Raw genomic sequence first — 112,349 nt, forward strand, 5'->3', positions numbered from 1 at the left:
ATGGCCCGTAACAGCCACCCGCGCCACTCCTCCGCCTCGGCTCGATACCCGTGGGTCAGCAGCACGCTGATGGTGAGGGCGGCATCCCGGAGCCAGACGTACCGGTAGTCCCAGTTCCGGCTGCCGCCATCGGTTTCCGGCAGGCTCGTCGTCGCCGCCGCCGAAATGCCCCCGGTGTCTTCATCGGTGAGCGCTCGCAGGACGAGCAACGACCGCTGCACCTGCTCGTCGAAAGGGCTCGGCGGCTTGCTGCGGGCGGCCCAATCGCGCCACCAGTCGATCGTCACATCGAGGGCCTGATCCACGTCGAGCGGCGGGGGCGGTTCACGATGAGACGGATACCAGGTGACGACGAGATCGACCACGTCATCTTCCCCGACCGTGAACTGCGCAACGTGACGGAGATCCTCAGGATGCATCTCCGGACCGCGCCGGATGACGGTCGCCGGCCCGGCCGTCGCAAGCAGCGCGGGCTCATCGCCGTACGTCGTCTGACGGACCCAGGGGACGGCGGCCCCGTAGTCGAAGCGGATGGCGATCTCCTCGTGGAATGTCACGCTTCCACGGATGCCACGGATCCGTCGGACGATGTTCGGTCGCTGGTCGCCCAGCGGCATGAAGTCCCAGACCTCCGCCTCGCCGTCCCGGGTCTGCCAGCGAGTGACCAGAACGAACGTGTCGGGCAGGTAGGACCGGCTGGCGTCGACGACATCGCCCGTCGGCGCCAGGGTCCAGCGACCCGCGTCTTCGCTGTCCAAGAGGGCCGCGAAGAAGGCGGCGGAGTCGAAGCGCGGCAGACAGAGCCAGTCGATGGAGCCTGCGGGCGAGATGAGCGCCGCCGTGTGCAGGTCACCGATCATCGCATAATCTGCGATCGGCGTCGGGACGCCTGCGTCTCTCCGTGATCCGCGCGACATGCAGCCACGCTAGAAGCGGTGACCCCGGTGCGCGCGGGGTTGCGGGCGTCCCCACGGCGGAGTATGGCCCTGGTATGCGTAAGGGATCCCCAGGCGGGCGGCGGACGAGCAGCGGCTCTTCCCGCCGATGCTCCGCCCGCCGGTGAGCGGGCGTCGCGAATGGCGCTATTTGCCCCGCAGGTTGTGTTCGGCAGGGGATCGCCGGCCCCTGATCAGCTGGCGACCTCGACCAACTGGGGTGCGTTGTCTGCGGAGGAGAGTGTGGGGTCGATGTGCTCAGCGACGAGCATCATCCCTCCGCTCGAGTGCGCCGAATTGGCGAGGTCTTCGATCCATGCCCTGCTGATGTCGGCGGGCTCGGGGTCGTCGAAGACGAACCTGAGCGGGATGGAGGGGTGCACCCACACGGTGGTTCGGCCGCGGGGCGCGCCATCCGGATGGACCCACGAGACGGCGAAGCTCTCGTTGCGCCGCAACTTGGTGGCGATCACCACTTTGAGATGTGCGAGCGCCCGGTCCTCGATGTGGATCGGAGTCGCAGAACCGCCGTAATACATGGTTCCCATGCACCTACCCCTTTCGGTTCGTGGGCCCCGTACCCGTGGAGGTATCCAGCCGCTTCCGTGGCGCGGGGATCGGGCACTACGTCGACTGAACCACCCCTGCGGGTGTACTGGTACACCCCAGGGGGTGTAAAGCTGAGGAATGGCTTCCCCACACAGCCGACCTGTCACGGTGGCGCTGGTAGACGACTACGACGTTGTTCTCCGGGGTCTGGCGCACATGTTCGATGACTATCGCGACCGTGTCGTGGTCGCCGAGATAGACGCGAACACCGAGACGCTGGACGCGGTCGACGTCGCCCTCTACGACTCCTTCGCGCAACCGGAGTCGGATCCCGTCGAGATAGCCGCGCTCGTGAAGAACCCTCGAGCACGTCGGGTCGTCGTCTATACCTGGAATTTCCAGCCCGAGCTGATCGACGCGGCGCGCACCCTCGGGGTCGACGGCTACCTCTCCAAGACATTGACCGCAGCTGAACTCGTAGCGGCGATCGAAGCGGTCCACGCCGGCGATGTGGTCGTCAGCGATCACACTCCCCGCGTCGCGAGCGCGCCCGGGTCGGACTGGCCCGGGCGACTCGAAGGAATCACGGATCGTGAGTCCGAGATCCTTGCGCTGATCACTCAGGGGAAGAGCAACTCGGAGGTGGCACGGCTCACCTACCTCAGCCCCAACACGGTGAAGTCCTATATCCGGTCGGTGTACCGCAAGATCGGTGTCTCGAGCCGCACGCAAGCCGTCATCTGGGGAATCGGTCACGGATTCGCACCCGATACGCACCGCATCGACCACTGGATGGGCGGACCCTGACCTCAACCTCGCCCGTCGACGCAACACCGCGATCGCTCCCGACGAGATGAACTCCGTTGTTGCCCACTTAGTGTGTGAGGCTGAGAGCCTGTCTGTCGCGCTTTGGGAGTTCGATGTTCACCGTCACGGAGACGATCTCGATCAGGCGACCTGTTCACGAGGTCTTCGACTTCCTCACGGACCCCCGCTTGCGGCAGCAGTGGGACGGGTCGGTGGTCTTCGAGGAACTCACCTCTCCGCTGCCCGTGGGTGTCGGGACCACCATCCATTCGCGCCTTCGAGCGATGGGTCGCGAGAGCGACTTCCACTGGCGGGTGACGCAGTTCGATCCGCCAAGGCGGATGGCGACCGTGAGCACTTCCGGGGCCGTGCCGACAGCGCTTGTGATGGAATTCACCGCCACGGGCAACACCTGCGATGTCCGCGCGGCCATCGAAGGCACGCCCGAGGGTCTGATGCGGTTCGTTGAACCGATGATCGGCGAGATGGTGCGCACGACCTTGGCCACCGGTTTGGTTCGTGCGAAAGCGCTCCTCGAGGGGCACGCGAACCCCGACTGAAGGCGCCGTCACAACAACGTCATACGAAAATCGTGTCCAGCCCAGCGTGCGGCCTGCGCCCGAATAACGCCACGCGGGTGCATGGACCAAGCACCTCCCCCTCCTCCGACCTCACCCATGTAGAGCTGGCCGCCGATCTCCAAGTTCGACAGTCCCCGGGCGATCGCTTGGAAGACATCTCAAGGGACCCCAGGCAATGGGGCGGGGCGTAACGAGCGGGGATGCAGGGCCGCTCAGCGTGAGCTCACCGGTCGTCGATCGCTCGCTCAGTCCACCTACTCGCTGATCGGTTCCCAAATGAGTTCGGCGACGTCGAGCACAAGTCCGACGACTGGCTCTTGCGATTCAGCACCGGCGCGAACCTCGCCCACGCAAACGCAGACGACGTCGTTCAGCCGGCGATAGCGCGGGTCGTCACTCAGGTGCAGTACCGTCCCCACAATCTGCCGCTTCCCGATCGGGTGCACCCGACCGTACCCGTGGCACTCGAACATGATCGCGGCGCCGTCCTCGGTCTCGATGACACCCCGCATGTCGGGCTCGAACGGACCGTCGACGGTGCGCCGAAGCGGATAGTTGGACGCATGGAAACGGCCCGTGAGCGTTCCCTCGCACGCGCCCTCCGCGCGGTAGTAATGCTGTTGCCATCCACCCTCCAATTCCACTTCCCATCCCTCGGGGTAGGAGAAGCGAAGGCGGTACAACGGCTCGAGTCGCATCGGGGCGCCCTTCCTCGGCGGTCAGGTCAGAACCGGGGCCTCGCGCACCCCGGTGCTCGCGAGACTCACAGTAGTGACCCCGCCTGCCACGAACGGGGAGCAGTCACAGAGCGGTCCTCCTGCGCGCTCAGTCTCTAGCGTGGGGCGACGATCTCGCGGAGCGCGGCGACGTGCGCCGTGTACGCGTCCGCCCCGCGCCCCGTTATCTTGACCCAGGTGCGCTGGCGACCGAGCGCCGCCGCCTTGTGCACCGATAGGTAGCCCGCCTCTGCGAGCACCTTCAGATGTTTGCTCACGACGGAGTCGGCGACGCCGAGGGCGTCCCGGAGCGCCGCGAATTCGACTTCGCCCGCGATCGCGTCCAACATCGCGAGGATCCGCAGTCGCTGCGGCGCGTGCACGATCTCGTCGAACTGAGGCTGGGTCACGGCGTGAGCCTCGACGCTTCCCATCGGCGATTGAGGATGGCGGAGCCGGTTCCGGCAGCGATTCCGCCTGACGCTGCGACGAGGACGATGGTCCAGCCCGGCGCTTCCGTGAAGTGCAATGCCGCCGCCGCAAGCACGGGGACCGCGGCGAAAACCATCGCCCACACCCAGAGCCACGCGGGCCACGCGGAGCCGGGCACCGAGGTGCCCGTCACGGCGCGGTGCGATCCGATCACGATCCCCTCGCCGACGATCACGACCAGCATCGCCGGCAGATACCACCACGTGCCCGTTCCGAAACCGACCGTGAGGGCGAGGAGTGTCACGAGCACACCCACTATTGCGAAATACCAGCGGGGCGTGCGGCTGCGCTCCACGATCGCGGCGCGCGCCTCAGCGATGGCAGCCAGGTCGTCTTCGACGCGACGATCATTTTCCATGTTGGAAAGTGAATCACTTTCCAACATGGAAAACAACCGCGCCTCAGACGTACACGGCAACGGTCTGACGCAAGCGGTGAGCCCAGGGGCGCGAGGGGATGGAATCGTGAAGACATCGCCGAACAGACCCGAGACGGGTCGCTAGGCGCGCGCAATCCCCCGTATCCGTGCAGTGCGCGCGAGGAGAGCGGTCATTTCGGTTCGAATCAGCCAGGCTGCCCGCGCTCGGTCGGGACCGCATCGGCGGCGCGGCGTGTGTTGCTAGCCGTGCGACGCGTTCGGGTCAGCGTGCTCTTCGTATAAGTAGACGTTGACGCGGTCGCCCTTGAGCACGAATCGGATGAGACCGCCGCCTCCTCGTCGCGGTAGGTCCACGATGGTGTCGAGGCCTTCGAGGGAACACCCCTCGCCCCCGTACCCCTCGCGAAGCCCTTGGACAGGTATGGCCACGAGCAGGCAGGTCATGCCCTGGCGGGACTCCCCGCTCCACACGTTGAGGAGTAAGAAGGCGCCGGGGGCGCGGAAGTCTTCGTAGCGCCGCAGGTCACTGGCGCTGATACCTAGCGCGTCGAGAGTGTCGTGCTTGTCGTTCGGCCTGTCAACGTCGGCACCGACGGTGCTCAGCGGGAGAACGTAGTCCGGTGAGGGCACGTAGTCACCATGTCCGCGGCCGGCGGGAAGGGGTGGGCTCAAGACCGTCGATGTGTCGGCTGGGACGAGAGCGGACTCCTCAGCGATCAGCCGCGACATCCACCCGATGAAGGCCGTGTTCAGAGCGAGGACCATGATGGCGGCACCGACGATCGCCCACCAACGGTGGCGGCGCCACCACGGTGCCGGGGAGGCTCCGTCGGTGGAGTCGGCATCGGCGACCGGCCCGGTCGGGAGGCCTTGCAGCGAGCCCAGCCCCGCGGCGAGCTCACGCTCGACCAGCTCCCCGCCGACGGGCTGAGCGCCCGATGTCGAGGCAGAGCGCGATCCTTCGCCTGGGCCAGGGACCGGGAGACGTTCCGGGACCGGGACGGGGACGCCTGCGGCGGCGATGACGGGAATCAGCGGTCGGCGTCGGGTGGCTTCCAGCACGGACAGCCGAGCCTGAGCCGCCGGATCTCCGCCGATGTCCGCATCTGGTCCGTACGCGCGTCGTCGCAGGCGGTCCAGCTCGTCCGATTCTTCGAACTCGACCGACCCCAGCGGGGCATCCATGGCCTCATTGTGCGCTCGCTCCTGACACCAGGCCAGGGGGTCCCGGGAACGAGGATGACGTCGGCAAGCCAGGGTTCAGTTCGGGTCCGATTGCGAGCGGGGAAGTGCGTCCCGGTCGTCGAATATGAACCACGCTGCGCTGTCGTGCTGGCCCGGGAGCGAACCTCGCGTTCAACGCCGCTGCGCCGCCGCGCGGCGATGGCCGGCACGTTGGCAGGTTGCGTTCTGAGACAAGTGGGGGTTGGGGGATCGCGCTCGGCCGATACCGTCGGGTTGTGAGCGACGTACTCCCCTTGAGCCCTGATGAGCTGCTGACGACGACTCGCTCCGTGCGGCGACGGCTCGATCTGGAACGGCCCGTCCCGATTGACGTCGTCCGCGAGGCTCTCGAGGTCGCGCTCCAAGCGCCGACAGGGAGCAATGCCCAGACCTGGCACTGGATTGTCGTCACCGACCCGGAGAAGCGCCAGGCCATCGCGGGACTCTACGCTCGATCGTTCGCCCGGTATCGCGCGTCCGGTGCCCGGACGTACGCCGACTCGACGCGCCAGGCAGTGCAGCAGCGGGTGTCGGCGAGCGCCGACTATCTGGCTGAGCACATGGGGGATGTCCCGGTCCTCGTGATCGGCGCGATCTTCACAGGGGCCGAGGAGTTCGAGCCGGGAAGTCAGGCCGGCCTGTGGGGATCACTTCTGCCTGCCGCCTGGAGTCTGCAGCTCGCGCTGCGGGCACGAGGACTCGGCAGTGCCTGGACGACGCTGCATCTCGCTTACGAGAAGGAGATCGCAGAGCTCCTCGGCATCCCGCCGACGGTGCGTCAAGGCGTGCTGCTGCCCGTTGCGTACACAGTGGGGACGGACTTCCGTCCCGCGCACCGTGCGCCACTTGACGAGGTCCTTCATGTCGAACATTGGTGAGGGTTCACGCATCCATCCGAAGCGCACCGGACGTAACGCGGTCCGCTAACGCGCCTGTTGGAACCTTGTCGCGCCGTGCATCTGTTCGTCCGGTCGCCAGTGTCGCGGGGGCGGCGGCGCAGCCTCGGCGCCGGCATCGTGCGCCGACACGAGGAGCACGGCGTCGAGGTCTGGCCCGGTGCAGTCGTGCCCGGCGCCGGAGATCTCCTCGAAGCGGGCGTGCGGAAGCAGTTCGCACAACTCCAGCGAAGCGCTGCGAGGACTTCGCGCGTCGGCGGTGCCGCGCACGACGACTGTTGGCGTTCGGATCGTCCGAAGGCCGGGACGGAGGTCCTGCAGCATCACGTCGAGCACCGCCGCCATCGTGGCCGGCCGCCAATCGTCGACAAGACTGCGGAGGTGCGAGCGACGTTCAGGTGATGCATCTGCCGCGAGCATGGTATCGATCAACTCGTCCGCCCACTCGTCGAGGGGGTGTTCCATCGTGAACCGCGTCGACGCGATGCGCTGGGCGAGCCGATCCGCGTCCAAAGACCCGCCCCAGCCCGCGGAGGCACCGATCAGAACAAGCCTGCCGACGGAGCCGGGATGCTCCCGCGCGAGCAGCAATGCGAGCATCGACCCGAACGAGAATCCCGCGACTGCAGGGGTCGTCAGTCCCAGGGCCGCTATGAATCCGGATGCGGCATCCGCCCAATCCGTGTTGGCCCACCCTCGTGGCACGTCGTCGGAGTTGCCGCACCCGGGCGCATCCCACGCGACCACGTCGACCTGCGGGCTGAGGCGTTCCAGCTCGCCGGCCCAGACCCGAGAGTCCTCCCATGCCCCGTGGAAGAGCAACAGTGGGGGCCCGCTCCCGCGCCGACGGTACGCGATACGCACCCCACCGACGACGACCTCGGCCATGGCGCGATGCTACGCCTGCGAGGCTCGCGGTATCGACCGAGAGGAAGTGCATGGCCCGATGCCCACACGCGGGGCGGCAGGGAAGCTTGGCCTACGGGACGGCATCGGTCCACATCCTCAGGGACCATCCGTCCGAGCGAGACATCCATCGACGCACGCCGGAGGGTCGCGCACCGGTCCCGTCGTGGCTCGTGGATCGCCCTCCTCGTGCTTCCCGCGGCGATGCACGTATGCCCGGCGCGGTTGACGACGCGCTTCAGGGCGGTAACTCGAGTGATCCTCGAGCACGAGACCCCGACCGCTCGGCCGATCGTCGCTCAGTTGCAGGGACGACCGTCGAGCTCAGACGCGAGACCCGTGGAATCAGAGGATCCCGACGCTCCCCAGAAACACGAAAACCCCCGGCGAACCGGGGGTTTTCGTAGATTACTGTCTCAACACAGTGTGCGCCCGAAGAGACTCGAACTCCCAACCTTCTGATCCGTAGTCAGATGCTCTATCCATTGAGCTACGGGCGCATGTTCCCCCGCACGAGTCGGCGCGGAGGCACCAGATGAGCTTACCCCAGGACGGCGGAGGAGTGAAATCGAGGCAGGATGCGGCATCCCGAACCACATCGAAGATGACGTAACACTCGCACTTCGGGGGTTGAGGGAGTTGCGACCAGCAGGTTAGGTTAGGCAACGCTTACCTCGCGACCGATGGCGCTCGCGCGACACGACCCCTGACAACGACGGAGCCGCGCCCGTGCACGAACTGCTCAACAGGTCCTCTGCGACTGCCTACGCCGACCTTCTCGACACCGCGACCGGAATGATCGCGTCGCGCTTCGCGACGGTGCGCCAGCCGTTCTCGGGAGCGGGCCGCACCGAGTTGCAGCAACTCGTCGACGAGGTCGATCTCGACGGTGCGGGAGTCGGTTCCGAGGCTGCCGTGCGCGAGCTCGACGGCGTGTTCCTCGAGCACGCGGTGTGGTTCCACGACCCCGCGTACGTCGCGCACCTCAACTGCCCCGTCGCGCTCCCCGCCGTCGCGGCCGAGTCGGTGCTCGCGGCGGTCAACACCTCGGTCGACACGTACGACCAATCGACCGTCGGCACGCTCATCGAGCGCCGGCTCGTCGAATGGACGGGGTCGCGGATCGGGTTCGCGCAGGGCGACGGCGTCTTCACATCGGGCGGCACGCAGTCGAACCTGCACGCGATGCTGCTCGCCCGCGAGTGGACGCTCGCGCGCCAGGACGCGCCCCGCCACGAAGTCCTCCCCCGCCTGCACATCCTCGCGACGGCCTCGAGCCACTTCAGCGTCGACAAGGCCGCACTGCTGCTGGGGCTCGCCGACGACGCGGTCGTCACGGTGCCCGACGACGGCGAAGGCCGCATGGACCCCGTCGCCCTCGCCGCGACGCTCGCCGCGATCCGGGCGGCGGGCCGCATCCCGATGGCCGTCGTCGCCACCGCCGGCACGACCGACCGCGGCGTGATCGATCCCGTCGCGGCGATCGCCGCGCACTGCGACGCCCACGACGTGTGGCTGCACGTCGATGCCGCCTACGGCTGCGGACTGCTCGTCTCGCCGACGCGGCGACACCTCATCGAGGGAGTCGAGCGCGCCCGCTCCGTGACGGTCGACTTCCACAAGAGCTTCTTCCAGCCCGTCTCGTCGAGCGCGATCCTCGTGCGCGATCAGGCCGACCTCGCCGGCGGCGCGTGGCATGCCGACTACCTCAATCCGCGCGAGAACGCCGAGCCCAATCAGGTCGACAAGTCGCTGCAGACGACGCGCCGTTTCGACGCGCTGAAGCTCTGGACCACGATCCGCGCCCTGGGCGCCGACCGCATCGGCGAACTCTTCGACGCGGTCGTCGATCTCGCCGCGATCGTCCATGACGAGATCGCGGGCGACCCCGAGCTGGAGCTCGTGGGCCGCTCGCAGCTGAGCACCGTGCTCTTCCGCGCGACGCCTGCGGGGACGGATGCCGCGACCCACGACGCCCTCGTCGCCCAGGTGCGCCGCGTGCTGTTCGACTCGGGACGGGCCCTCGTCGCCAAGACGGTCATCGACGGCCGCCCCTGCCTCAAGTTCACGCTGCTGAACCCCGAGTCGACGCTCGACGATGTGCGCGGCGTGCTCGCACTCGTGAAGGACGCGGCGGCGACCCTCCCGGGCATCGCACCCGAGCTCGGCGCCGACCTCGAGGATGCCCTCGTCGGAACGGAGGCCACGGCATGACCGACGCGACGCGCATCCACGACATCGTCGGGATCGGTATCGGCCCGTTCAACCTCGGCCTCGCGTGCCTCGCCGAACCGCTCGGCCTCGACACCGTCTTCCTCGACCGCGCCGACGATTTCCGCTGGCACCACGGCATGATGCTCGACGGGGCCACGATCCAGGTGCCGTTCCTCGCCGACCTCGTGACGATGGCCGACCCCACCTCGCCCTACTCGTTCCTCAGCTGGCTCAAGCAGACCGGACGCCTCTACCCGTTCTACATCCGCGAGAACGTCTACCCCCTGCGCGCGGAGTACGACGCGTACTGCCGGTGGGCGAGCGAGCAGCTCGCGAGCCTGCGGTGGGGCCGCGAGGTCGTCTCGGTCGAGCGGGACGAGGCCGCCGACCTCTATGTCGTGCGCGCCTTGCGCACCGACAGCGGCGCCGAAGAGGTCTACCGCGCGCGCCACGTCGTGCTCGGCGTCGGCACGCAGCCCGTCGTCCCCGAACCGCTGCGCGGGCTCGCGGGACCCGTCGTGCACAGCGCCGACTATCTGCCGCATCGCGAGCGGCTGCAGGCAGCGGCATCCGTCACCGTCGTCGGCAGCGGGCAGTCGGCGGCCGAGATCTACCGCGACCTGCTCGACGGCATCCGCGAGGGCGGGTACCGCCTCGACTGGATCACGCGATCGCCGCGGTTCTTCCCGATGGAGTACACGAAGCTCACGCTCGAGATGACCTCTCCCGAGTACACCGACCACTTCCATGCGCTGCCGATCGCGCTGCGCCAGCACCTCGGTCGCGAGCAGCGCGGGCTCTACAAGGGCATCTCGGGCGATCTCGTCGACGACATCTACGACACGCTCTACCGGCTGAGTGCGTCGGGCCCCGTGCCCACGACGCTGCTGACCGACACGGCGGTGGAGGATGCTTCGTGGGACGGCGAGCGCTTCCGCCTGCGCCTGCACCACGCGCAGCTCGATCAGACCTATGAGCGCGAGACGCACGCGCTCGTGCTCGCGACGGGCTACGCGGCGCAGACCCCCGCGTTCCTCGACCCCATCGCCGCCGAGCTCGACGTCGACCTGCTCGGACGTCTCGACGTCGCGCGCGACTATTCCGTCGACGGCGGCCGCGGGCGCGTGTTCGTGCAGAACGGCGAAGAGCACACGCACGGGCTGACGGCGCCTGACCTGGGCTTCGGCGCGTGGCGCAACTCGTCGATCCTCGCCGCCGTGACAGGCCGTGAGGTGTATCCGATCGAACGGCGCATCGCCTTCCAGGAGTTCGGGCTGCCGCAGGACGCCCTCCTCCCCGCGGAGGTCGGCGCATGACGACGCTCGCCACCGAGTTCGACATCTCGCTCGTGGGGGTCGATCCGAGACGGGATGCCGCCACCGTGCGCGCCTGGCTCGCGAACCCGCACGCCTCGTTCTGGGGCATGGGCCACCTGACCGAGGACGAGGTCGCCGGCTACCTCGCCGAGGTCGTGACCGACCCGCACCAGGACTCCTGGCTCGGGCTCGTCGACGGCCGGCCGACCTTCCTCGCCGAGACCTACGACCCGGCGCACGTGCTGCTGCCCGGCATCCATGACGCTCTCGAAGGCGATCTGGGCATGCACGTCCTGATCGCGGCTCCGCAGCAGCAGCATGTGCGGCACGGTCTGACCGACGCCGTCTTCGCCGCCGTCATGCGGTGGTGCTTCTCGACGCTCGGCGCGCAGCGCGTCGTCGTCGAGCCCGACGTCCGCAACGAGCTCATCGCGCGCAAGAACGCGCGCGCGGGCTTCCGCATCCTGCGCGAGGTCGACGTGCCCGAGGGCGACGGCGTCAAGCGCGCCGCCCTCTCGCTCTGCACGCGCGCCGACTTCGCCGCTTCGGCCCTGGGAGGCCTCGCATGAACCCCGCCGCCCATCTGACGCCCGCGCACATCGCGACGGCCCAGCGCCACCTCGTCGCGAAGGCCATCGGGGAGTTCACGCATGAGCGCCTGCTCACGCCGGTGCGGGATGCCGCTCCCGCCGCCGCCGCCGGCGGCAGCGAAGCCTGGCTGCTCGTGACGGACGGCTCGGAGTACAGCTTCCGCGCGCGCGTCGGCACCCTCGAGCACTGGGTCATCGAGGAGGAGACGCTCGAGCGGCTCGTCGACGGGGTGCATGCGCCGCTCGATGCGCAGCAGCTCGTGATCGAGCTGCAGGGTGTGCTCGGCATCCCGGATCATCTGCTGGCGACCTACCTCGAGGAGATCGCCTCGACCCTTGCGAGCGGAGCGTTCAAGGCGCACCGCGGCGGCCCGACCGCCGACGAGCTCGTGGACGCCGACTTCCAGACCATCGAGGCCGCGATGACAGAGGGGCACCCGGGCTTCGTCGCCAACAACGGGCGCATCGGCTTCGGCGTCGCCGAGCACGCCGCGTACGCACCGGAGGCGGGGCGCGGGTTCCGGCTCGTGTGGCTCGCGGCGCGGCGCGAGCTGTCGCATCTCGCGCTCGGCGAGGGCCTCGACGAGGCCTCGCTGCTGCGCGGCGAGCTCGACATCGAGGAGCGCGCGCACTTCGCGTCGCGCCTCGCCGACCTCGGGCTCGACCCGACCGAGTACCGCCTGCTTCCCGTGCATCCGTGGCAGTGGGAGCACCGCATCGCCGTGACATTCGCGCCCGACCTCGCCCGACGCGACCTCGTCCTGCTCGGCGAGGGACGCGACGAGTACCTCGCGCAGCAGTCCGTGCGCACGATGTTCAACCGCTCGCACCCGTCGCGCAGCTACGTCAAGACGGCGCTCGCGGTGCAGAACATGGGCTTCCTGCGGGGCCTCTCCCCCGCCTACATGCGCGTCACGCCGGCCATCAACGACTGGGTGCACGATCTCGTCGCGCAGGATGCGACGCTTCGGGATGCCGGATTCCGCGTGCTGCGCGAGCGCGCGTCGATCGGCTACACGGGTGACGCGTACCACCGCACCCCGACACCGTCGGCGCACCGCAAGATGCTCGCCGCGCTGTGGCGCGAGAGCCCCCTGCCGCTGCTCGCGCCGGACCAGCAGCTCGCCACGATGGCCTCGGTGCTGCATCGGGATGCCGCGGGCCGGTCGTTCGCGACGGCTCTCGTGCGGCGATCGGGGCTGCCTGCGGCCGACTGGGTGCGCGCGTACCTGCGCGCCTACCTGCGGCCCATCGTGCACTGCCTGCTCGCGCACGACCTCGCCTTCATGCCGCACGGCGAGAACCTCATCCTCATCCTCGAGGGGGCTGTCCCGACCGGCGCGTTCATGAAGGACATCGGCGAAGAGGTGGCGCTGCTCACGGATCGCGCCGTGCCCGACGACGTGCGCCGTGTCATCGCGCCCGTCGACGACCAGGAGAAGGCCCTCGCGGTCTTCACCGACGTCTTCGACGGCGTGCTGCGGCACCTGTCGGGCATTCTTCACGCCGACGGCACACTGCCCGAGGACGTGTTCTGGACGCTCGTGGCCGACACGGTCGACGAGCATGCGGCGCAGCATCCGGATCTCGAGTCGCTCGTCGATCTGCGCGCCCAGACGTTCGCGCACTCGTGCCTCAACCGCCTTCAGCTGCGCAATACTCTGCAGATGGTCGACATCGCGAACCAGTCGGCGTCGCTGCTCTACGCGGGCGAGCTCGCCAATCCCATCGCGCGCGTGCCTGCGCTCGCGCGCTGATGGCGCAGCTGCATCGGGACGCCCAGGGCGTGCCGCACGTGCGGGCGTCCGGGGTGCTCGAACTCGCCGACGCGCAGGGCGAGGTCACGGCGCGCGATCGCGCGTGGCAGATCGAGACCGATCGGCTGCGCGCCGAGGGGCGCCTCTCCGAGCTGATCGGCGAGGCGGGTCGCGCGTGGGACGTGTTCGCGCGGCGCGCGCGGCTCGACGACACGGCGCGGCGCGCGTTCGACGCGCTCGATGGTGAGACTTCCGCCTTCGTCCGCGCCTACACCGCGGGGGTGCGGCGGGGGCTGCGCGCCGGGTCGCCGGCCGAGTTCGCGGCGCTCGACGAGCGCTTCGGGGACGAGGTCGAGGTCGACGAGTGGCCCGACCACGCTCCGCTCGGCATCCTGCACGTCGCGCACGTGCTCTTCACGTCGTACCCCTTGATCCTGTGGCGCGCGCACGTCGCGGCGACGCTCGGCGACGAGTGGATCACGTTGTTCGACGCCGACGACGGGGTGTCGTCCTCGGGCAGCAACGCGTGGGCGCTGCACGGCTCGCTGACCGACAGCGGGATGCCGCTGCTCGCCGGCGATCCGCACCGCATGTTCGAGCTGCCGGGGGTGTACCAGCAGGTGCGGCTCGCGTGCGACGAGTTCGACGTCGTGGGGCTCGCGTTCCCGGGCGTTCCCGGGGTGCCCCACTTCGCGCACACCGGCGAGGCCGCCTGGGGCATCACGAACGCGATGGCGCACGGCACCGACGTGTTCCGCGAGACGCTCCGCCGCACGGCGGACGGTGTCGAGGCGCTCGGGCCGGACGGCTGGCGTGCCGCCTCGGTCGTCCGGTCGACGCTGCTCGTGCGCGGCGGCGAGCCGGTCGAGGTCGAGGCGATCGAGACGGAGCGCGGGCCCGTCGTGACCGACCTCCGCACCGACGGCGACACCCTCGTCGGGTGGTCGGTGCGACTGCCGGGGCGCGCCGAGTCCGATCTCGGGTTCGCCGCTCTGCTGCCACTCCTCCGCGCGCGCACGGCGGCCGACGTCGTCGACGTCTTCGGCTCGTGGGTCGACCCCGTCAACCGCCTGCTCGTGGCCGACCGCGGCGGCGCGGTGCTGTCGGCGACCGTCGGAGCGGCGCTCGACCGCGCGCCGGCCGAGCGGCTGCTGCCGCAGGATGCAGCATCCGTCGCGCCCGTCGGGACACGGCGGCTGCCGCCGGCCACCGCCGTCCCGGACATCCAGGTGGATGCGAACGAGCGCCCGTCGCGGGCCGATCTCGACCTCGGGGCGGGCTATGCCGCGCCGCATCGCGCGCGCCGCATCCGTGCCCTCCTCGACGAACGGGAGCCGGGCTCGACGAGTGACTTCGCGCCGATCTGGGGCGATACGGCGGTGGCCTCGGCCGATGCGCTGCTCGCGTACCTGCCGCGCGAGGACCTCACCGAGGCCGAGTCGGCCGTGTGCAACGCGCTCGACGAGTGGGATCGGCGGATGGATGCCGCATCCCCCGCCGCGGGGGCCTTCGCGGCGTGGCGCGCGGCGGTCGTCCGGCGCGCCGCCGCGCATCCCGCGCTCGCACCGCTCCACCTGCCGCACGGCTTCGGCGCCGTCTACGACCCCTGGTTCTCCGTGGCGGGACGCGTCGCGGCGGGCCTGGCACAGCTGCTCGCGCATCCCGCGCTCGCTGACGACGCGCACCGCCTCGCACGGGAGGCCCTCGCCGAAGTCGCCGACGCGGGCGTGCGGCCGTGGGGAGAGACGCACCGGCTGCTGCCGCTGCACGTGCTCGCCGATGTGCCGGGTGTCGCCGATCCGGGTGCCGGACTGGATGTGGCACTGTCGGGCGACGTCGAGACCGTGCGCTGCACGGGCTCGACGCCGGGGCTGACGGATCGCAGCTGGCGCGGCTCGGTCGCGCGCTGGGCGTGGGACCTCGCCGATCGCGACGCGAGCCTGTGGAGCGTGCCGTTCGGGGCTTCGGGCGATCCGGCGTCGCCGCACTTCGCCGACCAGCTCGACCCCTGGCGCGACGTCGCCCCCGCCCGCGTCGTCACGGACTGGGACGCCCTCGCGCCCGATCTGATCCTCGGCCCGCGGCTCGCGTCCGGGCGTCCGGGAGAGGTCGTGCACGTGCAGCAGGACCCCGTCCTCGGGACGATCGAGTTCGCCGTCCTCGATCCGGAAGGCGACCTCGACACGATTCACGAGTGGGTGACCCAGCCGCGCGGGAAGTTCTGGGGGCTGGGCGAGCTGCCGCGCGACGAGCTGCGCGAGCTGTACGCCTTCGTCGACGCGCTGCCGACGCACCATGCGTTCCTCATCCGCCGCGACGGGCTGCCCGTCGCGCTCCTTCAGACGTACGAGCCCGAGCACGATCCCGTGGGCGACTGCTATCCCGTGCAGCCGGGCGATGTCGGCATGCACTTCTTCCTGGGGGCCCGGGGCGAGCGAGTCGCGTCGTTCACGACGCGACTCGCGGCCGCCGTCGCGCGGTTCCTGTTCGCGCAGCCCGCTGCGCGGCGCGTCGTGGCCGAGCCCGACGTCGGAAACGAGGCGGCGGTCGGGCGGATGCAGCGCCTCGGCTTCGAGCTCGGCCCCGAGATCGATCTGCCGGGCAAGCGTGCGCAGCTCGCCTTCCTCACCCGCGAGCGCTGGGGCGCTGCGGGGTAGTGCCGGGCGCGACGACCACCCCGGAGAAAGAGGAAGCCCCGACCGTTACCACACGGCCGGGGCGAGACGAATGAGAAGTTCGCCTATCCCGACCAGCGTACCGCGCAAGCCTGGGAGGTGGCAGAACGGGTCGGGTCAGGTGCGGTCCGACTCGAGCGGGGCGGTGTCGCCCTTCTCGAGCCGGCGACGGTGCGCGCCCAGGCGCGGCAGGTCGACGAGCCGCAGCGCCTGCATGCGCGCCTCCCGCATCGTGTCGTAGTCGGGGTCGTACTCGGGCCGCATGCCCTCGACCTTCAGGCGGCGCTGCAGGTTGGATTCGACATCCCCCCATGCGGCGTCGCGCGCTTCGGCGACGAGCTCGCGGACGGCGTCGGCGTTCGCGGCTCGACGGCGCAGCTCCTTCGCGATTCCCTGGTACTGCCGCTGGCGGCGGCGCAGGTTGCGCGTGTCGCGGTCGCGATAGTCGTGCGTGCCGTGGGAGTCGCTGTACTTGCCCCAGGCGGCGCGACGCTGGCGACGCGCGAGGGTCGCGGCGGCATCCTGCTCGTCGGCGAGCGCGATGAGCGTGTCGTGCGCGAACTGCGCGAGGCGATCGATGTCGTAGGACGCGTCGTTGCTGATCGCCTCGACCAGGATGTGGTTGCGCACGGAGAGCCGAGCGGCGGCCGAGGCGATCGAGAGTCCCTCCTCGATCGCGTCCGCGGTCCTGCCCATACGTCGCACCTCCTCCGCCTTCGAGGCTACCGCCGTCGGTCATCAGCTCGTGCTCGCGTCAGGGAGAATCGAGGACGACTCTGCGATGGAGCAGGAAAGGAAAGACGATGGCCAGGATGCAGCGACTCGACGTACGGGGGAAGACCACCGTCATCACGGGCGCGGCCAGCGGCATGGGTGCCGAGGTCGCGCGCGAGCTCGCGCGCCGCGGTGCACGCCTCGCGCTCGTCGACCGCAACGCGCAGGGGCTGACTTCTCTCGCGGGCGAACTCGGGGGCCAGGGGCACACGACGCACGTCGTCGACCTCACCGACGACGAGGCTGTGCTCGCGCTCGCGAGCGAGGTCGAGGCATCCCACCCGCATGTCCAGGCGCTCGTGACGTGCGCCGGCTCTTCGATGCTCGGAGACGTGGACCAGCTCACGATGGACGAGATGCGCTGGCTCATGGACGTCAACCTGTGGGGCACGGTGAACATCACGAAGGCCCTCCTGCCTGCGCTCCGGCGCGAGCCGGCGGCGCACATCACGCACCTCGTGTCGATCTACGGGCTCGCGGCCCCCGCGGGGCGCATCCCGTACGCGATGAGCAAGTATGCCGTGCGCGGGTTCACCGAGGCGCTGCGGCACGAGCTCGAGGACTCGACGGTGAGCGTCGGCGCCGTGTACCCCGCGGGCGTGAAGACGGGGATCATCCTGCACGGCCGGTATGCGGCATCCATCGATCCCGCCGTCGCCGACCGCGCGGCACAGGCGCAGGCCGCGATGTACCACACCGAGCCCGCCGACGCGGCGCGCAAGATCGTGGAGGCGACCGTCCGGCGCTCGGCGCGGACGATGGTGGGGCGTGAGGCGCGGCTCGTCGACGTGCTCGCCCGCGTGACCCCGAACGGCTACTGGGCCTTCATGCGTCGCCCGCTGCGCGCAGCGATCGACACCCGGACGCCCGTCGCGTAGCGCGCGGCCTCAGGCCGAGAGCTTCGCGACGACCGCGTCCACGCGCCGCGCACGCGTCTCGGCGGCCTTCGCGGACTCGACCGACGTGACGTGCGCCTTGCGGCTGCTCGGGGAGAGCGCGTCGAACGCCTCGCGCAGCCCTGCTCCGGCGAGCGCCGCCGCGAGGTCGTCGGGCACGTCGACGGTGCGCGGAGCCGTGTCGAGCTCCACGTCCACCGTGATCGCGTCGCCGCCGCCGATGCCCGTCGCGGCGCGCTTGTCGGAGCTGAACGGGATGAGGGACTTGCCGCCCATCACCCCGACCGTACTCCGGTACTCGAAGCCGTTCACCGTCACGGCGACGGCGGGGCGCTTGCCGCCGGCGAGCGCCTCGATGACCTCGGGCGGCACTTCGATCCCGGTGTTGTTTCCCATGAGGAGCATCGTCGTCTCGAATCGCACGGCTCGAGTCTGCCGCATTAGCAACCCCTCAGTGCGGATGCAAGCCCCCCGGCAGCCGCGATGCCCGAGCGTAGCGTCGAGGAACGGCCCGGTCGACGGGCGCCACCCTCACCACGAAGGAGCACTCCGATGGGATTCACTGAAGACGCCAAGGAGACGGCTGAGACGGCCGGTCGCAAGATCCAGGACGCGTGGGAAGACACCGTCGACAAGATCGGCGACAAGATCGATGAGGTCAAGGCTGACGCCGACGTCAAGAAGGCCGAAGCCGAACGAGACTCGGTCCACAAGCGCAACGAGGTGAAGGCCGACCTGCGCGGCGACGACCACTGAAGACGCGCCGCGACCGCTGCACGCTGCCCGGTCGCGGGGTGAGAAGCCGAAGGGCCCCGGAGTGCACTCCGGGGCTCTTCGCACGCGCCCTGGGGACTCTTCGGAGGCGTTCTCGATCCGATCCGGAACGGATCCAAACCGATCGAGTGGATGCTCCGAACAACCCTCTGACGCGGCATCCGGCCGCGCATCGAAGGGGGAGGATCCCATGCGCTCGTCACCGAATCGCCTCGTCGCCACGATCTTCGGCGCCGTCTACCTGCTCGTCGGAACGCTCGGCTTCACCGCGACCGTCGGCATCCCGCTCGTCGCGACCGACGGCGGCCTGCTGCTGGGCATCTTCGAGGTCAACCCGCTGCACAACATCGCCCACCTGCTGATCGGCGGGGCCCTGCTCGCGTCGGGGCTCGTCTCGGTGCGCGCGGCGAAGGCCGTCAACAGCGTCGTCGGCGCGGCCTATCTGCTGCTCGGCATCGCCGGGTTCTTCCTCGTGGGGACGGCTCTCAACGTGCTCGCCCTGAACACTCCCGACCACTTCCTGCACCTCGCGAGCGCGATCGTGCTGCTGGGTGTCGGGCTCGCCGCGGACCGCGCTCCGGCGCTCACGACCAGCCGCACGGCGTGAAAGGACCGGCCGTGCACGCGACGCTGGTCGAGGCATCCCGTAGGAGGGGACCGGATGCCTCACCCGCCGCGTGGGCGGCCGTTGCGGCGTGGGGTGCGGGGCTCATTCAGCTCGCGCTCGGCGCCGGGATGCTCACGACGCCGACAGGCGCGCAGGCGGCTGGGGTTCCGCTCGCAGCGCTCGGCATCGGGAGCCTCGTATGGGGGGCGGCGGCGCTCGCCCGCGGACGCGTCATCGCGCCGCGGGCGGGTGTCGCGGGGGTTGTCGCAGGACTCGTCGCGGGCGGGCTCGGGCTGTGGGCCGATCCCGCCCGCACGAGCGTCGGGGCGGCCGGAGCGGCATCCGTCCTTCTCATGGCGGTCGGACTGGCCTGCGGGCGCACGCTGCGGAAGGGCGGGAGGGTCCCCGCGCCCACTCCCCCGCGTCTCGCGCCGCTGTTCATCGCCGCGGTCGTCGTGGCCGCCGTCGTGACGCCGGCGCTTTCAGCGACCGAGGCGGGCCGCCTCGCGCCCGACCACGGCTCGCACGGCGTCGTCGAGGACGTGCACTCGCACTGACGCGGGGCCTGGGCGATGCGTCGCGACGCCCGGGCCGACCTCGGAGGGGGCGACCCCTCGGCAAGCGCGGGGACCGTGGATGCGCGACGGACGCCCCCACCCGGGTCGCTGAGCGTGCCGAAGCGTCGCCGCCTGGTCAGAGAGCGGCGATGCGCCAGGAGGCCGTCGTCGACGCCGCGGGCTCGAGCACGATGAGCCCCGCGTCGTACGCGTACGACGCGGCGTTGAACGCGTCGGGCGCGCACGTCATGGGCTCGACCGCGAGACCCGCGCGGTGACCCGGCTGCGCCGGACCGCCGGGGAGATCCGCCGTGTGGACCTGCACCCAGGGGCACGCGGCATCCCACGTCATCTCGACGCCCGTGCCGCCCGCGTCCGTGAGCCGGACGGTGGCGATGCCGGACGCGTCGCGCACCAGCCCCGTGTAGGCGTGGTCGATCTCGGCGGCGCCGATGAGGTGCGCCTCGCGGTAGTCGAAGCGCGCGGCGTCGTCCGCGTCGACGGCGCGCAGCTCGGTCGGGATGAGGCGGTCGTCCGTCACGGCGAGCACCTGCGCGGCCGGGAGCTCGAACGTCCACTCGTCGAGAGCTGCGGGCCCCGCGACGAGGTACGGATGGGGCCCTGTCCCCCACGGTGCGGGGGCGACGCTGTCGTTTCGTCCCGTCACGGTCTGCACGAGCCCGTCGGCGCTCAGCCGGTAGGTCGTGGTGACCTCGACGCGCCACGGGTAGCCGGCCTGCGGCTCGATCGTCGCGGCGAGCGTCACGTGATCGGAGCCCGCGTCGGTCACCTGGAAGTCGAGCCACGCGGCGAGTCCGTGCAGCGCGTGGCCGCGCTTGGGCTCCGTGAGGGCGAGCTCGTGCGTGACGCCGTTCAGCGTGAACACGCCGTCGACGACGCGGTTCGGCCACGGCGCGAGCGTCGCACCGCGGTATCCCGGACGCAGCTCGTCGGCGTCGAACGGCACGACGAGGTCGCGCCCGTCGTGGCGCAGCGCGCGCAGCGAAGCGCCGACGCTGGCGATGACGGCTTCGTAGGCTCCACACCGAAGGGTGTGCTGGATGCCGGAGACCGCGGTACGTCCCATGAATGTGATTCCTCTACTCGAAGTTTGTTGCCGGGCCCCCGAAACGGTTCAGTGTATGGCCCCGGGAGAGCACACGTCGACCCGCCGGGCCGGAGCCGGCGGGTCGACGTGTGCGGGGTCAGATGCCCTGTGCGAGGCGGTAGTACGCCTGGTTCCAGCGCAGCTCACGCTGGAAGCCGCGCACGGTGGTGTCCTCGTCGATGACGACGAGCTCGGTCTTGGCGATCTCGGCGAAGTCGCGGAACACCTCGATGCCGACCGCCGTCGTCATGACGGTGTGGTGCGCGGCACCCGCCGCGAGCCAGCAGCCGGCGCTCGTCGCGAAGTCGGGCGCGGGCTTCCAGATCGCACGGCCGACGGGCAGCTTGGGCAGGTCGGGAGCCTCGACGTTCTCGACGACGTTCGCGACGAGGCGGAACCGGTCGCGCATGTCGCTCATCGCGACGACGAGTGCGGGGCCCGGGTCGGCCGTGAAGACGAGACGCACGGGGTCTTCCTTGCCGCCGATGCCGAGCGCGTGGATCTCGAGGCGCGGCTTGGCGGTCGTGAGCGATGGGGCGACCTCGAGCATGTGGGCTCCGAGGATGCGCTCGTTGCCGGGCACGAGATCGTAGGTGTAGTCCTCCATGAGGCTCGCGCCGCCGGGCAGGCCCGCGCCCATGACGTTCGCGACGCGCACGAGGATCGCCGTCTTCCAGTCGCCCTCGGCGCCGAAGCCGTAGCCCTCGGCCATGAGCCGCTGCACCGCGAGACCCGGCAGCTGCTTGAGCGCGCCGAGGTCTTCGAACGACGTCGTGAAGGCGCCGAAGCCGCCCTCCTCGAGGAACGAGCGCAGACCCACCTCGATCGCGGCGCCGTCGCGCAGCGACTGGTGGCGCTCGGCGCCGGGGAGCAGCTCGGCGGCGACGTCGTACTGCGCGATGTACTCGGCCACGAGCGCGTCGATCTCGGCGTCGGTGGCCGCGGCGACGGCATCCGCCAGTTCGTTGACGCCCCACGTGTTGACCTGCACGCCGAAGCGCAGCTCGGCCTCGGTCTTGTCGCCCTCGGTGACGGCGACGTAGCGCATGTTGTCGCCGAAGCGCGCGAGCTTGAGGCTGCGCGCTGCCGCCCAGCCGGCTGCGGCGCGCTGCCAGTCCTCGATCTGCTGCAGGACGACGGGGTGCGAGACGTGGCCGACGACCGTCTTGCGCGCGACGCCGAGGCGCGTCTGGATGTACCCGAACTCACGGTCGCCGTGCGCGGCCTGGTTGAGGTTCATGAAGTCGAAGTCGATGTCGTTCCACGGCAGCTCGACGTTCGCCTGCGTGTGCAGGTGCAGGAGCGGCTTCTGCAGCGCGTCGAGGCCCGCGATCCACATCTTGGCGGGGCTGAACGTGTGCATCCACGCGACGACACCGATGACGTCGTCGCGGCCGTTGACCTCGAGCGCGAGACGGCGGATCGAGTCGGAGTCCTTCAGGACGGGCTTCCAGACGACCTTGACGGGCAGGCCCGCGAGGCCGTCGGCGACGGCCTGCGACTGCTCGGCGACCTGGCGGAGCGTCTCTTCGCCGTAGAGGTTCTGGCTGCCCGTGACGAACCAGACTTCGTAGCCGTCGAGCGAGTTGGAGAGGGGTGTGCGGGTCATGGCGGATCCTTCAGTGGGGGTCAGAGAGCGGAGACGGCGGCGGCTTCGACGGCGAGCCCCGCCCGGTAGCGGTCGAGGTAGGCGGCGAAGCCGGCGACATCGGCGGGGTCGGGGTCGACGGTGTCGATCGGGGCGTCCGCGAAGACGGAGTTCCGAAGGTAGGCGCCGAGATCGGATTCGGATGCGCCGGCGAAGGCCGCGAGCACCGCGATGCCCCACGCCCCGCCCTCGGACGCCGTCTCTCCGACGGCGACGGGAGCGCCGAGCGCCCCCGCGAGGAAGCGCTGCGCGACCCCGGCCGTCCGGAAGATCCCGCCGTGCGCGAACATCGTGTCGAGCGCGACCTTCTCGCCGTGCAGCACCTGCATGCCGAGGGCGAGCGTGCCGAACACGCCGTACAGCTGCGCGCGCATGAAGTTCGGAAGCGTCAGTCGGCTGTCGGGCGTGCGGACGAAGAGCGGCCGCCCCTCGTCGAGGCCCGCGATCGGCTCGCCCGCGAGGTGGTTGTACGCGAGCAGTCCCCCGGCATCCGGTTCGCCCTCGAGCGCCTCGCGGAACAGCGCCTCGAACACGGCGTCGCCCTCGAGCGGCGCGCCGGCGGCGGCCGAGAAGCGGCCGAAGAGCCCCGCCCACGCGGCGAGCTCGCTCGCGCCGTTGTTGCAGTGGACCATCGCGACAGGGTCGCCCGCGGGCGTCGTGACGAGGTCGAGCTCGTGGTGCACCTCGGCGAGCGGGCGCTCGAGCACGACCATCGCGAAGATGCTCGTGCCGGCGCTCACGTTGCCCGTGCGCGGCGCGACGGAGTTCGTCGCGACCATGCCCGTGCCGGCATCCCCTTCGGGAGGACAGAACGGGATGCCGGGCCGCAGCGCCCCCGTCGGGTCGAGCAGGGCCGCGCCTTCGGCGGTGAGCTCACCGGCGGGCGCCCCAGCGGGGAGCGCCTCCGGCAGCAGGTCGGCGAGGCCCTTCGCGAGGCCCGAGCCCGCGACGAGGGCGTCGTACTTCTCGACGAGCGCCGCGTCGTAGGTGCCCGTCGCGGAGTCGATCGGGAACATGCCCGAGGCGTCGCCGACGCCCAGGACGTCACGGCCCGTCAGCGCGCGGTGCACGTACCCCGCGAGCGTCGTGACGGAGCGGATCGCGGGCACGTGCGGCTCGTCGTCGAGGACGGCCTGATCGAGGTGCGCGATCGACCAGCGGAGCGGGATGTTGACACCGAACAGCTCGCTCAGGCGAGCGGATGCCGCACCCGTCGTCGTGTTGCGCCACGTGCGGAACGGGACGAGCAGCTCGCCCGCCTCGTCGAACGCGAGGTAGCCGTGCATCATCGCCGAGACGCCGATCGCGCCGACGGTCTCGAGCGCAGCGCCGTGCTTCTGCTGCACGTCCGAGACGAGGTCCGCGTAGGCGGCCTGGAGGCCGGACCAGACGGACTCGAGCGAGTACGTCCACACGCGGTCCTGGAACTCGTTCTCCCATTCGTGGCTGCCGACGGCGAGCACGGCCTGCGTCTCGGCGTCGATGAGGCACGCCTTGATGCGCGTCGACCCCAGCTCGATGCCGAGGGCCGTGCGGCCTTCGCGGATCGCCGCGGCCGAGGCATCCCCGGTCTCAATGCCGGTCATCGCCGCTCGTCCCCGCTCTGTCCGTAGACGTTCTGGTACCGGTCGTAGAGGCTGTCGATCGCCGACTGCGGGATCGGGATGAGCGGGCCGGCCTCGCGGGCATAGTGCACGGTGCGCGCGACGTCCTCGACCATGACGGCGGCCTTGACGGCGTCCTTCGCCGACGTGCCGATCGTGAAAGGCCCGTGGTTCTGCATGAGCACGGCACGGCTGCGGTGGCCCGTGAGCGTCTCGACGATGCCGCGCCCGATCGAGTCGTCGCCGATGATCGCGAACGGACCGATCGGGATGGGTCCGCCGAACTCGTCGGCCATCGCCGTGATGACGCACGGGATCTCTTCGCCGCGCGCGGCCCACGCGACCGCGAAGGTCGAGTGCGTGTGCACGACGCCGCCGACGCCGGCCATGTTGCGGTAGACGTACGCGTGCGCCGCCGTGTCGGAGGACGGGCTGCGCTCGCTGCCGGGGGTGCCGGGGATGACGTTGCCGTCCAGGTCGCACAGGATCATGTTCTCGGCCGCGAGGTCGTCGTAGCTCACACCGCTCGGCTTGATGACGAACAGGTCGGCGCCCGGCACGCGGCCTGAGACGTTGCCGCCCGTCCACACGATCAGGTTGTAGCGCACGAGCTCGGCGTGCAGCGCCGCGACATCGGCGCGCACCGCCGCGATCGCGGCTTCGATCTCGGGGCTGAAGGGGGCTGCCGGCGGCTGTGCCGGGTCAGTCACGGTCACGGGTTCCTCCATCGGGACTCACAGGCGGGGCAGGATGCCGTATCCGCCGCACAGCGATGTTACCGGTAACATCCATTCGGCGCCACTGCGGATCGCGCGCGGCCTGTCCGACGACCCACGGGGAGTTCAGGCGAGCAGCGTGGAGAGCTCGTCCCACAGCGCGTCGGGGATCTCGACCTCGGCGTTTGCGACGAGCTCGTCGACCCGCTCGGGCGACGAGACGCCGACGAGCGTCGACGAGACACGGGGATCGCGCGTCGAGAACTGCAGGGCCACGGCCGTCAGCGGAACCCCGTGGCGCTCGCTCAGCGCGCGCAGCCGCTCGGTGCGGGCGACGATCTCGTCGCTCGGCTCGCCGTACTGGTAGCGCGGCCGGGCGGCAGCGGGCTTGGCGAGCATGCCGCTGGCATAGGGCGCCGCGTTGACGTAGACGAGACCCGCCTCGAGGGCATGATCGATGAGCGGGCTCGCGGAGCGATCCAGCAGCGTGAAGCGGTTGTGGTTGAGCAGGATGTCGAACACGCCCGTGTCGACATACCGCCGCATCACCGCGAGGTCTCCGCCCGCGACGCCGATGCGATCGACGACCCCGCGCCGCTTGAGCTCGACCATGGCATCCACGGCGCCTCCCGGAGCGGTGAGGTCGTCGAAGTCGAAGTGCTCGGGGTCGTGGAGGTGGAAGACCGGCACGCGGTCGAGGCCGAGACGCTCCATGCTCTCGGCGAACGACTGCAGCACGCGCTCGCCGGTGAAGTCCTTCGAGCCGGGTGCCGGGTCGGCCTTCGTCGCGATCGTGAACCCCTCGGGCAGGCCGCCGGCTCGCCGGATCACCTCGCCGATGCGTCGCTCACTCTCCCCCGCGCCGTAGTTGTTCGACGTGTCGAGGAACGTGATGCCGGACTCGAAGGTGCGCACGACGGTCTGTATCGCGCGCTCCTCGGCCACGTCGTAGCCGTAGACCTGCGGCATCCCGCCCAGAGGGCTCGTGCCGACGCAGAGATCCGAGACGGACGGCCCCTCGGGGCCGAGGCGGGTCTGCTTCATGGGTGACTCCTTTGTCTCGCTCAACTCCATGGTGGGGTCAGTCGGGCTTCCGCCGGGGTCCGGAAGGGGCGGAAGTGGATGCCCGCACGATGAGCGCCGGTGGGGTGGGCGGCGTGGGCTCTGCGAGCTGGAGCACCTCGGCGACGCAGCGGCGCGCCTCGCCCGCGAGGTCGAGATGCACGGTGGTGAGCGAGGGGCGGTAGAACGCGGCATCCGGGTTGTCGTCGAAGCCCGCGATGCTCACGTCGCGCGGAACCTGGATGCCCTGCTCCCGGAGCCCCGCGATGAGTCCGAGCGCCATCTGGTCGTTCGCCGCGAGGATCGCGGTCGGTCCGTCAACCGCCCGGACGTCTGCCGCGATCCCGGGTCCGAGGGTCGACGCCGTCTGGGCCGTCCAGTCACCCTCCCAGCGGCGGACCTCGACGAGGCCGTGCGCCTGGACCGCCCGCTCGAAGCCCCGGGCGCGCGCCGCCGCCTCGAGCCAGTCGGCGGGACCCGCGAGCAGCGCGACCCGCGTGTGGCCGAGCGTCGCGAGATGCGCGACGACGAGACCCACGCCCTCCTCCTGCGCGTCGGTTCCCGGACCCCCGTGCAGCGCGCTGAGCGGCACGCCCAGCGAGCGCCCCGCGAGCGACTCGAGCGACCGCGCGTGCGGTGCGAGCACGACGATCCCATCGACGCCCTGCGCCAGGAGGCGCTCCGCCGCGTCGTCGACGGATGCCTCGTCTGCGGCATCCGCGTACGCCGTCGCAACCCAGCGGCCCGCCTCGCGAGCCGCCGCCTCGAGAGCCGCGATGCCGACCGACGGCCCGTACAGCGTCGCGTCCGAGGCGATGACGCCGAGCGTTCGGGTCGTCCGGGTGCCGAGCGCCCGCGCCGCGTTGTTGACGCGGTAGCCGAGCGCCGCCATCGCCTCGAGCACGCGGCGCCGCGTCTCGGGTCGGATGCTGGGATGCTCGTTGATCACCCGCGAGACCGTCTGCGACGAGACGCCCGCGAGCTGCGCGACCTCGCGCACCCCGACGCGGCCCGTGCGGGTCCCGGCTTCGCTCATGCCGTCCACGGTAGTGGGGAGGACGCGGCATCCGTCTCCCTCGACTCTGCCGGCCGTTCCCCGCAGACCTTCGCTCCGCGCACCCGGCGGCTCCGAGCGCCGCAGGAGGTGCGAGGCTTGAGGGCATGCAGGCCACGCGGACGACACCGGATGCCGCGCCCTTGCGTCCGGGACGGCTCGCGGCGCTCCGCTCCCGCCTGCTCACGGCGGTCTCGGGCGATCCCGACGGCGCTCCCGCGTGGGTGCTCGCGCTCGCCGAGGGCGACGACGAGGGGTACTTCGTCGAGGACGGCCCGGCGTGGACGGTGCACGAGGGCACCGCGACGTTCGTGGCCGGCATCCGGGCGCTGCTTCTTCAGGCGCTGCATCCGGGACCCATGGCGGGCGTGCACGACTGGTCGCGCTATCGCGAGGATCCGCTCGGGCGCCTGTCGGGCACTGTGCGCTGGATCCTCTGTCTGACGTACGGGTCGAAGACCCAGGCCGACGCCGAGACCGCCCGCGTGGGCAGGTTCCATGCCCGCGTGAACGGCTCGTACGTCGACGGCGCGGGCGCGGAGCGCGCCTACTCCGCCGCCGACCCCGACCTCGCGGACTGGGTGCACCTCGCCTTCACCGACGCGTTCCTGACGTGCCACGAGACCTGGGGGCGCCCGATCCCCGGCGGCGCCGACGCCTATGTCGCCGAATGGGCGCTCGCGGGCAGGCTCATGCGCGTCCAGGATCCGCCCACGTCCCGCGCCGAGCTCCACGCCCGCATGGACGGGTATCTCGAGCGGGGCGAGCTGCGCGGCGACGAGCGCGCCCGCGACGTCGTGCGCTTCCTGCGGAAGCCGCCGTTCGCAGGGCGGATGGGCTTCGCGTACCGGATGCTGTTCGCCTCAGCCGTCGCGACGATCCCGCGCCGCTATCGCCGGCTGCTCGGCGTGCGCCGCACTCCCCTGCCCGTCATCACGGCGACCCGCGTCGTCCTGGCCGTCGCCGAGCGCGCGCTCACCTCGGGCGGCCCGCGCGCGAACGACCGGGCCCGCGAGCGGCTCCGCCGCCTCGAGCGCGAGGGACGAGCCGCACCCGATCCCGGCGAACCCGGCGCCCGCCCCGCGAGCGCGTGACAGGCTGGGGGCATGCGCATCGCCCTCACCGGCTCATCCGGCAAGCTCGGCACCGTCGTCCTGCGCGAGCTGCGCGCCGCGGGGCATGACGTCGTCGGCCTCGACGTCGTCGGCACACGGGGCCCCGGCTTCCTGCGGGTCGACCTGACCGACTACGGCGCCGTCGTCGACGCGCTCTCGGGCGTCCACGGAGAGTCGGGCGGCTTCGACGCCGTCGTACACCTCGCGGCGATCCCCGCACCGGGCATCCAGAGCGACATCGCGACCTTCCGCAACAACATCCTCACGACGTTCGACGTGCTCTGGGCGGCGGTGCGGCTCGGCATCCGGAACATCGTCTACGCGTCGAGCGAGACGGTGCTGGGCCTCCCCTTCGACACCGATCCGCCCTACATCCCGGTCGACGAGGAGTACCCCGCGCGACCCGAGTCGGTGTACTCGCTCGTCAAGCACCTCGAGGAGCAGCTCGCGATCGAGCTCGTGCGGTGGCATCCCGATCTCTCGATCACGGCTCTGCGCTACTCGAACGTCATGGATCCCGAGGACTACGCCGCGTTCCCGTCGTTCGACGCCGACGCACGGGCGCGCAAGTGGAACCTCTGGGGCTACATCGACGCGCGCGACGGCGCACAGGCGGTGCAGAAGGCTCTGGATGCCGCTGCCCCCGGCTTCGACCGGTTCATCATCGCCGCAGCCGACACGGTCATGACGCGCCCCAACGGCGAGCTCGTGGCGGAGGTCTTCCCCGGCGTCGAGCTCAAGGGCGATCTCGGCGTGAACGACACGCTGCTGTCGATCGACAAGGCGCGACGCGTGCTCGGCTTCGAGCCGCGCCACTCCTGGCGCGACCACGTCTGAGCTCTCCCACGCGACTTCGCACCACGCGGGCGTGAGCCCCTTTCACCGCCTCCGCGACCCAGCCGCGGGTGGCGCGCAGCCGCGCCACGATCACATGGATGGCGGGATCGCTCCCATCGGAAATGTGATCGCTAACGGTTCGAACCGATTCGACATTCGCGCACCGTGCCGAAGAGGTACCGGGATCACGGCCCCGTTACGGAAATGTTATCGCTCACATGTTGCGCGGATGCGGAATGTGAAGGCTAACATTCAAGCCAACGAGCCACCCCCGGACGGCTCGCAGGTATGCACCGGCGCTGATGCCGGTTCCAAACAAGGAGGTTTTGGATGAACAGGAAGTTCCTCGCCGGCGCAGCAGTGCTCGGCGCACTCGCTCTCGTCGTCACCGGATGCTCGAGCAGCTCGGGCGGCGACGGCGGCGCGTCGGGAGACTCCGGCGACGGCACGGTCACGGTCGGCTTCGCGCAGACCGGCTCGGAGTCGGGCTGGCGCTCGGCCAACACGGAGTCGATGAAGGAGGCGTTCTCGGCGGAGAACGGCTTCGACCTCATCTTCAACGCCGCCGACAACGACCCGGCAGCGCAGATCGCGGCCGTCCGCGACTTCATCAACCAGGGCGTCGACGCGATCGTCATCGCGCCGATCGTCGAGGACGGGTGGGACGACGTCCTCCAGGAGGCCTCGGATGCCGGCATCCCGGTCGTCCTCGAAGACCGCACCGTGACCTCGCCGGAAGACCTCTTCGCGAGCTGGGTCGGTCTCGACTTCAAGAAGGAAGGCACCACGGCCGGCGAGTGGGCCGCCGAGAACTTCGGCGACACCCCCACGAAGATGGTGGTGCTCGAGGGCACCACGGGCTCCGCACCCGCCAACGACCGTGCCGAGGGGTTCGATGCGGCCATCAAGGGCACGTCGATCGAGAAGATCGACTCGCAGACCGGTGACTTCACGCGCGACGGCGGCAAGACCGTGATGGAGGGCTTCCTCCAGAAGTACGGCCTGGACGGCATCGACCTGCTCTACGCGCACAACGACGACATGGCGCTCGGCGCGATCGAGGCGATCGAGGCCGCCGGCGGCGTCCCCGGAGAAGACATCAAGATCATCTCGATCGACGCGGTCAAGGACGGCATGCAGGCCCTCGTCGACGGCAAGATCAACTACATCGTCGAGTGCAACCCGCTGCTCGGCGAGCTCGCGGCAGGCCTCGTCACCGACGTGCTCGACGGCAAGGACGTCGAGAAGAAGGTCTACGTCGAGGACCAGAGCTTCACGCAGGAGCAGGCCGCCGAGGTCATCGACTCGCGCGCCTACTGAGCTCGTCCCCGACAGCACGAACCGGCACGCGCCGGGGGCGGACCACCACCGCTCCCGGCGCTGCCGACTCGACACGGAAAGGCCAGACCGCATGCCCGCGGACACCCACGTCCCCCCGGTCGTCGACATGACCGGCATCACCATCCGCTTCCCCGGAGTGCTCGCCCTCGACGGCGTCGACTTCCGGCTGTATCCCGGCGAGGTGCACTCGCTCATGGGCGAGAACGGCGCCGGCAAGTCCACCCTCATCAAGGCGCTGACGGGCGTCTACCCGATCGACGCGGGCGAGATCGTCGTGACCGGCACGGCGCGCGTCTTCGGATCGACGGCGGATGCGCAGGATGCCGGCATCTCGACGGTCTACCAAGAGGTGAACCTCTGCGCGAACCTCTCGGTCGGCGAGAACGTCATGCTGGGCCATGAGCCCCGCACGGGCCGAGGGATCGACTGGAAGGCGAGCCACCGGCAGGCGGCATCCCATCTGGAGAGCCTCGGGCTCGACGTCGACACGCGCTCGATCCTCTCGACCCACTCGATCGCCGTGCAGCAGCTCGTCGCGATCGCCCGCGCCATGGTGCTCGACGCCAAGGTGCTCGTGCTCGACGAGCCGACCTCGAGCCTCGACCGCGATGAGGTCGAGAACCTCTTCTCGGTCATCCGCGATCTGCGCGACAAGGGCGTCGCGATCCTGTTCGTCAGCCACTTCCTCGACCAGGTCTACGAGATCTCGGACCGCATCACGGTGCTGCGCAACGGGCGCCTGATGGGCGAGCACCTTGCCACCGACCTCCCCCGCGGAGCGCTCGTGACCCAGATGATCGGGCGGGAGCTCGACGAGCTGACGGCCCTCTCGTCCGTCGCGGACCGCGCGATCGACCGCACCGGCACACCCGTCCTGCGCGCGAGCGGGGTCGGACGGCGCGGCGTGCTCGAGCCCGTCGACGTCGAGGCCTTCGAGGGTGAGGTCGTCGGCATCGCGGGGCTCCTGGGCTCGGGCCGCACCGAGCTCGTGCGCCTCCTCTACGGTGCGGACCGCGCCGAGTCGGGCGAGATCGAGATCCGGGGCGTGCCGACGCGGATGACCTCTCCGCGCCTCGCCATGGAGCGCGGGATCGCCTTCTCGTCGGAGAACCGCCGCGCGGAGGGCATCATCGCCGACCTGACCGTCGCCGAGAACATCACCCTCGGAATCCAGGCGCGCCGCGGTTCGATGCGCCGGATCCCGCGTGCGGAAGCGGAATCTATCGTCGTGGACTACATCGAGGCGCTCGGCGTGCGTCCCGCCGACCCCACGATGCTCGCGGGCAATCTATCCGGCGGCAACCAGCAGAAGGTGCTGCTCGCCCGCTGGCTCGCGACCGCGCCCGCCCTGCTCGTCCTCGACGAGCCGACCCGCGGCATCGACGTCGGCGCCAAGGCCGACATCCAGCGGAAGGTCGCCGAGCTCAGCGCCCAGGGGCTCTCGGTCATCTTCATCTCGTCCGAGCTGGAAGAGGTGCTGCGGCTCGCGCAGCGCGTCATCGTCATGCGCGACCGGCGCAAGATCGGCGATCTCGCCTCGCGCGACCTCGACCTGGACGGACTCATCGACTACATCGCGAACAAGAACGAGGACAGCGCCGCATGAAGAAGATCGTGAGGCACCGCCTGTTCTGGCCGGTGGTCGCCCTTCTCACCCTGATCGTGATCAACACGATCGCCCGCCCCCAGTTCATCCTCGTGACGGTCCGCGAGGGAGAGCTCTACGGCGCCCTGATCGACATCCTCCGCAACAGCGCACCGCTCATGCTCGTCGCGCTCGGAATGACGATCGTGATCGCGACGCGCGGCATCGACCTCTCGGTCGGCGCCGTCATGGCGGTCTCGGGCGCCGTCGCGCTCACGATCATCGACGGCTCCGCCGATCCGGGCAGCGTCGGCACCGTCGCGGTCGCCGTGCTCGCCGCGATCGCCGTCTCCCTCGTGCTCGGGTCGTGGAACGGCTTCCTCGTCTCGATCGTGGGCATCCAGCCGATCATCGCGACCCTCGTGCTGATGCTCGCGGGACGCGGCGTCGCCCTGCTCATCACGGGCGGGTTCATCACGACGGTCAACAGCGCGCCGTACTCGTTCATCGCGACGGGCTACCTCGTCGCGCTCCCCGTCGCGTTCCTCATCGCAGCGTTCGCCGTCGCGACCCTCGCGGTCGTCGAGCGGCGCACGGCCCTCGGCGTGCTGACCGAGGCGGTCGGCATCAACCCCGAGGCGAGCCGCCTCGCGGGTGTGCGTGCGCGCGGCATCATCTTCAGCGCATACGTGCTCTCGGGCGTGCTCGCGGGCGTCGCAGGCATCATCTACAGCGCCAACATCCGCGCCGCCGACGCGAACGCCGCCGGCCTGTTCATCGAGCTGTACGCGATCCTCGCCGTCGTCCTGGGCGGCACGTCGCTGCTCGGCGGCAAGTTCACGATCGCCGGCACCGTCGTGGGCGTCCTCACGATCCAGACATTGGAGTCCACCATCCTGTTCCTCGGCGTCCCCTCCGCGCAGAGCCCCGTCTTCTTCGCGATCGTCGTCATCGTCGTCGTCGTCGTCCAGTCGCCCCGGCTGCACGCCTGGGTGCGCGGCATCCTGAAATCGCGCGCGGGTGCCGGCGCCACGCGCAAGGTGGGGGTGGCATCGTGACGACGCTCGAGACACCCGTCCGGCGCACCGTGACGATGTCGGACCGCTACGCGACCTTCATGAGCCGGCACGCCTCGCTCGTGCCCACGTTCGCGGCGATCGTCATCCTGATCGTGCTCCTCATCGGGGCGCAGGTGCGCTTCGACAACTTCCTGACGCCCCGCAACATGTCGGCCCTCCTGCTCGACAACGCCTACCTGCTGGTCCTCGCGGTCGGACTGACGCTCGTCATCGTGACGGGTGGGATCGACCTGTCGGTCGGTTCGGTCATGGCGTTCACCGGCATCCTGTGCGCGAGTCTTCTCTCCTCGGGGCTGCCTGCCTACCTCGCGATCCCCATCACGCTCCTGGGTGGGGCCGTCATCGGCCTGCTCATCGGTGTGCTCGTGCAGTTCTTCAACGTGCAGCCGTTCATCGCGTCGCTCGCGGGACTCTTCCTCGCGCGGGGTCTCGCGTTCGTCGTGAGCCTCTCGTCGATCCGCGTCGAGGACCCGGCCGTGCTGTGGCTGCAGCGCACGCGCTTCACGATCGGCGAGTGGTACATCACCCCGACGGGGATCATCGCGCTCTCGGTGGTGGGGCTCGGGTTCTTCGTCATGCAGTGGACGCGCTTCGGCCGCACGATCTACGCGATCGGCGGCGCCGAGCAGTCGGCGCGGCTCATGGGGCTCAAGGTCGGCCGCACGAAGGTCGTCGTCTACGTCATCAGCGGCCTCTGCGGAGGGCTCGCGGGGCTCCTGCTGACGGCGTACTCGGGCGCGGGGTATCCGCGCAACGGCATCGGCACCGAGCTCGACGCGATCGCGGCCGTCGTCATCGGCGGGACGCTGCTCACGGGCGGCACGGGCTACGTGCTCGGCTCGCTCGTCGGCGTGCTCGTCTACGGCACGATCAAGAAGCTCATCTCGTTCATGGGCGCGGAGCAGGCCTGGATGCAGATCATCATCGGCGGCATCCTGCTCGTCTTCATCGTCGTGCAGCGCGTCATCGTCGCCCGGTCGCAGCGACGGACGTAGCGGCGCCGGTGTCGTCGACGCGGGTGGGGCCCGCCGCTCGGGATAATGGCGTGATGGACAGGGCCCCGCTGCTGCAGCTCACCGGTGGCACGGTGCGCTTCGGAGCGGATGCCGCGATCGACGGCGTCGACTTCCGGCTCTTCCCCGGCGAGGTCCACTCGCTCATGGGCGAGAACGGAGCCGGGAAGTCGACGCTCATCAAGGCGATCACGGGCGCGATCCCCCTCGACGAGGGGGTGCTCGTGCTCGCGGGCGAGACGGTGCGCTTCGCGAACCCGCACGCCGCGCAGCATGCGGGCGTGAGCACCGTCTACCAGGAGATCGATCTGCTGCCGAACCTTTCGGTGGCCGAGAACATCTCGCTGGGCCGCGAGCCGCGCCGGCACGGTCGCATCGACTGGCGCGAGATGCGGCGGCGCGCGCGCGAGGTGCTCGCCGACCTGGGCCTCGACATCGACCCCGCCTCGCTCTTGGACACGCACTCGCTCGCGGTGCAGCAGCTCGTCGCGATCGCCCGGGCGATCTCGACCGATGTCAAGGTGCTCGTGCTCGACGAGCCGACCTCGAGCCTCGACCTCGACGAGGTCGCCGAGCTCTTCCGCGTCGTCCGGGATCTCAAGCAGCGGGGCGTCGCGATCCTGTTCGTGTCGCACTTCCTCGACCAGGTGTACGAGCTGTGCGACCGCGTCACGGTGCTGCGCGACGGCAAGCTCGTGGGCGAGTACCTCACGCGCGAACTGCTGCGCATCGATCTCGTCCAGGCGATGCTCGGCCGGAGCGCCGCAGCGCTGCACGCCCGCCCGCCCGTCGCGCGCGAGGAGTCGCGCTCGCCCTTCCTGAGCGCCCGCGGGCTCACGCGGCGCCCCGGCATCGCCGATGCCGACATCGACCTCTTCGAGGGCGACGTCCTCGGGGTCGCGGGGCTGCTCGGCTCGGGGCGCAGCGAGACGGCGCGCGGCCTGACGGGGATCGACCGGCTCGACGCGGGCGTCATCCGCATCTCGGGCAGCCCCGTGAGCCTCGGCAGCCCGCGCAAGGCGATGTCGCTCGGCATCGTCTACTCCTCGGAGAACCGGCGGTCCGAGGGGATCATCGGCGACCTCAGCGTGCAGGAGAACATCACCCTCGCGCTGCAGGCCGATCGCGGCGTCTTCCGCCGGATCCCCGCGACCCGGCGGCGCGAGCTCGCGGCGAGCTGGGTCGAGGCCCTCGACATCCGTCCCCCGGATCTCGACCGCCCCGCCGGCACGCTGTCGGGAGGAAACCAGCAGAAGGTCCTTCTCGCGCGCATGCTCGCCCTCTCTCCGCGCGTGCTCGTCCTCGACGAGCCGACGCGCGGCATCGACGTCGGCGCGAAGGTCGAGATCCAGAACCTCGTCGGCGAGATGGCGGGCAACGGGCTCTCGGTCATGTTCATCTCGGCAGAGCTCGAAGAGGTGCTGCGCGTCGGCGACCGCGTCGCGATCCTGCGCGACGGCCGCGTCGTCGAGACGATCGACTCCGACCAGCTGACGGTCGACTCGCTGCTCGCCCTCGTCGCGCGACCCGAGGACGCCGATGGCTGACGGCAGGGTCGCGGGCGGCGACGACGCAGCGGCACGCCCGTCGAACATCTTCGACGTCGCGCGCCTCGCGGGCGTCTCGCACCAGACGGTGTCGCGCGTGCTCAACGACCTGCCGAACGTGCGCCCGGCGACCCGCGCGCGCGTCGAGCAGGCGATCGCGCAGCTGCGGTACAGCCCCTCGCCGGCAGCCCGCGCGCTCGTGACGCGCCGCACGCGAACGATCGGGCTGGTGACGCCGGGCGTCTCGGACTACGGCCCCACGTCGATCGCGATGAACTTCACATTCGCGGCCCGCGCCGCCCGCTACAACGTCGAGACCGTGAGCTCGCTCGACGCCGACGTCGCGAGCGTGCGCGAAGCCGTCGAGGGCCTGCTCCGCCAGCGCGTCGACGCGATCGTGCTCATCGTCGTCGACATCGCGGTGCTCGAGGCCGTGCGGGCGCTCGACCTCAGCATCCCCGTCGTCGCAGCCGCCTCGACGGCCCGTCGCAGCCCCCTCATCGTCTCGATCGACCAGTACCGCGGCGCCCGCTCCGCCGTACGCCACCTCGCCGAGCTCGGACACGAGCGCATCCTGCACCTCGCCGGCTCCACGCAGGCCTCCGACGCGATCGAGCGTGTGCGCGGCTGGCGCGACGAACTCGCGGCCCACCGCCTCGCCGTCGTCGAGCCCACGCACGGCGACTGGAGCGCCGCGAGCGGCTACCGCGTCGGCGCGACACTCGACATCGCCCCGGGTTCGGCGATCTTCGTCGCCAACGACCACATGTCGATCGGCCTGCTCTCGGCGCTGCGCGAGCGCGGGCTGCGCGTACCGGAGGACATCAGCGTCGTCGGCTTCGACGACGTCCCCGAGGCCGGCTACCTGTACCCCGCCCTCACGACCGTCCGCCAGGACTTCGCGGCGCTCGGCGAGCTCATCATGCAGAAGGTGCTCATCGCCGTCGAGGAGCCCGAGAGCGCGACCGAGGACACCCCCCTCCCGACGCACCTCATCGTGCGCCAGTCCACGAGCGCACCCCGCTGACCGGCGCGGTTCGATCCGTGCGCGCCTAGGCTCGAGAGCATGGGACGACGGATGCTGCGCCCATGAGCGACGAAGACCCCCGTGAAGCAGCCGAGCGCTATCGCCTCGAGAAATGGCAGCGCGCGCACGGTCTCGAGCCTGCGCCGCCCACTCCGGCCGCTGCGCGCAACCCGACCGCGGCCGATCGCGCCGCGTTCGTCGAGACCGCGATCCAGCAGGCGATCCGGCGCGGCGACTTCGACGACCTCCCCGGCGCGGGCAAGCCCATCGAGGGGCTGGGGCAGGGCCACGACCCCGACTGGTGGATCCGGCGCAAGATCGAGACGGAGCAGCTGACGGGCCTCGGCCCGCCCGCTCTCATGCTGCGGGTCGAGCACGCCGAGCTCGAGTCGACGCTCGACGCTCTCGCGCGCGAGGGCGACGTGCGCGAGCATCTCGAGGACTTCAACCGGCGCGTCGTCGAGGCGCGCCGGCAGCTGCTGGGCGGCCCGCCGGTCGTGACGCCGACGCGCGACGTCGAGGCCGAGCTCGCCGCGTGGCACGCGCGCCGCGTCGCGCGCGCCGCCGCCGCACCTCCGCCCGAGGCATCCCCTCCCCGCCGCCGTCTCCTGCGCCGCCGTCGCTCGTAGCCGGGCCTCGATCTGCCGCACGATGTGGCAGAGCGACGTCGACGTGCGCGTTCCTGTGACACGTCGGCGAGGCCGACGACCGGAACCGGTCAGGCGAGGGCGGCCCGGAGCCAGGTTCGGGCGTCGGCGAGAAGCGACTGGGCCAGCGGCGTGGCGTAGGCCCAGGCCTCGAAGCCGTGCGCAACGCCGTCGAGCACGACGGTCGTCACGTCGACCCCGGCGGCGGCGAGCCGCTCGGCGTAGGCGCGGTCCTCGGCCGCGAACAGCTCGAGCTCCGACCAGTAGAGCCACGCGGGCGGCAGCCCCGAGAGATCCTCGCGGCGCGCGGCGACCGCGTAGGGCGGGACGGATGCCGCGCCCGGCGCCTGCCCGAGGTACGAGCGCCAGCCCACGAGGTTGGAGCGGTTGTTCCACACGAGGTGCCGGCGCGCGTCGAGGCCGCGATCGGCCGCCGTGCGGTCGTCGAGCATGGCGCAGAGCAGGAGCTGGGCGGCGACATCCGCCCCCTCGTCGTGGAGTCTCTGCACGAGTGTCGCCGCGATCCCGCCGCCCGCGCTCTGGCCGCCGACCGCGATGCGGGAAGCGTCGACGCCGAGCGCGTCGGCGTTGCCCTGCAGCCACGTCCACGCCGCATAGACGTCGTCGTGCGCCGCGGGGAACGGATGCCGCGGGGCGAGGCGGTACTCCGCCGACACGACGATCGCGCCCGTCTCACGGGCCGTCTCGGCCGACAGCCGGTCGTCGGTCGCGGCGCCGCCGAGGACGAGCCCGCCGCCGTGGATCCACAGCATCGCGGCGCCGCTCGGCTGCTCGGGGATGTGCACGCGCACGCGGGCGCCGCCCTCGCGGACGACGCGACGCCGGACGCCGTCGACCTTCGCGCCCGGGGCGAGCCCCGAGGCTGTGGCGACGAACCACCGCTGGAGCGGCTTCTCGAGGTTGAAGGAAGGCACCCGCTCGAGCGGGGGCCGGATGCTGACGTCGACCTCGTCGACGGTCATGGCGAGAGTCTCGGGCATCGCTCGATTATCAGGCAGTCGCGAGCCACCGAGCCAGGATCTCGTCCACGACCGTGTCGGGCGACTGCGAGATGTCGACGATGAGTCCGTCCTCGTCGGGCTGCAGGGGTTCGAGCGTCGCGAGCTGCGAGTCGAGCAGCGCGAGCGGCATGAAGTGCTCGCCGCGCGAGCCCATCCGCGTCGCGAGGAGATCCCGGGGGCCGTCGAGCTGCGCGAACACGACACGCCCGGCGCGCTCACGGATCGCGTCGCGGTAGGCGCGCTTGAGCGCCGAGCAGGCGACCACGACGCGGACGTCGGAATGCTGCGCGATGACGTCTCCGACATCGGCGAGCCACGGCATCCGGTCCTCGTCCGTCAGCGGGATGCCCGCGGCCATCTTCTCGACGTTGGACGCCGGGTGCAGATCGTCGGCGTCGATGTAGGCGACACCCGCCCGCTCCGCGACGAGCGACGCGATCGTCGACTTGCCCGAGCCCGAGACTCCCATGACCACCAGCGACATCCGCGCCCCTCTCGACCCCTTCACGGTAGTCGACGGCCGCGGGGTCGAGCCGCCCTGTGACGACGGAGTAGCCTTCGGGAATCGGCTCTGACCAGGAGGTGCGCATGCGGACGAATCCAGCCGGCGGGGTCGTGCTCGTCGCAGTAGTCGCGTGGATCTCGGGGATCCTGCAGCTCTTCTCGGGCGCCGTCCTCCTGGTGGCGGACGGCTCGCCGATCACCGGCTGGACGCACATCGTCGTGGGGCTCGTGACGTTCCCGGTGTGTCTCGCGCTGTTCCGCGCCCGCACGAGCGCGCGCGTCATCGTGACGATCGTCTTCGTCCTCGAGATCGTGGCGGGCGTCGCGGCGTTCATCGAGCTTCGCGGGCTCGCCTACACCGCCGTCATGTCGGCGATCCTCGCCGTCTTCGGCCTCGTCCTGCTCTACACCCCCGCGGCGAACGCATCGTTCCGGGCGGCGACCGCCGCGCGGAAGGCCGAGCAGGCGGCTCTGTAGAGTCGCCGTCATCTGGGCGTCACGAACGTCCGGCAAGGTGGGAGCATGTCGATCAAGGTCGCCCTCGAGCACTACACCTCCTACGAGTTCGCGCGGCCCGTCACGGTCATGCCGCATGTCGTGCGGCTGCGCCCTGCGCCGCACTCGCGGACGCCGATCGAGGCGTACTCACTCGAGATCAGCCCCAAAGAGCATTTCGTCAACTGGCAGCAGGACCCGTTCGGTAACTGGCTCGCGCGCATCGTCTTCCCCGAGAAGGTCAGCCGACTCGAGATCACGGTGGGGCTCGTCGCCGACATGATGGTCGTCAATCCGCTCGACTTCTTCATCGAGTCCTACGCCGAGCGCTTCCCCTTCGCGTACGAGCCGTCCCTTCAGGCCGATCTCGCGCCCTATCTGCGCGCCGTGAGCGGCAGCGAGCACATCGAGGCCTGGAAGGCGAAGCTGCCCGCGCTGCCGGAGGACGGCGTGCCGACCGTGCGGTTCCTCGCTGATCTGAACATCGCCGTGAATCGGGATGTCGCCTACAGCGTGCGCATGGAGGAGGGCGTCCACACGCCCGATCACACCCTCGACGCCGGGATCGGCTCGTGCCGCGACAGCGCATGGCTGCTCGTGAGCATCCTGCGCAGCTACGGTCTCGCCGCCCGCTTCGTGTCGGGCTACCTCGTGCAGCTGGCCCCCGATCGCGCTGCCCTCGACGGGCCGGCGGGCCCCGAGTCGGACTTCACCGACCTGCACGCGTGGGCCGAGGTCTTCGTCCCCGGCGCAGGCTGGATCGGCCTCGACGCGACGAGCGCGCTGTTCGCCGGCGAAGGGCACATCCCGCTGAGCGCGACGCCGCACCCCTCGAGCGCCGCGCCGATCTCGGGCCGGACCGAACCGGTCGAGGTGACCTTCTCGTTCCACAACGAGGTGCGGCGCGTCCATGAGGACGCACGCACGACCCGCCCGTACACGTCGCAGCAGTGGGCGCGCATCGACGCGCTCGGCGAGGCCGTCGACGAGCGCCTCCGCGCGGACGACGTGCGCCTCACGATGGGCGGCGAGCCGACGTTCGTGTCGCTCGACGATCCCCGCAGCGCGCAGTGGCGTATCGACGCCGATGGGCCGCAGAAGCGCGAGCTCGCCAATGTGCTCGCCGAGCGGCTCCGAGCCGCCTACGCCGTCGGCGGCGTCGTGCACCGCGGCCAGGGCAAGTGGTATCCGGGCGAGCCGCTGCCGCGATGGGCGATCTCGCTGCAGTGGCGCACCGACGGCGAGGCGCTCTGGCACGACCCCGAGCTCTTCAGCGATCCGTGGGGGACGGATGCCGATCCCGACGCCGCGGCCAGCGCGGAAGCCCTCGCGCATCGCGTGACCGAGCTGCTCGGCCTCCCCGCGACGCAGTTCCTCCCCGCGTTCGAGGACCCCCTCGCCGAACTCACCGCGGACCTCCGTCGCCCCGAGGGCCCACGGCCGGGCATCGACGACTTCGACCGCGCCGACGTCGCGGCACTCGAAGCGCGTCCCGTCCCACCCGCCGGGTGGGTGCTGCCCCTCACGACGGAGGGCGAGTGGACGAGCCCCGCCTGGCGGTTCCGGCGCGGGCGGCTCGTGCTGCTGCACGGCTCGAGCCCGCTGGGGCTGCGACTGCCGCTCGACTCGGTGTCGTGGCACGACCCGGAGTGGACCGGCGAGCCCTCCTACCTGGAGGCGGGGCCGCCGCTCGAACCCGGCATCCCCTCGGTCAAGGTCGTCGACCCGGAGGGCGCGCGCACGACGGCCCTCACGATCGAGGCGAGAGACGGCCACGTGCACGTCTTCCTCCCGCCGACGCAGGACCTGGAAGCCTACGCCGACCTCCTTCACGTCATCGAGCACGCAGCGCAGGACGTCGCCTGTCGCGTCGTGCTCGAGGGCTACGGACCTCCGCCGGACGCCCGTCTGCGTCAGCTCAGCGTGACGCCCGACCCCGGCGTGGTCGAAGTGAATCTGCAGCCGACCTCGACGTGGGCCGAGCAGCGGGACCTCGCATTCTCGCTCTATGAGACGGCCCGCGAGGTCCGGCTCACGACCGAGAAGTTCGACGTCGATGGAGCGCACACCGGCACGGGTGGCGGCAACCACCTGACGCTCGGCGGCGCGCAGCCCATCGACTCCCCGCTGCTGCGCCGGCCGGACCTGCTCCCCAGCCTCATCACGTACTGGCAGCGGCATCCGTCGCTCTCCTACCTGTTCTCGGGTCGATTCGTGGGGCCCACGAGTCAGGCGCCGCGCTTCGACGAGGGGCGCCCCGAGGCCGTCTACGAGATGGAGATCGCGCTCGCCGAGATCCGGCGGCTGACGGATGCCGCGCAGGGCGGAAGCCTCCTCCCCTGGGTCGTCGACCGCTCGCTGCGCCACCTCCTGACCGACCTCACGGGCAACACGCACCGTGCCGAGTTCTGCATCGACAAGCTCTACAGCCCGGACTCTTCACGCGGGCGGCTCGGGCTGCTCGAACTGCGCGGATTCGAGATGCCGCCGCATCCCGAACTCGCACTCGTGCAGGCCCTCCTGGTGCGGAGCCTCGTCGCGATGTTCTGGGAGAAGCCGCTCGCCGCTCCCCTCGTGCGGTGGGGCACGCGGCTGCACGAGGACTTCCTGCTGCCTGAGGGTGCGATCCGCGACATCGACGAAGTCGTGGGCGACCTGCGCGCCCACGGAATCGCCTTCGAGGAGACGTGGTTCGACGCGTTCACCGAGTTCCGGTTCCCGCGGATCGGGATGACGCGCATCTCGACGGTCGCCGGCGCGGGAGTCGACCTCGAGCTGCGCCATGCGATCGAACCCTGGCACGTGCTCGGCGAAGAGGCCTCGGCAGGCGGCACCGCCCGCTACGTCGACTCGTCGACGCAGCGGCTGCAGGTGAAGGTGCGCGGCATCGATCCGCACCGCCACCTCGTGACGTGCAACCAGGTGCCCGTGCCGCTGACCCCCACGGGGCACGTGGGCGAGTACTACGCGGGCGTGCGCTACCGCGCGTGGCAGCCGTGGTCGGCGCTGCATCCCATGATCCCGATCCACGCCCCGCTGACGTTCGACGTCATCGATGCGGATGCCGCCGCGAGCCTCGGCGGCGCGACGTACCACGTCGTGCATCCGGGGGGTCGCGCGTACGAGCATCCTCCGGTCAACGCGAACGAGGCCGAGGCCCGCAGGGCCCGCCGCTTCGAGCCGCACGGTCACACATCCGGTACCGTCGATGTCGCGGCCCTGCGCGAAAAAGCCCGACGCGCGGCCAATCCAGACTTTCCCCGCACCCTCGACCTGCGGAGGGTTCCCGCCTCGTGACCGTACTTCGCGACTACGCGACCACCCTCGCCCAGCCGACCCTGCCCTTCGGCGGCGGCGAGGCGCGCTACGACGAGGTCGTGGGGCCCGACGGCTCGCTGCGGCCCGCGTGGAAGGGCATGGCCGAGGCCGCGCTGGGCCTGACGCCCGAAGAGCTCAAGCGCGTCGGTGGCGAGATCTCGCGCTTCCTCGCCGACCACGGCGTGACCTACGTGTCCCGGGGCGCGGGGGCCCAGCCCTGGCACCTCGACCCCATGCCGCTCGTCATGGAGGCTGCCAGCTGGTCGCGCCTCGAGGTGGGTCTCGCGCAGCGCGCCGAGCTGCTCAACGCGCTGCTCGTCGACCTGTACGGACCGCAGGAACTCCTGCGGTCCGGCATCCTGCCCTCGGCGATCGTCTTCGGGCACTCCGGGTTCGCGCGCCCGCTGGCACGCGAGAGCGCGCACGATCCACAGCCGCTCCTGCTCTCGGCGACCGACCTCGGCCGCGACGCGGAGGGCGAATGGCACGTCCTCGCCGACCGCGTGCAGGCGCCGTCGGGCCTCGGCTACGCGATGGAGAACCGGCGCGTGCTGTCGCAGGTCATGCCGGAGCTCTATCAGGAGACCGACCTCCATCGCATGGAGCCGTACTTCGCGGCACTGCGCTCGGCACTGCTCAACTCGGCGCCCGAGGGCGTCACCGAGCCCCGCGTCGTCGTGCTCTCCCCCGGCACGCACTCCGAGACGGCGTTCGACCAGGCCTCGCTCGCCTCGACGCTCGGCTTCCCGCTCGTGCAGGCGAGCGACCTCACGGTGCGCGGCGGCTGGGTGTGGATCAAGCCGCCCGGCTGGCCCAAGACCGGACCCGGCGAGCGCGTCGACGTCATCCTCCGCCGCGTCGACGCCGACTGGTGCGATCCGCTCGAGATGCGGGGCAACTCACGTCTGGGCGTCGCGGGACTCACGGAGGCCGTGCGCCGCGGGCGCGTCCGCGTCGTCAACGGGCTGGGCGCCGGCGTGCTCGAGAACCCCGCGCTGCTGCCGTTCATGTCGGCCATCTGCCAGCAGCTGCTCGGCGAGCAGCTGCGGCTCCCCGCCGTCTCGACGTGGTGGTGCGGCGACCCGGACGGGCTCGCGACGGTGCTCGACCGCCTCGACGAGTCGGAGGACGGCTTCATCGTCCGCCGCATCGACGAGCCGCGCAGCGCCTCGGCCGCGCTCGAGACCGACGAGCTGCGCAGGCGCGTCCTCGCCGCCCCCTACCGCTACGTCGGGCAGGAGCGGCTCCCGCTCTCGCAGGCGCCCGTGTGGTCGGCCGAGGGCCGAGCCGACGCCCACCCCGTCGTCATGCGCGCCTTCACGGTGCGGTACCGCTCCGCGTTCCGGCCGCTCGCGGGCGGACTCGCGACCGTCATGACACCCGCCGCGACCCCCATCACGAAAGACGTCTGGGTCGTCAAGTCGGCGCCCGAGGATCCCGACCAGGGTCTCGTCGACATCGCACCGCTCGAGTTCCGCCCCAGCATCCCCGCGCTCGGGGCGCGCTCGCTCGAGGACATGTACTGGGCGGGTCGCTACGCCGAGCGCGCCGAGGACCTGCTGCGCCTCCTTCTGACGGCCGACGCGCATCTCGAAGAGCTTTCGGCGCCCATCGACTCCGAGCACGGCGTCGCGGCGCGCGCCCTCGTGGGCGTGCTGCAGCGACTCGCCGGCAAGCGGTCGGACGACCCCGAGGCCGACCTGCGCGCACTCCTGCTCGACGGCACGCGCCCCGGCTCCGCCGCGCACTCGCTCGATCGGCTGCGCGACGCGCTCGAGGGCGTGCGCGACCAGCTCTCGCACGACACGTGGCGCGTCTTCTCGCACACCGACCGCGCCAAGAAGGCGCTGCGGTCCTCCGAGCGCTCGCACCGCATCACGGAGTCCGCGGGGCGCATGCTGACGGCCGTCCTGTCGCTGCACGGCGTGACGGCGAGCATGATCCGCGACCCCGGCTGGCACATGATCGAGGCCGGTCGCTACCTCGAGCGCGCACGGCAGCTGTGCACGCTGCTGAGCGCCACGACGACCGACCGCCACGGGATCGCCGCCGACCGCGACGTGCTCGAAGGAGTCCTCGTCGCCGCCGAGAGCTCGGTGACCTTCCGGCGCCGCTACCGCGGCAACGTGCGCACGAGCGGTGTGCTCGAACTGCTGCTCGTCGACCGCGACAACCCGCGCTCGATGGCCTTCGCCTTCCGCGCCCTGCGCACGCACCTCGCCGCGATGCCCGGCTCGACCGGCTCGACGCGCCCCGAACGCCTCCTCGAGCACCTCGAGACGGCGATCGACAACCTCGACCTCACGGCTCTCGCGACCCCGTCCGGCGCGCGCCGCCCGCGCCTGCAGCGGTTCTTCGACTCGACGCGCACGCAGATCGAACAGCTCTCGGACGCGATCGCCGACGTGCACTTCGCGAGCGGTCCGCCGCCGCAGTCCCTGTCGGCGATGCCGATCATCGAGCTTCCGGGGGTGCCGGCCAAATGAAGTACCTCGTCTCTCATCGCACCGCGTACAGCTACAGCGCGCCCGTGCGCGACAGCCGCGGGCTGTACCACCTGACCCCGCGGTCACTGCCGTGGCAGGAGGTCGGCGCGAACACCGTCGCCGTCGAGCCGCTCCCGATCGACCTGCATCGCGACACCGACAACTACGGCAACGCGGTGACGTACTTCCAGGTGACCGACGCCCACCGCGAGCTCGTCATCGAATCCACGACCGACGTCACGGTCATGGAGCCCCGCTACGACGAGGACGCCCTGGCCGTGCCGTGGGAGCGTGCGCGCCCCATGCTGCACGCCGACTCGCCCGATGCGTGGGCCGCCGTCGAGTTCGCGCTCGAGTCCTCGCGCGCGGCCCATGCACCCGGCGTCGCGGAGTACGCCGCGGCATCCCTCACCCGCGGACGCCCCATCGGCGAAGCCGCCACCGACCTCATGCACCGGATCTACGCGGACTTCGACTACGACAGCACCGCGACGACCGTCACGAGCACCGTCGACGACGTGCTGCGCAAGCGCGCCGGCGTCTGCCAGGACTTCGCGCACTTCGCGCTCGCGTGCCTGCGCAGCCACGGCATCGCGGCGCGGTACGTGAGCGGCTACCTCGCGACGCAGCCCCCTCCCGGCAAGGAGCGGATCGTCGGAGCCGATGCCTCGCACGCGTGGCTCTCGGTGTGGATGCCGGGATCGTCGGACTGGCTCGCGATCGACCCGACCAACAACCAGTGGGCGAACGAGCGCTACGTCACTGTCGCGTGGGGCCGCGACTACGGCGACGTGTCGCCCGTCAAGGGCGTCATCTTCACGAAGTCGAAGAAGTCGACGCTGCGGGTCAACGTCGACGTCGCGCCCGTCGTGTGAAGTCGGCCCGCGGGCCTCGTGTCGAGAGCCCGGGCTCTCGCCGAAGGCCCGCGCTGAGCGCGTGAACGGCGCGCGCTCGGCGGGGGCAGGCTGCGACGGATGCCGGGGCCGCGCGCTCGCTGACGGGGTGAGTTCGCGCCGCCTCACTGCCCTCCACGCGGCACACACTCACCCCCAACCCACCTCGACCTCACCGACCGGGTGAGTTCGCGCCGCCTGGCCGCGCCCCACGCGGCACACCCTCACCCCAATGCACCCTCGACACCGCCGGCCGGGTGAGTTCGCGCCGCCTCGCCGAGCCCCACACGGCAAGAAGTCACCCCGTCGAGCGTGCGGACGGAGAACCTGGGGTGCGCGCGGCCCGCCGGGGCCGCGCGCTCACTGACCGGGTGAGTTCACGCCGCCTCACTTCCCTCCACGCGGCACACACTCACCCCAATGCACCCTCGACACGACCAACGGGGTGAGTTCGCGCCGCGTCGCCGAGCCCTACGCGGCACATAGTCACCCCATCGAGCGCGGCGGACGAAGGAGACGGGATGCCACGGGCCCGCCGGGCCCCGCGGATCAGGCGTCGAGGGCGAAGCGGTCGAGGCCGAGCATCCCTTCGACCGCGCGGACGAAGGACCTAGGATGCGTGCGGCCCGCCGGGCCCAGCTGCTCGCTGACGGGGTGAGTTCGCGCCGCCTCACTGCCCTCCACGCGGCACACCCTCACCCCAATGCACCCTCGACACCGCCGGCCGGGTGAGTTCGCGCCGCCTCGCCGCGGCCCACGCGGCACACCCTCACCCCAATGCACCCTCGACGCCGCCGACCGGGTGAGTTCGCGCCGCCTCGCCGCGCCCCGCGCGGCACATAGTCACCCCGTCGAGCGTGCGGACGAAGGACCTGGAATGCGCGCGGCCCGCCGGGCCCGGGTGCCCGCTGACGGGGTGAGTTCGCGCCGCCTCATCGCCCTCCACGCGGCACACGCTCACCCCCAACCCACCTCGACACCGCCGGCCGGGTGAGTTCGCGCCGCCTCGCCGCGCCCCACACGGCAAGAAGTCACCCCGTCGAGCGTGCGGACGAGGACCTGGGATGCGGGCGGCCCGCCGGGCCCAGCTGCTCGCTGACGGGGTGAGTTCGCGCCGCCTGCCCGCGCCGCACGCGGCAAGAAGTCACCCCATCGAGCGCGGCGGACGAAGGAGACGGGATGCCACGGCCCCGCCGGGCCCCGCGGATCAGGCGTCGAGGGCGAAGCGGTCGAGGCCGAGCATCCCCTCGACCGCGCGGTGCAGCACGGAGCTGCGGGAGCGGTCGGCGTTCCAGCGCACGAGCGCCTGCGCGTTGAGTCCGTCGATCATGCCGAGCAGCTGCCATGCGACATCGCCCGCGTCATCGACCTCGAACTCCCCCGCCCGAACCCCGGCGTCGACCAGCCCTCGGACGACGTGCTGCCAGGCATCCATCTGCACTCTGACGGCGGTCGCGAGCGTCTCGTTGCGGCGGCCGAGCGCCCACGCCTCGACCCACACGAGCGTGACGTCGTCGCGTGTGCCGTCGAGCAGAGTGTCGACGAGCGCGGCGACGGCGGCGGCGGGGCGCGCCTCCCCCGCGAGCACGGCGCGGATCTCGTCGAGCTCGGCCGCGACGACGGCCGAGAACGTCGAGGCGACGAGGGCGTCCATGTTCGGCTGGTAGTGCGCGACGAGCGCAGAGGCGACGTCGATGCGAGCGGCGACGGCCCGCAGCGTGACGGCCGCGAGGCCCTGCTCGAGCGCGAGATCCCGGGCGGCGTCGGCGATCTGGGCGGCGCGCTCGGCGGGCGACCTGCGTGCCGCCTTCTTGCGGGTGCTTGACATCGTCATCTCCGAGAGGCTACCGTCGTCGCATCTTATTGATCGCTTGATCAACAATACTCCGACCCGACGAGGACGTCTCATGCGCAGCGAAGCCATCGCGACACCCGCACCGCCCGAGCCCACCGCCGATCGCGCGGGGCACATCGAGACGCACGGAGCCGACTACATCCCGCCCGCCGACCGGCACGGACGCCCACGCGAGCTCTTCTGGGTGTGGATGTCGGCGAACGTGATCTACCTCTACTTCGTCATCGGCGGCGTGCTCATGCTCCTCGGCCTGTCGCTGTGGGAGGCGCTCGCCATCACGATCGTCGGAAACGTCTGGTGGGCGGCCGTCGGGTGGCTCGCAATCAGCGGACCGGCATCCGGAACCCCGTCCGTCGCAATCATGCGAGCGATGTTCGGCGTCCGCGGCAGCCGCGTGTTCGGCGCGGGCCTCGGTGTCGTGATCGGCGTCTTCTACGAGATCATCAACATCGCCTTCGCGACGCTCGCCGCGCTCGCCCTGATCGAGTGGTTCGGCATCACGCTGCCCGCAGGTGCGGAGTGGCTCGTTCTCGTCGTCGTCGGCGGCCTGAGCTTCGCGATCAGCATCTACGGGCACGCGACGATCCTCACGCTCGCTCCGTGGTTCTCGGCCGCGCTCGCCGTCGTGTTCGTCGTGCTCGCGGGCTTCGTGTTCGGCGCCGCCGACCTCGCCTACACGGCCCCGGCGCTCGAGCCCTCGGAGCACATCGCGATGATCCTGCTGGGCTTCGCGATCGTCGCCTCGAGCCCCCTGTCGTGGGGAACCGGCGCCGACTACGCGCGCTACCTGCCGAGCGACGTGTCCAAGGCGAAGGTCGCACTGTGGACGGCGGTCGGCGGCTTCGTCCCCGCCGTCGCGATCGGCATCGTCGGCGTCCTCGCCGGCACGGCCATCGACATGACCGACCCGCAGCTGACGATCGGCGAGATCGTGCCGCCCTGGTTCCTGCCCGTCTTCCTCGGGATGATCGTGCTGTCGAGCATCGCGAACAACGTCCTCGTCGCCTACTCCACGGGCCTGTACGCGCAGGGCCTCGGCTTCCGCGTCTCGCGCGTCGCGACGATCGTCGTGACGGGCCTCGGGTCGACGGCGGCCGCCGCGTGGTTGCTGTTCGTCGCGCCGAGCTTCCTCGACACGCTCAACTCGTCGCTCGAGCTCGCCGTCACGGTCCTCGGGCCGCTCGTCGCGGTCTATGCCGTCGACATCCTCCTGCGCCGCAACCGCTACGACGGGCTCGCCCTCGCCGAGGAGCGCCGCGACGGACCGTTCTGGTACACGGGCGGCGTCTTCTGGCCCGGCGTGCTCGCCATGACGGTCGCGACGACGACTGCCGTGCTCATGGCCAACACGACGCTCTACGTCGGTCCGCTCGCCCTCGCCCTCGGCGGCGCCGATCTGTCGGCCATCGTCGGGCCCGTCCTCGGCGGGGTCGTGTACGCCGCGCTGTGGCTCACGTGCACGCCGTACCGCGACCCGGCCTCGCGTCCGGCGCGGTCGTGGCGCGAAGATGAGACGCAGCCGGCCCCCGTGGCGGCCCCCGATCAGACGGAGGTGCTCGCATGACGTGGCGCATGCCTGCCGAGACCGCGCCGCACGCGCGCACCTGGATGGCGTTCCCGCGCGAGGGCATCACGCTCGGCGACACGGACGCCGCGCGCGACGAGGGCTACGCCGCGTGGACCGCCGTCGCGCACGCCGTCGCCGATTTCGAGTCCCTCACGATGATCGTCGACCCGTCGGAGGTCGCGCGCGCCCGGCGCATGCTCGCGTCCGAGATCGAGATCCTCGAGTGCCCGCTCGACGAGTTCTGGATGCGGGATGTCGGGCCGACGTTCGTCGTCGGCGAAGACGGCCGCCTCGGCGCCGTCGACTGGACCTTCAACGGCTGGGGCGCTCCCGCCTGGGCCGAGTGGCAGCTCTCTGCCGAGCTCGGCCGCGTCGCGGGCGCCGCCGCGGGGGCCGAGATCGTCAGCTCGCTCCTCGTCAACGAGGGCGGCGGCATCCACGTCGACGGCGAGGGCACGGTGCTGCTGACCGAGACCGTGCAGCTCGATCCGCGGCGCAACCCCTTCGCCGACAAGGCGCGCGTCGAGGCGGAGCTCGCCCGCACGCTCGGCGCGACAGCATTCGTCTGGCTGCCGCGCGGGCTCACGCGCGACTACGACGACTTCGGGACGAACGGCCACGTCGACATCGTCGCGACCCTCCCGTCGCCCGGGCGTCTCCTCCTGCACGCGCAGACCGACCCCGCGCATCCCGACTTCGAGGTGACGCGCGATCTCCGCGCGCATCTGTCGGAGCAGACGGATGCCGCGGGCCGCCGCTTCGAGATCATCGACCTCCCCGCTCCCGAGACGCTGAAGGACCACGAGGGCTTCGTCGACTGGAGCTACGTCAACCACACCGTCGTCAACGGCGGAGTGATCGCGTGCGGCTTCGGCGAGGAGCGAGCGGATGCCGCGGCCCGCGAGATCCTCGCGGACGCCTACCCCGGCCGCCGCGTCGTCTCGGTCGACGCCCGCCCCGTGTTCGACCGCGGCGGCGGCATCCACTGCATCACGCAGCAGCAGCCGGAGGTGGCCGGGTGATCGGGGAGGCGCGAGGCTTGATCGACGTCGTGGAGGCGAGCATCGCCGAGCTGCGCTCCGCCCTCGAATCCGGCGAGGCGACGGCCGTCGCGCTCGTCGAGGCGTACCTCGCGCGCATCGACGCCTACGACGGGAGCGACACCGCGACGGCGCTGAACGCCGTCGTCGTGCGCAACCCCGAGGCGATCGCCGAGGCCGCGGCATCCGATGACCGCAGACGCCGCGGGCAGGCGCGGGGGCCCCTCGACGGCATCCCGTACACGGCGAAGGATTCGTACCTCGTGAAGGGCCTCACCGCCGCGGCGGGCAGCCCCGCGTTCGCCGACCTCGTCGCGCAGCGCGACGCGTTCACGATCGAGCGCCTCCGCGCCGCCGGCGCCATCTGCCTGGGCCTCACGAACATGCCGCCCATGGCCAACGGTGGCATGCAGCGCGGCGTCTACGGGCGCGCCGAGAGCCCCTACAACGCCGACTTCCTGACGGCTCCGTTCGGATCGGGCTCGTCGAACGGCTCCGGAACCGCGACGGCCGCGAGCTTCGCGGCCTTCGGACTCGGAGAGGAGACGTGGTCGAGCGGACGCGGCCCCGCGTCGAACAACGCCCTGTGCGCCTACACCCCCTCGCGCGGCGTGATCTCGACGCGCGGGAACTGGCCGCTCGTGCCGACGATGGACGTCGTCGTGCCCCACACCCGCACGATGGCCGACCTGCTCGAGGTGCTCGAGGTCATCGTCACCGACGATCCCGAGACGCGCGGCGACTTCTGGCGCGCCCAGCCCTGGGTCGCGCTGCCCACTCCCGCCGAGGTGCGCCCCGCGTCGTACCCCTCACTCCTGGCCGACGCCGACCTCGCCGGCCGGCGAATCGGCATCCCGCGCATGTACGTGGGTGCCGACCCCGACGCGGGAACCGGCACGGGCATCGGCGGTCCGACGGGCGAGCGCATCGAGACCCGAGCGTCGATCATCGCGCTGTGGGAGGACGCCCGGCGCGCACTAGAGTCCGCCGGCGCGACGGTCGTCGAGGTCGATTTCCCCGTCGTGTCGAACTACGAGGGCGACCGCGCCGGCGCGCCCACGATCGCGACGCGCGGCCTCGTCACCCCCGAGTACCTGAAGCGCGAGATCATCGACCTCTCGGCGTGGGGCTGGGACGACTTCCTCGCCGCCAACGGTGATCCCGCGCTGTCGACCCTCGCCGACGTCGACGGCGCCGCGATCTTCCCGCACCCCGCGGGCGCGCTGCCCGATCGCTACACGGGCTTCGACGACGACATCGCGGAGTACCCCGACTGGGTCCGCGCGAACCCCGGCGCGACGCCCTGGGCCGACATGCCCGAGCTCGAGGCGGGCCTGCGCGGGCTCGAAGAGACACGCCGCATCGACCTCGAAGACTGGATGGACGGCCTCGGCCTTGACGCCGTCGTCTTCCCCGCGGTCGCGGATGTCGCGCCCGCCGACATGGATCGGGTCGCGGCATCCGCCGATCTCGGCTGGCGCAACGGGGTCTGGGTCGCCAACGGCAACCTCGCGATCCGGCACCTCGGCATCCCGACCGTGACGGTGCCGATGGGGACGATGGAGGACATCGGGATGCCGGTGGGCCTGACCTTCGCCGGGCGCGCGTACGACGACTCGGCGCTGCTGCGGCTCGCGGCGGCGTTCGAGGCAACGGGCGCCCGGCGCACCGAGCCGCCGCGGACTCCGCGCCTGCCGTAGCGTCGAGTCGTGCCGTCGCTGGACTTCTCCCCCGCTCTCGATCGCCCCGACCTCGTCGCCGAGCCCGTACGGCGAGGCTTGGAGGCCCTCGACGCGTCGCTCGCGGCGCAGGTGCGCGTCACGCCGATCGATGCTTCGCTCGCCGACACAGCGGCGTTCTGCGAGGCCTACGGAGTCGGAATGGACGAGGGGGCGAACTGCATCGTCGTGGCGGGCACGCGGGGCGAGACGACGACCTACGCCGCCTGCCTCGTGCTCGGGACGACGCGTCTGGACGTCAACGGGACGGTACGGAGGCTCCTCGGCGCGCGGCGGGCGAGTTTCGCGCCGATGGACGACGCCGTCGCGCTCACGGGCATGGAGTACGGCGGCATCACGCCGATCGGGCTTCCGGAGGACTGGATGATCCTCGTCGATCCACGGGTGGCGGAGCTCGCGGCGGGGATCGTGGGGGCGGGCATCCGGGGCGCGAAGCTCTCGGTGCCGGGCGCCGTGCTCGCGGCGCTCCCCCACGCCCAGGTCGTCGACGGTCTCGCCCGCGAGGTTCCCGCGGGCTGATCCGCCGGGCCGCGATCCGGTCGCTGAGCGTGCCGAAGCGTCGGACCCTCGTCGAGCTCGGGACCGTGGGGGCCCGGCCGGGCGCGGCCGGCGTCAGGCCAGGGTGTCGAGGATCGAGGTCAGCAGCTCGAACGTCGTCAAGGGGCTGATGATCGCGAAGCGCAGGACGGGCTCCCCCGCGTGCGAGCTCGGCACGACGAACCCGTGCTGGTCGTCGAGCAGCCGCTCGGACCACGCCTGATAGTCGGCGAGCGTCCAGCCGTCGCGGCGGAACACGACGACCGACAGCTGCGGATCCCGTACGAGCGAGAGCCCCTCCCGTGACTCGATCTCGTCGGCGATGCGCCGCGCGAGGTCGATCCCGTACGTGATGGCGGCGCGGTACTCGTCCGTGCCGTACGTCGCGAGCGAGTACCACAGGGGCAGTCCGCGCGCCCGGCGGGTCAGCTGCACGCCGAGGTCCGAGGGGTTCCAGTCGGCGGCATCCGTCAGCGTGTCGAGGTATTCGGCCTTCTGCGTGTGCGCGCGCAGCCCGATGGACGGATCGCGATAGAGGAGCGCGCACGCGTCGAAGGGCGCGAAGAGCCACTTGTGCGGGTCGACGATGACCGAGTCCGCGTGCTCGACGCCGGCGAAGAGCAGCCGCGTGCGGTCGACGAGCATCGCGGCCAGGCCGTAGGCGCCGTCGATGTGCAGCCACACGCCGCGCTCGGTCGTGACGGCGGCGATCGAGGCGATGTCGTCGACGATCCCGAAGTTCGTCGTTCCGCCCGTCGCGACGACCGCGAACACGGCGTCGCCGTGCACCTCGAGCGCTGCGGCCACCGCGTCGCCGTGGAGGCGGCCCGCGGCATCCGGAATCGCCTTCGCGATGTCGACGTCCATGACCTCCGCGGCCGACGCGATCGACGAGTGCGCCTCGGCGCTGCAGACGACGACCCACCGGGCGGGATCCGGATGCCCCGCCTCGCGGTTGCGCCGGCGCGCGGCGTCGCGCGCCGCGACGAGCGCCGAGAGGTTGCCGATCGTGCCGCCCTGCACGAAGACGCCGCCCGCGCCCGCCGGCAGGCCGAACTCGCCCGCGAGCCAGTGCAGCACCTCGTTCTCGGCGAAGATCGCGCCCGAGCCCTCCATCCACGACCCGCCGTAGATCGCCGAGGCCGACACGATGAGGTCGAAGGCGATCGACGCCTTCGTGGGGGCCGACGGGATGAACGACAGATATCCGGGGTGGTCGGTCGAGACGCACGCGGGGGCGAGCACGTTCTCGAACAGGGCCGCGGCCCGTCGCGCGCCGATGCCCGCCGGCGTGATCGAACCGGACGCGAGGCGCGCGAGGTCACGCGGGGTGAGGGGCTTGTCGAGCGGCACGTCCTCGTAGAGCGCGCGCCGCCGCGCGTAGTCGAGGACGACGTCGACGGTCGCGCGCGTCTCGTCGGAGAGTGCGTGCATGCGCGCGGGCGAAGGGGTCTCGGTCATGGAACCTCCCGTGGTCGATCCCATTGTGGAGCCCCGACCCGTCCACGTCACGGACCGAGCGGCTCAGCGCGGGTCGCGCAGCCCCAGCCGTTCGAGGTGTGCGTTCGAGAACCGGCCCTCGGGGTCGAGGCGCTCGAACACGGCACGGGCGTCCGCGAGGCGAGGGTGCACGCGCGCGATCTCGTCGGCCGTGAACCCGTGCACCTTGCCCCAGTGCGGGCGCGCACGGAAGGGGGCGAGCGCCGCCTCGATCACGGGCAGCAGCTCCCCTACCTCGTCGGGCCGGTCGAACCACGTGAAGTGGATGATGACGATGTCCTGCTGATACGCGCCGCTCAGCCACAGCTCGTCGCGCACGGCCGTGCGGATCTCGCTCACCACGAGATGAGGACGGATGCTGTCGCCCAGCGCGCGCACGGCGTCGAGCGCCGCCGCGCCATGCTCACGGGGCACGAAGTACTCGGTCTGGATCTCTTCGCCGAAGGAGGGCTCGCTGTCCAGGCGGAAATGCGGGAGGCGCAGCATCCAGGGTCCGGGAACTCCACCGACCTCGGTGATGTTGTCGCCGCTGCCGAGCGGCGAATCGGGGCCCGTCGCGCGGTGACCGTCGAGCAGCGTGTCGGGCACGGCGTCGTCGTCGGCCGCGAGCCGGGTCTTGACCCACACCGCCTCGATCGTCTCGGGATCCCAGCGGGTGAAGAGCGACACGCTGTAGCCGGCACCCGTGAGCGCTGCGAGATCGGCCAGCGCGGCATCCCACGACACGCCCGCATAGATGTCCTGCCGCGCGCGGTAGGAGGGCTCGATGTCGAGGGTCAGCGCGACGATGATGCCGAACGCGCCGACGCCCACGGCGAGCGCCGCGAAGTCGGGTTCGCCGCGCTGCACGTCGTGCACCTCTCCGTCCGCGCCGACGTAGCGGATGCCGCGCACGGCGGTCGTCAGGACGCCGTTCCCGTCGCCCGAGCCGTGCGTCGCGGTCGCCGTGGCCCCCGCGACCGAGATGTGCGGCAGCGAGCCCATGTTGTGCAGGGCCCAGCCACGCTCGTCGAGCGCCTGCGCGACGATGCCGTACCGCGTGCCCGCCGCGACTGTCGCGGTGCGCGCGTCCTCGTCGATGACGATGTCTCCCACAAGACCCGACACGTCGATGAGCGTGCCCGCCGTGTCGGGCAGATCGGTGAACGAGTGTCGCGTCCCGAGCGCGTGGACCGGTCCGCCCTCACGGACGATCCGCTGCACGTCCTCGACGGTCGACGCCGTCACGATCCGGGGTGCGGCGTACTCGTAGGTTCCCGCCCAGTTGCGCGGCATCCGTTCTCCTTCTGTCAGCGGTTCCGTGTGTGTCCGGCGGCGGCCCCGATCGACCGGGACGCCTGAGCGGTCAGCGCGAGGCTTCGGCGGCGACGCGCGCCGAGGCCGTCGCCATGTGCACCGCCATGGCCGAGGCCGAGGCGTCTTCGTCGCGGGCCTCGATCGCGCGGAAGACCGCGGCGTGTTCGTCGATGGCGGTGCGCGCGGCGTCCTCGTCGTGGACGGAGCGGTCGGCGTAGACCTGGAGCAGCGACCGCACGACGTGCAGCGTGTCGACGAGGATGTCGTTGCCGGCGGCCGCGGCGAGCGCGTCGTGGAACTCGAGGTCGGCCTTCGCGAAGGCCTTGAGCGCTCCGACGCTCTCGCGCATGCGATCAAGGCTCGCATCGATCCGCGCGAGGTCGGATGCCGCTGCTCGCCCCGCCGCGAGCCGCGCGACGTAGATCTCGAGGCCGGACCGCAGCTCGAGCAGCTCGGCGGTGTTGCGCTCGCCGATCAGCAGCCCCCAGCGGAGGGTCTGTGGCAGGAGCTCGCTCGCGTTGCCGCGCAGGTAGGTGCCCGAGCCCGGGCGCACGTCGACGATGCCGAGGATCTCGAGCGCGGCGAGCGCTTCGCGCACGGCGGAGCGACCGACGCCGAGTGTCGCGGCGAGCTGCCGCTCGGGAGGAAGCCGCGTGCCGGGGGCGATCGATCCGCCCGTGAAGAGGTCGAGCAGGCGGCGAGCGACCTCGGAGACCGGCGTGCCGGCGGGCAGCGCGCCGAGGGCTGCGGAGATCTCCGCCGAGCTGTCGCCGGGGTATGCGGGCATGGGGACAACCTACCGATATTTCTCACGGCCCGGTATTGCAATTGGTCAACCGGTTTGCCATACTGGCCGGACCCCAGAACGAACCTTCATCGTCGTCGATCGATTTCGGAGTCAACGTGGACCACACCCCAACTGCTGAGCGCGCCGACGTCGCGCGCTCCGCCATCCGCAAGGTGTCCTTGCGCCTCGTGCCGTTCGTGGCGCTGATGTTCTTCATCAACTACCTCGACCGCACCGCGATCGGCTTCGCCGCCCCCAACGGCATGAACGAGGATCTCGGGCTCAGCGCGGCTCAGTTCGGCTTCGCGTCGGGCGTCTTCTTCATCGGCTACATCCTGCTCGAGGTGCCCTCGAACCTGGCCCTGCACAAGTTCGGGGCGCGTCGCTGGCTCTCGCGCATCATGGTCAGCTGGGGCATCGTCGCGCTGCTGTTCACGTGGGTGCAGAACTTCGAGCAGCTCGTCGTGCTGCGCTTCCTCCTCGGCGTCGCCGAGGCCGGGTTCTTCCCTGGCGCGATCCTGTTCCTGAGCCTGTGGGTGCCCGCCCAGTACCGCAGCCGCATCCTCATGCTCTTCTACCTGGCCCAGCCCCTCACGACCGTCATCGGCGCCCCGCTCGCCGGCTGGCTCATCCAGCACGGCGGCGGCTTCCTCGGACTCGAGGGCTGGCGCTTCATGTTCTTCGGCGTCGCGATCCCCGCGATCGTCGTCGGAGTCATCGCGTGGTTCTACCTCAAGGACAAGCCGAAGGACGCCGGCTGGCTCACGACCGAGGAGCAGGACTGGCTCACGGAGTCCCTCGAGAGCGAGCGCAAGACGACCGAGGCCCGCGAGAACCACGTCTCGGTGCGCTTCGCCTTCAAGAGCGGCCGCGTGTGGGTGCTCTCGTTCATCTACTTCGGCTTCATCTACGGCCTGTACGCGCTCGCGTTCTTCCTCCCGACGATCATCGAGGGCTTCCAGGCGCAGACCGGCGTGACCTTCGACTTCTTCCAGAAGGGCCTCATCACGGCGATCCCGTACCTCCCCGCGGCGATCATCATGTACTTCTGGGCCCGCGACGCGTCCAAGCGCGGTCTCAAGACGTGGCACATCGCGATCCCCGCCCTCGTCGGCGGCGTCACCATCCCGATCGCCCTGTTCGCAGGATCCCCCGTCGCGACGATCGCCGTCATCACGATCACGGCATCCGCGATCTTTGCCGCCCTGCCCAACTTCTGGACCCTCCCGACGCGCTTCCTGACGGGCGCCGCGGCCGCGGCGGGTGTCGCGCTGATCAACACGATCGGCAACCTCGCGGGCTTCAGCGCCCCGTACATCACGGGCGCCGTGCACGACTGGACCGGGGGCTACGAAGTGCCGATGTTCATCGTCGGGTTCTTCATGCTCCTCTCCGCGGCGCTCATGCTGCTGCTCGCCCGCAGCAACCGCATCGCCCCGATCGAGCGCATCGTCGACGAAGGCACTGCCACGGCCGCACAGGACGGGAAGACGCGCCGATGACCCGTCTCTGGAACGAGCCGTCCGCGTTCGCGGACGAGATGATCGACGGCTTCGTCGCCGCGAACGGTCGGTACGTCCGCCGTGTGCAGGGCGGTGTCGCACGGTCGACGGTCTCGCCCGCGGGCCAGGTCGCTGTCGTGATCGGCGGCGGCTCGGGCCACTACCCCGCGTTCGGCGGGCTCGTAGGTCCCGGCCTCGCGCACGGAGCCGCGATGGGCAACCTCTTCGCCTCGCCGTCGACGCAGCAGATCCAGGCTGTCGCGAAGGCGGCCGAGGGCGGCGGCGGCGTGTTCTTCAGCTACGGCAACTACGCCGGCGACGTGCTCAACTTCGACGCGGCGCAGGAGAGGCTGCGCGCCGAGGGCATCGCGTGCGAGACCGTCGCGGTCACCGACGACATCTTCAGCGCGTCGCCCGCCGAGAAGCACAAGCGGCGCGGCATCGCGGGAGACCTCACGGTCTTCCGCGCCGCTGCGGCGGCCGCTGAGGCCGGCTACGACCTCGCCGAGGTGACCCGCGTCGCGCGCCTCGCGAATGAGCGCACCCGCTCGTTCGGGGTGGCGTTCACGGGGTGCACACTGCCCGGCGCCGAGCAGCCGCTCTTCAGCGTCCCGGAGGGGCGCATGGCGATCGGCCTCGGCATCCATGGCGAGCCCGGCATCGACGAGACCGACATCCCGACCGCCGACGGCCTCGCCGAGCTGCTTGTCGAGAAGCTCCTCGAAGAGCTGCCGGACGGCGTCGACACAGCGCAGGGTGCCCGCGTCGTTCCCGTCCTCAACGGACTCGGCTCGCTCAAGTACGAGGAGCTCTTCGTCGTCTATCGCCGCGTCGCGCAGCTGCTCGAGCAGGCGGGCATCGAGATCGTCGACCCGCACGTCGGCGAGTACTGCACGAGCTTCGACATGGCCGGCGTCTCGCTGACCCTGTTCTGGCTCGACGACGAGCTCGCGGGCCTGTGGGAGACCCCCGTCGACACCCCCGCGTACCGTCGCGGTTCGGTCGCGCCGCAGTCGCTGCGGGATGCCGCAGGCGACCCCGACGCGCTCGATGCGGGTGCGGCATCCGAGGTCCCCCCGACCGACGACGACTCACACGCCGCCGCCGCCACCGTCGTCGCCGTGGTCGAGACGATCGCAGAGACGATAGACACGCACGTCGACGAGCTCGGCCGCCTCGACTCCATCGCTGGCGACGGCGACCACGGCATCGGCATGCAGCGCGGCTCGCACGCGGCTCTCGACGCCGCCCGCGCGGCCTACGCCGCCGGCGCAGGAGCCGGCACGGTCCTCGAGCGTGCCGCCGACGGATGGTCCGACAAGGCCGGCGGCACGTCCGGCGCCCTGTGGGGCGTCATCCTGTCGTCCGTCGCCGGCGCGCTCGGCGACACGGGCCGCCCCTCGCGGGCCGCCGTCGCGACGGGTGTCGCCGCGGGACGCGCGGGAGTCATGGCGTACGGCAAGGCCGAGGTCGGCGACAAGACGCTCGTCGACGCGCTCGTCCCGTTCAGCGCGACCCTGACCGCGCAGATCGAGGGGGGCGCTCGCCTCGCCGACGCGTGGCGGGTCGCCGCCGACGCGACGACCCAGGCCGCCCTCGCGACCGCCGACCTGCTGCCCCGCATGGGCCGTGCGCGCACGCACGGCCAGAACAGCGTCGGCACCCCCGACCCGGGCGCCGTCTCGCTCGCCCTCATCGTGACCGCCGTCGCAGACCTCCTCGCGACGACCGAAAGGAACTGACCCATGGCTGAGCCCCTCCGCATCGTGATCGGCTGCGACGACGCCGGCTTCGACTACAAGGAGATCCTCCGCAAGGACCTCGAGCAGAACGCGGGCGTCGCGTCGGTCGTCGACGTCGGCGTCGGCGCCGACGGCCACACCCCCTACCCCCGCGTCGCGACGACGGCCGCCGAGCTCGTCGCCGCGGGCGACGCCGACCGCGCGCTGCTGATCTGCGGCACGGGCCTGGGCGTCGCGATCGCGGCCAACAAGGTGGCCGGCATCCGCGCCGTCACGGCGCACGACAGCTTCTCGGTCGAGCGCAGCGTGCTCTCCAACGACGCGCAGGTGCTCACGATGGGCCAGCGCGTCGTCGGCATCGAACTCGCCCGCCGCCTCGTCCGCGAGTGGCTCGAGTACCGCTTCGACCCCACATCGGCCTCGGCCGCGAAGGTCGCCGCCATCGACGAATACGAGCGGACCGGATCCTGCTGATGCCCCGCGCCGTCGTCGGAGTCAGCCTCAAGACCTACTTCGGTCACCAGCAGGCGATCGAGTGGTGCACGCGCGTCGCCGAGCGCGTGCGCACGCATGAGGCAGTGGCGTCCGGCGACGTGGAGTTCTTCATCATCCCGACCTACCTCGGCGTGCTGCCCGCGCTCGACGCGTTCGCGGGCACGCCCGTGCTCGTCGGCGCGCAGGACGTCTCGGCGTTCGAGCCCGGCGCCTACACGGGCGAGGTCACGGCCGCCGAGCTCGCCGAAGCAGGCGTCCGCGTCGCCGAGATCGGGCACGCCGAGCGTCGCCGGCTCTTCGGCGAGTCCGACGAAGTCGTCGCGGCCAAGGCGGCCGCTGCCCTGCGGCACGGCATCACGCCCGTGCTCTGCGTCGGCGAGTCAGCCCGGCTTTCGGGTCCGGATGCCGCTGCCGCGACCATCGCGCAGCTGCACGCCGACCTCACCGGGGCCCCCGAGGGCGCCGTCATCGTGGCGTACGAGCCGGTGTGGGCCATCGGCGCGCCCGAGCCCGCCCCCGCCGCGCACATCGCGTCCGTCACGCGCGCACTGCGGGCGGCGCTGGACGCACTCCCCGATCGCGCCGGCTCGGTCGTGATCTACGGCGGTTCCGCGGGACCCGGCCTGCTGACCGAGCTCGGCGATGCCGTCGACGGCCTCTTCCTCGGCCGCTTCGCCCACGACGTCGACAGTCTCGTCGCGGTGCTCGACGAGGCGGCCGCGCGCGCGGAGGCCCGCGCATGATCGGGCTCGGAACCTACGCGTTCTTCTGGCAGCACGAGGGCCGCGACGGCGAGCCGCTGTCGCTGCGCGGCGCGTTCGAGGCGACCAGCGAGCTCGGGGTCGACTTGTTCCAGATCTGCGACTACGCGCCCCTCGACGCCATGACCGACGCCGAGGTCGAAGGCGCGGCCGCCGCCGCACGCGAGCTGGGGCTCACGATCCAGCTCGGCACGAAGGGCATCGAGCCCGAGCGCCTCGCGCGCTACCTGCGCCTCGCGGAGGCCTTCGACGCGCGCCTCGTCCGCAGCATGCTGTACGGCCCCGACTCGCGGCCGACGCTGGCAGAGGCATCCGTCTTCCTGCGCGAAGTGCTCCCTGCCTACGAAGCCGCCGGCGTGACCCTCGCCCTCGAGACGTACGAGCAGGTTGCGACCGCCGATCTCGTCGCCCTCGTCGCGTCGTTCGGCAGCCCGCAGCTCGGCATCTGCCTCGATCCCGCCAACGTCGTCGCGCGCCTCGAGCTGCCCCGCGACTGCGTCGAGCTGACCGCCGACGTCGTCGCGAACATCCACGTCAAGGACTTCGCCTTCGCGCGCCAGCCGGGCTGGGTGGGCTTCACCTACAGCGGCGCGCGCATGGGCGACGGCCTGCACGACTACGCCCACCTGCTCGAGACCGTCCGTCCGCGCGAGCGCGGCATCGACGAGATCGTCGAGCACTGGCTGCCCTGGCAGGGCGACCCCGAGACCACCATCCGAACCGAGCGGGAATGGACCCGCGCCACACTCGAGCACCTGAGGAGCACATCATGAGCACGACCGCAGAGACGTACAAGATCGCCGTCGTCGGCGCCGGCGGGAAGATGGGGATGCGCGTCTCCAACAACCTCGCCAAGACCGGTCACGACGTGAAGTACGTCGAGAACTCCCCCGCCGGCCAGCAGCGCACGATCGACGCGGGTCGTGAGCTGACGGATGCCTCGGCCGCCGTCGCGGACGCCGACATCGTCGTCCTCGCGGTCCCCGATCTCGCCCTCGGCCCCGTCACGGCCGACCTCGTCCCGCAGCTGCGCGCCGGCGCGATCGTCCTGACGCTCGACCCCGCCGCCGCCTACGCGGGCCTCCTCACGACCCGCGAGGACGTCATCCAGGCCGTCGCGCACCCGTGCCACCCGTCGATCTTCCTGCAGCGCCAGACGCCCGAGGAGTGGGCCGACACGTTCGGCGGCATCGCCGCCCCCCAGGACGCGATCGCCGCGATCGAGTCCGACGACCCCGCCAAGCAGGCGATCGTCGAGGCGACCGTCCGCGCGATCTACGCCCCGATCATCGACGTGCACTGGGTCACGATCAAGCAGCTCGCGCAGCTCGAGCCGACCCTCGTCGAGACCGTCGCGTGCATGATCGGCGCCCTCCTCAACGAGGCGCTGCAGGAGGCCGTCGACACGATGGGCGTTCCCGAGGCGGCGGCGCGCAGCATCCTGTACGGCCACACCCAGGTGGCCCTCGCGAACGGCCTGCGCGGCGACAACCCGTTCAGCGACGCGTGCCTCATCGCGATGGACTACGGCCGCGAGAGCATCATCAAGGACGACTGGAAGAAGATCTTCCAGGACGACGAGCTCGACAAGAACCTCGCGCGCATGCTCCACCTCGATCACATCGAGCGCTGACAGCGCCCGCGGCCGAAAGGAATAGACAGTGGGACAGCTCGAAGGCAAGACCGCGCTCGTCACGGGCGGCGCGCTGGGCATCGGCCTCGCCGTCGCGACCCGCTTCGCCCGCGAGGGCGCCCGCGTCGTGCTCGCCGACCGCAACGGCGAGGGTGCGGCGAAAGCCGCAGCCGACATCGGCGACAACGCCCGCGCCGTGACGATGGACATCTCGGACGAATCCGCGGTCGAGGCCGCCTTCGCCGAGCTCGAGGCGGCCGGCTGGGCGCCCGACGTCGTCGTCGCGAACGCCGGCGTGCAGCTGTTCGGCCAGGACGCCCAGGCGGCCGACCTCGACCTCGACGTCTGGAAGCGCACGATCGACATCAACCTGACGGGCACGTTCCTGACGGTCAAGCACGCGGTGCGCTCGATGCTGCCGCGCGGCGGCGGGTCGATCATCCTCACCGGCAGCCCCACGGGGGTCAACGGCGAGGGCAAGGACTTCACGGCGTACAGCGCCTCGAAGGCCGGCATCCACGGCCTCGGCCGCACCGTCGCCGCGGCATATGCCTCGAAGGGCATCCGCGTCAACACGGTCCAGCCCGCGTACACCGAGACGCCGCTCGTGGCCGCGATCAGCGAAGACCCCGAGTCGCGCGCCGCGATCATCAGCCGCATCCCGATCGGCCGCGCCGGCACCCCCGACGACGTCGCGGGCATCATGGTCTACCTGGCGAGCGAGGACGGCGCCTTCGCGACGGGCGCCCTGTTCGCCGTCGACGGCGGGATGACGACCCTCTAGAGCCGCGTGGCCGGTTTCGCCGCGCCCGGGCGTGTTGCGACCGGCATCGCGAGGATGGAACACATGACCGACATCTGGCACGGATCGCACAGCCCGTCCCGCTTCTGGCGGGGCGGGCTCTGGGCGCTCGAGCTGCGCGACGACGAGCTCGCCGACCTGACGTACGACGGGCGGCGCGTGCTGCGCAGCGTCCGCGCCGTCGTGCGGGACCGCGACTGGAACACGGCCGGCTGGGTCGTCGAGCAGGTCGCCGAGACCGACACGTCCCTCGAGCTGCTGCTGCACACCGAGGGGCACGGCGCCGAGCTGCGCGCGACCGTGCGCGTCGACGTCGCGGACGACCTGCTCGTCGTGAGCTTCGACGCCGTCTCGACGACCGACTTCGAGACGAACCGCACGGGACTCGTCGTGCTGCACCCGCCGCAGGTCGCGGGCGCCGACCTCGCCGTGACCTCCTCCGACGGGGCGGCCCGGGCCTCCGCCTTCCCGCGCGACATCAGTCCGCACCAGCCCGCCTTCGACATCGCGGGCCTCGCGTGGACCGATGACGGCCTCGACATCGATGTGCGCTTCACGGGCGACGTGTTCGAGATGGAGGACCAGCGCAACTGGACGGATGCCTCGTTCAAGACCTACAGCAGGCCGCTCGCGCTGCCCTTCCCCTACGCGCTGCCGGCAGGCTCAGGTGTGCGGCAGTCGATCGCGGTGCGCGTCGCGCCCCGCGCGGCGGCGGCCGAGGGGCCCGACCGGGACCTTCTCGAGCTCACCGACACGGGGTCCGCGTTCCCGGCCCTCGTCGTCGGGGCCTCGACGGCACCCGACCCCGCACCCGCCGCCGTGCCGATCGGGAGGACGCTCCTCGTCGAGCTCGACCTCGCGGCCCCGAACCGGCGCGCGGCGCTCGCGCGGGCCGCGGCATCCGGTCTCCCTCTCGACGTGCGGATCGTGCTCGACTCCGCCGACCAGGACGATCCCGCGGACCCCGCTGCGCTCGGCGAGCTCGTCGCGGCGCTCGTGGGCCTGCCCGTCGTGCGGATCGGCGCATTCGCCCCCGACACCCACGTGACCGACGACGCGGTCGCCGCTGCGCTGCGCGCGGCGCTCGCGGACGCGGGCCTCGAGCTGCCCGTCGTCGGCGGCGCGCGCTCGCACTTCACGGAGCTCAACCGCGAGCGGTCGCGCATCCCGGACGACCTCGACGGGATCGTGTTCAGCGTCACGCCGCTCTTCCACAGCCTCACGAGCGAGCAGCTCGTCGAGTCCGTCGCGATGCAGCGACTCGTCGCGCAGCAGGCCGTGACGCTCGCGGGCGACGCGCTCGTGCACATCGGCCCCGTGACGCTGCGCCCCCGGTTCAACGACGTCGCGACAGTCCGGCCGCCGCTTCCCCGCGACACCGACCTCGCGCACGGATACGGCGCACAGCACGCGGATGCCGACGATGACAGACAGGATGCTCCGCAGCTGGCCGCCTGGACCATCGCGAGCGCCGCAGCCCTTGCCGTCCCGGGCGTCGCGAGCATCGCGTACTTCGAGGAGTGGGGACCCCGCGGCGCCGTCTCCGCCGCGGGAGCCGACCGCCCGGTCGCTGCCGCCCTCCGCGCCCTCGCAGCCCTCGCGGGCGCACGGCTGCTGTCGGCGACGAGCCCCGACGGGCTCGTGTGGGCCGTCGGGGGCGACTCCGCCCACGCGCGCACGGTGCTCGTCGCGAACCTCGACACCAGGGTCCGCGATCTCACGGTCACCGTCGACGGCGTCGTGCACGCGGCATCCGTCCCCGCCGAAGGCTGGATCGCGCTGAAAGCCTGACCCTGCGTGCACGCCCCCACGCGGGACCGCGCACGACCCGACCCTCACACAGGAGTGAAGATGCACGAACGCTGGTCCCGCCTGCTCGAGGAGTACATCCTCGAGAGCGCCGAACAGATGACCCGCGAGCCCGAGGGGATCCTCGCGCACCCGTACACGGTGCCGAGCAGCCCCGGCTCGCCCTACTACTCCAGCGCCCTGTGGGACTGGGACTCGTGGACGATCAGCATCGCGCTCAGCCAGGTCGAGGCCGACACCGGCCAGCAGGGCCGCTTCTTCGAGTACGAGCGCGGCAGCATCCTGAACTTCCTCGATCACACCGACGAGGACGGCGTCATGCCGATCCAGCTGAGCCCGACGGGGTCGCTCACGCACGGCGACGCGAGCCGCGCGGGCGGCTTCGCGCAGAACATGCACAAGCCTGTCCTCGCGCAGCACGCCGCGATGCTCGCGCAGCGCCGCGGCGACGTCGACTGGGTCGCACCGCAGCTCGAGACGATCGGCCGGTTCGTCGACCGCTACCTCGAGAGCCACATGCACCCCGAAACGGGGCTCGCCTACTGGCAGACCGACTTCGCGGTCGGCGTCGACAACGACCCGTCCGTGTACTACCGGCCCGACCGCAGCACGGCCTCGATCTACCTCAACAGCCTCCTGTACCGCGAGCTGCTCGCCTACGGCTACCTGCTCGAGCGCTCGGGGGACGCGCCCGCCGCGAACGCGGCCCGCGGCACGGCGCAGGACCTCGCCGACGCCCTCACGCGCCACGCGTGGGACGAGCGAGACGGCACGTTCTACAGCGTCGACCTCGGCCTGCGCCCCATCGACCCCGAGGACTGGCTGCACCGCGGAGCCCCACGCCGATGGGACTCGCTGCTGCTGCGCGTCGACAACTGGTCGAGCTTCCTTCCGCTGTGGGCCGGATTCGCGTCGCAGGAGCAGGCCGAGCGCATGGTCGCGCGCTACCGCGACACGCGCACGTTCCAGGCGAACTACGGCGTGCGCACCCTGTCGCGGCTCGAGAAGGCGTACGACCTGCGCGCCTCGAACAACCCGTCGAACTGGCTCGGGCCGATCTGGGGAATCAGCAACTACCTCGTGTTCCGGGGTCTGCTCAAGTACGGATTCGCGGATGACGCGGCCGAGCTCGCCGAGAAGACCATCCGCCTCTTCGGCCAGGACCTCGAGACCAACGGATCGCTGCACGAGTACTACCACCCGGACAGCGGCGAGCCGATCATCACGCACGGCTTCCAGAACTGGAACTTCCTCGTGCTCAACATGATCGCCCACCTCGACGGACGCCGGACGGCGGCCGAGTTCTAGGCGACGGATGCCGCGGCTCGCGCCTGCGGGCGGCGCGGGGCGCGGAATCCGTCCTCGCCAGATCGGACGAATGCAGCTCATTCGGACGAACTCGCCGGCAGGATCCGAACCTCGTGGAATGGTCCGAGGTTCGCGCGGGTCGCGCCTGCGGGCGGCGCGGGGCGCGGCATCCGTCCTCGCCAGATCGGACGAATGCAGCTCATTCGGACGAACTCGCCGGCAGGATCCGAACCTCGTGGAATGGTCCGAGGTTCGCGCGGGTCGCGCCTGCGGGCGGCGCGGGGCGCGGCATCCGTCCTCGCCAGATCGGACGAATGCAGCTCATTCGGACGAACTCGCCGGCAGGATCCGAACCTCGTGGAATGGTCCGAAGTTCGCGCGGGTCAGGTTCGCGCGAAGCCCTGTGTGCTGGCGCGGACGACGAGGTCGGGCCGGAAGATCCGGTGCGGCTCGGCCACGCGGCGCCCCTCGATCGCGTCGAAGAGCAGGTCGACGACCGCGACGCCGAAGCCCTCGTGGCGTCCGCGCACGGTAGTGAGGGGGATGAGGGACCCTTCGGCGAACTCGTTGTCGTCGAAGCCCACGATCGCGAGGTCGCGGGGCACCGCGACGCCGCCCAGCACGAGCGCCTGCAGGATGCCGAGCGCGAGCAGGTCGTTGGCGGCGAAGATGCCGTCGGGGCGCTGCTCCGGTGCTCGCTCGAGGAGCATCCGGCCGACGGCGTGTCCCCCGCGCACGGTGCGGTCGGGTTCGTCGATGATCTCGAGCGTCGCGCTCGCGGCGCGGATGTGCTCGCTCGCACCCGCGAGCCGGTCGGCGACCTGCGGGATGCCGATGGGGCCTCCGACGAAGCAGATGCGGCGGCATCCGATCTCGACGAGATGCGCGCCCACCTGCTCCCCGCCCGAGAAGTCGTCGAGCGAGACGGACGGCTGCTCGTCCGAGATGGCGCGCTGGCCCACGAGGACGGACGGCGTGCCGCGCCGGCGGATGTGCGCGAGGCGGTCCTCGATGGGCAGGTGCGACGAGACGAGCAGCCCCTGCACCTGGTGCTGCTCGAAGACGGCGAGGTAGGCGTCCTCGCGCTCGCGGCTGCGGTGCGAGTTGGCGAGGAAGACCGTGACGCCGCGCTCGTCGGCGCGCCGCTCCACGCTCTCGGCGATCTCGGCGAAGTAGGGGTTGCTCACGTCGGGGGCGACGTAGCCGATGACGCTCGAGACGCCGAGCCGGAGCTGGCGGCCCGCGTTGCTCGGGACGAATCCGATCTCGTCGATCGCGGACTGGATGCGCCGGGCCTTGTCATCCGACACGCGATCGGGGTGATTGAGGTAGTTCGACACGGTGCCGACCGCGACACCCGCGAGCTCCGCGACTCCGCGGATCCCGGTCTTGGCCATCGCCGGCTCCTTTGATCGCGGTTGAACAGCACTGTACAGGACCGCTCCGCCGGCGCCAGTCGGTTTCGGAACGTTTCAAACAGCTTGCTCCCCAAGCGCGGCGCCGTTCCAGATCGTTACCCTGTTGTGACGTTTCAAAAGATGCTTGACACGGTTCGCATGGCGACCTAGCATCCATCTTGAAACGTCTCAAAGGAGACGACCCACTTTTCAAGGAGGAATTGTGTCCACAGCAGAACGACGGCGTCTGCGGAAGCCGATCATCGGCACTGCGGTCCTGCTGGGTGTCGGCGCGCTCGTGCTCGCGGGGTGTGCGGGCGGCGGATCCGGCGGCGGCGACGAGCCCAGCAGCTTCGAGTTCCTCAAGAACGCCGAGAACACCACGACCGAGCCGATCCTCCAGGCGCTCGCCGACGGAGAGTGCACCGACGAGAACGAGGCACTGCCGCTCGAGGTCAGCTCCATCCCCCAGGCAGAGCTCGACGCGCAGATCCAGCTGCTCGCGACGCAGGATGGCCTGCCCCCCATGTTCTCCGCCGGCGGCAACCCCGCCGAAGGCGCGAAGCTCGCCGACAACGGCTACCTCGTCGACTTCGACAAGGCCCTCACCGAGCTCGGCGTGCGCGACAAGGTCGCCGAAGGCGCCGTGTCGACGATCAAGAAGCTGTACGGCGGCGAGTTCACGTTCTTGCCGTACCAGTACAACATCGAGGGCATCTTCTACAACAAGGCGATCTTCGAGGAGAACGGCTGGGAGGTCCCCGAGACGTGGGACGACCTGCTGACCGTCGCGGGCGAGGCCAAGGCCGCCGGACTCACGCCGTTCGCGGCATCCGGTGAGCAGGGCTGGCCCCTCACGCGTCTCGTGAGCGGCTACCTGTTCCGCACGCTCGGCGCCGACGCGCTCGAGAAGGTGCGCGACGGCGACGCCAAGCTGACCGACCCCGAGTACGTCGCAGCCGCGCAGGCGATCGCCGACCTCGGCGCGCAGGGCTACTTCGGCGACAACGTCGCGTCGCTCGACTACGACGCCGCCAGCAACGAGTTCCTCACGGGCAAGGCCGCCATGATCTACATGGGCAGCTGGCTGCTGGGCAACATCAACGGCGACGGCAACCAGATCGGCGCCGACAACGTCGGGTTCTTCAAGTACCCGGCAGTCGAGGGCGGCAAGGGCTCGATCGACGAGTACCCGTCGAACGTCGGCCTGCCGGCGACCTTCAGCGCCAAGGCGTACTCGGCCGAGAACGGCGTGGGCGACTGGCTCAAGTGCATCACCGCCAACTACGGCAACGAGGCGCTCAAGCAGGGCCAGATCACCGGCTTCATCGCCGATGAAGAAGTCGAGCTGCCCGCCATCTCGCAAACGATCGCCGACGAGATCGCCGGAGCGAGCGACAGCGTGCTGTGGTTCGAGGCGCTCTTCAACGCGAAGGCGTCGAGCGTCTCTTCGACCAACGCGGCCCTGCTCGTGACGGGCCAGCTCACGGCGGAGGAGTTCATGAAGCTCGTCCAGGACGCGCTGGACGCAGGCTGATCCGCACGCCCCGGTGCGCCTGGCCTCAGGCGCACCGGGGCGTCATCCTGTCACCGACTCCCCCGTCCGATCATCCGAAAGGCCGCCGCCAAATGAAGTCCGTCCTGGGCGACCGCAAGGCGATCACGCTGCTGCTGACGCCGGCACTGCTCGTCTACACCCTGATCATCCTCGTGCCCGTCATCTGGTCGTTCGGCCTCACGTTCTTCACCGGGAGCGTCCTGACCGGCTTCGAGTTCACGGGCCTCAAGAACTTCCAGCGGCTCTTCACCGACCCGTACGTGTGGGACGCGTTCTGGTTCACGATGAAGTACGCGTTCCTCATGACGCTCCTGCAGGTCGTACTCGGCTACGGCCTGGCCCTGCTGTACCAGTTCGTGCTCCGCAAGTCCTCCGTCGTCGTGCGCACCTTCGTCTTCTTCCCCGTCGTGCTGCCGACCGTCGCGATCGCTCTGCTGTACCAGAAGCTCTTCCAGTCGGCCCCGAGCGACGGTCTCGTCAACGAGCTGCTCGTCAACGTGGGCCTCGACTCGGTCGACTGGCTCGGATCGGGCACGACGGCGTTCTTCGTCATCGTCATCATGGACGTCTGGCGCTCCGTCGGCTTCTACGGCGTGCTCATCTTCTCGGGTCTGCTCGACATCCCCGACGACATCATCGAGTCGGCGCGCATCGACGGCGCCAAGACGTTCAAGCTCTTCCGCCACATCATCCTGCCGATGTCGCTGCCGATCCTGTTCGCGTCGTTCATCTTCAGCATCAACGGCACGATCAAGGTGTTCGACTCGGTCTTCGCCCTCACCGGCGGCGGGCCCGGCAACTCGACGACGCCGCTGACGCTGTACATGTACCGCACGGCGTTCCAGTTCAGCGACTTCGGCTACGGGTCCACGATCGCGCTGCTGCTGACGATCATGTGCCTCATCGTGACCCTGCTCATCTTCCGCTCGTCGCGACGCGACAACACCGTCTGAGGGGAAACGCGACCATGACTTCGACAATCGATCCTCAGACCTCCGCGGTCCACACTCCCCGTGCCTTCGAGCCGCATCGCACGGGCCCCGCGGGGGCGCTGCTGCACGTCCTGCGCCGCATCCCGACCTGGCTCACCATCGCGGTGCTGCTGGTCATCTTCATCTATCCGCTGTTCTGGATGGTCATCAACTCGTTCAAGTCGAACAGCGACTTCCTCAACAACCCCTCCTACGCCCTCCCGGTCGTATGGGAGTGGGAGAACTACGTCATCGCGTGGGAGACGGGCAACCTCGCCACGACGATCACGAACTCGCTCATCGTCACGGTGCCCTCGCTCGTGTTCATCGTGCTGCTCGGCACTGCGGCGGGCTTCGCGCTCGAGGTGCTCGTGTTCAAGGGTCGCGGCACCGTCCTGCTGCTCTTCCTCGCGGGCATCATGATCCCGGGCCAGATGATCGTCCTGCCGCTGTTCAACACGTTCTTCCAGCTCGGCATCAACAACTCGTACCTGCCGATGATCCTCATCTACACCGCGGCGGGGCTGCCGCTGACGGTGTTCATGATGGCGACGTACTTCCGCGCGATCCCCCGCGAGATCTTCGAGGCCGCGACGATCGACGGAGCGTCCATGACGCGCGCGTTCTTCGCGATCGGCTTCCCGATGATGCGCAACGCCGTCATCACCGTCGCGATCGTGCAGTTCTTCCTCATCTGGAACGACCTGCTCATCGCCCTGATCTTCGGCGGCAAGCGCAGCCTCAACACGATCCAGGTCGGTCTGCTCAACTTCTCCGGCGAGTACGGCGCGATCAACTACGGGCCCCTGTTCGCCGCGATCTGCATCACGACGTTCGGCATCCTGATCCTCTACCTGTTCCTCAACCAGCGGATCATGAAGGGTCTCGCCGCCGGAGCGGTCAAGGGATGAGCGTGACGGAGGGGCGGCGGGTGCTGCATCCGCCGCCCCTCGAACTTCGGACCATTGCGCGAGATTCGGATCCCCTCGCCGAGATCATCCGAATATGCTGCACCGGCCCGATCCAGCGCAGACGGATGCCGCGTCCCACACCCCACGAACTTCGGACCATTGCGCGAGATTCGGATCGCCTCGCCGAAACAATCCGAATGAGCTGCGCTCGCCCGACACGGCGGGGACGGATGCCGCATACCGCCGCCGCACGGCGGGCGGGCCGGTCAGCGCCAGTCGTGGCGTGCGACGAAGCCGAGGCGCTCGCGCAGCTTGCGCGTCGAGACGAGCGACTCGAACTCCCCCAGGTCGGCGGCGACGGGAGTGCCGGGGAACCAGCGCTCCGCGAGCGCGCGCGACGGGATCGACAGCCCCGACTCGGGCGCCGCGACGTTGTACACCTCGAAGCCCGGTCGGGCGGCCTCGAGCGCGAGGGCCACGACCTCGGCACCGTCGCGGGCGTCGATCCACGTGCCGATGAGGTCGCGGCGGTAGTCGGGGTCGCCGGCGCGATCGAAGGTCGCGTACTCGGTCTCGTCGACGACGTTGGTGAAGCGCAGCGCCGTGATCGAGGCATCCGGATGCCACGTCACGAGCTGTCCCGCCATCGCCTCTTCGACGACCTTGCCGAGCCCGTACGTGTTGTTCGCCTGCGTGTACGACTCGTCGACGGGGAGCGCGGGCGGCGCGACGTCGAAGGGGAAGCCCATCGCCGTGATGCTCGAGGCCGCGACGATCGTGCGGATGCCGACGCGGTGCGCCGCGAACAGGACGTGGAAGCTGACGCTGAGGTTGTTGTCGAACGTCGCGGCGTCGGGCACGAGGCCGTTGACGGGGAGCGCCGCGAGATGCACGAGCGCATCGAGGCCCTCGTGCCGCGCCGTCACACCCAGGAAGGCGTCGAGCGTCTGGCCGTAGTCGGTGAAGTCGACGCGGACGAATCCGGGGCCGGCGGGCCCCGCAAGATCGAAGCCGACGACGTCGTGGCCGCGCTCGCGCAGCGCCGCGACCGTCGCTCGTCCGAGCTTCCCGCCGCTTCCCGTGACACCGATGATCATGGCTTCCTCCGAGTCCGCGCCACCGTACCGCGCCGCGCGCTCCGATGCCGCTTTGAAACGTCACAACTTCATTGTCTCCGTCGTTGCAAGTCGACTATAGTTCAGAATGAAACGTTTCGAAATCGAGTATGGAGTGCCCAATGACGGTCACGGTCGCCGCCCCGCGCATCGAGCATCATCGCGAAGCCCTCGGGATCGGTGAGCCCCGTCCGCGCCTGTCGTGGACGGTGACGGCCGCTCCCGCCGGCTGGAGCCCCGCCGGCTCCCGCGTCGAGATCCGCCGCGGCGGCGAGACCGAGGTCTTCGAGATCGACGGCCCCGACCAGGTGCTCGTGGCATGGCCCGCGGCGCCCCTTCGGTCGCGCGAGAGCGCCGAGGTCCGGATCGCCGTGCGCGGCCGGGACGGCGCATGGTCGGCCGCGAGCGACTGGACGACCCTCGAAGCGGGGCTGCTGAGTCCCGAGGACTGGTCGGCCGGGCCCGTCGGAGCGATCTGGAACGAGAACCCCCACTCCGACCGGCGTCGGCCGTCGCTCGTGCGCCGCGAGTTCGAGGTCCGGCCGGACCTCGTCCGCGCCCGCCTCTACGCGACGGCGCACGGCCTCTACCAGGCCGAGATCAATGGCCGGCGCGTCGGCGACGACGTCCTCTCCCCCGGCTGGACGGTGTACCGCGAGCGGCTGCGCTACTACACGTACGACGTGACCGACCTGCTCGAAACCGGGGCGAACGCGGTGGGCGCATGGCTCGGCGACGGCTGGTACCGCGGCCGGCTCGGCTGGCGCGGCGGATTCCGCAACCTTTCGGGCGACGACCAGTCCTTCCTCGCGCAGCTCGAGCTCACCTACGCGGACGGCTCGCGCGACGTCGTCGCGACCGACACGACCTGGCGAGCGGCGCGCAGCCCCATCGTCGCGTCGGGCATCTACGACGGCGAGGACTACGACGCGCGCGACGAGCTGCCCGGCTGGTCGCGCGCAGGCTTCGACGCCGCCGACTGGAGCCGCGTGCAGCTGCGCCGCCGCGATCCCGCGACGCTCGTCGCGCCGACGGGACCCCCCGTGCGCGTGACGCAGGAGGTGCACCCGGTCGCCGTCCTCACGACGCCGTCGGGCAGCCGCGTCCTCGACTTCGGCCAGAACCTCACGGGTGTCGTTCGACTGCGCGGGTCGGCACCGGGCGGCACGACCGTGACGCTCCGCACGGCCGAGGTGCTGCAGGACGGCGAGCTGTACGCGCGCCCCCTCCGCGAGGCGAAGTCGACCGACCGCTACACGTTCGCCGGCCGCGCGGCCGGCGAGGAGTGGGAGCCCCGGTTCACCTTCCACGGCTTCCGCTACGTCGAGGTCGACGGCTGGTTCGGCGATCTGGACGCGGCCGTCGCCGCGGGAGCGCTCGTCGCTCGGGTCCTGCACTCCGACCTCGCCCGGACCGGCTGGTTCGAGTCGTCGGATCCGCTCCTGAACCGCCTGCACGAGAACGTCGTGTGGGGCATGCGCGGCAACTTCGTCGACATCCCCACCGACTGCCCGCAGCGCGACGAGCGGCTGGGCTGGACCGGCGACATCCAGGTCTTCGCGCCGACGGCGTCCTTCCTCTACGACTGCTCCGGTATGCTCGCCGGCTGGCTGCGCGACCTCGAAGCCGAGCAGCTGCCCGACGGCACGGTGCCGTGGTTCGTGCCCGTGATCCCCGCCGACACGATGTGGACCCCGCAGCGGCCCGGCGCTGCGTGGGGGGACGCGGCGGCGGTCGTCCCGTGGACGCTGTACGAGCGGTTCGGCGACCTCGGGGTGCTGCGCGCCCAGTTCGAGAGCGCGCGCCGGTGGGTCGACCTGCAGGCCGACATCGCGGGCGAGTCGCGGCTGTGGGACACCGGGTTCCAGCTCGGCGACTGGCTCGACCCGGCAGCGCCGCCGCATGATCCCGCCGATGCCAGCACCGACCGCTACCTCGTCTCGACCGCCTACTTCGCACTGTCGGCCGGCCTCGTCGCACGGATGGCCGAGGCGCTGGGCGACGACGTGTCGGCCGCGCGCTACGCGACGCTCGCGCGGGAGGTGCGAGCCGCGTTCGTCGCGAGGTACGTCGACGGCGACGGCCGGATGACCTCAGACGCGCAGACGGCGTATGCGATCGCGCTGCGGTTCGACCTGCTTCCCGAGGGGCTGCGGGATGCCGCGGCGGGGCGTCTCGCGGAACTCGTGCGCGCCGCCGGCAACCGCATCGCGACGGGCTTCGTCGGCACACCCGTCCTCGCCGACGCGCTGAGCGCCCACGGCCGGCTCGAGACGGCGTACGACCTGCTGCTCGAGCAGGGATGCCCGTCCTGGCTCTACCAGGTGCAGATGGGCGCGACGACCGTCTGGGAGCGCTGGGACTCGATGCTGCCGGACGGCACCGTCAACCCGGGGTCGATGACCTCGTTCAACCACTACGCGCTCGGAGCCGTCGCCGACTGGCTGCACCGCGTCGTCGCGGGCCTCGCGGCGGACGAGCCGGGCTACCGGCGCATCCGCTTCGCGCCGCGCCCGGGCGGCGGACTCTCGTCGGCGAGCGCGCGGCACCTCACCCCCTACGGCGAGGCGTCGATCGAATGGCGGCTCGACGAATCCGAGCTGCGCGTCCGCGTCGTCGTCCCGGTCGGAGCCGAGGCGATCCTCGACCTCGACGGCGAAGAGCCCGAGACTCTCGGCCACGGCACGCATGAGCGCACTTTCGCGCGCGCAGCGCTCGAGGAGATCGCATGAGCACCCGCATCGCGTTCCTGCACACGGGAGCCGTCGTGATCGCGCCCGTCACCGAGCAGGCGCGCGCGGCGCTGCCCGACGCGACGTTCGTCAACTACCTCGACGACCGCATCGTCGCCGACCTCGGCGACCCCGCCCGCTCGGCCTCGGTGCCGGGCCGCGTGCGCGACCTCGTGCACGCCGCGAAGTCCGGCGGCGCCGACGTCGTGATGCTCACGTGCTCATCGATCTCGCGCCTCGCGGCGCCCGCCGCCGCCGAGATCGGCATTCCGGTGCTGCGCATCGACGAGGCGATGGCGGATGCCGCGGTCGCGGCGGGTTCGCACATCGCTGTCGTCGCGACCCTGCCGACGACGCTCGAGCCGACCGTCGGGCTGCTGCGCGAGCGCGCGGCGCTCGCGCGGCGCGACCCGTCGATCGCGGCCGAAGTCGTCGACGGCGCCTTCGCTGCGGTCTCGTCGGGCGATCGTCCGACGCACGACCGGCTCGTCGCGGCCGCGATCGAGCGGCTCGCGGAGACCGCCGACGTCGTCGTGCTCGCGCAGGCGTCGATGGCTTCGGCGGCGAGCGCCGCCCGAGTCGGCGTGCCCGTGCTGTCGAGCATCGCGCCGGGGATCGAGCGACTGCGGGGCTGGGTCGAAGGGGACGTGCGATGAGCGTCGCCCTCACACCGCTCGGCGCGGCCGACGCGCGCTGGGCGCGCGGGTTCTGGGGCGGCATCCACGAGCGCACCCGTGAGGCGACAGTGCCCGACATGTGGCGCTCGCTCAGCGATGCCGGTGTGAGTCCGGGGCTCGCGAACTTCCGCCGCGCCGCGGGGCTCGAAGATGGGCCGCACGAGGGGCCGCCGTTCATGGACGGCGACTTCTACAAGTGGCTCGAGGCGGCGATCGCGCAGCTCGAGACCGACCCCGAGCCGTGGCTCGCCGAGACGGTCGAAGAGGTCGCGACGCTCATCGCCTCCGTGCAGCGCGAGGACGGCTACCTCCACACGCCGACGATCATCGAGGCTGCGCACCATGGCGACGCGATCGCCCTCGCCGACCGCTTCAACTTCGAGACGTACAACCTCGGGCATCTCATCACGATGGGCGTGCGGCATCACGAGGTCACGGGATCGACCACGCTGCTCGATGTGGCGCGGGGAGCGGCATCCTTCCTCGAAGACCTCGCGACGGACAAGCCGCTCGAACTCGCCCGCAGCGCCATCTGCCCCTCGCACTACATGGCCGTCATCGAGCTGTACCGCGCGACCGGCGACGAGCGCTGGCTGCGGCTCGCCGAGGCGTTCGTGCGCGTGCGCGACGACTTCGAGGGCGGCGACGACAACCAGGATCGCGTCCCGGTGCGCGAGCAGACCGTCGTCGCAGGCCACGCCGTGCGGGCGAACTACCTCTACGCGGGTCTCGCCGACCTCGTCGCCGAGACGGACGACGCCGAGCTGCAGGCGGTGCTCGAGAACCTGTGGGACGACGTCGTCGAGACGAAGCTCTACGTCACGGGCGGCTGCGGCGCGCTCTACGACGGCGCCTCGCCCGACGGCTCGCCGTGGCAGGGCGACATCAGCCGCGTGCATCAGGCCTACGGCCGCGCGTACCAGCTGCCGAACACGACGGCCCACACCGAGACGTGCGCCAACATCGGCATGATCCTGTGGAGCGAGCGGATGCTGGCGCTCACGGGCGACGCGCGCTACGCCGACGTCATCGAGCGCATCGCCTTCAACACGCTGCTCGCGGGCATCTCGCTCGACGGCACGGGCTACTTCTACACGAACGCGCTCCGGCAGGTGCGCGCCCTGCCCTTCGCGCTGCGCCGCCCGGGCGACACGGGCCTGCACCCCGTCCCGCCGCCTCCCCCGTCGGACGAGCGCCTGCGCGAGCCGTACCTGAGCTGCTTCTGCTGCCCGCCCAACCTCGCGCGCACGCTCGCTCGGTTCCACGAGCGCGCGGCATCCGTCTCGCCCGACGGGCTGTTCGTGCACCAGTACGGCGGCAGCGACGTGCGGCACGCGGCCGACGGGCGCGTGCTCGCGCTGAGCGAAGAGAGCGACTACCCGTGGGACGGACGGATCGCATTCACGGTCACCGAGGCGTCGGGGGGTGGGATGCCGCTGCACCTGCGCGTCCCCGCGTGGGCGAGTGATCCCGTGCTCGAGGTGAACGGCTCACCGCTGTCCGCGGTTCCGGGCGCGTACGCGCGCATCGATCGGGACTGGCAGGTCGGCGACGTCGTCGTGCTGACGCTGCCGATGCCCGTGCGCGTCCTGCGCGGACACCGGCTCGCGGAAGAGCTCACGGGCCAGGTCGCTGTGCAGCGCGGGCCCGTCGTGTACGCGCTCGAGAGCGCGGATCTGCCCGACGGCGTCGTGCTCGAGCAGATCGCGCTGCGGCGCGGCTCCTCGCTGCAGGCGCGCGAAGGCGAGGTCGCGGGGCACCGGGTCGTCGAGCTCGCGGGCGAGTTCGCGGTGCTCCCACCGGGCGGCGACGCGCTCTACACGGATCTCGAGGACACGCCCCTCTCGACCGTCGCAGGACGGCTCATCCCCTACTTCGCGTGGGGCAACCGCGGGGCCTCCGAGATGTCGGTGTGGCTGCCGCTGGTGTGGTGATGACGGAGTTCGTGCGGGCGACGTACATCGTCGAGACGGCGATGCCGCTCGAGCGCGCCGCCGAGGTGCTCGCGGGCGAGCAGTCGACCGGCACCTTCGTGCGCGTCGAGCGCGAGACCGATGACCTGCGCGCACGGTTCGCGGCGCAGGTCGATTCCGTCGACGAGCTGCCGCCCTCGGGTGCGTCGCCGCTGCCCGGGACGATCGGCGACGGCGCCGCGCGGCGCGCGCGACTGACGCTGCGGTTTCCGCTCGACAACTTCGGACCGTCGATCCCGAACCTGCTCGCGGCCGTCGCGGGCAACCTCTTCGAGCTCAAGGAGTTCGCGGCGGTCAAGCTGGTCGATCTCGAACTGCCCGCGGCGTTCGCGTCGCGATACGCGGGCCCGCGGTTCGGGGTCGAGGGCACGCGGCGGCTCATGGGGCGCCCCGAGGGCGCGATGATCGGCACGATCGTGAAGCCCTCGATCGGGCTCTCGCCCGCCGACCTCGCGTCGCTCGTCACCGAGCTCGCCGAGGCGGGGGTCGACTTCATCAAGGACGACGAGCTGCAGGGCAACGGGCCGTCGGCACCGCTCTTCGAGCGCGTCCGGGCCGTGATGCCTGTGCTCGAGCGCCATGCCGACCGCACCGGCACCAAGCCCATGTACGCCTTCAACATCACCGACGACATCGACCGGCTCGAGGCGAACCACGACCTCGTCGTCGCTGCGGGCGGCACGTGCGTCATGGTCGTGATCCCGAACGTCGGCCTCGCGGGGCTCGAGTACCTCTCCCGCCGCACGCAGGTGCCGATCCACGGGCACCGCGCGGGGTTCGGGGCACTGAGCCGCTCCGCCCAGGTCGGGATCGGCTTCCGCGCGTGGCAGCAGCTCGCGCGGCTGAGCGGCGCCGACCACCTCCACACGAACGGCATCTCGAACAAGTTCTACGAGTCCGACGCCGAGGTGCTCGACGGGGTCGCGGCGGTCCGCGCGCCGCTTCTCGACCTCACCCCGACGGTGCCCGTCCTGTCGTCCGGCCAGTGGGCGGGGCTCGCGCACGCGACCTACGCCGCGGTCGGCACGGCCGACCTGCTCGTGCTCGCGGGCGGCGGCATCCACGGACATCCGGACGGCTCCGCGGCGGGTGTCGCGAGCATGCGCGCGGCGTGGGATTCTGCCCTGCGTGGCGAGTCCGTGGCGTCTGCGCTGTCGTCGTCGGCAGAGCTGCGACGGGCGGTCGAGCGCTTCGGACCCGTCCGTGACTAGAGCGACGGTCGCCTACTACGGCGACGACTTCACGGGCAGCGTCGACGTCCTGCTGCAGTTCGCGCGGCGGGGTCTCGCGGGACGCCTCTTCACGCAGCTGCCGTCGCTCGCGGCGCTGCGGGACGCGGCCGAGGAGGTCGATGTCGTCGGCATCGCGGGCATCGCGCGGTCGCTCGCGGTCGACGCCATCGCCGACGAGGTCGCGCCGGTCTTCGGGGCATTCCGCCGGCTCGGGGTGCCCGTCGTGCAGTACAAGGCGTGCTCGACGGCGGACTCGTCCCCCTCGATCGGATCGATCGGCCGGGTTCTCGAGGCCGCGCGCGCGGTGTTCGGACCCCGCGCGGTGCCGATGCTCTTCGCACAGCCCGACTTCGGCCGCTACACGGTCTTCGGCCACCACTTCGCGCGCGAAGGCGACACGGTCTACCGCCTCGATCGGCAGCCGACGATGTCGCGGCACCCCACGACGCCGATGCGCGAGGCAGAGCTCGCGACCCATTTCGCGCTGCAGACGTCGCTCCCGATCGGCGCGGTGCCGTTCGTCGCGTACACCTCGTCGGACGCGCTCGCCGAGCTCATCGCGCACTCCCCCGAGGCGGCGCTCGTGCTCGACGCGTCGACCGACGAAGAGGTCGACCTCGTGGGCCGCGCCGTCCTCGCGCAGGAGCCGCCTGTCTTCGCGCTCGGCTCGGGGGGCCTCAGCGCGGGGCTCGCTCGCGCGTCCGGCTCTGCCGCCGTGACTCTTCGGGCCTCGTCCGGCGCGACCGGGCCCGTGCTCGCCGTGTCGGGCAGCCGTTCACCGCAGACGAGACGACAGGTGGATGCCGCGGCCGCCGCCGGCTGGATGCTCGAGCCCCTCGCACTCGAGTCCGGCCAGGCCGATCGCGTCGCGGCGTCACTCTCGTCGAGGCGCAGCGTCGTGCTCACGTCGGACGACGCCGACGTGGGAGCGGGCGACGGCGTGCTGGAGCGGATCGCGGAGGCTGCGGCATCCGTCGTCTCCCACTCGGTGCGCGCGGGCGCGACGCGGCGGATCATCGTGTGCGGCGGCGACACCTCGAGCCGCGTGACCCGACTGCTCGGCGTCGAGTCCCTCTCGATCGCGGCGAACCCGATGGGCAACGTCGTGCTGCTGCGGGCGCATGCTCAGGATGCCGCGGTCGACGGTCTCGAGCTGCTGCTGAAGGGCGGCCAGGTCGGCCCCGTCGACCTCTTCGAGCAGGTGCGGACGGGCTCCACTCCCGGTCGTTGAGCGACCCTTCGACTCGCTTCGCTCGCTCAAGGCGGGTCTACGCGAGACGAAACGCGCGCGAGCGGATCAGCCGGCGGAGCGGGCGTGGGCGATCATGCGGTCGAACGCGGCATCCTGATCCGCGTCGATCTTCTGCAGCTCGGGGTTCGCGTCGTGGTGCGCGACGGCTTCGCGGGCACCCTCCTCGTAGCGGATCGTCGTGCCGAACTCGGGCACGAGCGCCTTGATCTTGCTGTTGTCGAACAGCGCCGTGTGCGACTTGTCGCCGAGCAGGCCAGGGCCCGCCTCGGGACGGAACGCCGCGATCGTCTCGGACGCGATGTGCACGAACTCGGGCTCGGAGACGCCCGCGGCATCGGCGAGCCACCGGTAGATCTGGTTCCAGCTGGGCGCGTGATCTCCGGTGAGCGTGTACGCCTCGCCGATAGCGGTCGTCTGCCCGAGCAGGCCCGTGAAGCCCACGGCGAAGTCGCGCGCGTGCGTGAGCGTCCAGAGCGTCGTGCCGTCGCCGTGGACGACGACGGGCTTGCCGGCGCGCATGCGGGCGATGTCGGTCCAGTGGCCCATCGTGGGCAGCAGGCCTCGGTCGTACGTGTGCGAGGGCCGCACGATCGTGACGGGCAGCCCGCGGTCGCGGTAGGCCGCGACGAGCAGGTCTTCGCACGCGATCTTGTCGCGCGAGTACTGCCAGAACGGGTTGCGCAGCGGCGTCGACTCCGTCACCGGCACGGAGCGCGGCGGCTTGTCGTACGCCGACGCCGAGCTGATGAAGATGTACTGCCCCATGCGCCCCTCGAGCAGGTCGAGGTCGGTCGTCACGTGCTCGGGTGTGAAGGCGAGGAACTCCGCGACGACGTCGTACTCGGCATCCCCGATCGCATTCGTCAGTGAGTCGGGATCCCGCACGTCGCCGATGATCTCGCGCACGCCGTCGGGAAGATCGCGCCGGCCCGACCCGCGGTTGAGCACCGTGACGTCGAAGCCTTTGCGGACGGCGGCGGCGACGCAGGACGAGCTGATGGTGCCCGTGCCGCCGATGAACAGGACGCTCTGTGCAGTCATGGCAGTATTCTTCCGTCTCGTGGCCAGTCTCGGACGGATCCTCTCGTGGTGGGGGAACGATTACCTCTACGCGGCGCGCTGGCAGGTGCGCGGGACGCTGCGTCCGGGCCGCCGCGAGACGTACGCGTCGGGCGAGCTTCGCCCCGTCGTGATCCTCCCCGGGGTGTGGGAGCCGTGGGGATTCCTGGGCCCTCTCATCGATGCGCTGCACACGGCGGGGCACCCCGTGCACGTCGTCCCCGCTCTCGGGCGCAACAGTCGCCCCGTCGCCGACGCAGCCCGCGTCGTGGCCGGCTTCATCGAGGAGAACGATCTGCACGACGTCGTGCTCGTCGCGCACAGCAAGGGCGGGCTCATCGGCAAGTACCTCATGAGCGAGCTCGACACCGACGACCGCGTCACCTCGATGGTCGCGATCTGCACTCCGTTCGCCGGATCGGACTACGCCCGCTACATGACCTCGCGCACGCTGCGAGCCTTCTCTCCGAGCGATCCGACGACGCTCCTGCTGCTCGCGAATCTCGAGACCAATGCGCGGATCACGACGATCGCCGGTGTCTTCGACCCGCACATCCCCAACATCGTGGGCCTCGAGGGTGCCACGAACATCACGATTCAGGACGGCGGTCATTTCCGGCTGCTCGACAAGCCCGAAGTCCTGGGCATCGTCGTCGATGTCGCGGGACGCCCTGCGGAAGTGCAGGAAGCGATCGTCGAAGAGACCCTCGAAGCGGGGACGGACGACGCCCCGGTGGCGTCCGAGGACCCGCCTACCGTCCCGTGAACTGCGGCGGGCGCTTCTCCTGGAACGCGGCGAAGCCCTCGCGGTAGTCGTCCGAGTCGCACAGCGCCGCCTGCGCCGCGTTCTCGACGTCGATCGACGCCCACAGTCCGAGGCGGTCGTCGCGGAGGCGGCGCACGAGGTCCTTGCTCGCGAGGAACGCCCCCGTCGCGCCCTCGGCGGCACGCCGGGCTGCGGCGGTCGTCGCGGCGACGACCTCGTCGGCCGGGAAGACCTGCGAGAAGAGCCCCGACTGCACAGCTTCGGAGCCCGACATGAGCCGCCCCGTGTAGATGAGGTCGAGCGTCCTGTGCGCGCCGAGCCGCTCGAAGAACAGGGCGTGACCGCCCGAGTCGAGGGTCGCGCCGAGCGCCGCGAACGGCGAGCCGATCTTCGCGGAGTCGGCGACGTACACGACGTCGGTCGCGATGAGCAGGCCCAGCCCGACGCCGAGGCACGCACCGTGCGCCGCAGCGAAGGTCGGGGCCGGGAAGGCCGCCATGCGCTGCAGCAGCGGGGTCACGAGCCCGCCGAGGTAGCCCAGCACGTCGTCGTCGCGCGGGTCGACGCCCGAGATGTCGCGCCCCGCGCAGAAGGCGCGGCCCTCGCCGCGCAGGACGAGGGCGCGGACCCCGGATGCCGCAGCCTCGGCGTACGCGGCATCCAACTCTCCGATCGCCTGTTCATCGAGGGCGTTGAGCTTCGCGGGGTTGTCGAGGACGACGTGCGCGACGGCGCCTTCGATGCTGAGCTGGATCATCCGGGCTCCTTGGTGGTCGAGACGGGAGGAGTCGGCGCGACGGGAGGATGCCTCGGCACGATCTCGTCCTCCGAACGCGTCAGATCCTCCCGTGGTGCGCGCCTCATACGTCGTAGTCCACGACGACGCGGTCGGTCTGGGGATGCGACTGGCATGTCAGGACGTAGCCGCGCTCGAGTTCGTCGGGCTCGAGCGCGTAGTTCTCGGTCATCGCGACGGAGCCCTCGACGAGCCGCGCGCGGCACGTTCCGCACACGCCGCCCGCGCACGCGAACGGCACGTCGGGGCGCACGCGCAGCGCGGCGCTCAGGATCGACTCCCGCGCGTCGACGGGACTCTCGACGCTCGAGGACTGCCCGTCGAGCGTGAACTCGAGCTTCCACTGGTCCTCGCCCGCGCGGACGACGACGGGGCGGTCCGTCGGCGGCGCCGTCGGCTCGCCCGTCGTGAACAGCTCGTACCGCACGTGCGCGGACGCTACACCGACGTCCTCGAGGGTGTCGCGGCACAGCTGCACGAGGTCGAACGGCCCGCACAGGAACCACTCGTCGACCGTCTCCGGGAAGACGAGGGCATCGAGGATGCGGCGCAGCCGGTCCTCGTCGATGCGGCCCGACAGCAGCGGCGCGGTGCGCTGCTCGCGCGAGAGCACGTGGTGCAGGGCGAGCCGCGTCAGGTAGCGGTCCTTGAGCTCGGAGAGCTCCTCGACGAACATGACGTCGGTCGTCGAGCGGTTGGTGTAGACGAGCGTGAACCGCGAGGTCTCGGACCTCGCGAGGACCGTCGCGGCGAGCGCCATGAGCGGCGTGATCCCCGAGCCGGCCGCGATTCCCGCGACATGCCGGCCGTCGAGGTCGGCGAGCGTCGAGGTGAACGACCCCTGCGGGCTCATGACGTCGAGCTCGTCGCCGGGCTTGAGCTCGCTCTGCGCCCACGTCGAGAAGCGCCCGCCCAGGTCGCGCTTGATCGCGACGCTGATCGTCTGCGGCCCGTCGCCTCCGCCGCCCGCGTCCAGCTGGCGGCACAGCGAGTACGACCGGCGCACCTCGTGCCCGTCGAGCGTGGTCCGCAGCGCGACATGCTGGCCAGCGAGGTAGTCGTACTCGCCGCGCAGCTGCTCGGGGATCGCGAAGGTCACCTCGACCGCGGCATCCGTCAGCGGACGCACCGCCGCGACCCGCAGCGTGTGGAACCGGCCGCGTCGCCTGCTCCCCCGCGGGCCTCCCACGGCGCTCGCGATGAGGCCCTCCGCGATGCGCGCGGCCTCCGGCGATCCCGCCGGCATCAGTGCGCCTTGAAGTGGTCGAAGGGCTCGAGGCACGCGCGGCACTCCCAGAGCGCCTTGCACGACGTCGAGCCGAACCGCGCGAGCTCGCGCGTGTCGAGAGAACCGCACTGCGGACACCGGATGCGCAGCCGCACCGGGATCGGCCCGCGCACCGCCGCGCGGCCGGTCGGCGGGGCGATGCCGAACGCCTCGAGCTTGCTCCGGCCCTCGGCGCTCATCCAGTCGGTCGTCCACGCGGGGCTCAGGGTCGTGCGGACCACGACGTCGGCGAATCCCTCGGCGCCGAGCGCGAGCACGAGGTCGTCGCGGATCGTCTCGACGGCAGGGCAGCCCGAGTACGTCGGCGTGATCGTCACGGTGACGCGGTCGCCCTCGACCGCGACGTCGCGGAGGATGCCGAGATCCGCGATCGTCAGGACCGGGACCTCCGGGTCGACGACGGATGCCGCGACCTCGCGGGCCCGCGCGAGCGCGATCTCGTCTTTCGTCGAGTCGACGCACGCCAACGCTCCGGTCGTTGAGCGAGGAGCGAAGCGACGAGACGAAACGTCCGAGCCCGGCGCAGACGTGTCCGCTGTGCTCGGGCGTTTCGTCTCGCTTCGCTCGCTCAACGACCGGGGGCTCACCATGTCGCACCCGGATGCTGCCGCGCGAGCACCTGCATCTCGGCGAGGAGGTAGCCGAGAGTCGCGGCGTGGCTGCCGCGGCGACCGCCGCCCGCCGACGTGAACGTCGAAGGGATCTCGAGCTCCGCCTCCGCGAAGACCGCCGCGATGATCTCCTCGAACGGCTCCCGCAGGTCGGACGGCCGTACGGCGACCCCGGTCGCGGCGAGCGCGTCGGTGAGCGGCTCGTCGCGCAGCAGCTCGTCGACGTAGGGCCAGACGTCGGCGACGGCGCGCAGCATCCGTCCCCTCGATTCGTCAGTTCCGCCCGCGAGCCGCAGGGTCCACTGCACGGCGTGATCGCGGTGGTACTCGACCTCTTTGACGGCCTTGGCGGCGACCGCCGCGAGGGTCGGGTCTGCGGAGAACTGCAGTCGCGTGTACAGCTCGAACCAGTAGACGGATGCCGCGAGCTGGCGTGCGATCGTCTGCGCGAAGTCGCCGTTGGGCTGTTCGAAGAGCCACGCGCTGCGGAACGCGGGCTCGTCGCGCCAGTACGCGAGGTCGTCCTCCGAGCGTCCGTCCCACGCCCCGGCGTAGCGCAGGAGCGAGCGCGCGTGCCCGAGCAGATCGAGGGCGATGTTCGCGAGGGCGACGTCCTCTTCGAGCTCGGGGGCGCGGGCGATCCAGGCGCCGAGCTGCTGCGCGAGGATCAGCGCGTCGTCGCCGAGCCACAGCGCGTACTCCGCGACTTCGGCCGACGGCGGGCGCGCGCCTTCACCCGCGAGCTCGGCGGAGAGCTCGAGCTCGTCGACCGTGACCTCGCCGTGCGGATCGCTCACAGGTGCGGCACCCCCTTCGACGCCGTGTAGTACGTCGCGTGGCGGTAGTTCTTGCCCGCGGGGCTCTCGAAGAACGCGCCCTTCGCGTCGGGATCGCTCGTCGTGATCGCGTCGGCCGGCACGACCCACACCGACGTGCCCTCGCCGCGGCGCGTGTAGAGATCGCGCGCGTTGCGCAGCGCGAACTCGGCATCCGGGGCATGCAGCGAACCCGCGTGCACGTGGGACAGTCCGCGATTGGCGCGGACGAAGACCTCCCACAGCGGCCATGTGTCGCGCTCGGAGGCGCCCGGGGTGGTCATGCCGCGACCTCCTTCGCCGTCTGCTTGCGGGCGTACTCCGCGGCGGCCTCGCGCACCCACGCGCCGTCGTCATGCGCCGTGCGGCGGTTGCGCAGGCGCTCGGCGTTGCACGGGCCGCGGCCCGCGAGCACCTCGTGGAACTCGGCCCAGTCGATCTCGCTCATGTCCCACCGCTGAGTCCCGGCGTTCCACCTGAGCGCAGGATCGGGCAGGGTCACGCCGAGCACCTCGGCCTGCGGCACGAGCATCCCGATGAAGCGCTGTCGCAGGTCGTCGTTGGAGAAGCGCTTGATGCGCCACGCCATCGACTGCGCCGAGTTGGGCGACTCGTCGTCGGGAGGCCCGAACATCATGAGACTCGGCCAGTACCAGCGGTTCACGGCATCCTGAGCCATCTCGCGCTGCGCGGGGGTGCCCTGCATGAGCGTCAGCAGGATCTCGAAGCCCTGCCGCTGGTGGAACGACTCCTCCTTGCAGATGCGCACCATCGCGCGGCCATACGGCCCGTAGGACGCGCGGCACAGCGGCACCTGGTTGCAGATCGCGGCGCCGTCGACGAGCCAGCCGATCGCGCCCATGTCGGCCCACGTCGGGGTCGGGTAGTTGAAGATCGACGAGTACTTCGCGCGGCCCGCGATGAGCTGCTCGGTCATCTCATCGCGCGTGATGCCGAGGGTCTGGGCCGCCGAGTAGAGGTAGAGGCCGTGGCCGGCTTCGTCCTGCACCTTGGCCATGAGGATGGCCTTGCGCTTGAGGCTCGGCGCGCGGGTGATCCAGTTGCCCTCGGGCTGCATCCCGATGATCTCGGAGTGCGCGTGCTGCGAGATCTGCCGGATGAGCGTCTTGCGGTACGCCGCCGGCATCCAGTCGCGGGGCTCGATGCGCTGCTCGTTCTCGACGAGCGCGTCGAACGCGGCCTGCTCCTCGGCCTCGTCGATCAGCAGATCGGTCGTCATCGTCGACTCCTCAATTACAGAACGATCGTTAAGTAAGTGTACCGCGGGTCGTGAAGGAGCGACCCCGGAACTCCGCGACGACGTCGCCCGTCTCGTCGGTGATGGTGACGTCGTAGACGCCGCTGCGGCCCGATCGGGTGCGGCGGCGGGCATCGGCCGTCAGCACCTGCCCCTCGACGGTCGCCTTGAGGAACGAGATGTCGGCTCCCGCGGCGACCGTGACGGACTCGTCCTCGTTGCACGCCATCGCGAACGCCGTGTCGGCGAGCGCGAAGACGAACCCGCCGTGCGTGATGGCGAAGCCGTTCGTCATGTCGGCGCTCACGCGCATCGACACGACGGCGCGCCCGGGCTCGTCGAGTTCGACGTGCATGCCGAGCGCCGCCGACGCGCGGTCGCGCAGCAGCATCTCGCGCTGGCCCGCGAAGTGGGTGCCGGGGTCGGGCGCGTTCGGCGCGGTCACGCAGGCACCGGGTCTTTCGCGACGAGCGTCAGGACGTCGTACGTCGCGACGACGGCGTCGTCCTGATTCAGGATGACGGCGTCCCACCGCACCTCGCCGTACTCGTCGGTCTCGCGCGGAGTGATCTGCTTCGCGGTCAGGATGACGCGGATCGTGTCGCCCGGCGAGACGGGCGTGAGGAACCGCAGGTTCTCGAGCCCGTAGTTTGCCAGCACGGGTCCCGGGTCGGGGTCGACGAACAGCCCCGCCGCCCAGGAGACGAGCAGGTAGCCGTGCGCGACGCGACCGGGGAAGAACGGATTCGCGGCCGCCGCGGCCTCGTCCATGTGCGCGTAGAACGTGTCGCCCGTGAAGTGCGCGAACGTCTCGATGTCGTCGAGCGACACCTCGCGCGCCGCCGAGACGACCTGGTCGCCGAGTTCGAGTTCGGCGAGGGACTTGCGGAACGGATGCCGGTCGTGGCGCACCGGTGCCCCCTCGTGCCACACGCCCGTGAGCGCCGTGAGCATCTCGGGGGAGCCCTGCACGGCGGTCCGCTGCATGTAGTGAAGGACGGCGCGGATGCCGCCGAGCTCCTCGCCGCCGCCCGCGCGCCCGGGACCCCCGTGGACGAGGTGCGGAACGGGTGCGCCGTGACCCGTCGACGTGCGCGCGTTGTCGCGGCTGAGGAAGAGCACCCGGCCGTTGAAGGCCGCGATGAGGGTCATGAGCTCGGTCGCGACAGCCGGATCGTTCGTCACGACGCTCGTGACGAGCGATCCGCCGCCGAGGTCGACGAGCGCGGCCGCCTCGGCGAGCGTGTCGTAGGCGAGGATGCTCGCGACGGGCCCGAAGGCCTCGATCTCGTGGACGGCCGGGGCCGCGGCATCCGTGAAACCCATCAGGATCGGTGCGAGGAACGCCCCCTCGGGCGCGGCACCCGTCGAGCCGTCCGCGCGCACGATGTCGGGGGCGTCGGTCGAGCCGAGCAGCAGCCTGCCGCCGGCCGCCTCGAGCGCCGCGACGGCCGTGACCACCTCGTCGCGCTGCGCCGCCGAGACGAGCGGGCCCATCGTGACCGACTCGGCGTGCGGGTCGCCGAGCACGACGCGCTGCGCGATCTGGTCGCGGACGGCGTCGACGAGCGCATCGACGGATGCCGCGGGCACGATCGCCCGGCGGATCGCCGTGCACTTCTGTCCCGCCTTCGTCGTCAGCTCGACCAGGAGCTGCCGCACGTAGGCGTCGAACTCGGGCGTCCCGGCTGTCGCGTCGGGGCCGAGCACGGACGCGTTGATCGAGTCGGTCTCGGTCGTGAACCGCACGCCGGGCGCGGCCTGCCCACGCAGGCGGGCCCCCGTCGTCGCGCTGCCCGTGAAGCCGACGGCGTCGCCGAGGCGGAGGTTGTCGAAGAGCCCGGGGACGCCGCCGCTCACGAGTTGCAGCGAGCCTTCGGGCAGGCGGCCCGTCTCTACGAGGATGCGCACCCACGCCTCGGCGAGGTAGGCGGTCGGGGTGGCCGGCTTGACGAGCGAGGGGACGCCGGCGAGGAAGGCGGGTGCGAACTTCTCGAGCGCACCCCACACGGGGAAGTTGAAGGCGTTGATCTGCACCGCTACGCCCGGCAGCCGCGTGTAGACGTGCCGTCCGAGGAACGAGCCGTCCTTCGAGAGCGACTCGACGGGGCCGTCGAGGTACACCCTGCCGTTGGGAAGCTCGCGCCGCCCCTTCGACGAGTACGTGAAGAGCACGCCGATGCCGCCGTCGACGTCGCTCAGGGAGTCGCGTCGCGTCGCTCCCGCCCGCGCCGACAGCGCATAGAGCTCGTCCTTGCGCTCCGTCAGCGCGACGGCGAACTCCTTGAGCAGGACGGCGCGCTGGTGGAAGGTCAGGGCGCCGAGCGAGGACTGCCCCGCCGTGCGGGCGTATTCGAGGGCTCCCGCGAGGTCGGCGCCTTCGGCGCTGACGCGCGTGATCGGCTCGCCCGTCGAGGGGTCGAGCACCTCGACGCCCCCGCCTGACGGCACCCACCACTCGCCCTGCAGGTAGCTCGGCAGGATCCCGGTCATTCCTCGCTCCATTCGTAGAATCCGCGGCCGCTCTTGCGGCCCAGGCGTCCTTCGGCGACCATCCGCCGCAGCAGGTCGGGCGGCGCGAACCTCTCTCCGAGCCGCGACTGCAGCTCCTCGGCGATCGCGAGCCGCACGTCGAGCCCCACGATGTCGGTCGTGCGCAGCGGCCCCGTGGGATGCCGGTACCCGAGCTCCATCGCGGCGTCGATGTCGGCGGCCGACGCGACGCCCTCCTCGAGCATCCGGATCGCCTCGAGCCCGAGCGCGACCCCGAGTCGGCTCGACGCGAACCCCGGGGCGTCCCGCACGACGATCGGCGTCTTGCCGAGTCCCGCCACCCACGCCTGCGCGGCATCCACGACGGGGTCGGACGTCGCCTTCCCCACCACGACCTCGACGAGTCGCGACGCAGGCACGGGGTTGAAGAAGTGCAGCCCGACGAACCGGCCGGGGCGCTGCAGGGCCGACGCGAGCGCGTCGATCGACAGCGAGCTCGTGTTCGACGCGAGCACGGCGGCGTCGGTGAGCGAAGCCTCGACGCGCGCGAGCCCCGCGCGCTTGAGGTCCGCGTCCTCGGGCAGCGCCTCGACGACGAGCCCGCAGCCGGCGAAGGCCGCGGCATCCGTCGCCGTGGTGACGGCCGCGACGAGGTCGGGCAGGGCGCGATCGGTCGCGCCGCGATCGACCGACCAGCCGAGGGCGTCCGAGATCCGGGATGCCGCGGCCTCCGCCGCCGCCCCGTCGACCTCCACGACCACGACGCGCGCTCCTGCGAGCGCGAACGCGTGCGCGATTCCCGAGCCCATGCGGCCGCCGCCGAGCACGCCCACGCGGGCCGGGACCGCGGTGTCGGCGGTGCGGGCCGACAGTGCGGCATCCGTCGTCATCGTCCTCTCCCTTCGAGGAAGCGGGTCATGCGCTGAGCCTTCTCGGGACGCTCGAAGAGCTCCGCCTGCAGTTCGAGGTCGATGCGCGGGTGGGCGTCGGCGGGAGCGCGCAGCGCCGTCTTGGTGTGGCGCGTCGCGAGCGGGTCGGCCGCGGCGATGCGGTCGGCGAGGCGGTGCGCCGCGGCGAGCAGGTCGTCCGGCTCGTGCAGCGACGACAGGAGGCCCCACGCGAGGGCTTCGTCGGCGTCGAGGATGCGCCCCGTCAGCAGCAGCTCGGCCGCGCGCGCGTCGCCGACGATGCGCGGCAGCCGCCAGGTCGCTCCGGCGGCCGCGATGATCGCGAGACCCGTCTCGGGGTTGCCGATGCGCGTGCGCGGCGTGCCGATGCGGAGGTCGGCGGCGTACGCGAGCTCCGCTCCCCCGCCCAGCGCGAAGCCGTCGATCGCCGCGATGACCGGCATGGGGAGCGCCGCCACGCGGGCGAAGGCGTGGGTGTTGATGCCCTGGCGGGCATCGGCGGCGCGGCGCTCGCGCAGCTGCGCGATGTCGGCGCCCGAGGCGAAGACGCCGCCGGCACCGGTCAGGATGAGGGTCCGCGGCTCCTGCTCGAGCTCGACGCACAGCGCGTGCAGGGCGTCGATCGTCGCGAGATCGATCGCGTTGCGGGTCGCGGGGCGGTCGAGGATCGCGACGACGCGATCGTCCGATCGCTCGACCTGCAGTGCGGGTCGGATGCCGTCCGCCATGGAAGCGCTCCGCGTCTCTCGAATACTTGACCGATCGTTCAGTAATACTGTCAGAATGGGCACCGATCGCCAAGGCCGCACGCGCGGGCGCGCGACGGACGGATGGAAGACTGAGGCCATGAGCGCGACATCGGGAACCGGCATCCCGCCGACAACTCCCCGTCGGGGGCGCCCCGGCTACGATCGCGCCGGGATCCTCGAGGTCGCGGTCGGCCTGTTCAACGAGCAGGGCTACGACGCGACCTCCGTCGCGGATCTCGCGGCGCGCCTCGGCCTCACGAAGTCCGCGCTGTACCACCACTTCGCCTCGAAGGAGCAGCTGCTCGCGGCCGCCCTCGACGAGGCCCTCGGCGCGCTCGAAGGAGTGCTGACCGAACCCGGCGCGACCTCGGGGACCCCCGCGGAGCGGCTCGACTTCGTGCTGCGCGGCGCCGTGCACGTGCTCATCGACCGCCTGCCGTCGGTGACGCTGCTGCTGCGCGTGCGCGGCAACAGCGAGACCGAGCGCGACGCCCTCGAGCGCCGCCGCATCTTCGACCAGCACGTCACGGCGCTCGTCGTCGAGGCGCAGCAGGTGGGGCTCGTGCGCGCCGACATCGACGGCGCCGTCACGACGCGCCTGGTCTTCGGGATGATCAACTCGGTCGTCGAGTGGTACCACCCGCTCGGCTCGATCGACCGCGACCGCCTCGCGCACGACGTCGTGACGATCGCCTTGGACGGCATGCGCACGCGCGTCGCCGAGGCGCCCCGGCGGCCGCGCCGCCCCGATGTGCCGCCGCCCCGCATGACGGTGTGACACCCCTCACGCTTTTGCACGGCCGCAATCTCGGTGTCGAAGCGCTTCCGCGAGTAACGTCTCTGTGGTCAGACCACAACGAATCGGAGACTGAGATGACGACGCACGCGGTGCCCACGGTCGTTCCCGCAATGGCGATGCGCACCACCCACGCCAAGGCCTTCCCGCTGCAGCGGACGATCGTGACGACGGCGAACGGCCGCCGCTCGCTCGCGGCCCTGCGCCTCGCGACGGGCTTCGTCTTCCTCTGGGCCTTCCTCGACAAGACGTTCGGCCTGGGATTCTCGACGCCCGCCGAGTACGCCTGGATCAACGGCGGCACACCCGCGCAGGGCTTCCTCAACAGCCCCGGCGTCACCGGCCCGCTGCAGCCGTTCTTCCAGAGCCTCGCGACCCCGCTCGTCGACATGCTCTTCATGGCCGGGATGCTGGGCATCGGCCTCGCCGTCATGCTCGGTGTCGGCCTCCGCGTCGCCGCGGGCGCCGGCACGGCCATGATGCTGCTCATGTACCTCGCGGAGTGGCCCTTCGCGATGGGCTCGACCAACCCCGCCGTCGACTATCACGTCATCTACGCGATCGCGCTCATCGCCGTCGCGAGCCTCGCCGCCGGTGACACATGGGGGCTCGGCGCGCAGTGGAAGTCGCTCCCCCTGGTGCAGCGCAATCACTGGCTCGCCTGATTCGCTCTCACGCGCCCCGGGCGCGGAACCTGCGGGGTTCCGCGCCCTTCCTCGTGTCGGCAGGCCCGTCCCGCCGGTAGCGTGAGCCCTCTATGGCCACCGTCCTGTTCTGCCCCGTGACGTTCAACCTCGCCGAGACCACGCGCATGATCGAGGTCGCTCGCGCGCTCGATCCCCGTCATCGCGCCGTCTTCATGGGATACGAGGACGACTTCGTGTCGCTCATCGCCGACGCCGGATTCGAGTACCGCGCGTGCACCCCGTCGTGGTCGGCCGCCGAGCGCGAGCAGGCCCTGAAGTTCGACCAGGGCAAGGCACTGCGCAGCCCCTTCACGAAAGAGCTCGTCGCGGAGCGCGTCGCGGTCGAGCGGGCGCTCATCCGCGAGGTCGACGCGAAGGCCATCGTGATCGGGTCGAACATCACGTCGCAGATCTCCGCGCGCGCCGAGCACGTGCCGCTGTTCTACCCCGTCCCCTTCGCGCTGACCCGGCCGCAGGTCGAGCAGACGCGGCACATGGGGTTCGTCCGCGGCTCGGGCCGGCTCGCGCGCGCCGCCGATCGCGTCGCGTCGGCGGCGTTCCGGTGGACCTACAACCACGCGCCGCTCGCACCCCGCGCGTTCTCACGCGTCGCGCGGGACAACGGCGTCGCGCCGCTGCGCACCGTCGCGTCGCTGCTCGACGCCGACGTCAACCTGCTGACGGTGCTGCCGTCCGAACTCGACGGCTACGACATCCCCTCCCACTACGAGCGGGTCGGCCCGATCTTCGCGCGCCTCGACACGCCCCTGCCCGTGATCGTCGAGGAGCTCGCCGCTGGCCCCGAGCCGCTCGTCTACCTAGGCCTCGGATCCTCCGCGAGCCGCGAGCTCGCCCTCGCGGCGGCCGCGCAGCTCGGCACGCTTCCGATCAGCGTCATCGCGCCGATCGCGCATTACCTCGAGCCCGGCGACACCGTGCCGGGCAACGTGCACGTCACGGGCCTCCTTCCCGCGCACCGGCTCGGCGGGCTCGTCGATGCCGCCGTCCTGCACGGCGGGCAGGGCACCGTCCAGACGGCGTGCGCGACCGGCATCCCGTTCGTCGGAATCGGGCTTCAGCCCGAGCAGGTGTGGAACGTCCGCGTGTGCGTGTCGGCCGGCAACGCGCTCGCGCTCACGCAGAAGGAGGCGGCGACGCCCCTGCTCGCCGCGGCCGTCGAGCGACTGCTGAACGAAGGGACGTTCCGGGATGCCGCGTCCCGCGTGCAGCGCGAGGCGGAGGGCGCGGACGGGGCAGCGGCCTCCGCTCGGCTCATCGAGGCGCGTCTGGGCTGAGCGCGGCGCCGGGCGCGGCGCCCGACCCGCCGGCTGTCCCTCCGCTGAATGCCGCGACGAAGCGGTCTCGGAAGGCGTCCATCCGCCACACCGGGGCATCCGGCGACGGCAGCAAGCCGGCATCCCACCCCCACGAAGCGATCCGCGCCATGACCTCGGGATCCTTCGCGATGATCGTGACGGGCACGTCGTGGCTCGCCCCCGTGCCGCTCACGATGCGCGACGGCTGGTGGTCGCCGAGCAGCACGACGACGAGGTCGGGGCGGTCGTGCGTCTCGAGGTACGAGATCGTCGCGCCGAGCGAGTACTCGATGGACTGCCCGTACAGGTCGCGCACGCGGTCGGCGTCCTGCCAGACGACGACGGGCGCCTCGCCCTGCGCGGGCTGGGGGTCGAAGACCGAGCCGTCGCCGAGCGCGCTCCACGGCACGAGGCGCGGCAGCGGCGTCCACGGCGTGTGCGACGACACGAGGTCGATTTCGGCGAAGAGAGGCGCATCCGTCGCGGCGACCTCCCGGTCGAAGCGCGCCCACGTGAACTGGTCGGGCACGCGCGCGTAGCTGAAGCTCGGCCCGCGATACCCGAGCGTGCGCGAGTCGAGCACGTCGTCGTAGCCGTAGAACGAAGCGCCGACGGGCCACGCGCGGTCGTTCGACGGCACGATGCCGAGCGTCTGCCACCCTTCGTCGCCGAACGCGCGGCTGAGCGTCATCCGGTCGCTCGCGGTCAGCGCGTCGTACTTCTGCTGCGAGTCGGTCCAGACCCCGCTCTGCAGCGTCGCGTGCGCGAGCCAGCTCACGCCTCCGAACGTGGACGACGTGAGGAACGCGCTCTGTGCGAAGTATCCCTCCCGCTCCAGGCGCGTCCCGCCTTCGCGCAGCAGACGGTCGACGCCTGTCGACAGCGCGGACCTTTCGACCGCCACGCGCCCGTAGCTCTCGACGAACGCGATGACGACGTCCTTGCCCGCGAGCGCCGAGAAGAGGTCGTCGGGCGGGGCATCGCGCAGGGTGTCGGACTTCAGTGCCCGCGCGAAGGCGGCGCGGTCGCGCAGACCCGTCGCGGCCTGCGCCGTCGAGGCCGCGATCGCCCCCGTGGAGTCGGCCGCGGCGAGCGGGATGCCCGGCACGAGCTGCGCGCCGAGGGCCGCTCCCACGATCCAGACGCCCGCCGCGAGGGCCGCGGCGATCCGGGTCGTCCGGCCCGTCGCCCCTTCCCGGGCTGCGACGCGCCCCACGCGCAGCGCCGCCGCGGCGAGCGCCCACACGGCTCCGACGGTCACCGCGACGAGCGCGACGAGCGCCGCGACGAGTCCCGCATCGCCCGCGGCGTCGCGCACGACGCCCGCCGCCGCGAGCAGCTGAGGCGCGTCGTCGGCCGCGCGGAAGGGCCGGTCGATCGTCGAGACGAACGCCCGATCGAGGCCCGCGAGCACCGTCGCGGCGACGACGAGCAGCGCGAACGCGGTCGCGACGGCAACCCGCGCGGCCCGCCACGGCACCACGACGAGCAGCAGCACGAGCGCGACAGCCTCGAACGGCACGGCGAGGATCGCCGCGTTCGTCCCCGTGTGCACGACGCCCGGGACGAGCGGCGCGAGCACGACGGCCGCGCAGGCGGCGAGCGTCGCGGCGCGCGGGCGATCTGTCGCGGCAGCGCCACCGGTCACGGGCAGGCGATCGGTCGTGGGCGAGCGACCGGGCACGCGCGTCAGGAGTGCGCGGGCAGCCGCCCCGCGCGCTCCGCCTCGGTCGCGGCGGGGCAGGCCCCGGGGTCGAACCGGTCCGACAGGGCGTAGCGCAGCAGCACGACGTCGCCGATCTGGCGCGTCTCGGCGAGCACCGCGCGGTGCTTCGCGGTCCACGGGAAGCGGCCCGCTTCGACGAACCGCGGCGCGCGCGACTCGCCCACGAAGAAGGGCGCGACGACGAGCTGCAGCTCGTCGGCGAGCTCGGCGACGAGGAACTGCGTGTGGACGTGCCCACCGCCCTCGACCATGAGCCGGCCGATGCCGCGCGACCTGAGGTCGCACACGACGTCGGCCATCGAGACATCCGGCCCCTCCAGGCCCACGACGGTCGCCGCGCCTCCCAGGCGCCCAGAGAGCTCGCCCGCGACGTCGTGCGGGCAGTAGACGAACTTCTCGGCATCGCCCTGCGTGAAGAAGGCCGCGTCGGCGGCGAGCGCGCCCGTCGCCGTGACCGTGACCTTGGCCGGCGACTCGGCGCGCCCCGCGGCACGCCGCAGCAGCCGGCGCTCCTCGCTGCGCACGAGCAGGCGCGGATCGTCGCGGCGGATCGTCGAGGCTCCCACGAGGATCGCGTCGCTGTCCGCGCGCAGCTGGTCGACGCGATCGAAGTCGGCGCTGTTCGACATCGGGAGCTTGTGCGGCACGGCGCTGTCGAGGTACCCGTCGATCGACATGGCGCAGCTCAGGGTGATGTAGGGCCGGTTCATGTGGTTCGCTCCTCTTCCGCGGCGAGGGAGACGGGATCGGCGAGGGCGACGGGTCCTGCGAGGCTCACGGGGACGGCGGACGTCGATGGCGCGGATGGAACGGCGGGGACGGATGCCGCTCCCCCGGCCGCCACGACGCCGGCCTCGCGCCGACGGCGCAGGGCGGATGCCGCGACGACGGCCGCGCCGGGCGCGACGGCGATCATCGCGAGCACGCCGAACGCGGTCGAGGCGGCGATGCCGGTCGTGGCTCCGAGCCCGACGGCGCCGAACGCCCAGCCCGCGGCCGTCTCGCGCGGACCCCAGCCGCCGACGTTGAAGGGGATCGACGCGGCGAGCACCGCGACGACAGCGACCGCGACGAGACGGGGAGGCGATGCCTGCACCCCGACCGCGACCGCGGCGACCACGAACGTCGCGACGTGGCACGCCACGACGACCGCCGACGCGGCGATCACCTGGACGACCGTCCGGCGGGGCGCGAAGGCGGCGCGCAGGCGCGCGAGCTCCCGCAGCACGATCCGGCGCGCGCGGGCGCTGAGGACTGCGGCGACCGCGACGACCGCACAGGCGACGAGGATCCCAAGCATCAGGACGCCCACAGCGCGAGCGTAGGCCGAGACGCCGATCGACACCAGCACCCCGAGCGTCAGGACGAACTGCACCGTCTGCCCCGCGGCGCGCTCCGCCGCGACGGCGCGGGACGCATCGCCGACGCGCAGGACTCTCGTCCCGTGCGCGACCGCGCGATGGACGTCGCCGACGACCCCGCCGGGCAGGACGGTGTTGAGGAACTGCGAGCGGTAGTACGCCGCGACGGCCTGCCCCTGCCCGAGCGGGACGCCGTAGCCGCTCGCGACGAGGCGCCAGCGCCACGCCGCTGCGGCTGTCGCGATCGCCGCGAGGACGAGTGCCGCGACGACGGCGGCCGGCGTGATCGAGGCGAGCCCCCGTATGAACGGCTCGGCGCCCGTCTGCGCGGCGACGGCCGCGAGGAGCGCGACACCGACCGCGACCTTGAGGATCGCGCGAGTGCGCCGCGAGGCCAGGGCCGCCCGCAGACGCCGCGCCGCGCGTGCCGGCAGCGTCTCAGTGGTCGCGACGGGAGGAGATGGCAGGACGGGAGGATGCCTCGGCACACCGTGACCCTCCGCACGCGTCATCTCCTCCCGTGGAGTGCGCCTCAGACGCGGCACGATCATGGCGGGAACGCCAGGAGGTCGGCGTGGTGGACGGCGACGCGCAGCTCCCCCGCCGCGAGCTGCCGGCGCCGGGTCTGCAGGTATTCGTCAGCCCATTCGCGCAGCGCGGGCCGCTGGTCGACGGCCGCGCCCACCCACGACTCGAGCCACTCGGACGTGAGCGCGCTGTCGGCGCTGCGGAGCTGCCACGACGAGCCCGCGACCCGCGTGATCCAGCCCCGTGAGCGGAAGGACGCGACGGCGACCGCCACGGCGTCGGGACCGAGCGGCGTGCGATCCTCGATCGCGCGGTGCTGGTGGTCGACGAAGGCCGCCTCGAAGACGCGATCCCCCGGGTCGTCGGGGATGAGGCGCACGCGCCCCGTCACCGTGAGGCTCAGGAGCGTCGGCGCGCCCGCGGCGACGCACACGGCGGCGATCGTCTCGACCTCGTCGCGGGTGAGCACGTCGAGCAGCGCAGAGCCGACCACGAGCGAGGCTCCCGCGAGGCTCCCGACATGCAGCCCGTCGATGCGCCCGACGCTCGTCTCGACGCGCACGGGCCTGCCCGCGGCGTCGAATCCGGGAGCGCGGGCCGCCTGACGAAGCAGGTCGTCGTCGGCCTCGTGCAGCACCCAGGTCTGCCGACCGGGCAGCAGCGGCGCGAGCCAGCGCATCATCGAACCCGTCCCGCTGCCGAGGTCGTGCACGACGACGGGCTCGCGGACGAGCCGCGCCGCGGCGAGCGCGAGCCGTCGCGAGCGCGAGCGGGCATCCGCCGCCTCGCGGAGCGTCAGCCAGTCGGCCGCGACGAGCGCGATGTCGGTCATCCTGCCTCCTCGAGGGCCGCGGCGACGCGGGCAGCCGTGTCGCTCCACAGCGGCCGGCGCTCGCGGCCGGACCGTGCGGCGGCGGTGAGCCGCTCGCGCAGCCGCGGATCGGCCATCCAGCGCTCGAGCGCGTCGGCCAGGGCGCGGGCGTCGCCCGGGGGAACGAGCAGGGCGGCGTGGCCCGGTGCGACAGCCTCCGGAATGCCGCCGACGTCACTCGCGACGACCGGGATGCCTCGCCCCAGCGCCCCCGTGACCGCCATCCCGTACGCCTCGACGCGCGAGGGCGCCACGAGCAGGTCGGCGTCGCGGTAGGCGTCGTCGAGCGCCGTGCCCGCGAGCACGCCCGGCATCCGCACCCGCTCCCCGAGCGCTGCGGCGTCGTCCGCGACGCGGTGCGCGAAGGCGGGAATCGTCTCGAGCGATCCCGCGATCGTGCACGTCCAGTCGACGTCCGCGTCGAGGTCGGCGAGCGCCTCGACGAGCACGTCCTGGCCCTTGTGCGGCGCGACGACGCCGAGGCACAGGAGCGCCGTGCCACGCGCCGAGCCGAGGGCGGGGGCTGCGGCATCCGTCCCCGGCGGTGCGACGACGATGCGGTCGGGCTCGACGAGCCCGCGCTCGACGAGTTCGGCCTTCGTCCACGCGCTCGTCGCGACGACGCGGCGCGCGGCGGCGAGCGCCTGGCGCTCGCCCGCGACATCCCGCGGGTCGGCGTCAGGGAACGCGGACGCCACCATGTGCGCGAGGACGACGATGCGCAGCCGCCAGGACTCGGCCTCCACCGCCGCTGCCGAGCGGGCCGCGACGAGCCCGTCGATCAGCACGAGCGCGCCGTCGGCGAGCTGCGAGAGCGGTGCGGCGGCGGCATTCGGCTCCGTCGTCATCGTGCGCATGTCCCAGCCGATCTGGGCGAGCCCATCGCTGACGCGCGCGTCGTAGACGTTGCCTCCGCTCACGCGCTGCGGATCGCCGATGCCCTCCGGCACGACGAACGCGACGGTGTTCACAGGTCGACCTCGCACGTGGCCCACGCGATGTGCGACTCGTGCAGCGTCACGGCGATGCCGGACAGCCGCGCGTCGCCGAGCTCGCCCGCGCGCACCGCCGCGACGAGCCGCTCCGCGATGACGCCGCTCAGGCGCTCGGTCGTCGTGTTGACGCCGCGGAATTCCGGCTCGTCGTCGAGATTGCGGTACGACAGCGGAGACAGGATGCCGCGCAGCACGTCGCTCGCGCGCCCGATGTCGACCACGACGCCGTCGTCGTCGAGGTCCGTCGCGCTGAACGTCGCGTCGACGACGAAGGTCGCGCCGTGCAGCCGCTGGGCGGGACCGAACGTCTCGCCCGTGAAGCTGTGGGCGACCATGATGTGGTCGCGCACCGTGACGGAGTACGTCATTCCGCGTCCCTCCAGTCGATCGTGTGGCACAGGCCCGGCTGCGAGCCGTCGGCGATCGCGGCCATGACCTCGGGCAGCTCACTCCACGACGAGTCGCCCGTGAGGAGTGCCTCGAATCCCGGGTCGCGCAGCAGTTCGAGCGCGAGGGCGAGCCGGTCGCCGTTCGTGCGCGTGCCGCGTCGGCGCGGGGCGACCATGCCGACCTGGCTCGAGCGGATGGTCAGGCGCCGCGAGTGGAACGCGCCGCCCAGCTCGACGCTCACGCGGCGATCGCCGAACCAGCTCGCCTCGACGATCTCGCCCTCGACGGCGGCCGTGCGCAGCGCGAGCGCGAGGCCTTCCTCCGAGCCGCTCGTGTCGATGACGAGGTCCCGGTCGAGCGGCGCGTCCTCGGCGAGCGCGAAAGGCACGTCGAGCTCTTCGCACACCCGCGCCTTCGCCGGATCGACGTCGACGAGGGTCAGATCAAGACCCGGGATGCCGCGCGCGAGCCGCGCGACGGCGCACCCGATGAGCCCCGCACCCGCGACCGTCACGCGGTCGCCGACGAGCGGAGCGGCATCCCACAGCACGTTGATCGCCGTCTCGACGGCCCCCGCGAGGACGGCGCGACGCATCGGCACACCGTCGGGGAGCGGCGTCACGGCCGATGCCGGCACGACGAAGGCGGACTGGTGGGGGAAGAGCGTGAACACCGTGCGACCGATGAACGCGGGCGGGCCCTGCTCGACGATGCCGACGTTGAGGTACCCGTAGCGGACCGGGCCCGGGAAGTCGCCCTCCTGGAACGGCGCGCGCATGCGCTCGCTCTCGGACGCGGGCACTTCGCCGCGGAAGACTGTCGTCTCGGTGCCCCGGCTGATGCCCGTCCACAGCGTGTGCACGAGCACTTCGCCCTCGCCGGGATCGCCGAGCGGCACGACGCGCAGCGCCCCGGAGCCGGGGCGCTCGACCCAGAACGCCGTCGCCTGCCTCATCGTCGCCCGTTCCGCAAGTGAACTTCCCGGCGCACGAGATCCGTGTCATGAGTGATACCCACGACGAGAGAACGGATCGCACGATGGGGAAGGTTCAGCTGGCACCCCTGTGGTCGGTCGCCGCCGGCATGGCGGGGCTGCTCGCCGTCTCGGCTGTCGCGCATCTCTCGCCTCCCGGATGGATCGCAGGTGCCGCCTACCTTCTCGCGTCGAATGCACTCCTTGCGAGGGGGTTGCGCCGCGGCGGATCACCGCACTTCGGATGGGCGAACGCCGCGACGGCGACGCGCTCGACCCTCGTCGGGCTCGTCACGGCGCTCGTCGTGACGTCTTTCGGCTCCCCCGTGCCGGTGCCGCTGCTCATCGCGCTCACGGTCCCCGCGCTCGCGCTCGACGCCGTCGACGGCTGGATCGCACGGCGCACGCACACCACGAGCGCGCTCGGGGCGCGCTTCGACATGGAGGTCGACGCGTGGCTCATCCTCGTGCTGAGCGCCTACGTCGCGCAGGAGCTCGGCTGGTGGGTGCTCACGATCGGCGCGATGCGGTACTCGCTGCTCGTCGCGGAGCGGCTCCTGCCGTGGCTCGCGAACCCCGTTCCGCCGCGATTCTGGCGCAAGGTCGTCGCCGCGTACACCGGGATCGCGCTCGCCGTCACGGCGTCGGAGCTCTTCCCCGAATGGGTCGGTCTCATCGCGACCCTTGTGTCGCTCGCGCTGCTGCTCGAGTCGTTCGGCCGCGACGTCCTCTGGCTCGCCCGCGAGCACCGGGGCGCGGGCGCTCAGAGGTTCGTGCGCGCCTCGAGCTCGTCCGGGTAGCGCCCGCCGACGATCTCGATCCGGTCGACCGCCTCCTGCAGGTCGGTGAGGTCCCGCGCGGAGAGGGCGACGGATGCCGCGCCCACGTTCTCGGCGAGCCGCTCGCGCTTCGTCGTCCCGGGGATGGGCGCGATCGCGGGACGGCGGCTCAGCAGCCACGCGAGGGCGACCTGCGCGGGCGTCGCACCTGCGCGGTCCGCGATCGTGCGGACGACGTCGACGACTGCCGCGTTCGCGGCGCGCGCCTCGTCCCGGAACCGCGGGATGCGCGCTCGCAGGTCGCCGGGCTCGAACGTCGTCGAGGCGTCGATCGTGCCCGTGAGGAACCCCTTGCCGAGCGGGCTGAACGGCACGAGGCCGATGCCCAGCTCGTCGAGCGTCGGGATCGTGTCCTGTTCGAGTCGGCGCCACCACAGGTTGTACTCGCTCTGCAGCGCCGCGACGGGATGCACGGCATGCGCGCGTCGCACGGTCGCGGCGGCGGCCTCCGACATCCCGAAATGCAGCACCTTGCCCTCGGCGACGAGCTCGCCGACCGTGCCCGCGACCTCTTCGATCGGCACCTGCGGGTCGACGCGGTGCTGGTAGTAGAGGTCGATGCGGTCGGTCCGCAGCCGCTGCAGCGAGCCCTCGACGGCCCGGCGGATGTTCGCGGGCGTGCTCGACGGCGTCATCGCGTCGAGCCGGCCGTCCGTGAACGCGAAGCCGAACTTCGTCGCGATCACGACGTCGTCGCGGTATGGCTCGAGCGCTTCGCCGACCACGTCCTCGTTGGCGAACGGTCCGTAGACCTCGGCCGTGTCGAAGAACGTGACGCCGAGGTCGATCGCGTGGCGGATGAGGGCTATCGCGTCGGCGCGGTCGCGGGGCGCCGATCCGTAGGCGCCCGTGAGGCTCATGCAGCCGAATCCGATGGCGCTGACTTCGAGGCCGTCGCCGAGTGTGCGTGTTTCCATGCGACCACTCAACCCGCTCGAGCGGCGCCGCGGCAGGGGCTGGCGTGACTGGTACTGCGAGAACCCCCTTCGCCTGGCGGACCGGGGGCACCGCGGCACGGCCCAGCCACCGGTTCCGGCGACTCGCCACAATCCGCGCCCCCAGGCCACCCTTCCCGGCGACTCGCCAGAGAACGCGAGCCGCCCGGAGCGACCCAGCAGCCGGATCAGGACAGCGGGACGAGCGGCGGACGCTCCACCGTCGTGGTCATCGTCACGCGCGAGCCGAGGCGCGCGGACTCGAGCAGGCCCGTCATTATCTCGAGCACGTGCAGGCCCATCGCCCCCGACGCGCGGGGTTCGACGCCCTCGGGTGTGCGCAGCAGGTCGAGCAGCCCCGTCCCGCGCGCCGCGCCCGCGATGCCGGCCCGCGACGGAACGGCCGCCCAGTCCGACGCCCCGAGTGCGCGCACGAGCACCTCGCCGTCGAAGTGGTTCGGATCGGGCACGATGAGCGACGCCTTCTCGCCGTGCACCTCGATGTTCGGGGCCTTCGTCGCGACGGCGTCGAACGTCGTCGTGATCGTCGAGAGCGCGCCCGACGCGTGCGCGAGAATGCCTGTCACATGCGAGTCGACCTCGACCGACACGACTTCGCCGGCACGCGGCCCCGTCGCGATCGTGCGCTCCGACCGCAGGGCGCTGCCCGCCCCCACGACCCACTCGACGGGCCCCAGCAGCTGCACGAGCGCCGTCACGTAGTACGGCCCCATGTCGAGCAGCGGTCCGCCGCCCGGCTTGTAGTAGAAGTCGGGATTCGGATGCCACCACTCGTGCCCCGCGCCGGCCATGACGGCCGTCGCCGCGAGCGGCCGGCCGATCTCGCCCGCGTCGACGAGCGCGCGCGCCGTCTGGATGCCCGTTCCGAGCACCGTGTCGGGGGCGGTGCCGACGCGCAGTCCCGCGGCCTCCGCCTGCCGGATGATCTCCTCGGCGTCGGCGAACGACGCCGCGAGCGGCTTCTCGCCATAGACCGCCTTGCCCGCCGCGATGGCGGCGAGCGCGATCTCGGCGTGCGCCGCGGGGATCGTCAGGTTGAGCACGATGTCGACGTCGTCGGCCGCGATCAGCTCCGCCACCGTGAGCGCGCGGGCCGACGGCAGCGTCGCCGCGACGGCCTCGGCTCGGGCGTGGTCGAGGTCGGCGACCGCCGTGATGACGGCATCCGGAGCCTGCGAAAGCGTCTCGAGATAGACGCCCGAGATGACCCCGAGACCTACGACGCCGATGCGGTGCGGGCTGCCCACAGCATTCCCCTCTCGATGATGGTGCGGACGTTCGGGTCGTCGAGCACGTCGAGGCTGTGCCCGGGCGTCGAGACGACGATGCGCCCTGCGCCCCACTGCCGCGTCCAGACGACGGGCGAGACGTGCGGACGGTGCCACTGCTGCCACGGCTCCGCGGGGTGCGTCGTGGTCGCGAGCACGTCGTTGAGGTCGTCGTAGAGCACCCAGTACTGCTCGGTGTGCAGCGCGAAGTCCGCGAGGCCCTCCGTGATGGGATGCCGCTTCCCGAGCTCGGTGAGCTGCACTGTGTGGTCGCGGAAGTTCTCCTCACCCTCGAGGCGCGTCTCGCCGGGGGCGACGGAGGGATGCGTAGCGAAGGTGCCGCCCACGAGCTGCAGGTAGTCCGACGAGTTGCGGAACGAGTCGGCGATCCCGCCGTGCCACCCCGTGAGCCCCGTCCCCGCCTCGACGGCGGCGCGCAGGCCCGCGAGCTCGGCGTGCTCGATGCCCGACATCGTGACGCACTGCACGATCAGATCGGTCTCGGCGAGCGCCGCGGCATCGGCGTAGACGGCGGTCGATTCCTCGACGCGCACGTCGAATCCCTGGTCCGTCAGGAAGGGCAGGAATCGCTCGGTCGCCTCGACGGGGTGATGGCCATCCCACCCCCCGCGCACGATCAGGGCTCTGCGTTGAGCTGGCATGACGGCATCCTTTCCGCCCACGACGATGCCAGGCGACGGCATCCGTCCGCGAAATAGTGCGCAAATATATACCCATGGATGCCGCTCCCCGCCGCACGTCGCTGCGCGACGTCGCCGACGCGGCGGGTGTCTCGCCGGGTACGGCGTCGCGCGTCCTCGCGCGCCGTGGCGACTACGCGCCGGCCACGCGCCGGGCCGTGCTCGATGCGGCGGAACGACTCGGCTACGACCGCACCTCGACGCCGCGCGGACGCAAGCCGCACACGGATCCCCGGCTCATCGAGCTCGTGATCGGCGGCGTCGGCAACCCCTGGTCGAACGAAGTGGTGACGGGAGCGCACGAGCGCGCGTTCGAGCTCGGCTATGACGTCGTGCTCACACGCGAGCGCGACGATCCCGCCGACGACTGGCCCGCCCGCATCGCGGAGCGGCGGTCGTCGGGCGTCGTGCTGGCGCTCGTCACGCCGACGCGGCGGCAGCTCGATCTGCTCGCGGGTTTCGCCGTGCCCGCGGTCCTGCTCGATCCGCAGGCCGAGACGGATGTCGCCCTCGCGAGCGTCGGCGCGACCAATCATCAGGGCGGACTCGACGCGGGCCGGCACCTCGTCGCCCAGGGGTACGAGGGATTCGCGTTCGCGACGGGGCGGCTGCGCTACCGGTTCGGCCGCGCCCGCGAGCGCGGGTTCCGCGAAGCCGTCGCGCTCGAGCTCCCGGGGGCGACGGTCGACCTCGTCGACGCCGAGTGGTCGGGTGTCTCGCGTGCGGCGGTCGAGAGGCTGCTCGCGCTCTCGGACGGGCGCCGGCTCGGCATCTTCGCCTTCAACGACGACCTCGCGGCGATCCTGGCGGCGGCGCTGCGCGACGCCGGCCGCCGCATCCCTGAGGATGTCGGCATCGTGGGGTTCGACGACAACCCCCGGCTGCGGACCGCGGCGCTCACGACAGTGCGCCAGCCCATCGCCGCGATGGCGGCCCGTGCCGTCGAGCTCGTGGACGCGCTGCGCCGCGGAGACCCGGTGCCCCACCGCCACGTCGAGCTGCCGACCGAGCTCATCGTCCGCCGTACGACGGGAGCGCCGGGGCCGCGTACCCTGGAACGATGAGCGACCCGGGCGACGGCAAGAAGAGCGGCATCACGCCGACCCGCATCGGGATCTGGGTCGTGGTGGGCGCGATCGGCCTCTACATGATCGTGTCGGGCCTCCTCGGGGTGCTGAACGGCGGTTAGTCCGCCGCGTCGTCCGGGCGTCTGGGTGCGGGCTGGGGGGCGACATCGGTCACCGCCAGCAGGAAGCCCGCGATCTCGAGCGCCGTCCCTTCGAGGACAGGACCTCTGCCGAACTCCCAGTCGGCGTCCGTCGCCTTGAGCGCGTGCCCTTGGATGACGGCCCGCCGCTCGAGCGACGCCGACGTCGCGCCGTAGAGCGCGACGATCCCGAGCGTCATCGGGTCGATCCTCGGCTCGGCGCCGAGTTCGCGCGCGAGCAGCAGCAGCGCGCGGACGGCGCGTGCGAGCGCCTTCGTGGAACGCTTCCGGCCGGTGGCGATCGTCGCCGCAGCCGCGTAGAGGTTCACGGAATCGTCGATCGCACCGAGATCGGAGAGTCCCGCCGCGCGGACGAAGGATGCGGCATCCGTCGATTCCGCTGCGTCCAGCAGTCGCGCGGCCTCTGCGACGACCGCGGCAAGCGGACGCCGGCGGTCGGACGTCACAGCGTCCTCGTCGGCCTTGGGCCGGTTGCTCAGCGGAAGGAACCGCGCGAAGTCGGGCACGAGGCCAGCATAGGCGCGACGCTCAATGTGACAGAGGACGCATGCGAGAGCCCCCTGATCCTCCTAGCATGTGACTGTCACATCGTAGATTCGCGCCTTTGCGCCTTGACCGCGGGAAATCCGCCGGGTTTGATGTGACCGTACACATGCCTCGGGGGAGATGGAGAAGATGAGCGACGACGCGACGGGGCGCCGACCGCCGAGCATTCGGGATGTCGCGCGCCTGGCCGACGTGTCGCACCAGACCGTCTCGCGCGTTCTCAACCATCACCCGAGCATCCGCCCCGAGACCCGGGACCGCGTACTCGAGGCGATGGAGACGCTCAACTACCGGCCGAACCGCGCGGCGCGCGCGCTCGTGACGAGCAGGTCACAGACGATCGGCATCCTCGCGTCCGGGAGCACGATGTACGGCCCGGCGTCGAGCATCGCCTCGATCGAGGCCGCCGCCCGAGCGCGGGGCTACTGGGTCAGCACGGCGAACATCGACGCGTCCGATCCGCAGTCGATCATCGACGGGCTCTCGCACCTCATGGCGCAGTCGGTCGAGGGCCTCGTCGTCATCGCGCCACAGGTGCGCGTCGTCCGGGCCCTCGCGCAGCATCGGCTCGACATCCCGTACGTGACGCTGCAGTCGACGGACCTCGATCCCGACCACACGCTCTCTGTCGACCAGATCGCGGGCGCGCGTCTCGCGACAAAACACCTGATCAGCCTGGGACACCGGTCGATCTATCACATCGCGGGGCCCCAGGACTGGATCGAGGCGGAAGCCCGCATGCGAGGCTTCCTCGAGGAGATGGGCGCCAACGACGTCCCCGTCACGCCGCCCATCCTCGGCGACTGGAGCGCGAACTTCGGCTACTACGCGGGCCGCGAGCTGCTGCGTGTGCGGGACTTCACGGCGATCTTCGCGGCGAACGACCAGATGGCCCTCGGGCTCATGCACGCGATCCGCGACGAGCGGCTCGACGTGCCCCGCGACATCAGCATCGTGGGATTCGACGACATCCCCGAGGCGGCGCACTTCTGGCCGCCGCTCACGACGGTGCGTCAGGACTTCATCGAACTCGGCCGTCGCGCCGTCGAGCTGCTGCTCGGTCCGCTCGACGACGCGGGCAGCGTCATGACGACCACGATCACGCCCGAGCTTGTCGTGCGGGCGTCGGCCGGCCCCGCGCAGCCGATCTGACGAGTCGTTATCAACCCGAGACATCCTCGGATTGACACACCCCGCACCCGCCGGGCATAGTCGCTCTTGCCATGTGAACGGTCACATGGTTCGTCACATCGATCAGACCGACAAGGAAGTGCGTCTCGTGACCCGGACCGACGATGCCACCACGCGCGAGCAGTACGTGCGCGGCGTCAAGACCGAAGTCGCGATCGCCCGCGTCCGCGCCGAGGTCGCGGCGCTGAGCACCGAGCTCGTGCAGGCCGGTCTCGCAGGCTGGGGCGGCGGAGACTTGTCGGTCCGCGTACCCGGCGCCGACCTGTTCGTCATCAAGCCGCCGGCCGGCGACCACGACGACCTCGCCCCCGAGAACGCCATCGTGTGCGATCTCGACGGCGACGCGCTCACTGGCACCCCCGGCAGCGAGCGGCTCCCGGGCGCCGACGTCGCGGTGCACTCCCGCCTCTACCGCGACCGTCCCGCCGTGCGCGGCATCGTGCGCAGCCAGTCGCCGTACGTGCTCGCGCATGTCGCCGCGGGCGAGGGCATCCCGTGCCTCGTCGCCGCGATGGCGGAGCGCTTCGGGAGCGGCATCCCGATCGTGACGCCGCCGCTCGACGACTCCGCCGCCGTCGCGGACGCGGTCGTCGAAGCCCTCTCGTCCGGCCCCGCGCCGGCTGTCCTCGTCGCCGGCGACGGCGCGTACGTCACGGGCGATTCGGCCCGCGAAGCCGTGGCATCGGCCGGGCTCGTCGAGGAGATGGCGCGCGTCGCGCTCCTCGTCCGCACGACCGGGGCCGCGGCATCCCTCCCCCACGAGACCGTGGACCGGCTGCACGCCGCGTTCCGCGAACGCACGACCAAGACCACCGACGACCGCCGGTAGCCCGAACCGGGCGCGGTCACCCCCATCGACACCTGACGACGATGTCGAACGAAAGGAAAAACACAGTGAAGGCGAACAAGTTCCTCCTCGCGGCTGTTGCTGCCGGAGCACTCATGCTCACCGCCTGCTCGGGCGGCGGCACGGGAGACTCGGGCGACAGCGGCTCGGGCGACGGCGGCCTCATCGGCGTTGCGATGCCGACGAAGTCCTCCGAGCGCTGGATCGCGGACGGCGACGCCGTCAAGGCCGCTCTCGAAGCCGAGGGATACTCCGTCGACCTGCAGTACGCAGAGGACGACATCCCCACGCAGGTCTCGCAGATCGAGAACATGATCACGAAGGGCGCCGAGGCGCTCATCGTCGCGTCGATCGACGGCACCACGCTCTCCGAGGTCCTCCAGACCGCGGCGGACGCGGACATCCCCGTCATCGCGTACGACCGCCTCATCAAGGGCACCGAGAACGTCGACTACTACGCGACGTTCGACAACTTCCTCGTCGGCCAGCAGCAGGCGTGGACGGTCCTCAACGGCCTGGGCCTCACCGACCTCGAGGGCAACCCGACCGACGGCGCCCCCGAGGGCCCGTTCAACATCGAGCTGTTCGCGGGTTCGCTCGACGACAACAACGCGTTCTTCTTCTTCAACGGCGCCATGGACGTCCTCGAGCCCTACATCGAGGACGGCACGCTCGTCGTGAAGTCGGGCCAGACCGACATCGAGCAGGCCGCAACGCTGCGCTGGGACGGCGAGACCGCCCAGAGCCGCATGGAGGACCTCCTCACGGCGAACTACTCCGACGGCACGCAGGTCAACGCGGTGCTCTCGCCCTACGACGGCATCTCGCGCGGCATCATCTCGGCCCTCACCGACGCCGGCTACACGGTCGGCGACGAGTGGCCGATCATCTCGGGCCAGGACGCCGAGGTCGACTCGGTCAAGGCGATCCTCTCGGGCGAGCAGTACGCCACGATCTTCAAGGACACGCGTGAGCTCGCGAAGGTCGCCGCCGGCATGGCCGTCGCGCTCCTGAACGGCGAGGAGCCCGAGGTCAACGACACTGAGACGTACGACAACGACGTCAAGGTCGTTCCGTCCTACCTCCTGGCGCCCGTCCCGGTCATCAAGGACAACGTCGAGTCGGCTCTCGTCGACACCGGCTACTGGACCAAGGAAGACCTCGGCCTCTAAGCCGAGCCTTCCGAGACGGTGGCGGGGCTCCCCCGCCACCGTCTCACCCCCCGTTACGCTCCCCTTGTCAGTCCCCACGAGGAAGTCGGCGAAATGACCGAAACCATTCTCGAGATGCGCGGCATCACGAAGACCTTCCCCGGCGTGAAGGCCCTCTCGAACGTCAACTTCGAGGTTCAGCGCGGTGAGATCCATGCGATCTGCGGCGAGAACGGCGCCGGCAAATCCACACTCATGAAAGTGCTGTCGGGCGTCTACCCGCACGGCACCTACGACGGCCAGATCGTCTACGTCGGCGAAGAGGTCGAGTTCAAGAACCTCAACGACAGCGAAGCCAAGGGCATCGTCATCATCCATCAGGAGCTGGCGCTCAGCCCGTACCTGTCGATCGCCGAGAACATCTTCCTCAACAACGAGCGCAAGACCGGCGGCCTCATCGACTGGAACAAGACCAACTTCGAGGCGGGTGCGCTGCTCAAGCGCGTCGGCCTGAAGGAGAACCCGACGACGAAGGCCAACCAGATCGGCGTCGGCAAGCAGCAGCTCGTCGAGATCGCCAAGGCCCTGTCGAAGGAGGTCAAGCTCCTGATCCTCGACGAGCCGACGGCCGCGCTCAACGACGAGGACTCCGATCACCTGCTCGACCTGATCCTCAGCCTGCGCGAGCAGGGCATCACGTCGATCATCATCAGTCACAAGCTGAACGAGATCAAAAAGGTCGCCGACACCGTCACGGTCATCCGCGACGGCAAGACGATCGAGACGATCGCGAAGACCGATGTGACCGAGGACCGCATCATCAAGGACATGGTGGGGCGCGACCTCGAGCACCGCTATCCCGACCACGAGCCGCACATCGGCGAGGAGCTGCTGCGCGTCGAGGAATGGACGGCGCACCACCCCGCCGACGCCTCGCGCGTCATGGTCGACAACGTCTCGATCAACGTCCGCGCGGGCGAGATCGTCGGCATCGCCGGTCTCATGGGCGCGGGTCGCACCGAGTTCGCCATGAGCCTCTTCGGCCACAGCTACGGCTCGCGCATCTCGGGCAAGGTCTTCATGCGCGGCAAGGAGATCAAGACCCGCACCGTCGCGGAGGCCATCGAGAACGGCCTCGCGTACGCGACGGAGGACCGCAAGACCTACGGCCTCAACCTCATCGAGGACATCAAGCGCAACATCTCGATGTCGTCGCTCAACAAGCTCACCAAGGGCGGGCTCGTCGACGACAACGAGGAGTACAAGGTCGCCGACGAGTTCCGCAGGAGCATGAACATCAAGGCGCCGAGCGTCCTGGCCAAGACCGGCAAGCTCTCGGGCGGCAACCAGCAGAAGGTCGTCCTGTCGAAGTGGATCTACTCCGACCCCGACGTCCTGATCCTCGACGAGCCGACGCGCGGCATCGACGTCGGCGCGAAGTACGAGATCTACACGATCATCAACAAGCTCGCGGCATCCGGGAAGGGGATCATCGTGATCTCGTCCGAGCTCCCCGAGCTGCTGGGCATCTCGGACCGCGTCTACGCCCTCTCGGAGGGACGCATCACGGGCGAACTGCCCATCGACCAGGCCACGCCCGAGGCCGTCCTCAAGCTCATGACCATGGAGAAGCCGCGCTGACCCGCGCGCGAGAGAGCACACAGAAATGTCAGAGAACACTCCCGGCTCGACCGCGGTCGGCGCCAACATCAACCCCACCGAGAACAAGTTCACCAACTGGCTCAGCCACGTCCTGAGCGACCTCGGCAAGAACGGCATCTTCATCGCCCTGATCGCCGTCGTCGCGCTGTTCGCGTTCCTGACGAACGGCATCATCCTGCGTCCGCAGAACATCTCGAACCTCGTCGTGCAGAACGGGTACATCCTCGTCCTCGCGATCGGCATGGTCATGGTGATCATCGCGGGTCACATCGACCTGTCGGTCGGCTCGGTCGCAGCCTTCGTCGGTGCGTGCTCGGGGGTCTTCGCGGTCACGTGGGGCCTGCCCTGGTGGCTCGCCGTCGTCCTGTCGCTCCTGATCGGCGCCCTGGTCGGTGCGTGGCAGGGCTTCTGGGTCGCCTACGCCGGCATCCCCGCGTTCATCGTGACGCTCGCGGGCATGCTCATCTTCCGCGGTCTCGCGCTCGTCGTGCTCGGCAACCAGAACATCGGCTCGTTCCCCACGGAGTACCGCGCCCTCGGCAACGGCTTCCTCGTGAGCATCTTCGGCGAGGCCGACCCGGACGTCTTCACGCTCCTCATCGGCGCCGTCGGCATCGTCGCGCTCGTCGTGCAGCAGGTCCGCACGCGCGCCGGCCGTCAGAAGTACGGCCAGGAGGTCGAGCCCCTCACGTGGTTCATCGTGAAGCTCGTGCTCGTGTCGTTCGTCATCGGCTGGTTCACGTGGGCGCTCGCGTCGTACAAGGGCATCCCCGTGACGCTCATCATCCTGGCGCTGCTGATCCTCGCGTACAGCGTCGTGATGAACCGCACGGTGTTCGGCCGCCACATCTACGCGATCGGCGGCAACCGCCACGCGGCCGAGCTCTCGGGCATCAAGACGCGCCGCGTCGACTTCTGGCTGTTCGTCAACATGGGCTTCCTCGCGGCGCTCGCGGGCCTCATCTTCACGGCGCGCCTCAACCTTGCAGGCCCCAAGGCCGGTGACGGCTTCGAGCTCGAGGCCATCTCGGCGGCCTTCATCGGCGGCGCCGCGGTGCAGGGCGGCGTCGGCACGATCGGCGGCGCCATCATCGGTGGTCTCATCATCGGCGTCCTGAACAACGGCATGTCGATCATGGGGATCGGCATCGAGTGGCAGCAGGCAGTCAAGGGCCTCGTGCTGCTCCTCGCCGTCGCCTTCGACGTCTACAACAAGCGCCGCGCGGGCAACTGACGCACGGCGCAGCGGCCGAGGCCGGCAGCAGTCCCCCTCTCGTCCCTCCAGGGACGACAGATCCGGGATGCTGCCGGCCTCGGCCGTTTCCGCGCGCGGGCCGCTCGGCCGGCGGGGTGAGTTCCCGCCGCCTCACCCGCCCGCACCCGGCACCAACTCACCCCATCCAGCAGCGCGAGGCTTGCGCGGGGTGAGTTCCTGCCGCCTCGCGGGCCCGCACCCGGCATCGACTCACCCCATCCAGCAGCGCGAGGCTTGCACGGGGTGAGTTCCTGCCGCCTCGCGGGCCCGCACCCGGCATCCACCCACCCCATCCAGCAGCGCGAGGCTTGCGCGGGGTGAGTTCCCGCCGCCTCGCGGGCCCGCACCCGGCACCCACCCACCCCATCCAGCAGCGCGAGGCT

General features: G+C 71.2%; 104 protein-coding genes and 1 tRNA gene (1 of these 105 only partly in view). 58 read left to right on the forward strand and 47 right to left on the reverse strand.

Annotation, left to right across the window (positions count from 1 at the left end; all coding sequences use genetic code 11):
- Together MJ607_RS04660 and MJ607_RS04665 are read right to left on the reverse strand one after the other, a co-directional pair.
- A protein-coding gene (locus MJ607_RS04660) for a glycoside hydrolase family 15 protein (protein WP_243074355.1) crosses the window boundary here: on the reverse strand, positions 1–860 show its beginning. 1,054 nt of this gene lie to the left of the window's left edge; 860 of the gene's 1,914 nt are visible here — the first part of the coding sequence; the start codon lies at positions 858–860; its stop codon lies off the left edge, out of view.
- A gap of 269 nt (positions 861–1,129) precedes the next feature.
- Positions 1,130–1,483 carry a hypothetical protein gene (locus MJ607_RS04665; RefSeq protein WP_243074356.1) on the reverse strand — a complete coding sequence of 118 codons (354 nt, stop codon included), beginning with the start codon at positions 1,481–1,483 and terminating at the stop codon, positions 1,130–1,132.
- 139 nt (positions 1,484–1,622) lie between these two features.
- Here MJ607_RS04665 and MJ607_RS04670 point away from each other — a divergent pair, with 139 nt between their 5' ends.
- Complete coding sequence (locus MJ607_RS04670) at positions 1,623–2,291, forward strand: response regulator transcription factor (RefSeq protein WP_243074357.1); 669 nt, start codon at positions 1,623–1,625, stop codon at positions 2,289–2,291.
- Between the two features lie 113 nt (positions 2,292–2,404).
- On the forward strand, positions 2,405–2,851 hold the full coding sequence (locus MJ607_RS04675) for an SRPBCC family protein (RefSeq protein ID WP_243074358.1): 447 nt from the start codon (positions 2,405–2,407) through the stop codon (positions 2,849–2,851).
- Positions 2,852–3,126: 275 nt separating this feature from the next.
- On the opposite strand, the gene MJ607_RS04680 is transcribed toward MJ607_RS04675, so the two are convergent.
- The 4 genes from MJ607_RS04680 to MJ607_RS04695 form a co-directional block, all read right to left on the reverse strand.
- Positions 3,127–3,570 (reverse strand): DUF3237 family protein, encoded by a 444-nt coding sequence (locus MJ607_RS04680; protein WP_243074359.1) that lies wholly within the window; start codon positions 3,568–3,570, stop codon positions 3,127–3,129.
- Between the two features lie 134 nt (positions 3,571–3,704).
- Positions 3,705–3,998, reverse strand: a complete 294-nt coding sequence (locus tag MJ607_RS04685; RefSeq protein ID WP_243074360.1) for a transcriptional regulator — start codon at positions 3,996–3,998, stop codon at positions 3,705–3,707.
- Positions 3,995–4,438, reverse strand: a complete 444-nt coding sequence (locus tag MJ607_RS04690; protein ID WP_243074361.1) for a hypothetical protein — start codon at positions 4,436–4,438, stop codon at positions 3,995–3,997. The genes MJ607_RS04685 and MJ607_RS04690 overlap by 4 nt, the downstream gene beginning before the upstream one ends.
- Before the next feature lie 261 nt (positions 4,439–4,699).
- A complete protein-coding gene (locus MJ607_RS04695; protein WP_243074362.1) occupies positions 4,700–5,644 on the reverse strand; it encodes a hypothetical protein in 945 nt (314 codons plus the stop codon).
- A gap of 275 nt (positions 5,645–5,919) precedes the next feature.
- On the opposite strand from MJ607_RS04695, the gene MJ607_RS04700 reads away from it, so the two are divergent.
- Positions 5,920–6,561, forward strand: a complete 642-nt coding sequence (locus MJ607_RS04700; RefSeq protein WP_243074363.1) for a nitroreductase family protein — start codon at positions 5,920–5,922, stop codon at positions 6,559–6,561.
- A 45-nt stretch (positions 6,562–6,606) separates the two neighbouring features.
- Here MJ607_RS04700 and MJ607_RS04705 read toward each other — a convergent pair whose 3' ends face one another.
- The gene (locus MJ607_RS04705) at positions 6,607–7,467 is read right to left on the reverse strand and encodes an alpha/beta fold hydrolase (RefSeq protein WP_243074364.1); all 861 of its coding nucleotides are present in this window, start codon (positions 7,465–7,467) and stop codon (positions 6,607–6,609) included.
- 445 nt (positions 7,468–7,912) lie between these two features.
- A tRNA-Arg gene (locus MJ607_RS04710) sits at positions 7,913–7,985 on the reverse strand.
- Between the two features lie 229 nt (positions 7,986–8,214).
- On the opposite strand from MJ607_RS04710, the gene MJ607_RS04715 reads away from it, so the two are divergent.
- The 5 genes from MJ607_RS04715 to MJ607_RS04735 are packed head-to-tail and all read left to right on the forward strand — an operon-like array spanning position 8,215 to position 16,019.
- Positions 8,215–9,699, forward strand: a complete 1,485-nt coding sequence (locus MJ607_RS04715; RefSeq protein ID WP_243074365.1) for an aspartate aminotransferase family protein — start codon at positions 8,215–8,217, stop codon at positions 9,697–9,699.
- Positions 9,696–11,015 (forward strand): lysine N(6)-hydroxylase/L-ornithine N(5)-oxygenase family protein, encoded by a 1,320-nt coding sequence (locus MJ607_RS04720; RefSeq protein ID WP_243074366.1) that lies wholly within the window; start codon positions 9,696–9,698, stop codon positions 11,013–11,015. Before MJ607_RS04715 ends, MJ607_RS04720 begins: the two co-directional genes overlap by 4 nt.
- Positions 11,012–11,584 (forward strand): GNAT family N-acetyltransferase, encoded by a 573-nt coding sequence (locus tag MJ607_RS04725; protein ID WP_243074367.1) that lies wholly within the window; start codon positions 11,012–11,014, stop codon positions 11,582–11,584. The genes MJ607_RS04720 and MJ607_RS04725 overlap by 4 nt, the downstream gene beginning before the upstream one ends.
- On the forward strand, positions 11,581–13,362 hold the full coding sequence (locus tag MJ607_RS04730) for an IucA/IucC family siderophore biosynthesis protein (RefSeq protein ID WP_243074368.1): 1,782 nt from the start codon (positions 11,581–11,583) through the stop codon (positions 13,360–13,362). Before MJ607_RS04725 ends, MJ607_RS04730 begins: the two co-directional genes overlap by 4 nt.
- Positions 13,362–16,019, forward strand: a complete 2,658-nt coding sequence (locus MJ607_RS04735) for a GNAT family N-acetyltransferase (RefSeq protein ID WP_243074369.1) — start codon at positions 13,362–13,364, stop codon at positions 16,017–16,019. The genes MJ607_RS04730 and MJ607_RS04735 overlap by 1 nt, the downstream gene beginning before the upstream one ends.
- 135 nt (positions 16,020–16,154) lie before the next feature.
- On the opposite strand, the gene MJ607_RS04740 is transcribed toward MJ607_RS04735, so the two are convergent.
- Positions 16,155–16,733 carry an asparagine synthase gene (locus MJ607_RS04740; RefSeq protein WP_243074370.1) on the reverse strand — a complete coding sequence of 193 codons (579 nt, stop codon included), beginning with the start codon at positions 16,731–16,733 and terminating at the stop codon, positions 16,155–16,157.
- A gap of 107 nt (positions 16,734–16,840) precedes the next feature.
- Here MJ607_RS04740 and MJ607_RS04745 point away from each other — a divergent pair, with 107 nt between their 5' ends.
- On the forward strand, positions 16,841–17,689 hold the full coding sequence (locus MJ607_RS04745) for an SDR family oxidoreductase (protein ID WP_243074371.1): 849 nt from the start codon (positions 16,841–16,843) through the stop codon (positions 17,687–17,689).
- Positions 17,690–17,698: 9 nt separating this feature from the next.
- On the opposite strand, the gene MJ607_RS04750 is transcribed toward MJ607_RS04745, so the two are convergent.
- Complete coding sequence (locus tag MJ607_RS04750; protein WP_243074372.1) at positions 17,699–18,130, reverse strand: YdeI/OmpD-associated family protein; 432 nt, start codon at positions 18,128–18,130, stop codon at positions 17,699–17,701.
- A 129-nt stretch (positions 18,131–18,259) separates the two neighbouring features.
- Here MJ607_RS04750 and MJ607_RS04755 point away from each other — a divergent pair, with 129 nt between their 5' ends.
- The 3 genes from MJ607_RS04755 to MJ607_RS04765 all read left to right on the forward strand — a co-directional run bounded on the left by MJ607_RS04755 (position 18,260) and on the right by MJ607_RS04765 (position 19,645).
- Positions 18,260–18,463 carry a hypothetical protein gene (locus MJ607_RS04755; protein ID WP_243074373.1) on the forward strand — a complete coding sequence of 68 codons (204 nt, stop codon included), beginning with the start codon at positions 18,260–18,262 and terminating at the stop codon, positions 18,461–18,463.
- A gap of 208 nt (positions 18,464–18,671) precedes the next feature.
- Positions 18,672–19,088, forward strand: coding sequence for a DUF4383 domain-containing protein (locus tag MJ607_RS04760; RefSeq protein WP_243074374.1), 417 nt, complete (start codon positions 18,672–18,674; stop codon positions 19,086–19,088).
- Between the two features lie 11 nt (positions 19,089–19,099).
- A complete protein-coding gene (locus MJ607_RS04765; protein WP_243074375.1) occupies positions 19,100–19,645 on the forward strand; it encodes a hypothetical protein in 546 nt (181 codons plus the stop codon).
- 136 nt (positions 19,646–19,781) lie between these two features.
- On the opposite strand, the gene MJ607_RS04770 is transcribed toward MJ607_RS04765, so the two are convergent.
- The 6 genes from MJ607_RS04770 to MJ607_RS04795 form a co-directional block, all read right to left on the reverse strand.
- On the reverse strand, positions 19,782–20,732 hold the full coding sequence (locus MJ607_RS04770) for an aldose 1-epimerase family protein (RefSeq protein ID WP_243074376.1): 951 nt from the start codon (positions 20,730–20,732) through the stop codon (positions 19,782–19,784).
- A 118-nt stretch (positions 20,733–20,850) separates the two neighbouring features.
- On the reverse strand, positions 20,851–22,362 hold the full coding sequence (gene araA / locus MJ607_RS04775) for an L-arabinose isomerase (RefSeq protein ID WP_243074377.1): 1,512 nt from the start codon (positions 22,360–22,362) through the stop codon (positions 20,851–20,853).
- Positions 22,363–22,382: 20 nt separating this feature from the next.
- Entirely contained in the window at positions 22,383–23,987 is a 1,605-nt protein-coding gene (locus MJ607_RS04780) for a xylulokinase (RefSeq protein WP_243074378.1), read from the reverse strand.
- A complete protein-coding gene (locus tag MJ607_RS04785) occupies positions 23,984–24,733 on the reverse strand; it encodes an L-ribulose-5-phosphate 4-epimerase (RefSeq protein ID WP_243074379.1) in 750 nt (249 codons plus the stop codon). Before MJ607_RS04785 ends, MJ607_RS04780 begins: the two co-directional genes overlap by 4 nt.
- Before the next feature lie 114 nt (positions 24,734–24,847).
- Positions 24,848–25,765, reverse strand: a complete 918-nt coding sequence (locus tag MJ607_RS04790; protein WP_243074380.1) for an aldo/keto reductase — start codon at positions 25,763–25,765, stop codon at positions 24,848–24,850.
- A 37-nt stretch (positions 25,766–25,802) separates the two neighbouring features.
- The gene (locus MJ607_RS04795; RefSeq protein ID WP_243074381.1) at positions 25,803–26,819 is read right to left on the reverse strand and encodes a LacI family DNA-binding transcriptional regulator; all 1,017 of its coding nucleotides are present in this window, start codon (positions 26,817–26,819) and stop codon (positions 25,803–25,805) included.
- A 125-nt stretch (positions 26,820–26,944) separates the two neighbouring features.
- Here MJ607_RS04795 and MJ607_RS04800 point away from each other — a divergent pair, with 125 nt between their 5' ends.
- From MJ607_RS04800 to MJ607_RS04840, 9 genes are all read left to right on the forward strand, one after another.
- A complete protein-coding gene (locus tag MJ607_RS04800) occupies positions 26,945–27,931 on the forward strand; it encodes an oxygenase MpaB family protein (RefSeq protein WP_243074382.1) in 987 nt (328 codons plus the stop codon).
- Between the two features lie 12 nt (positions 27,932–27,943).
- Positions 27,944–28,789: an NAD(P)-dependent oxidoreductase gene (locus MJ607_RS04805; RefSeq protein ID WP_243074383.1), complete on the forward strand. Its 846-nt coding sequence runs from the start codon at positions 27,944–27,946 to the stop codon at positions 28,787–28,789.
- A gap of 330 nt (positions 28,790–29,119) precedes the next feature.
- Positions 29,120–30,109 carry an ABC transporter substrate-binding protein gene (locus MJ607_RS04810; RefSeq protein ID WP_243074384.1) on the forward strand — a complete coding sequence of 330 codons (990 nt, stop codon included), beginning with the start codon at positions 29,120–29,122 and terminating at the stop codon, positions 30,107–30,109.
- A 91-nt stretch (positions 30,110–30,200) separates the two neighbouring features.
- The gene (locus MJ607_RS04815; RefSeq protein WP_243074385.1) at positions 30,201–31,736 is read left to right on the forward strand and encodes a sugar ABC transporter ATP-binding protein; all 1,536 of its coding nucleotides are present in this window, start codon (positions 30,201–30,203) and stop codon (positions 31,734–31,736) included.
- The gene (locus MJ607_RS04820; RefSeq protein WP_243074386.1) at positions 31,733–32,773 is read left to right on the forward strand and encodes an ABC transporter permease; all 1,041 of its coding nucleotides are present in this window, start codon (positions 31,733–31,735) and stop codon (positions 32,771–32,773) included. The genes MJ607_RS04815 and MJ607_RS04820 overlap by 4 nt, the downstream gene beginning before the upstream one ends.
- Positions 32,770–33,789: a sugar ABC transporter permease YjfF gene (locus MJ607_RS04825; RefSeq protein WP_243074387.1), complete on the forward strand. Its 1,020-nt coding sequence runs from the start codon at positions 32,770–32,772 to the stop codon at positions 33,787–33,789. The genes MJ607_RS04820 and MJ607_RS04825 overlap by 4 nt, the downstream gene beginning before the upstream one ends.
- Positions 33,790–33,842: 53 nt before the next feature.
- Positions 33,843–35,354 carry a sugar ABC transporter ATP-binding protein gene (locus tag MJ607_RS04830; protein ID WP_243074388.1) on the forward strand — a complete coding sequence of 504 codons (1,512 nt, stop codon included), beginning with the start codon at positions 33,843–33,845 and terminating at the stop codon, positions 35,352–35,354.
- Entirely contained in the window at positions 35,347–36,381 is a 1,035-nt protein-coding gene (locus MJ607_RS04835; RefSeq protein ID WP_243074389.1) for a LacI family DNA-binding transcriptional regulator, read from the forward strand. Before MJ607_RS04830 ends, MJ607_RS04835 begins: the two co-directional genes overlap by 8 nt.
- Positions 36,382–36,443: 62 nt before the next feature.
- Positions 36,444–37,010, forward strand: coding sequence for a DUF1992 domain-containing protein (locus MJ607_RS04840; protein ID WP_243074390.1), 567 nt, complete (start codon positions 36,444–36,446; stop codon positions 37,008–37,010).
- A gap of 89 nt (positions 37,011–37,099) precedes the next feature.
- On the opposite strand, the gene MJ607_RS04845 is transcribed toward MJ607_RS04840, so the two are convergent.
- Together MJ607_RS04845 and MJ607_RS04850 are read right to left on the reverse strand one after the other, a co-directional pair.
- On the reverse strand, positions 37,100–38,029 hold the full coding sequence (locus tag MJ607_RS04845; RefSeq protein WP_243074391.1) for an alpha/beta hydrolase: 930 nt from the start codon (positions 38,027–38,029) through the stop codon (positions 37,100–37,102).
- Between the two features lie 10 nt (positions 38,030–38,039).
- Entirely contained in the window at positions 38,040–38,534 is a 495-nt protein-coding gene (locus MJ607_RS04850) for a gluconokinase (RefSeq protein WP_243074392.1), read from the reverse strand.
- A 104-nt stretch (positions 38,535–38,638) separates the two neighbouring features.
- Between MJ607_RS04850 and MJ607_RS04855 the strand changes: the two genes are divergently transcribed.
- Genes MJ607_RS04855 through MJ607_RS04870 form a run of 4 tightly spaced genes read left to right on the forward strand, consistent with a single transcriptional unit; the run spans position 38,639 to position 45,728 of the window.
- On the forward strand, positions 38,639–39,031 hold the full coding sequence (locus tag MJ607_RS04855) for a hypothetical protein (protein ID WP_243074393.1): 393 nt from the start codon (positions 38,639–38,641) through the stop codon (positions 39,029–39,031).
- A 45-nt stretch (positions 39,032–39,076) separates the two neighbouring features.
- A complete protein-coding gene (locus MJ607_RS04860) occupies positions 39,077–42,346 on the forward strand; it encodes a DUF2126 domain-containing protein (RefSeq protein WP_243074394.1) in 3,270 nt (1,089 codons plus the stop codon).
- Positions 42,343–44,853: a circularly permuted type 2 ATP-grasp protein gene (locus tag MJ607_RS04865; RefSeq protein WP_243074395.1), complete on the forward strand. Its 2,511-nt coding sequence runs from the start codon at positions 42,343–42,345 to the stop codon at positions 44,851–44,853. Before MJ607_RS04860 ends, MJ607_RS04865 begins: the two co-directional genes overlap by 4 nt.
- Positions 44,850–45,728, forward strand: a complete 879-nt coding sequence (locus MJ607_RS04870) for a transglutaminase family protein (RefSeq protein ID WP_243074396.1) — start codon at positions 44,850–44,852, stop codon at positions 45,726–45,728. The genes MJ607_RS04865 and MJ607_RS04870 overlap by 4 nt, the downstream gene beginning before the upstream one ends.
- A 567-nt stretch (positions 45,729–46,295) precedes the next feature.
- On the opposite strand, the gene MJ607_RS19880 is transcribed toward MJ607_RS04870, so the two are convergent.
- The gene (locus tag MJ607_RS19880; RefSeq protein WP_279234296.1) at positions 46,296–46,430 is read right to left on the reverse strand and encodes a hypothetical protein; all 135 of its coding nucleotides are present in this window, start codon (positions 46,428–46,430) and stop codon (positions 46,296–46,298) included.
- A gap of 523 nt (positions 46,431–46,953) precedes the next feature.
- Positions 46,954–47,580, reverse strand: coding sequence for a TetR family transcriptional regulator C-terminal domain-containing protein (locus MJ607_RS04875; protein WP_308193799.1), 627 nt, complete (start codon positions 47,578–47,580; stop codon positions 46,954–46,956).
- A 73-nt stretch (positions 47,581–47,653) separates the two neighbouring features.
- Between MJ607_RS04875 and MJ607_RS04880 the strand changes: the two genes are divergently transcribed.
- From MJ607_RS04880 to MJ607_RS04895, 4 genes are read left to right on the forward strand one after another with little or no spacing between them, the layout of a single operon-like run.
- Complete coding sequence (locus MJ607_RS04880; RefSeq protein WP_243074397.1) at positions 47,654–49,165, forward strand: cytosine permease; 1,512 nt, start codon at positions 47,654–47,656, stop codon at positions 49,163–49,165.
- The gene (locus MJ607_RS04885) at positions 49,162–50,190 is read left to right on the forward strand and encodes an agmatine/peptidylarginine deiminase (RefSeq protein WP_243074398.1); all 1,029 of its coding nucleotides are present in this window, start codon (positions 49,162–49,164) and stop codon (positions 50,188–50,190) included. The genes MJ607_RS04880 and MJ607_RS04885 overlap by 4 nt, the downstream gene beginning before the upstream one ends.
- 17 nt (positions 50,191–50,207) lie before the next feature.
- Complete coding sequence (locus MJ607_RS04890; RefSeq protein WP_243074399.1) at positions 50,208–51,908, forward strand: amidase; 1,701 nt, start codon at positions 50,208–50,210, stop codon at positions 51,906–51,908.
- Between the two features lie 9 nt (positions 51,909–51,917).
- Positions 51,918–52,466: a YbaK/EbsC family protein gene (locus MJ607_RS04895; RefSeq protein WP_243074400.1), complete on the forward strand. Its 549-nt coding sequence runs from the start codon at positions 51,918–51,920 to the stop codon at positions 52,464–52,466.
- A 93-nt stretch (positions 52,467–52,559) separates the two neighbouring features.
- Here MJ607_RS04895 and MJ607_RS04900 read toward each other — a convergent pair whose 3' ends face one another.
- The 3 genes from MJ607_RS04900 to MJ607_RS04910 all read right to left on the reverse strand — a co-directional run bounded on the left by MJ607_RS04900 (position 52,560) and on the right by MJ607_RS04910 (position 56,067).
- Positions 52,560–53,945 carry an aminotransferase class V-fold PLP-dependent enzyme gene (locus MJ607_RS04900; protein WP_243074401.1) on the reverse strand — a complete coding sequence of 462 codons (1,386 nt, stop codon included), beginning with the start codon at positions 53,943–53,945 and terminating at the stop codon, positions 52,560–52,562.
- A gap of 63 nt (positions 53,946–54,008) precedes the next feature.
- The gene (locus MJ607_RS04905) at positions 54,009–55,259 is read right to left on the reverse strand and encodes an FAD-binding protein (RefSeq protein ID WP_243074402.1); all 1,251 of its coding nucleotides are present in this window, start codon (positions 55,257–55,259) and stop codon (positions 54,009–54,011) included.
- A gap of 70 nt (positions 55,260–55,329) precedes the next feature.
- The gene (locus tag MJ607_RS04910; protein WP_243074403.1) at positions 55,330–56,067 is read right to left on the reverse strand and encodes a FadR/GntR family transcriptional regulator; all 738 of its coding nucleotides are present in this window, start codon (positions 56,065–56,067) and stop codon (positions 55,330–55,332) included.
- A 116-nt stretch (positions 56,068–56,183) separates the two neighbouring features.
- Between MJ607_RS04910 and MJ607_RS04915 the strand changes: the two genes are divergently transcribed.
- From MJ607_RS04915 to MJ607_RS04955, 9 genes are all read left to right on the forward strand, one after another.
- A complete protein-coding gene (locus tag MJ607_RS04915) occupies positions 56,184–57,569 on the forward strand; it encodes an MFS transporter (RefSeq protein ID WP_243074404.1) in 1,386 nt (461 codons plus the stop codon).
- Positions 57,566–59,311 (forward strand): dihydroxyacetone kinase family protein, encoded by a 1,746-nt coding sequence (locus tag MJ607_RS04920; RefSeq protein ID WP_243074405.1) that lies wholly within the window; start codon positions 57,566–57,568, stop codon positions 59,309–59,311. Before MJ607_RS04915 ends, MJ607_RS04920 begins: the two co-directional genes overlap by 4 nt.
- 3 nt (positions 59,312–59,314) lie before the next feature.
- A complete protein-coding gene (locus tag MJ607_RS04925; protein ID WP_243074406.1) occupies positions 59,315–59,785 on the forward strand; it encodes a ribose-5-phosphate isomerase in 471 nt (156 codons plus the stop codon).
- The gene (locus MJ607_RS04930; RefSeq protein ID WP_243074407.1) at positions 59,785–60,549 is read left to right on the forward strand and encodes a triose-phosphate isomerase family protein; all 765 of its coding nucleotides are present in this window, start codon (positions 59,785–59,787) and stop codon (positions 60,547–60,549) included. Before MJ607_RS04925 ends, MJ607_RS04930 begins: the two co-directional genes overlap by 1 nt.
- Entirely contained in the window at positions 60,546–61,340 is a 795-nt protein-coding gene (locus MJ607_RS04935) for a sugar phosphate isomerase/epimerase (protein ID WP_243074408.1), read from the forward strand. The genes MJ607_RS04930 and MJ607_RS04935 overlap by 4 nt, the downstream gene beginning before the upstream one ends.
- Positions 61,337–62,200: a phosphogluconate dehydrogenase C-terminal domain-containing protein gene (locus tag MJ607_RS04940; protein ID WP_243074409.1), complete on the forward strand. Its 864-nt coding sequence runs from the start codon at positions 61,337–61,339 to the stop codon at positions 62,198–62,200. Before MJ607_RS04935 ends, MJ607_RS04940 begins: the two co-directional genes overlap by 4 nt.
- A gap of 28 nt (positions 62,201–62,228) precedes the next feature.
- Positions 62,229–62,984 (forward strand): SDR family NAD(P)-dependent oxidoreductase, encoded by a 756-nt coding sequence (locus tag MJ607_RS04945; RefSeq protein ID WP_243074410.1) that lies wholly within the window; start codon positions 62,229–62,231, stop codon positions 62,982–62,984.
- 63 nt (positions 62,985–63,047) lie between these two features.
- The gene (locus tag MJ607_RS04950; protein WP_243074411.1) at positions 63,048–64,793 is read left to right on the forward strand and encodes a hypothetical protein; all 1,746 of its coding nucleotides are present in this window, start codon (positions 63,048–63,050) and stop codon (positions 64,791–64,793) included.
- Between the two features lie 60 nt (positions 64,794–64,853).
- A complete protein-coding gene (locus MJ607_RS04955; protein WP_243074412.1) occupies positions 64,854–66,119 on the forward strand; it encodes a trehalase family glycosidase in 1,266 nt (421 codons plus the stop codon).
- 383 nt (positions 66,120–66,502) lie between these two features.
- Here MJ607_RS04955 and MJ607_RS04960 read toward each other — a convergent pair whose 3' ends face one another.
- Positions 66,503–67,516: a LacI family DNA-binding transcriptional regulator gene (locus MJ607_RS04960; RefSeq protein WP_243074413.1), complete on the reverse strand. Its 1,014-nt coding sequence runs from the start codon at positions 67,514–67,516 to the stop codon at positions 66,503–66,505.
- Between the two features lie 223 nt (positions 67,517–67,739).
- Between MJ607_RS04960 and MJ607_RS04965 the strand changes: the two genes are divergently transcribed.
- The 3 genes from MJ607_RS04965 to MJ607_RS04975 all read left to right on the forward strand — a co-directional run bounded on the left by MJ607_RS04965 (position 67,740) and on the right by MJ607_RS04975 (position 70,956).
- Positions 67,740–69,053, forward strand: a complete 1,314-nt coding sequence (locus MJ607_RS04965; RefSeq protein ID WP_243074414.1) for an ABC transporter substrate-binding protein — start codon at positions 67,740–67,742, stop codon at positions 69,051–69,053.
- Between the two features lie 92 nt (positions 69,054–69,145).
- Complete coding sequence (locus MJ607_RS04970; protein WP_243074415.1) at positions 69,146–70,027, forward strand: carbohydrate ABC transporter permease; 882 nt, start codon at positions 69,146–69,148, stop codon at positions 70,025–70,027.
- A 14-nt stretch (positions 70,028–70,041) separates the two neighbouring features.
- Positions 70,042–70,956 carry a carbohydrate ABC transporter permease gene (locus MJ607_RS04975; RefSeq protein ID WP_243074416.1) on the forward strand — a complete coding sequence of 305 codons (915 nt, stop codon included), beginning with the start codon at positions 70,042–70,044 and terminating at the stop codon, positions 70,954–70,956.
- Positions 70,957–71,222: 266 nt separating this feature from the next.
- Here the strand turns inward: MJ607_RS04975 and MJ607_RS04980 are convergent, their stop codons facing one another.
- Positions 71,223–72,053: an NAD(P)-dependent oxidoreductase gene (locus tag MJ607_RS04980; protein WP_243074417.1), complete on the reverse strand. Its 831-nt coding sequence runs from the start codon at positions 72,051–72,053 to the stop codon at positions 71,223–71,225.
- Between the two features lie 140 nt (positions 72,054–72,193).
- Between MJ607_RS04980 and MJ607_RS04985 the strand changes: the two genes are divergently transcribed.
- The 5 genes from MJ607_RS04985 to MJ607_RS05005 are packed head-to-tail and all read left to right on the forward strand — an operon-like array spanning position 72,194 to position 79,916.
- Positions 72,194–74,803: an alpha-L-rhamnosidase gene (locus tag MJ607_RS04985; RefSeq protein WP_243074418.1), complete on the forward strand. Its 2,610-nt coding sequence runs from the start codon at positions 72,194–72,196 to the stop codon at positions 74,801–74,803.
- Complete coding sequence (locus tag MJ607_RS04990; RefSeq protein WP_243074419.1) at positions 74,800–75,459, forward strand: aspartate/glutamate racemase family protein; 660 nt, start codon at positions 74,800–74,802, stop codon at positions 75,457–75,459. The genes MJ607_RS04985 and MJ607_RS04990 overlap by 4 nt, the downstream gene beginning before the upstream one ends.
- The gene (locus tag MJ607_RS04995; protein WP_243074420.1) at positions 75,456–77,414 is read left to right on the forward strand and encodes a glycoside hydrolase family 127 protein; all 1,959 of its coding nucleotides are present in this window, start codon (positions 75,456–75,458) and stop codon (positions 77,412–77,414) included. Before MJ607_RS04990 ends, MJ607_RS04995 begins: the two co-directional genes overlap by 4 nt.
- Entirely contained in the window at positions 77,414–78,664 is a 1,251-nt protein-coding gene (locus tag MJ607_RS05000) for a RuBisCO large subunit C-terminal-like domain-containing protein (RefSeq protein ID WP_243074421.1), read from the forward strand. Before MJ607_RS04995 ends, MJ607_RS05000 begins: the two co-directional genes overlap by 1 nt.
- Positions 78,657–79,916, forward strand: a complete 1,260-nt coding sequence (locus tag MJ607_RS05005; protein ID WP_243074422.1) for a four-carbon acid sugar kinase family protein — start codon at positions 78,657–78,659, stop codon at positions 79,914–79,916. The genes MJ607_RS05000 and MJ607_RS05005 overlap by 8 nt, the downstream gene beginning before the upstream one ends.
- 66 nt (positions 79,917–79,982) lie before the next feature.
- On the opposite strand, the gene MJ607_RS05010 is transcribed toward MJ607_RS05005, so the two are convergent.
- Positions 79,983–80,978: an SDR family oxidoreductase gene (locus tag MJ607_RS05010; RefSeq protein ID WP_243074423.1), complete on the reverse strand. Its 996-nt coding sequence runs from the start codon at positions 80,976–80,978 to the stop codon at positions 79,983–79,985.
- On the opposite strand from MJ607_RS05010, the gene MJ607_RS05015 reads away from it, so the two are divergent.
- A complete protein-coding gene (locus MJ607_RS05015) occupies positions 80,977–81,762 on the forward strand; it encodes an alpha/beta hydrolase (RefSeq protein WP_243074424.1) in 786 nt (261 codons plus the stop codon). The two genes, MJ607_RS05010 and MJ607_RS05015, sit on opposite strands and share 2 nt — an antisense overlap.
- Here MJ607_RS05015 and MJ607_RS05020 read toward each other — a convergent pair.
- From MJ607_RS05020 to MJ607_RS05065, 10 genes are all read right to left on the reverse strand, one after another.
- Complete coding sequence (locus MJ607_RS05020; protein WP_243074425.1) at positions 81,749–82,519, reverse strand: enoyl-CoA hydratase/isomerase family protein; 771 nt, start codon at positions 82,517–82,519, stop codon at positions 81,749–81,751. The genes MJ607_RS05015 and MJ607_RS05020 overlap by 14 nt on opposite strands.
- Before the next feature lie 103 nt (positions 82,520–82,622).
- Positions 82,623–83,804, reverse strand: coding sequence for a 1,2-phenylacetyl-CoA epoxidase subunit PaaE (gene paaE / locus MJ607_RS05025; protein WP_243074426.1), 1,182 nt, complete (start codon positions 83,802–83,804; stop codon positions 82,623–82,625).
- On the reverse strand, positions 83,804–84,313 hold the full coding sequence (gene paaD / locus MJ607_RS05030) for a 1,2-phenylacetyl-CoA epoxidase subunit PaaD (RefSeq protein ID WP_243074427.1): 510 nt from the start codon (positions 84,311–84,313) through the stop codon (positions 83,804–83,806). The genes paaE and paaD overlap by 1 nt, the downstream gene beginning before the upstream one ends.
- A 116-nt stretch (positions 84,314–84,429) precedes the next feature.
- Complete coding sequence (paaC, locus tag MJ607_RS05035; RefSeq protein WP_243074428.1) at positions 84,430–85,254, reverse strand: 1,2-phenylacetyl-CoA epoxidase subunit PaaC; 825 nt, start codon at positions 85,252–85,254, stop codon at positions 84,430–84,432.
- Positions 85,251–85,556 (reverse strand): 1,2-phenylacetyl-CoA epoxidase subunit PaaB, encoded by a 306-nt coding sequence (gene paaB / locus MJ607_RS05040; protein ID WP_243074429.1) that lies wholly within the window; start codon positions 85,554–85,556, stop codon positions 85,251–85,253. The genes paaC and paaB overlap by 4 nt, the downstream gene beginning before the upstream one ends.
- Entirely contained in the window at positions 85,553–86,512 is a 960-nt protein-coding gene (gene paaA, locus MJ607_RS05045) for a 1,2-phenylacetyl-CoA epoxidase subunit PaaA (RefSeq protein WP_243074430.1), read from the reverse strand. The genes paaB and paaA overlap by 4 nt, the downstream gene beginning before the upstream one ends.
- 28 nt (positions 86,513–86,540) lie before the next feature.
- Positions 86,541–86,975: a hydroxyphenylacetyl-CoA thioesterase PaaI gene (gene paaI / locus MJ607_RS05050; protein WP_374238026.1), complete on the reverse strand. Its 435-nt coding sequence runs from the start codon at positions 86,973–86,975 to the stop codon at positions 86,541–86,543.
- Positions 86,972–89,023, reverse strand: coding sequence for a phenylacetic acid degradation bifunctional protein PaaZ (paaZ, locus tag MJ607_RS05055; RefSeq protein ID WP_243074431.1), 2,052 nt, complete (start codon positions 89,021–89,023; stop codon positions 86,972–86,974). The genes paaI and paaZ overlap by 4 nt, the downstream gene beginning before the upstream one ends.
- Entirely contained in the window at positions 89,020–89,913 is an 894-nt protein-coding gene (locus tag MJ607_RS05060; RefSeq protein WP_243074432.1) for a 3-hydroxyacyl-CoA dehydrogenase family protein, read from the reverse strand. Before MJ607_RS05060 ends, paaZ begins: the two co-directional genes overlap by 4 nt.
- Positions 89,910–90,659 (reverse strand): enoyl-CoA hydratase/isomerase family protein, encoded by a 750-nt coding sequence (locus MJ607_RS05065; RefSeq protein WP_243074433.1) that lies wholly within the window; start codon positions 90,657–90,659, stop codon positions 89,910–89,912. The genes MJ607_RS05060 and MJ607_RS05065 overlap by 4 nt, the downstream gene beginning before the upstream one ends.
- A gap of 118 nt (positions 90,660–90,777) precedes the next feature.
- On the opposite strand from MJ607_RS05065, the gene MJ607_RS05070 reads away from it, so the two are divergent.
- The 3 genes from MJ607_RS05070 (at position 90,778) to MJ607_RS05080 (ending at position 93,457) form a co-directional block, all read left to right on the forward strand.
- The gene (locus MJ607_RS05070) at positions 90,778–91,458 is read left to right on the forward strand and encodes a TetR/AcrR family transcriptional regulator (RefSeq protein ID WP_243074434.1); all 681 of its coding nucleotides are present in this window, start codon (positions 90,778–90,780) and stop codon (positions 91,456–91,458) included.
- 95 nt (positions 91,459–91,553) lie between these two features.
- Positions 91,554–92,141: a DoxX family protein gene (locus MJ607_RS05075; protein ID WP_243074435.1), complete on the forward strand. Its 588-nt coding sequence runs from the start codon at positions 91,554–91,556 to the stop codon at positions 92,139–92,141.
- Between the two features lie 92 nt (positions 92,142–92,233).
- Positions 92,234–93,457, forward strand: coding sequence for a glycosyltransferase (locus MJ607_RS05080; protein WP_243074436.1), 1,224 nt, complete (start codon positions 92,234–92,236; stop codon positions 93,455–93,457).
- On the opposite strand, the gene MJ607_RS05085 is transcribed toward MJ607_RS05080, so the two are convergent.
- From MJ607_RS05085 to MJ607_RS05115, 7 genes are read right to left on the reverse strand one after another with little or no spacing between them, the layout of a single operon-like run.
- Positions 93,435–95,162, reverse strand: coding sequence for a CDP-alcohol phosphatidyltransferase (locus MJ607_RS05085; protein ID WP_243074437.1), 1,728 nt, complete (start codon positions 95,160–95,162; stop codon positions 93,435–93,437). The two genes, MJ607_RS05080 and MJ607_RS05085, sit on opposite strands and share 23 nt — an antisense overlap.
- Positions 95,163–95,167: 5 nt before the next feature.
- Positions 95,168–95,914 carry a dihydrofolate reductase family protein gene (locus tag MJ607_RS05090; protein WP_243074438.1) on the reverse strand — a complete coding sequence of 249 codons (747 nt, stop codon included), beginning with the start codon at positions 95,912–95,914 and terminating at the stop codon, positions 95,168–95,170.
- A complete protein-coding gene (locus MJ607_RS05095) occupies positions 95,911–97,053 on the reverse strand; it encodes a lysylphosphatidylglycerol synthase domain-containing protein (RefSeq protein WP_243074439.1) in 1,143 nt (380 codons plus the stop codon). Before MJ607_RS05095 ends, MJ607_RS05090 begins: the two co-directional genes overlap by 4 nt.
- A 59-nt stretch (positions 97,054–97,112) precedes the next feature.
- Entirely contained in the window at positions 97,113–97,925 is an 813-nt protein-coding gene (locus MJ607_RS05100; protein ID WP_243074440.1) for an SAM-dependent methyltransferase, read from the reverse strand.
- Positions 97,922–98,935 carry a glycosyltransferase family 4 protein gene (locus MJ607_RS05105; protein WP_243074441.1) on the reverse strand — a complete coding sequence of 338 codons (1,014 nt, stop codon included), beginning with the start codon at positions 98,933–98,935 and terminating at the stop codon, positions 97,922–97,924. The genes MJ607_RS05100 and MJ607_RS05105 overlap by 4 nt, the downstream gene beginning before the upstream one ends.
- Complete coding sequence (locus tag MJ607_RS05110) at positions 98,932–99,327, reverse strand: 6-carboxytetrahydropterin synthase (protein ID WP_243074442.1); 396 nt, start codon at positions 99,325–99,327, stop codon at positions 98,932–98,934. The genes MJ607_RS05105 and MJ607_RS05110 overlap by 4 nt, the downstream gene beginning before the upstream one ends.
- A complete protein-coding gene (locus MJ607_RS05115; protein ID WP_243074443.1) occupies positions 99,324–100,304 on the reverse strand; it encodes a zinc-binding alcohol dehydrogenase in 981 nt (326 codons plus the stop codon). The genes MJ607_RS05110 and MJ607_RS05115 overlap by 4 nt, the downstream gene beginning before the upstream one ends.
- An 83-nt stretch (positions 100,305–100,387) precedes the next feature.
- Here MJ607_RS05115 and MJ607_RS05120 point away from each other — a divergent pair, with 83 nt between their 5' ends.
- A complete protein-coding gene (locus tag MJ607_RS05120) occupies positions 100,388–101,122 on the forward strand; it encodes a CDP-alcohol phosphatidyltransferase family protein (protein ID WP_243074444.1) in 735 nt (244 codons plus the stop codon).
- On the opposite strand, the gene MJ607_RS05125 is transcribed toward MJ607_RS05120, so the two are convergent.
- From MJ607_RS05125 to MJ607_RS05135, 3 genes are all read right to left on the reverse strand, one after another.
- Positions 101,086–102,078: an aldo/keto reductase gene (locus MJ607_RS05125; RefSeq protein WP_243074445.1), complete on the reverse strand. Its 993-nt coding sequence runs from the start codon at positions 102,076–102,078 to the stop codon at positions 101,086–101,088. The genes MJ607_RS05120 and MJ607_RS05125 overlap by 37 nt on opposite strands.
- A 206-nt stretch (positions 102,079–102,284) precedes the next feature.
- Entirely contained in the window at positions 102,285–103,364 is a 1,080-nt protein-coding gene (locus MJ607_RS05130; RefSeq protein ID WP_243074446.1) for a Gfo/Idh/MocA family protein, read from the reverse strand.
- Positions 103,334–104,047, reverse strand: a complete 714-nt coding sequence (locus tag MJ607_RS05135; RefSeq protein WP_243074447.1) for a ThuA domain-containing protein — start codon at positions 104,045–104,047, stop codon at positions 103,334–103,336. The genes MJ607_RS05130 and MJ607_RS05135 overlap by 31 nt, the downstream gene beginning before the upstream one ends.
- 74 nt (positions 104,048–104,121) lie before the next feature.
- Here MJ607_RS05135 and MJ607_RS05140 point away from each other — a divergent pair, with 74 nt between their 5' ends.
- Entirely contained in the window at positions 104,122–105,150 is a 1,029-nt protein-coding gene (locus MJ607_RS05140; RefSeq protein ID WP_243074448.1) for a LacI family DNA-binding transcriptional regulator, read from the forward strand.
- Complete coding sequence (locus MJ607_RS19885; RefSeq protein WP_279234299.1) at positions 105,147–105,275, forward strand: hypothetical protein; 129 nt, start codon at positions 105,147–105,149, stop codon at positions 105,273–105,275. Before MJ607_RS05140 ends, MJ607_RS19885 begins: the two co-directional genes overlap by 4 nt.
- Here MJ607_RS19885 and MJ607_RS05145 read toward each other — a convergent pair.
- The gene (locus MJ607_RS05145) at positions 105,272–105,820 is read right to left on the reverse strand and encodes a hypothetical protein (protein ID WP_243074449.1); all 549 of its coding nucleotides are present in this window, start codon (positions 105,818–105,820) and stop codon (positions 105,272–105,274) included. The genes MJ607_RS19885 and MJ607_RS05145 overlap by 4 nt on opposite strands.
- Before the next feature lie 169 nt (positions 105,821–105,989).
- Between MJ607_RS05145 and MJ607_RS05150 the strand changes: the two genes are divergently transcribed.
- The 5 genes from MJ607_RS05150 (at position 105,990) to mmsB (ending at position 111,945) form a co-directional block, all read left to right on the forward strand.
- Positions 105,990–107,012 (forward strand): LacI family DNA-binding transcriptional regulator, encoded by a 1,023-nt coding sequence (locus MJ607_RS05150; RefSeq protein ID WP_243074450.1) that lies wholly within the window; start codon positions 105,990–105,992, stop codon positions 107,010–107,012.
- An 85-nt stretch (positions 107,013–107,097) separates the two neighbouring features.
- Positions 107,098–107,880: a class II aldolase/adducin family protein gene (locus tag MJ607_RS05155; RefSeq protein WP_243074451.1), complete on the forward strand. Its 783-nt coding sequence runs from the start codon at positions 107,098–107,100 to the stop codon at positions 107,878–107,880.
- 41 nt (positions 107,881–107,921) lie between these two features.
- Positions 107,922–109,070 (forward strand): multiple monosaccharide ABC transporter substrate-binding protein, encoded by a 1,149-nt coding sequence (chvE, locus tag MJ607_RS05160; RefSeq protein WP_374238027.1) that lies wholly within the window; start codon positions 107,922–107,924, stop codon positions 109,068–109,070.
- Positions 109,071–109,163: 93 nt separating this feature from the next.
- Entirely contained in the window at positions 109,164–110,690 is a 1,527-nt protein-coding gene (gene mmsA, locus MJ607_RS05165; RefSeq protein WP_243074452.1) for a multiple monosaccharide ABC transporter ATP-binding protein, read from the forward strand.
- 25 nt (positions 110,691–110,715) lie between these two features.
- Positions 110,716–111,945, forward strand: a complete 1,230-nt coding sequence (gene mmsB, locus MJ607_RS05170) for a multiple monosaccharide ABC transporter permease (RefSeq protein ID WP_243074453.1) — start codon at positions 110,716–110,718, stop codon at positions 111,943–111,945.
- The last annotated feature ends 404 nt before the right edge of the window (positions 111,946–112,349 follow it).

The organism is Microbacterium sp. SS28, assembly GCF_022761035.1.
GTDB lineage: Bacteria > Actinomycetota > Actinomycetes > Actinomycetales > Microbacteriaceae > Microbacterium.

What these genes read in the sequence shown, in the direction of transcription:
- MJ607_RS05060 (WP_243074432.1), bottom strand. Translation starts at nt 89,913, where the DNA reads ATGACGACGGATGCCGCACTGTCGGCCCGCACCGCCGACACCGCGGTC.
- MJ607_RS04755 (WP_243074373.1), top strand. Translation starts at nt 18,260, where the DNA reads ATGGGATTCACTGAAGACGCCAAGGAGACGGCTGAGACGGCCGGTCGC.
- MJ607_RS05010 (WP_243074423.1), bottom strand. Translation starts at nt 80,978, where the DNA reads ATGACTGCACAGAGCGTCCTGTTCATCGGCGGCACGGGCACCATCAGC.
- MJ607_RS04670 (WP_243074357.1), top strand. Translation starts at nt 1,623, where the DNA reads ATGGCTTCCCCACACAGCCGACCTGTCACGGTGGCGCTGGTAGACGAC.
- MJ607_RS04880 (WP_243074397.1), top strand. Translation starts at nt 47,654, where the DNA reads ATGCGCAGCGAAGCCATCGCGACACCCGCACCGCCCGAGCCCACCGCC.
- MJ607_RS19885 (WP_279234299.1), top strand. Translation starts at nt 105,147, where the DNA reads ATGAGCGACCCGGGCGACGGCAAGAAGAGCGGCATCACGCCGACCCGC.
- MJ607_RS04855 (WP_243074393.1), top strand. Translation starts at nt 38,639, where the DNA reads ATGCGGACGAATCCAGCCGGCGGGGTCGTGCTCGTCGCAGTAGTCGCG.
- MJ607_RS04820 (WP_243074386.1), top strand. Translation starts at nt 31,733, where the DNA reads ATGAAGAAGATCGTGAGGCACCGCCTGTTCTGGCCGGTGGTCGCCCTT.
- MJ607_RS04885 (WP_243074398.1), top strand. Translation starts at nt 49,162, where the DNA reads ATGACGTGGCGCATGCCTGCCGAGACCGCGCCGCACGCGCGCACCTGG.
- MJ607_RS05120 (WP_243074444.1), top strand. Translation starts at nt 100,388, where the DNA reads ATGGGGAAGGTTCAGCTGGCACCCCTGTGGTCGGTCGCCGCCGGCATG.
- paaE (WP_243074426.1), bottom strand. Translation starts at nt 83,804, where the DNA reads ATGCCGGCGGGATCGCCGGAGGCCGCGCGCATCGCGGAGGGCCTCATC.
- MJ607_RS04720 (WP_243074366.1), top strand. Translation starts at nt 9,696, where the DNA reads ATGACCGACGCGACGCGCATCCACGACATCGTCGGGATCGGTATCGGC.
- MJ607_RS05020 (WP_243074425.1), bottom strand. Translation starts at nt 82,519, where the DNA reads ATGATCCAGCTCAGCATCGAAGGCGCCGTCGCGCACGTCGTCCTCGAC.
- MJ607_RS05135 (WP_243074447.1), bottom strand. Translation starts at nt 104,047, where the DNA reads ATGCCAGCTCAACGCAGAGCCCTGATCGTGCGCGGGGGGTGGGATGGC.
- MJ607_RS05015 (WP_243074424.1), top strand. Translation starts at nt 80,977, where the DNA reads ATGGCAGTATTCTTCCGTCTCGTGGCCAGTCTCGGACGGATCCTCTCG.
- MJ607_RS05150 (WP_243074450.1), top strand. Translation starts at nt 105,990, where the DNA reads ATGAGCGACGACGCGACGGGGCGCCGACCGCCGAGCATTCGGGATGTC.
- mmsA (WP_243074452.1), top strand. Translation starts at nt 109,164, where the DNA reads ATGACCGAAACCATTCTCGAGATGCGCGGCATCACGAAGACCTTCCCC.
- MJ607_RS04790 (WP_243074380.1), bottom strand. Translation starts at nt 25,765, where the DNA reads ATGAAGCAGACCCGCCTCGGCCCCGAGGGGCCGTCCGTCTCGGATCTC.
- MJ607_RS05155 (WP_243074451.1), top strand. Translation starts at nt 107,098, where the DNA reads ATGGTTCGTCACATCGATCAGACCGACAAGGAAGTGCGTCTCGTGACC.
- MJ607_RS04810 (WP_243074384.1), top strand. Translation starts at nt 29,120, where the DNA reads ATGAACAGGAAGTTCCTCGCCGGCGCAGCAGTGCTCGGCGCACTCGCT.
- MJ607_RS05125 (WP_243074445.1), bottom strand. Translation starts at nt 102,078, where the DNA reads ATGGAAACACGCACACTCGGCGACGGCCTCGAAGTCAGCGCCATCGGA.
- MJ607_RS04960 (WP_243074413.1), bottom strand. Translation starts at nt 67,516, where the DNA reads ATGGCCAAGACCGGGATCCGCGGAGTCGCGGAGCTCGCGGGTGTCGCG.
- MJ607_RS04870 (WP_243074396.1), top strand. Translation starts at nt 44,850, where the DNA reads ATGAAGTACCTCGTCTCTCATCGCACCGCGTACAGCTACAGCGCGCCC.
- MJ607_RS04795 (WP_243074381.1), bottom strand. Translation starts at nt 26,819, where the DNA reads ATGAGCGAAGCCGGGACCCGCACGGGCCGCGTCGGGGTGCGCGAGGTC.
- MJ607_RS04745 (WP_243074371.1), top strand. Translation starts at nt 16,841, where the DNA reads ATGGCCAGGATGCAGCGACTCGACGTACGGGGGAAGACCACCGTCATC.
- MJ607_RS04970 (WP_243074415.1), top strand. Translation starts at nt 69,146, where the DNA reads ATGAAGTCCGTCCTGGGCGACCGCAAGGCGATCACGCTGCTGCTGACG.
- MJ607_RS04850 (WP_243074392.1), bottom strand. Translation starts at nt 38,534, where the DNA reads ATGTCGCTGGTGGTCATGGGAGTCTCGGGCTCGGGCAAGTCGACGATC.
- MJ607_RS04980 (WP_243074417.1), bottom strand. Translation starts at nt 72,053, where the DNA reads ATGATCATCGGTGTCACGGGAAGCGGCGGGAAGCTCGGACGAGCGACG.
- araA (WP_243074377.1), bottom strand. Translation starts at nt 22,362, where the DNA reads ATGACCCGCACACCCCTCTCCAACTCGCTCGACGGCTACGAAGTCTGG.
- paaB (WP_243074429.1), bottom strand. Translation starts at nt 85,556, where the DNA reads ATGACCACCCCGGGCGCCTCCGAGCGCGACACATGGCCGCTGTGGGAG.
- MJ607_RS05080 (WP_243074436.1), top strand. Translation starts at nt 92,234, where the DNA reads ATGGCCACCGTCCTGTTCTGCCCCGTGACGTTCAACCTCGCCGAGACC.
- MJ607_RS04680 (WP_243074359.1), bottom strand. Translation starts at nt 3,570, where the DNA reads ATGCGACTCGAGCCGTTGTACCGCCTTCGCTTCTCCTACCCCGAGGGA.
- chvE (WP_374238027.1), top strand. Translation starts at nt 107,922, where the DNA reads ATGTCGAACGAAAGGAAAAACACAGTGAAGGCGAACAAGTTCCTCCTC.
- MJ607_RS04840 (WP_243074390.1), top strand. Translation starts at nt 36,444, where the DNA reads ATGAGCGACGAAGACCCCCGTGAAGCAGCCGAGCGCTATCGCCTCGAG.
- MJ607_RS05110 (WP_243074442.1), bottom strand. Translation starts at nt 99,327, where the DNA reads ATGACGTACTCCGTCACGGTGCGCGACCACATCATGGTCGCCCACAGC.
- MJ607_RS05140 (WP_243074448.1), top strand. Translation starts at nt 104,122, where the DNA reads ATGGATGCCGCTCCCCGCCGCACGTCGCTGCGCGACGTCGCCGACGCG.
- MJ607_RS05100 (WP_243074440.1), bottom strand. Translation starts at nt 97,925, where the DNA reads ATGACCGACATCGCGCTCGTCGCGGCCGACTGGCTGACGCTCCGCGAG.
- MJ607_RS04910 (WP_243074403.1), bottom strand. Translation starts at nt 56,067, where the DNA reads ATGCCCGCATACCCCGGCGACAGCTCGGCGGAGATCTCCGCAGCCCTC.
- MJ607_RS04815 (WP_243074385.1), top strand. Translation starts at nt 30,201, where the DNA reads ATGCCCGCGGACACCCACGTCCCCCCGGTCGTCGACATGACCGGCATC.
- MJ607_RS04860 (WP_243074394.1), top strand. Translation starts at nt 39,077, where the DNA reads ATGTCGATCAAGGTCGCCCTCGAGCACTACACCTCCTACGAGTTCGCG.
- MJ607_RS04780 (WP_243074378.1), bottom strand. Translation starts at nt 23,987, where the DNA reads ATGACCGGCATTGAGACCGGGGATGCCTCGGCCGCGGCGATCCGCGAA.
- MJ607_RS04935 (WP_243074408.1), top strand. Translation starts at nt 60,546, where the DNA reads ATGATCGGGCTCGGAACCTACGCGTTCTTCTGGCAGCACGAGGGCCGC.
- MJ607_RS04735 (WP_243074369.1), top strand. Translation starts at nt 13,362, where the DNA reads ATGGCGCAGCTGCATCGGGACGCCCAGGGCGTGCCGCACGTGCGGGCG.
- MJ607_RS04905 (WP_243074402.1), bottom strand. Translation starts at nt 55,259, where the DNA reads ATGCCGCGCAACTGGGCGGGAACCTACGAGTACGCCGCACCCCGGATC.
- MJ607_RS04925 (WP_243074406.1), top strand. Translation starts at nt 59,315, where the DNA reads ATGGCTGAGCCCCTCCGCATCGTGATCGGCTGCGACGACGCCGGCTTC.
- MJ607_RS04785 (WP_243074379.1), bottom strand. Translation starts at nt 24,733, where the DNA reads ATGGAGGAACCCGTGACCGTGACTGACCCGGCACAGCCGCCGGCAGCC.
- MJ607_RS04770 (WP_243074376.1), bottom strand. Translation starts at nt 20,732, where the DNA reads ATGGGACGTACCGCGGTCTCCGGCATCCAGCACACCCTTCGGTGTGGA.
- MJ607_RS04920 (WP_243074405.1), top strand. Translation starts at nt 57,566, where the DNA reads ATGACCCGTCTCTGGAACGAGCCGTCCGCGTTCGCGGACGAGATGATC.
- MJ607_RS05065 (WP_243074433.1), bottom strand. Translation starts at nt 90,659, where the DNA reads ATGGCGGACGGCATCCGACCCGCACTGCAGGTCGAGCGATCGGACGAT.
- MJ607_RS04940 (WP_243074409.1), top strand. Translation starts at nt 61,337, where the DNA reads ATGAGCACGACCGCAGAGACGTACAAGATCGCCGTCGTCGGCGCCGGC.
- MJ607_RS05000 (WP_243074421.1), top strand. Translation starts at nt 77,414, where the DNA reads ATGACGGAGTTCGTGCGGGCGACGTACATCGTCGAGACGGCGATGCCG.
- MJ607_RS04760 (WP_243074374.1), top strand. Translation starts at nt 18,672, where the DNA reads ATGCGCTCGTCACCGAATCGCCTCGTCGCCACGATCTTCGGCGCCGTC.
- MJ607_RS04675 (WP_243074358.1), top strand. Translation starts at nt 2,405, where the DNA reads ATGTTCACCGTCACGGAGACGATCTCGATCAGGCGACCTGTTCACGAG.
- MJ607_RS04835 (WP_243074389.1), top strand. Translation starts at nt 35,347, where the DNA reads ATGGCTGACGGCAGGGTCGCGGGCGGCGACGACGCAGCGGCACGCCCG.
- MJ607_RS04695 (WP_243074362.1), bottom strand. Translation starts at nt 5,644, where the DNA reads ATGGATGCCCCGCTGGGGTCGGTCGAGTTCGAAGAATCGGACGAGCTG.
- MJ607_RS04740 (WP_243074370.1), bottom strand. Translation starts at nt 16,733, where the DNA reads ATGGGCAGGACCGCGGACGCGATCGAGGAGGGACTCTCGATCGCCTCG.
- MJ607_RS04800 (WP_243074382.1), top strand. Translation starts at nt 26,945, where the DNA reads ATGCAGGCCACGCGGACGACACCGGATGCCGCGCCCTTGCGTCCGGGA.
- MJ607_RS04990 (WP_243074419.1), top strand. Translation starts at nt 74,800, where the DNA reads ATGAGCACCCGCATCGCGTTCCTGCACACGGGAGCCGTCGTGATCGCG.
- MJ607_RS05075 (WP_243074435.1), top strand. Translation starts at nt 91,554, where the DNA reads ATGACGACGCACGCGGTGCCCACGGTCGTTCCCGCAATGGCGATGCGC.
- MJ607_RS05090 (WP_243074438.1), bottom strand. Translation starts at nt 95,914, where the DNA reads ATGAACCGGCCCTACATCACCCTGAGCTGCGCCATGTCGATCGACGGG.
- MJ607_RS05115 (WP_243074443.1), bottom strand. Translation starts at nt 100,304, where the DNA reads ATGAGGCAGGCGACGGCGTTCTGGGTCGAGCGCCCCGGCTCCGGGGCG.
- MJ607_RS04950 (WP_243074411.1), top strand. Translation starts at nt 63,048, where the DNA reads ATGACCGACATCTGGCACGGATCGCACAGCCCGTCCCGCTTCTGGCGG.
- MJ607_RS04995 (WP_243074420.1), top strand. Translation starts at nt 75,456, where the DNA reads ATGAGCGTCGCCCTCACACCGCTCGGCGCGGCCGACGCGCGCTGGGCG.
- MJ607_RS04665 (WP_243074356.1), bottom strand. Translation starts at nt 1,483, where the DNA reads ATGGGAACCATGTATTACGGCGGTTCTGCGACTCCGATCCACATCGAG.
- MJ607_RS04690 (WP_243074361.1), bottom strand. Translation starts at nt 4,438, where the DNA reads ATGGAAAATGATCGTCGCGTCGAAGACGACCTGGCTGCCATCGCTGAG.
- MJ607_RS04900 (WP_243074401.1), bottom strand. Translation starts at nt 53,945, where the DNA reads ATGACCGAGACCCCTTCGCCCGCGCGCATGCACGCACTCTCCGACGAG.
- paaZ (WP_243074431.1), bottom strand. Translation starts at nt 89,023, where the DNA reads ATGACCGGGATCCTGCCGAGCTACCTGCAGGGCGAGTGGTGGGTGCCG.
- MJ607_RS04845 (WP_243074391.1), bottom strand. Translation starts at nt 38,029, where the DNA reads ATGCCCGAGACTCTCGCCATGACCGTCGACGAGGTCGACGTCAGCATC.
- MJ607_RS04805 (WP_243074383.1), top strand. Translation starts at nt 27,944, where the DNA reads ATGCGCATCGCCCTCACCGGCTCATCCGGCAAGCTCGGCACCGTCGTC.
- MJ607_RS04930 (WP_243074407.1), top strand. Translation starts at nt 59,785, where the DNA reads ATGCCCCGCGCCGTCGTCGGAGTCAGCCTCAAGACCTACTTCGGTCAC.
- mmsB (WP_243074453.1), top strand. Translation starts at nt 110,716, where the DNA reads ATGTCAGAGAACACTCCCGGCTCGACCGCGGTCGGCGCCAACATCAAC.
- MJ607_RS04985 (WP_243074418.1), top strand. Translation starts at nt 72,194, where the DNA reads ATGACGGTCACGGTCGCCGCCCCGCGCATCGAGCATCATCGCGAAGCC.
- MJ607_RS04955 (WP_243074412.1), top strand. Translation starts at nt 64,854, where the DNA reads ATGCACGAACGCTGGTCCCGCCTGCTCGAGGAGTACATCCTCGAGAGC.
- MJ607_RS04830 (WP_243074388.1), top strand. Translation starts at nt 33,843, where the DNA reads ATGGACAGGGCCCCGCTGCTGCAGCTCACCGGTGGCACGGTGCGCTTC.
- MJ607_RS05070 (WP_243074434.1), top strand. Translation starts at nt 90,778, where the DNA reads ATGAGCGCGACATCGGGAACCGGCATCCCGCCGACAACTCCCCGTCGG.
- MJ607_RS04975 (WP_243074416.1), top strand. Translation starts at nt 70,042, where the DNA reads ATGACTTCGACAATCGATCCTCAGACCTCCGCGGTCCACACTCCCCGT.
- MJ607_RS04730 (WP_243074368.1), top strand. Translation starts at nt 11,581, where the DNA reads ATGAACCCCGCCGCCCATCTGACGCCCGCGCACATCGCGACGGCCCAG.
- MJ607_RS04875 (WP_308193799.1), bottom strand. Translation starts at nt 47,580, where the DNA reads ATGACGATGTCAAGCACCCGCAAGAAGGCGGCACGCAGGTCGCCCGCC.
- MJ607_RS04705 (WP_243074364.1), bottom strand. Translation starts at nt 7,467, where the DNA reads ATGGCCGAGGTCGTCGTCGGTGGGGTGCGTATCGCGTACCGTCGGCGC.
- paaA (WP_243074430.1), bottom strand. Translation starts at nt 86,512, where the DNA reads ATGACGACCGATCTGCTGATCGACGAGGCCGAGGAGCAGGCCGCGTTC.
- MJ607_RS04725 (WP_243074367.1), top strand. Translation starts at nt 11,012, where the DNA reads ATGACGACGCTCGCCACCGAGTTCGACATCTCGCTCGTGGGGGTCGAT.